The sequence below is a fragment of the Sphingomonas ginkgonis genome (genome assembly GCF_003970925.1).
Taxonomy (GTDB): Bacteria; Pseudomonadota; Alphaproteobacteria; order Sphingomonadales; family Sphingomonadaceae; genus Sphingomicrobium; species Sphingomicrobium ginkgonis.
On the sequence record NZ_RWJF01000001.1, the window covers coordinates 1,304,879 to 1,413,495 of the forward strand.

General features: G+C 68.5%; 118 protein-coding genes, 1 tRNA gene and 2 riboswitches (2 of these 121 running past the window's edge). Of the genes, 75 read left to right on the top strand and 44 right to left on the bottom strand.

Annotation, left to right across the window (positions count from 1 at the left end):
* The 4 genes from HMF7854_RS06305 to HMF7854_RS06320 all read left to right on the top strand — a co-directional run.
* On the top strand, positions 1 to 1,304 hold the 3' portion of the coding sequence (locus tag HMF7854_RS06305) for a cytochrome b (protein ID WP_126718320.1). It extends 1 nt beyond the left edge of the window; only the last 1,304 of its 1,305 coding nucleotides appear in the window; the start codon is cut by the window's left edge — 2 of its three bases fall inside, at positions 1 to 2; the stop codon is at positions 1,302 to 1,304.
* Positions 1,305 to 1,314: 10 nt separating this feature from the next.
* Positions 1,315 to 2,238, top strand: a complete 924-nt coding sequence (locus tag HMF7854_RS06310) for a cytochrome c1 (RefSeq protein ID WP_126718321.1) — start codon at positions 1,315 to 1,317, stop codon at positions 2,236 to 2,238.
* Between the two features lie 71 nt (positions 2,239 to 2,309).
* Positions 2,310 to 2,840, top strand: a complete 531-nt coding sequence (locus tag HMF7854_RS06315) for an adenine phosphoribosyltransferase (protein WP_126718322.1) — start codon at positions 2,310 to 2,312, stop codon at positions 2,838 to 2,840.
* A gap of 70 nt (positions 2,841 to 2,910) precedes the next feature.
* On the top strand, positions 2,911 to 3,258 hold the full coding sequence (locus HMF7854_RS06320; protein ID WP_185829184.1) for a hypothetical protein: 348 nt from the start codon (positions 2,911 to 2,913) through the stop codon (positions 3,256 to 3,258).
* Between the two features lie 6 nt (positions 3,259 to 3,264).
* On the opposite strand, the gene HMF7854_RS06325 is transcribed toward HMF7854_RS06320, so the two are convergent.
* Complete coding sequence (locus HMF7854_RS06325) at positions 3,265 to 3,717, bottom strand: MaoC family dehydratase (protein WP_126718323.1); 453 nt, start codon at positions 3,715 to 3,717, stop codon at positions 3,265 to 3,267.
* A gap of 85 nt (positions 3,718 to 3,802) precedes the next feature.
* Here HMF7854_RS06325 and HMF7854_RS06330 point away from each other — a divergent pair, with 85 nt between their 5' ends.
* A complete protein-coding gene (locus HMF7854_RS06330) occupies positions 3,803 to 5,416 on the top strand; it encodes a M20/M25/M40 family metallo-hydrolase (RefSeq protein WP_185829185.1) in 1,614 nt (537 codons plus the stop codon).
* On the opposite strand, the gene ychF is transcribed toward HMF7854_RS06330, so the two are convergent.
* Positions 5,417 to 6,517, bottom strand: coding sequence for a redox-regulated ATPase YchF (gene ychF / locus HMF7854_RS06335; protein ID WP_126718324.1), 1,101 nt, complete (start codon positions 6,515 to 6,517; stop codon positions 5,417 to 5,419).
* Positions 6,518 to 6,669: 152 nt separating this feature from the next.
* Here ychF and HMF7854_RS06340 point away from each other — a divergent pair, with 152 nt between their 5' ends.
* Positions 6,670 to 8,418, top strand: coding sequence for a sensor domain-containing diguanylate cyclase (locus HMF7854_RS06340; RefSeq protein ID WP_126718325.1), 1,749 nt, complete (start codon positions 6,670 to 6,672; stop codon positions 8,416 to 8,418).
* A 7-nt stretch (positions 8,419 to 8,425) separates the two neighbouring features.
* On the opposite strand, the gene HMF7854_RS06345 is transcribed toward HMF7854_RS06340, so the two are convergent.
* The 5 genes from HMF7854_RS06345 to HMF7854_RS06365 form a co-directional block, all read right to left on the bottom strand.
* On the bottom strand, positions 8,426 to 9,013 hold the full coding sequence (locus HMF7854_RS06345) for a TIGR02466 family protein (RefSeq protein WP_126718326.1): 588 nt from the start codon (positions 9,011 to 9,013) through the stop codon (positions 8,426 to 8,428).
* On the bottom strand, positions 9,013 to 9,591 hold the full coding sequence (gene pth / locus HMF7854_RS06350) for an aminoacyl-tRNA hydrolase (protein WP_126718327.1): 579 nt from the start codon (positions 9,589 to 9,591) through the stop codon (positions 9,013 to 9,015). Before pth ends, HMF7854_RS06345 begins: the two co-directional genes overlap by 1 nt.
* A gap of 123 nt (positions 9,592 to 9,714) precedes the next feature.
* Complete coding sequence (locus HMF7854_RS06355; RefSeq protein ID WP_126718328.1) at positions 9,715 to 10,359, bottom strand: 50S ribosomal protein L25/general stress protein Ctc; 645 nt, start codon at positions 10,357 to 10,359, stop codon at positions 9,715 to 9,717.
* Between the two features lie 114 nt (positions 10,360 to 10,473).
* The gene (locus tag HMF7854_RS06360; RefSeq protein ID WP_126718329.1) at positions 10,474 to 11,361 is read right to left on the bottom strand and encodes a TraB/GumN family protein; all 888 of its coding nucleotides are present in this window, start codon (positions 11,359 to 11,361) and stop codon (positions 10,474 to 10,476) included.
* A 119-nt stretch (positions 11,362 to 11,480) separates the two neighbouring features.
* Entirely contained in the window at positions 11,481 to 12,380 is a 900-nt protein-coding gene (locus tag HMF7854_RS06365; RefSeq protein WP_185829186.1) for a TraB/GumN family protein, read from the bottom strand.
* 131 nt (positions 12,381 to 12,511) lie between these two features.
* Here HMF7854_RS06365 and HMF7854_RS06370 point away from each other — a divergent pair, with 131 nt between their 5' ends.
* Positions 12,512 to 13,384, top strand: coding sequence for a glycine--tRNA ligase subunit alpha (locus HMF7854_RS06370; protein ID WP_185829187.1), 873 nt, complete (start codon positions 12,512 to 12,514; stop codon positions 13,382 to 13,384).
* Positions 13,381 to 15,636 carry a glycine--tRNA ligase subunit beta gene (gene glyS, locus HMF7854_RS06375; RefSeq protein WP_126718331.1) on the top strand — a complete coding sequence of 752 codons (2,256 nt, stop codon included), beginning with the start codon at positions 13,381 to 13,383 and terminating at the stop codon, positions 15,634 to 15,636. The genes HMF7854_RS06370 and glyS overlap by 4 nt, the downstream gene beginning before the upstream one ends.
* 42 nt (positions 15,637 to 15,678) lie before the next feature.
* Here the strand turns inward: glyS and HMF7854_RS06380 are convergent, their stop codons facing one another.
* From HMF7854_RS06380 to HMF7854_RS06410, 8 genes are all read right to left on the bottom strand, one after another.
* Positions 15,679 to 16,050, bottom strand: coding sequence for a hypothetical protein (locus tag HMF7854_RS06380; protein ID WP_126718332.1), 372 nt, complete (start codon positions 16,048 to 16,050; stop codon positions 15,679 to 15,681).
* A 121-nt stretch (positions 16,051 to 16,171) separates the two neighbouring features.
* Positions 16,172 to 17,161: a type II secretion system F family protein gene (locus HMF7854_RS06385; protein WP_126718333.1), complete on the bottom strand. Its 990-nt coding sequence runs from the start codon at positions 17,159 to 17,161 to the stop codon at positions 16,172 to 16,174.
* Between the two features lie 13 nt (positions 17,162 to 17,174).
* Complete coding sequence (locus tag HMF7854_RS06390) at positions 17,175 to 18,149, bottom strand: type II secretion system F family protein (protein WP_126718334.1); 975 nt, start codon at positions 18,147 to 18,149, stop codon at positions 17,175 to 17,177.
* Between the two features lie 46 nt (positions 18,150 to 18,195).
* Complete coding sequence (locus HMF7854_RS06395; RefSeq protein ID WP_126718335.1) at positions 18,196 to 19,470, bottom strand: pilus assembly protein CpaE; 1,275 nt, start codon at positions 19,468 to 19,470, stop codon at positions 18,196 to 18,198.
* Position 19,471: 1 nt separating this feature from the next.
* On the bottom strand, positions 19,472 to 20,104 hold the full coding sequence (locus HMF7854_RS15720) for a CpaD family pilus assembly protein (protein WP_185829189.1): 633 nt from the start codon (positions 20,102 to 20,104) through the stop codon (positions 19,472 to 19,474).
* A 29-nt stretch (positions 20,105 to 20,133) separates the two neighbouring features.
* Positions 20,134 to 21,621 (bottom strand): type II and III secretion system protein family protein, encoded by a 1,488-nt coding sequence (locus tag HMF7854_RS06400; RefSeq protein WP_239016864.1) that lies wholly within the window; start codon positions 21,619 to 21,621, stop codon positions 20,134 to 20,136.
* Position 21,622: 1 nt separating this feature from the next.
* Positions 21,623 to 22,681, bottom strand: coding sequence for a Flp pilus assembly protein CpaB (gene cpaB, locus HMF7854_RS06405; RefSeq protein WP_126718336.1), 1,059 nt, complete (start codon positions 22,679 to 22,681; stop codon positions 21,623 to 21,625).
* 45 nt (positions 22,682 to 22,726) lie between these two features.
* The gene (locus HMF7854_RS06410) at positions 22,727 to 23,197 is read right to left on the bottom strand and encodes an A24 family peptidase (protein WP_126718337.1); all 471 of its coding nucleotides are present in this window, start codon (positions 23,195 to 23,197) and stop codon (positions 22,727 to 22,729) included.
* 47 nt (positions 23,198 to 23,244) lie between these two features.
* On the opposite strand from HMF7854_RS06410, the gene HMF7854_RS06415 reads away from it, so the two are divergent.
* Complete coding sequence (locus HMF7854_RS06415) at positions 23,245 to 24,363, top strand: NAD(P)/FAD-dependent oxidoreductase (RefSeq protein ID WP_126718338.1); 1,119 nt, start codon at positions 23,245 to 23,247, stop codon at positions 24,361 to 24,363.
* On the opposite strand, the gene rnhA is transcribed toward HMF7854_RS06415, so the two are convergent.
* A complete protein-coding gene (gene rnhA, locus HMF7854_RS06420; RefSeq protein WP_126718339.1) occupies positions 24,360 to 24,803 on the bottom strand; it encodes a ribonuclease HI in 444 nt (147 codons plus the stop codon). The genes HMF7854_RS06415 and rnhA overlap by 4 nt on opposite strands.
* A gap of 1 nt (position 24,804) precedes the next feature.
* A complete protein-coding gene (gene ispH / locus HMF7854_RS06425) occupies positions 24,805 to 25,761 on the bottom strand; it encodes a 4-hydroxy-3-methylbut-2-enyl diphosphate reductase (protein ID WP_126718340.1) in 957 nt (318 codons plus the stop codon).
* Positions 25,762 to 25,797: 36 nt separating this feature from the next.
* Between ispH and HMF7854_RS06430 the strand changes: the two genes are divergently transcribed.
* The 8 genes from HMF7854_RS06430 to HMF7854_RS06465 all read left to right on the top strand — a co-directional run bounded on the left by HMF7854_RS06430 (position 25,798) and on the right by HMF7854_RS06465 (position 33,118).
* On the top strand, positions 25,798 to 26,472 hold the full coding sequence (locus HMF7854_RS06430) for a hypothetical protein (RefSeq protein WP_239016865.1): 675 nt from the start codon (positions 25,798 to 25,800) through the stop codon (positions 26,470 to 26,472).
* Between the two features lie 71 nt (positions 26,473 to 26,543).
* Positions 26,544 to 26,629: riboswitch (glycine riboswitch) on the top strand.
* Positions 26,630 to 26,638: 9 nt separating this feature from the next.
* Positions 26,639 to 26,746: riboswitch (glycine riboswitch) on the top strand.
* 65 nt (positions 26,747 to 26,811) lie between these two features.
* Entirely contained in the window at positions 26,812 to 27,921 is a 1,110-nt protein-coding gene (gene gcvT, locus HMF7854_RS06435) for a glycine cleavage system aminomethyltransferase GcvT (protein WP_126718341.1), read from the top strand.
* 1 nt (position 27,922) lies between these two features.
* Positions 27,923 to 28,294 carry a glycine cleavage system protein GcvH gene (gcvH, locus tag HMF7854_RS06440; RefSeq protein ID WP_126718342.1) on the top strand — a complete coding sequence of 124 codons (372 nt, stop codon included), beginning with the start codon at positions 27,923 to 27,925 and terminating at the stop codon, positions 28,292 to 28,294.
* A complete protein-coding gene (locus HMF7854_RS06445; RefSeq protein ID WP_126718343.1) occupies positions 28,291 to 29,040 on the top strand; it encodes a class I SAM-dependent methyltransferase in 750 nt (249 codons plus the stop codon). Before gcvH ends, HMF7854_RS06445 begins: the two co-directional genes overlap by 4 nt.
* A complete protein-coding gene (gcvPA, locus tag HMF7854_RS06450) occupies positions 29,040 to 30,398 on the top strand; it encodes an aminomethyl-transferring glycine dehydrogenase subunit GcvPA (protein WP_126718344.1) in 1,359 nt (452 codons plus the stop codon). Before HMF7854_RS06445 ends, gcvPA begins: the two co-directional genes overlap by 1 nt.
* A 44-nt stretch (positions 30,399 to 30,442) precedes the next feature.
* Positions 30,443 to 32,011, top strand: coding sequence for an aminomethyl-transferring glycine dehydrogenase subunit GcvPB (gene gcvPB, locus HMF7854_RS06455; protein ID WP_126720099.1), 1,569 nt, complete (start codon positions 30,443 to 30,445; stop codon positions 32,009 to 32,011).
* A 1-nt stretch (position 32,012) separates the two neighbouring features.
* Positions 32,013 to 32,525, top strand: a complete 513-nt coding sequence (locus HMF7854_RS06460) for a CcdC protein domain-containing protein (protein ID WP_126718345.1) — start codon at positions 32,013 to 32,015, stop codon at positions 32,523 to 32,525.
* A complete protein-coding gene (locus HMF7854_RS06465) occupies positions 32,522 to 33,118 on the top strand; it encodes a DUF938 domain-containing protein (protein ID WP_126718346.1) in 597 nt (198 codons plus the stop codon). Before HMF7854_RS06460 ends, HMF7854_RS06465 begins: the two co-directional genes overlap by 4 nt.
* Here HMF7854_RS06465 and HMF7854_RS06470 read toward each other — a convergent pair.
* A complete protein-coding gene (locus tag HMF7854_RS06470) occupies positions 33,115 to 33,726 on the bottom strand; it encodes a phosphatase PAP2 family protein (RefSeq protein ID WP_126718347.1) in 612 nt (203 codons plus the stop codon). The two genes, HMF7854_RS06465 and HMF7854_RS06470, sit on opposite strands and share 4 nt — an antisense overlap.
* A 48-nt stretch (positions 33,727 to 33,774) precedes the next feature.
* On the opposite strand from HMF7854_RS06470, the gene HMF7854_RS06475 reads away from it, so the two are divergent.
* Positions 33,775 to 34,188: a PilZ domain-containing protein gene (locus HMF7854_RS06475; RefSeq protein ID WP_126718348.1), complete on the top strand. Its 414-nt coding sequence runs from the start codon at positions 33,775 to 33,777 to the stop codon at positions 34,186 to 34,188.
* Positions 34,189 to 34,335: 147 nt separating this feature from the next.
* On the opposite strand, the gene HMF7854_RS06480 is transcribed toward HMF7854_RS06475, so the two are convergent.
* A complete protein-coding gene (locus HMF7854_RS06480) occupies positions 34,336 to 34,965 on the bottom strand; it encodes a PilZ domain-containing protein (RefSeq protein ID WP_239017026.1) in 630 nt (209 codons plus the stop codon).
* 199 nt (positions 34,966 to 35,164) lie between these two features.
* Here HMF7854_RS06480 and HMF7854_RS06485 point away from each other — a divergent pair, with 199 nt between their 5' ends.
* Positions 35,165 to 36,157, top strand: a complete 993-nt coding sequence (locus HMF7854_RS06485; protein WP_126718350.1) for a retropepsin-like aspartic protease — start codon at positions 35,165 to 35,167, stop codon at positions 36,155 to 36,157.
* Here the strand turns inward: HMF7854_RS06485 and HMF7854_RS06490 are convergent.
* The 3 genes from HMF7854_RS06490 to folK all read right to left on the bottom strand — a co-directional run bounded on the left by HMF7854_RS06490 (position 36,154) and on the right by folK (position 38,128).
* Entirely contained in the window at positions 36,154 to 37,191 is a 1,038-nt protein-coding gene (locus HMF7854_RS06490; protein ID WP_185829193.1) for an acyltransferase family protein, read from the bottom strand. The two genes, HMF7854_RS06485 and HMF7854_RS06490, sit on opposite strands and share 4 nt — an antisense overlap.
* A gap of 362 nt (positions 37,192 to 37,553) precedes the next feature.
* Positions 37,554 to 37,629: transfer RNA gene (locus HMF7854_RS06495), tRNA-Lys, on the bottom strand.
* A 16-nt stretch (positions 37,630 to 37,645) separates the two neighbouring features.
* Positions 37,646 to 38,128: a 2-amino-4-hydroxy-6-hydroxymethyldihydropteridine diphosphokinase gene (gene folK / locus HMF7854_RS06500; protein ID WP_126718352.1), complete on the bottom strand. Its 483-nt coding sequence runs from the start codon at positions 38,126 to 38,128 to the stop codon at positions 37,646 to 37,648.
* Between the two features lie 110 nt (positions 38,129 to 38,238).
* Here folK and HMF7854_RS06505 point away from each other — a divergent pair, with 110 nt between their 5' ends.
* Positions 38,239 to 38,901, top strand: a complete 663-nt coding sequence (locus HMF7854_RS06505; RefSeq protein ID WP_126718353.1) for a uracil-DNA glycosylase — start codon at positions 38,239 to 38,241, stop codon at positions 38,899 to 38,901.
* The gene (locus tag HMF7854_RS06510; RefSeq protein WP_239016867.1) at positions 38,894 to 39,391 is read left to right on the top strand and encodes a GNAT family N-acetyltransferase; all 498 of its coding nucleotides are present in this window, start codon (positions 38,894 to 38,896) and stop codon (positions 39,389 to 39,391) included. Before HMF7854_RS06505 ends, HMF7854_RS06510 begins: the two co-directional genes overlap by 8 nt.
* Here the strand turns inward: HMF7854_RS06510 and aguB are convergent.
* Positions 39,388 to 40,239 carry an N-carbamoylputrescine amidase gene (gene aguB / locus HMF7854_RS06515; protein ID WP_126718354.1) on the bottom strand — a complete coding sequence of 284 codons (852 nt, stop codon included), beginning with the start codon at positions 40,237 to 40,239 and terminating at the stop codon, positions 39,388 to 39,390. The genes HMF7854_RS06510 and aguB overlap by 4 nt on opposite strands.
* Positions 40,240 to 40,275: 36 nt before the next feature.
* Positions 40,276 to 41,250, bottom strand: a complete 975-nt coding sequence (locus HMF7854_RS06520; RefSeq protein ID WP_126718355.1) for an agmatine deiminase family protein — start codon at positions 41,248 to 41,250, stop codon at positions 40,276 to 40,278.
* Between the two features lie 124 nt (positions 41,251 to 41,374).
* On the opposite strand from HMF7854_RS06520, the gene HMF7854_RS06525 reads away from it, so the two are divergent.
* The gene (locus tag HMF7854_RS06525) at positions 41,375 to 43,351 is read left to right on the top strand and encodes a S9 family peptidase (protein ID WP_126718356.1); all 1,977 of its coding nucleotides are present in this window, start codon (positions 41,375 to 41,377) and stop codon (positions 43,349 to 43,351) included.
* Between the two features lie 62 nt (positions 43,352 to 43,413).
* Here the strand turns inward: HMF7854_RS06525 and rpsD are convergent, their stop codons facing one another.
* Complete coding sequence (rpsD, locus tag HMF7854_RS06530; protein ID WP_126718357.1) at positions 43,414 to 44,028, bottom strand: 30S ribosomal protein S4; 615 nt, start codon at positions 44,026 to 44,028, stop codon at positions 43,414 to 43,416.
* 165 nt (positions 44,029 to 44,193) lie between these two features.
* Between rpsD and HMF7854_RS06535 the strand changes: the two genes are divergently transcribed.
* Positions 44,194 to 44,505 carry a chorismate mutase gene (locus HMF7854_RS06535; protein ID WP_126718358.1) on the top strand — a complete coding sequence of 104 codons (312 nt, stop codon included), beginning with the start codon at positions 44,194 to 44,196 and terminating at the stop codon, positions 44,503 to 44,505.
* Here the strand turns inward: HMF7854_RS06535 and HMF7854_RS06540 are convergent.
* The 7 genes from HMF7854_RS06540 to murI all read right to left on the bottom strand — a co-directional run bounded on the left by HMF7854_RS06540 (position 44,502) and on the right by murI (position 51,406).
* Positions 44,502 to 45,221 (bottom strand): RNA methyltransferase, encoded by a 720-nt coding sequence (locus tag HMF7854_RS06540; RefSeq protein WP_126718359.1) that lies wholly within the window; start codon positions 45,219 to 45,221, stop codon positions 44,502 to 44,504. The genes HMF7854_RS06535 and HMF7854_RS06540 overlap by 4 nt on opposite strands.
* A complete protein-coding gene (gene nrdR / locus HMF7854_RS06545) occupies positions 45,218 to 45,697 on the bottom strand; it encodes a transcriptional regulator NrdR (RefSeq protein WP_126718360.1) in 480 nt (159 codons plus the stop codon). Before nrdR ends, HMF7854_RS06540 begins: the two co-directional genes overlap by 4 nt.
* The gene (locus HMF7854_RS06550; RefSeq protein WP_126718361.1) at positions 45,697 to 47,001 is read right to left on the bottom strand and encodes a serine hydroxymethyltransferase; all 1,305 of its coding nucleotides are present in this window, start codon (positions 46,999 to 47,001) and stop codon (positions 45,697 to 45,699) included. Before HMF7854_RS06550 ends, nrdR begins: the two co-directional genes overlap by 1 nt.
* Complete coding sequence (gene rpiB, locus HMF7854_RS06555; RefSeq protein ID WP_126718362.1) at positions 47,001 to 47,447, bottom strand: ribose 5-phosphate isomerase B; 447 nt, start codon at positions 47,445 to 47,447, stop codon at positions 47,001 to 47,003. The genes HMF7854_RS06550 and rpiB overlap by 1 nt, the downstream gene beginning before the upstream one ends.
* A 62-nt stretch (positions 47,448 to 47,509) precedes the next feature.
* Positions 47,510 to 49,204, bottom strand: a complete 1,695-nt coding sequence (locus tag HMF7854_RS06560) for a hypothetical protein (RefSeq protein WP_126718363.1) — start codon at positions 49,202 to 49,204, stop codon at positions 47,510 to 47,512.
* A 137-nt stretch (positions 49,205 to 49,341) separates the two neighbouring features.
* Positions 49,342 to 50,559 carry a 5-aminolevulinate synthase gene (gene hemA, locus HMF7854_RS06565; protein WP_126718364.1) on the bottom strand — a complete coding sequence of 406 codons (1,218 nt, stop codon included), beginning with the start codon at positions 50,557 to 50,559 and terminating at the stop codon, positions 49,342 to 49,344.
* 55 nt (positions 50,560 to 50,614) lie between these two features.
* Positions 50,615 to 51,406, bottom strand: a complete 792-nt coding sequence (murI, locus tag HMF7854_RS06570) for a glutamate racemase (RefSeq protein WP_126718365.1) — start codon at positions 51,404 to 51,406, stop codon at positions 50,615 to 50,617.
* Positions 51,407 to 51,545: 139 nt separating this feature from the next.
* Between murI and plsY the strand changes: the two genes are divergently transcribed.
* Genes plsY through topA form a run of 4 tightly spaced genes read left to right on the top strand, consistent with a single transcriptional unit; the run spans position 51,546 to position 56,096 of the window.
* The gene (plsY, locus tag HMF7854_RS06575) at positions 51,546 to 52,136 is read left to right on the top strand and encodes a glycerol-3-phosphate 1-O-acyltransferase PlsY (RefSeq protein ID WP_126718366.1); all 591 of its coding nucleotides are present in this window, start codon (positions 51,546 to 51,548) and stop codon (positions 52,134 to 52,136) included.
* Positions 52,133 to 53,218: a DNA-processing protein DprA gene (gene dprA / locus HMF7854_RS06580; protein WP_126718367.1), complete on the top strand. Its 1,086-nt coding sequence runs from the start codon at positions 52,133 to 52,135 to the stop codon at positions 53,216 to 53,218. The genes plsY and dprA overlap by 4 nt, the downstream gene beginning before the upstream one ends.
* Positions 53,219 to 53,237: 19 nt before the next feature.
* Positions 53,238 to 53,555 (top strand): hypothetical protein, encoded by a 318-nt coding sequence (locus HMF7854_RS06585; protein WP_126718368.1) that lies wholly within the window; start codon positions 53,238 to 53,240, stop codon positions 53,553 to 53,555.
* Positions 53,556 to 53,612: 57 nt separating this feature from the next.
* Positions 53,613 to 56,096, top strand: a complete 2,484-nt coding sequence (gene topA / locus HMF7854_RS06590; protein ID WP_126718369.1) for a type I DNA topoisomerase — start codon at positions 53,613 to 53,615, stop codon at positions 56,094 to 56,096.
* Positions 56,097 to 56,108: 12 nt separating this feature from the next.
* Here the strand turns inward: topA and HMF7854_RS06595 are convergent, their stop codons facing one another.
* Both HMF7854_RS06595 and dut read right to left on the bottom strand, forming a co-directional pair.
* Positions 56,109 to 56,870 carry a HesA/MoeB/ThiF family protein gene (locus tag HMF7854_RS06595; protein ID WP_126718370.1) on the bottom strand — a complete coding sequence of 254 codons (762 nt, stop codon included), beginning with the start codon at positions 56,868 to 56,870 and terminating at the stop codon, positions 56,109 to 56,111.
* Positions 56,867 to 57,304, bottom strand: a complete 438-nt coding sequence (gene dut / locus HMF7854_RS06600) for a dUTP diphosphatase (RefSeq protein ID WP_126718371.1) — start codon at positions 57,302 to 57,304, stop codon at positions 56,867 to 56,869. The genes HMF7854_RS06595 and dut overlap by 4 nt, the downstream gene beginning before the upstream one ends.
* 90 nt (positions 57,305 to 57,394) lie before the next feature.
* On the opposite strand from dut, the gene mce reads away from it, so the two are divergent.
* Genes mce through HMF7854_RS06620 form a run of 4 tightly spaced genes read left to right on the top strand, consistent with a single transcriptional unit; the run spans position 57,395 to position 62,279 of the window.
* Complete coding sequence (mce, locus tag HMF7854_RS06605) at positions 57,395 to 57,814, top strand: methylmalonyl-CoA epimerase (RefSeq protein ID WP_126718372.1); 420 nt, start codon at positions 57,395 to 57,397, stop codon at positions 57,812 to 57,814.
* Between the two features lie 15 nt (positions 57,815 to 57,829).
* Positions 57,830 to 60,037: a methylmalonyl-CoA mutase gene (scpA, locus tag HMF7854_RS06610; protein WP_126718373.1), complete on the top strand. Its 2,208-nt coding sequence runs from the start codon at positions 57,830 to 57,832 to the stop codon at positions 60,035 to 60,037.
* Positions 60,034 to 60,252: a hypothetical protein gene (locus tag HMF7854_RS06615; protein ID WP_126718374.1), complete on the top strand. Its 219-nt coding sequence runs from the start codon at positions 60,034 to 60,036 to the stop codon at positions 60,250 to 60,252. The genes scpA and HMF7854_RS06615 overlap by 4 nt, the downstream gene beginning before the upstream one ends.
* Complete coding sequence (locus HMF7854_RS06620) at positions 60,252 to 62,279, top strand: acetyl-CoA carboxylase biotin carboxylase subunit (protein WP_126718375.1); 2,028 nt, start codon at positions 60,252 to 60,254, stop codon at positions 62,277 to 62,279. Before HMF7854_RS06615 ends, HMF7854_RS06620 begins: the two co-directional genes overlap by 1 nt.
* Position 62,280: 1 nt before the next feature.
* Here the strand turns inward: HMF7854_RS06620 and HMF7854_RS06625 are convergent, their stop codons facing one another.
* Positions 62,281 to 63,519 carry a bifunctional phosphopantothenoylcysteine decarboxylase/phosphopantothenate synthase gene (locus tag HMF7854_RS06625; RefSeq protein ID WP_126718376.1) on the bottom strand — a complete coding sequence of 413 codons (1,239 nt, stop codon included), beginning with the start codon at positions 63,517 to 63,519 and terminating at the stop codon, positions 62,281 to 62,283.
* An 88-nt stretch (positions 63,520 to 63,607) separates the two neighbouring features.
* Between HMF7854_RS06625 and yghU the strand changes: the two genes are divergently transcribed.
* Both yghU and HMF7854_RS06635 read left to right on the top strand, forming a co-directional pair.
* Entirely contained in the window at positions 63,608 to 64,477 is an 870-nt protein-coding gene (gene yghU / locus HMF7854_RS06630) for a glutathione-dependent disulfide-bond oxidoreductase (protein WP_126718377.1), read from the top strand.
* Positions 64,478 to 64,572: 95 nt separating this feature from the next.
* Positions 64,573 to 64,848, top strand: coding sequence for a PilZ domain-containing protein (locus HMF7854_RS06635; RefSeq protein ID WP_126718378.1), 276 nt, complete (start codon positions 64,573 to 64,575; stop codon positions 64,846 to 64,848).
* Here the strand turns inward: HMF7854_RS06635 and ubiB are convergent.
* Together ubiB and HMF7854_RS06645 are read right to left on the bottom strand one after the other, a co-directional pair.
* Positions 64,845 to 66,380: a 2-polyprenylphenol 6-hydroxylase gene (gene ubiB, locus HMF7854_RS06640; protein WP_126718379.1), complete on the bottom strand. Its 1,536-nt coding sequence runs from the start codon at positions 66,378 to 66,380 to the stop codon at positions 64,845 to 64,847. The genes HMF7854_RS06635 and ubiB overlap by 4 nt on opposite strands.
* On the bottom strand, positions 66,377 to 67,111 hold the full coding sequence (locus tag HMF7854_RS06645) for a class I SAM-dependent methyltransferase (RefSeq protein WP_126718380.1): 735 nt from the start codon (positions 67,109 to 67,111) through the stop codon (positions 66,377 to 66,379). The genes ubiB and HMF7854_RS06645 overlap by 4 nt, the downstream gene beginning before the upstream one ends.
* Before the next feature lie 47 nt (positions 67,112 to 67,158).
* On the opposite strand from HMF7854_RS06645, the gene mutM reads away from it, so the two are divergent.
* The 3 genes from mutM (at position 67,159) to dnaA (ending at position 70,145) form a co-directional block, all read left to right on the top strand.
* Positions 67,159 to 67,965, top strand: a complete 807-nt coding sequence (mutM, locus tag HMF7854_RS06650; protein ID WP_126718381.1) for a bifunctional DNA-formamidopyrimidine glycosylase/DNA-(apurinic or apyrimidinic site) lyase — start codon at positions 67,159 to 67,161, stop codon at positions 67,963 to 67,965.
* Between the two features lie 105 nt (positions 67,966 to 68,070).
* Complete coding sequence (gene rpsT, locus HMF7854_RS06655) at positions 68,071 to 68,334, top strand: 30S ribosomal protein S20 (RefSeq protein ID WP_126718382.1); 264 nt, start codon at positions 68,071 to 68,073, stop codon at positions 68,332 to 68,334.
* Between the two features lie 380 nt (positions 68,335 to 68,714).
* Positions 68,715 to 70,145, top strand: a complete 1,431-nt coding sequence (gene dnaA / locus HMF7854_RS06660; RefSeq protein ID WP_126720101.1) for a chromosomal replication initiator protein DnaA — start codon at positions 68,715 to 68,717, stop codon at positions 70,143 to 70,145.
* A gap of 82 nt (positions 70,146 to 70,227) precedes the next feature.
* Here dnaA and HMF7854_RS06665 read toward each other — a convergent pair whose 3' ends face one another.
* From HMF7854_RS06665 to secB, 5 genes are all read right to left on the bottom strand, one after another.
* Complete coding sequence (locus HMF7854_RS06665; RefSeq protein WP_126718383.1) at positions 70,228 to 70,902, bottom strand: DUF4136 domain-containing protein; 675 nt, start codon at positions 70,900 to 70,902, stop codon at positions 70,228 to 70,230.
* Between the two features lie 99 nt (positions 70,903 to 71,001).
* Positions 71,002 to 71,637 (bottom strand): exopolysaccharide biosynthesis protein, encoded by a 636-nt coding sequence (locus HMF7854_RS06670; protein WP_126718384.1) that lies wholly within the window; start codon positions 71,635 to 71,637, stop codon positions 71,002 to 71,004.
* An 11-nt stretch (positions 71,638 to 71,648) separates the two neighbouring features.
* On the bottom strand, positions 71,649 to 72,656 hold the full coding sequence (trpS, locus tag HMF7854_RS06675) for a tryptophan--tRNA ligase (protein WP_126718385.1): 1,008 nt from the start codon (positions 72,654 to 72,656) through the stop codon (positions 71,649 to 71,651).
* Positions 72,657 to 72,658: 2 nt separating this feature from the next.
* The gene (murJ, locus tag HMF7854_RS06680) at positions 72,659 to 74,242 is read right to left on the bottom strand and encodes a murein biosynthesis integral membrane protein MurJ (RefSeq protein ID WP_126718386.1); all 1,584 of its coding nucleotides are present in this window, start codon (positions 74,240 to 74,242) and stop codon (positions 72,659 to 72,661) included.
* A gap of 29 nt (positions 74,243 to 74,271) precedes the next feature.
* A complete protein-coding gene (secB, locus tag HMF7854_RS06685) occupies positions 74,272 to 74,781 on the bottom strand; it encodes a protein-export chaperone SecB (protein ID WP_126718387.1) in 510 nt (169 codons plus the stop codon).
* A 184-nt stretch (positions 74,782 to 74,965) separates the two neighbouring features.
* On the opposite strand from secB, the gene HMF7854_RS06690 reads away from it, so the two are divergent.
* From HMF7854_RS06690 to HMF7854_RS06705, 4 genes are all read left to right on the top strand, one after another.
* Positions 74,966 to 75,619: a Tim44/TimA family putative adaptor protein gene (locus tag HMF7854_RS06690; protein ID WP_126718388.1), complete on the top strand. Its 654-nt coding sequence runs from the start codon at positions 74,966 to 74,968 to the stop codon at positions 75,617 to 75,619.
* Between the two features lie 176 nt (positions 75,620 to 75,795).
* Positions 75,796 to 76,839 carry a murein transglycosylase A gene (gene mltA, locus HMF7854_RS06695; RefSeq protein ID WP_239016868.1) on the top strand — a complete coding sequence of 348 codons (1,044 nt, stop codon included), beginning with the start codon at positions 75,796 to 75,798 and terminating at the stop codon, positions 76,837 to 76,839.
* A 178-nt stretch (positions 76,840 to 77,017) separates the two neighbouring features.
* Positions 77,018 to 77,371, top strand: coding sequence for a Smr/MutS family protein (locus HMF7854_RS16220; RefSeq protein WP_185829342.1), 354 nt, complete (start codon positions 77,018 to 77,020; stop codon positions 77,369 to 77,371).
* A gap of 81 nt (positions 77,372 to 77,452) precedes the next feature.
* Entirely contained in the window at positions 77,453 to 79,132 is a 1,680-nt protein-coding gene (locus tag HMF7854_RS06705) for a putative bifunctional diguanylate cyclase/phosphodiesterase (RefSeq protein WP_126718391.1), read from the top strand.
* A 36-nt stretch (positions 79,133 to 79,168) separates the two neighbouring features.
* On the opposite strand, the gene HMF7854_RS06710 is transcribed toward HMF7854_RS06705, so the two are convergent.
* A complete protein-coding gene (locus HMF7854_RS06710; RefSeq protein ID WP_126718392.1) occupies positions 79,169 to 81,250 on the bottom strand; it encodes a M13 family metallopeptidase in 2,082 nt (693 codons plus the stop codon).
* 92 nt (positions 81,251 to 81,342) lie between these two features.
* Here HMF7854_RS06710 and HMF7854_RS06715 point away from each other — a divergent pair, with 92 nt between their 5' ends.
* From HMF7854_RS06715 to tuf, 12 genes are all read left to right on the top strand, one after another.
* Positions 81,343 to 82,941 (top strand): carboxyl transferase domain-containing protein, encoded by a 1,599-nt coding sequence (locus HMF7854_RS06715; RefSeq protein ID WP_126718393.1) that lies wholly within the window; start codon positions 81,343 to 81,345, stop codon positions 82,939 to 82,941.
* A 4-nt stretch (positions 82,942 to 82,945) separates the two neighbouring features.
* Positions 82,946 to 84,820 carry an acetyl/propionyl/methylcrotonyl-CoA carboxylase subunit alpha gene (locus HMF7854_RS06720; protein ID WP_126718394.1) on the top strand — a complete coding sequence of 625 codons (1,875 nt, stop codon included), beginning with the start codon at positions 82,946 to 82,948 and terminating at the stop codon, positions 84,818 to 84,820.
* A 56-nt stretch (positions 84,821 to 84,876) separates the two neighbouring features.
* A complete protein-coding gene (lpdA, locus tag HMF7854_RS06725; RefSeq protein ID WP_126718395.1) occupies positions 84,877 to 86,295 on the top strand; it encodes a dihydrolipoyl dehydrogenase in 1,419 nt (472 codons plus the stop codon).
* A gap of 58 nt (positions 86,296 to 86,353) precedes the next feature.
* Positions 86,354 to 87,712 (top strand): hypothetical protein, encoded by a 1,359-nt coding sequence (locus HMF7854_RS06730; protein ID WP_239016870.1) that lies wholly within the window; start codon positions 86,354 to 86,356, stop codon positions 87,710 to 87,712.
* A 40-nt stretch (positions 87,713 to 87,752) separates the two neighbouring features.
* Complete coding sequence (locus HMF7854_RS06735; RefSeq protein WP_126718397.1) at positions 87,753 to 89,036, top strand: Xaa-Pro dipeptidase; 1,284 nt, start codon at positions 87,753 to 87,755, stop codon at positions 89,034 to 89,036.
* The gene (locus HMF7854_RS06740; protein WP_239016871.1) at positions 89,033 to 89,998 is read left to right on the top strand and encodes a cation diffusion facilitator family transporter; all 966 of its coding nucleotides are present in this window, start codon (positions 89,033 to 89,035) and stop codon (positions 89,996 to 89,998) included. The genes HMF7854_RS06735 and HMF7854_RS06740 overlap by 4 nt, the downstream gene beginning before the upstream one ends.
* A gap of 45 nt (positions 89,999 to 90,043) precedes the next feature.
* The gene (locus HMF7854_RS06745; RefSeq protein ID WP_126718398.1) at positions 90,044 to 90,394 is read left to right on the top strand and encodes a DUF3140 domain-containing protein; all 351 of its coding nucleotides are present in this window, start codon (positions 90,044 to 90,046) and stop codon (positions 90,392 to 90,394) included.
* Positions 90,395 to 90,400: 6 nt separating this feature from the next.
* Entirely contained in the window at positions 90,401 to 90,823 is a 423-nt protein-coding gene (locus tag HMF7854_RS06750; protein ID WP_126718399.1) for a cupin domain-containing protein, read from the top strand.
* Between the two features lie 290 nt (positions 90,824 to 91,113).
* Positions 91,114 to 91,485, top strand: coding sequence for a 30S ribosomal protein S12 (gene rpsL / locus HMF7854_RS06755; RefSeq protein ID WP_028969180.1), 372 nt, complete (start codon positions 91,114 to 91,116; stop codon positions 91,483 to 91,485).
* A 61-nt stretch (positions 91,486 to 91,546) separates the two neighbouring features.
* Complete coding sequence (gene rpsG / locus HMF7854_RS06760; RefSeq protein WP_126718400.1) at positions 91,547 to 92,017, top strand: 30S ribosomal protein S7; 471 nt, start codon at positions 91,547 to 91,549, stop codon at positions 92,015 to 92,017.
* Positions 92,018 to 92,083: 66 nt separating this feature from the next.
* Complete coding sequence (fusA, locus tag HMF7854_RS06765) at positions 92,084 to 94,177, top strand: elongation factor G (RefSeq protein WP_126718401.1); 2,094 nt, start codon at positions 92,084 to 92,086, stop codon at positions 94,175 to 94,177.
* A 71-nt stretch (positions 94,178 to 94,248) separates the two neighbouring features.
* Complete coding sequence (tuf, locus tag HMF7854_RS06770) at positions 94,249 to 95,439, top strand: elongation factor Tu (RefSeq protein ID WP_126718402.1); 1,191 nt, start codon at positions 94,249 to 94,251, stop codon at positions 95,437 to 95,439.
* Positions 95,440 to 95,691: 252 nt separating this feature from the next.
* On the opposite strand, the gene HMF7854_RS06775 is transcribed toward tuf, so the two are convergent.
* Positions 95,692 to 96,399, bottom strand: a complete 708-nt coding sequence (locus HMF7854_RS06775; RefSeq protein WP_148104694.1) for a hypothetical protein — start codon at positions 96,397 to 96,399, stop codon at positions 95,692 to 95,694.
* Positions 96,400 to 96,677: 278 nt separating this feature from the next.
* On the opposite strand from HMF7854_RS06775, the gene rpsJ reads away from it, so the two are divergent.
* The 23 genes from rpsJ to HMF7854_RS06890 all read left to right on the top strand — a co-directional run.
* Positions 96,678 to 96,989, top strand: a complete 312-nt coding sequence (gene rpsJ / locus HMF7854_RS06780) for a 30S ribosomal protein S10 (protein ID WP_126720103.1) — start codon at positions 96,678 to 96,680, stop codon at positions 96,987 to 96,989.
* A gap of 222 nt (positions 96,990 to 97,211) precedes the next feature.
* Entirely contained in the window at positions 97,212 to 98,075 is an 864-nt protein-coding gene (gene rplC, locus HMF7854_RS06785; protein ID WP_126718404.1) for a 50S ribosomal protein L3, read from the top strand.
* Positions 98,076 to 98,078: 3 nt separating this feature from the next.
* Complete coding sequence (gene rplD, locus HMF7854_RS06790; protein WP_126718405.1) at positions 98,079 to 98,705, top strand: 50S ribosomal protein L4; 627 nt, start codon at positions 98,079 to 98,081, stop codon at positions 98,703 to 98,705.
* The gene (locus tag HMF7854_RS06795; RefSeq protein WP_126718406.1) at positions 98,698 to 99,015 is read left to right on the top strand and encodes a 50S ribosomal protein L23; all 318 of its coding nucleotides are present in this window, start codon (positions 98,698 to 98,700) and stop codon (positions 99,013 to 99,015) included. Before rplD ends, HMF7854_RS06795 begins: the two co-directional genes overlap by 8 nt.
* Positions 99,016 to 99,021: 6 nt before the next feature.
* The gene (rplB, locus tag HMF7854_RS06800) at positions 99,022 to 99,858 is read left to right on the top strand and encodes a 50S ribosomal protein L2 (protein ID WP_126718407.1); all 837 of its coding nucleotides are present in this window, start codon (positions 99,022 to 99,024) and stop codon (positions 99,856 to 99,858) included.
* 6 nt (positions 99,859 to 99,864) lie between these two features.
* Positions 99,865 to 100,140 (top strand): 30S ribosomal protein S19, encoded by a 276-nt coding sequence (gene rpsS / locus HMF7854_RS06805; protein ID WP_126718408.1) that lies wholly within the window; start codon positions 99,865 to 99,867, stop codon positions 100,138 to 100,140.
* Positions 100,140 to 100,517 (top strand): 50S ribosomal protein L22, encoded by a 378-nt coding sequence (gene rplV / locus HMF7854_RS06810; protein WP_126718409.1) that lies wholly within the window; start codon positions 100,140 to 100,142, stop codon positions 100,515 to 100,517. Before rpsS ends, rplV begins: the two co-directional genes overlap by 1 nt.
* Complete coding sequence (gene rpsC / locus HMF7854_RS06815; RefSeq protein WP_126718410.1) at positions 100,517 to 101,230, top strand: 30S ribosomal protein S3; 714 nt, start codon at positions 100,517 to 100,519, stop codon at positions 101,228 to 101,230. Before rplV ends, rpsC begins: the two co-directional genes overlap by 1 nt.
* 12 nt (positions 101,231 to 101,242) lie before the next feature.
* Complete coding sequence (gene rplP, locus HMF7854_RS06820; protein WP_126718411.1) at positions 101,243 to 101,674, top strand: 50S ribosomal protein L16; 432 nt, start codon at positions 101,243 to 101,245, stop codon at positions 101,672 to 101,674.
* Between the two features lie 2 nt (positions 101,675 to 101,676).
* Entirely contained in the window at positions 101,677 to 101,889 is a 213-nt protein-coding gene (gene rpmC / locus HMF7854_RS06825) for a 50S ribosomal protein L29 (RefSeq protein ID WP_126718412.1), read from the top strand.
* 11 nt (positions 101,890 to 101,900) lie between these two features.
* The gene (gene rpsQ, locus HMF7854_RS06830; RefSeq protein WP_126718413.1) at positions 101,901 to 102,179 is read left to right on the top strand and encodes a 30S ribosomal protein S17; all 279 of its coding nucleotides are present in this window, start codon (positions 101,901 to 101,903) and stop codon (positions 102,177 to 102,179) included.
* A 29-nt stretch (positions 102,180 to 102,208) separates the two neighbouring features.
* The gene (gene rplN / locus HMF7854_RS06835) at positions 102,209 to 102,577 is read left to right on the top strand and encodes a 50S ribosomal protein L14 (RefSeq protein WP_126718414.1); all 369 of its coding nucleotides are present in this window, start codon (positions 102,209 to 102,211) and stop codon (positions 102,575 to 102,577) included.
* Entirely contained in the window at positions 102,577 to 102,897 is a 321-nt protein-coding gene (gene rplX / locus HMF7854_RS06840) for a 50S ribosomal protein L24 (protein ID WP_126718415.1), read from the top strand. Before rplN ends, rplX begins: the two co-directional genes overlap by 1 nt.
* The gene (gene rplE, locus HMF7854_RS06845) at positions 102,890 to 103,471 is read left to right on the top strand and encodes a 50S ribosomal protein L5 (RefSeq protein ID WP_126718416.1); all 582 of its coding nucleotides are present in this window, start codon (positions 102,890 to 102,892) and stop codon (positions 103,469 to 103,471) included. The genes rplX and rplE overlap by 8 nt, the downstream gene beginning before the upstream one ends.
* Positions 103,472 to 103,497: 26 nt before the next feature.
* Entirely contained in the window at positions 103,498 to 103,803 is a 306-nt protein-coding gene (rpsN, locus tag HMF7854_RS06850) for a 30S ribosomal protein S14 (RefSeq protein ID WP_126718417.1), read from the top strand.
* 12 nt (positions 103,804 to 103,815) lie between these two features.
* Positions 103,816 to 104,211, top strand: coding sequence for a 30S ribosomal protein S8 (rpsH, locus tag HMF7854_RS06855; RefSeq protein ID WP_126718418.1), 396 nt, complete (start codon positions 103,816 to 103,818; stop codon positions 104,209 to 104,211).
* A gap of 1 nt (position 104,212) precedes the next feature.
* Positions 104,213 to 104,749: a 50S ribosomal protein L6 gene (rplF, locus tag HMF7854_RS06860; RefSeq protein ID WP_126718419.1), complete on the top strand. Its 537-nt coding sequence runs from the start codon at positions 104,213 to 104,215 to the stop codon at positions 104,747 to 104,749.
* Between the two features lie 3 nt (positions 104,750 to 104,752).
* A complete protein-coding gene (rplR, locus tag HMF7854_RS06865) occupies positions 104,753 to 105,106 on the top strand; it encodes a 50S ribosomal protein L18 (protein WP_126718420.1) in 354 nt (117 codons plus the stop codon).
* 3 nt (positions 105,107 to 105,109) lie between these two features.
* The gene (gene rpsE, locus HMF7854_RS06870; RefSeq protein WP_126718421.1) at positions 105,110 to 105,838 is read left to right on the top strand and encodes a 30S ribosomal protein S5; all 729 of its coding nucleotides are present in this window, start codon (positions 105,110 to 105,112) and stop codon (positions 105,836 to 105,838) included.
* A 5-nt stretch (positions 105,839 to 105,843) separates the two neighbouring features.
* Entirely contained in the window at positions 105,844 to 106,026 is a 183-nt protein-coding gene (gene rpmD / locus HMF7854_RS06875) for a 50S ribosomal protein L30 (RefSeq protein ID WP_126718422.1), read from the top strand.
* Positions 106,027 to 106,177: 151 nt separating this feature from the next.
* A complete protein-coding gene (gene rplO / locus HMF7854_RS06880) occupies positions 106,178 to 106,702 on the top strand; it encodes a 50S ribosomal protein L15 (protein WP_126718423.1) in 525 nt (174 codons plus the stop codon).
* Between the two features lie 127 nt (positions 106,703 to 106,829).
* Positions 106,830 to 108,200 (top strand): preprotein translocase subunit SecY, encoded by a 1,371-nt coding sequence (secY, locus tag HMF7854_RS06885; protein WP_126718424.1) that lies wholly within the window; start codon positions 106,830 to 106,832, stop codon positions 108,198 to 108,200.
* A 25-nt stretch (positions 108,201 to 108,225) separates the two neighbouring features.
* Positions 108,226 to 108,617 carry the 5' portion of an adenylate kinase gene (locus HMF7854_RS06890; RefSeq protein ID WP_126718425.1) on the top strand. Its footprint extends 262 nt past the window's final position, so 392 of the gene's 654 nt are visible here — the first part of the coding sequence; it begins with the start codon at positions 108,226 to 108,228; its stop codon lies off the right edge, out of view.

Sequence of the window (108,617 nt, forward strand, 5' to 3'; positions counted from 1 at the left end):
TGAGCTTCGCCTGGGCCAAGCCCTACGAACCCAAGACCGAGATCGGCCGCTGGTTCGATGACCGCCTCCCGCTCCCGCGCCTCGTCTACGGCGCGATCGGCGGCGGCTATCCGGTGCCGCGCAACCTCAACTATTTCTGGAACTTCGGCGTGCTCGCCGGGATGGCGCTGGCGATCCAGATCGTCACCGGCATCGTGCTGGCGATGCACTATTACAGCTATGCCGGCGGCGCGTTCGAGAGCGTCGAGCGGATCATGCGCGACGTCAATGGCGGCTGGTTCATCCGCTACGCGCACGCCAACGGCGCCAGCTTCTTCTTCGCGGTCATCTACATCCACATCTTCCGCGGGCTCTACTACGGCTCGTACAAGGCCCCGCGCGAGCTGGTGTGGATGCTCGGCGTGGTCATCTACCTGCTGATGATGGCCACCGGCTTCATGGGCTACGTCCTCCCCTGGGGGCAGATGAGCTACTGGGGCGCGCAGGTCATCACCGGCTTCTTCTCCGCCATTCCGGTGGTCGGCGAGTCGATCCGCGTCTGGCTGCTCGGCGGCTATGCGCCGGACCAGGCCGCGCTCTCGCGCTTCTTCTCGCTTCACTACCTTCTGCCGTTCGTGATCGCCGGCGTGGTCGTGCTGCACATCTGGGCGCTGCACATCCCGGGGTCGGGCAACCCGACCGGTGTCGATGTCAAGGACGAGAAGGACACGCTGCCCTTCCACCCCTTCTACACGGCCAAGGACGGCTTCGGGGTCGGGGTCGCGCTGCTCGTCTTCGCGACCGTGCTCTTCTACTTGCCCAATTATTTCGGCCACTCGGACAATTATATCGAGGCGAACCCGCTGGCGACCCCGGCGCATATCGTTCCCGAATGGTATTTCTGGCCCTTCTACGCGATCCTGAAGAGCTTCACCTTCGACTTCATCCTGCCGGCCAAGCTGTGGGGCGTGCTGGCGATGTTCAGCTCGATCCTGTTGCTCTTCTTCCTGACCTGGATCGACCGCTCGCCGGTCCGCTCGACCAGCTACCGTCCGGTCTACAAGCGCTTCTTCTGGCTGCTGGTGGTCGACGTGCTGGTGCTCGGCTGGATCGGCGGCTCGGCCCCGACCACCGCGCGGATCATCATCGGCCAGATCGCCGCCGCTTACTATTTTGCGCACTTCCTCATCATCCTGCCGCTCGTCTCCAAGTTCGAGAAGCCGCTGCCGCTGCCGACCTCGATCACGGCGTCGGTGCTGCACGGCGAGGAAGAAGAGAGCGCTCCGTACGGGCTCGCCAAGAGCGCGCCCGCGGCTGCCGAATAAGGGGGGACCGATGGTCCGCAAGATTGGATATCTCGTCGGCTTCGGCTTCGTCCTGGCCCTGCTCCTGTCGCTCTGGTCGAACGTCAAGGACGCCATCGCGAACCCGACCCCGGAGTCGGCGACCGAGCAGCTGCACAAGGAGCCGCGCCCGCTCAGCCTCGCTTCGGACGGTCCGTTCGGGCGGTTCGACCGGGCCCAGCTGCAGCGCGGCTTCCAGGTCTATTCGGAGGTCTGCTCGGCCTGCCACAGCCTGAAGTACGTCGCCTTCTACGATCTCGCGCAGCTCGGCTACACCCCGGCCGAGATCAAGAAGATCGCGTCCGACTGGAAGACCGAGGTCCCGACCGTCAATCCGGACACCGGCGAGGCCTCGACCCGCAAGGCGCTTGCGTCCGACCATTTCCCGTCGCCCTTCGCGAACGAGACGGCGGCGCGCGCGGCGAACAACAATGCACTTCCGCCTGACCTGTCGCTGATCACCAAGGCCCGCGAGGGCGGAGCGCCCTACGTCCACTCGCTGATCACCGGCTATGCGGCGCAGACCCCGGACCTGGTCCGCAAGTATCCGGAAGTGAAGACCCCAACCGGGCTCCACTACAATCCCTACTTCGCCAACCTCAACATCGCCATGCCGCCGCCGCTGACCAGCGACGGGCAGGTCGAGTATAAGGATGGCACCAAGCCGACCGTCGACCAAATGGCGAAGGACGTCTCGGCGTTCCTGGTGTGGACCGCGGAGCCCAAGCTCGAGAACCGTCACCGCGCCGGTCTCGCCGCGATCGTCTTCCTGCTGTTCGGCACCGTCTTCGCCTATTTCGCCTACCGGACCATCTGGGCCGAGGCGAAGCGCAAGGTGCAGGCCAAGGGTCCGCTGGACCCCGAGCATCGCGCGACGATGGACAAGCAGAAGGCCGAGCACGGCATCGCCGGCTGACCGGCGGCCCGTGACGGCTTGAAGGGGAGGGGCTCGCGGCGACGCGGGCCCCTTCTTCGTTGGAGAAGCGGATGAACGACGACCTGAAGGCGCTGGTGCGGACCATCCCGGATCACCCCCGCCCCGGCATCCTGTTCCGCGACGTCACCACCCTGCTGCTCGACCCGTGGGGGCTCAGGCAGAGCGTCGAGCGGATGGCGGCCTCGGTCCCCACGCGGCCCGACCTTGTCGCCGGGATCGAGGCGCGCGGCTTTACCCTCGGGGCGGCGCTCGCTGTGGCGCTCGGCTGCGGGCTGCTGCTCATCCGCAAGGACGGCAAGCTGCCGGGCGAGACGATCGCCGAAGACTATGCGCTCGAATATGGGACGGACCGGCTGGCGATGCACGTCGACGCCTGCGCGCCCGGCGCCCGGGTGCTGGTCGTCGACGACTTGCTGGCGACGGGCGGGACCGCGCTGGCGGCGGCCCGGCTGGTACGGCGGGCAGGCGCGGCAGTGGGCGGCGCCCGCTTCCTCATCGACCTGCCGGATCTCGGCGGCGGCGACCGGCTGCGCGCCGAGGGGATCGCCGTCGAGGCGCTGATGACCTTTCCCGGCCACTGACCAAGGGAGCCGTCGGAACGGCGCACTCCTCCCCTTCGTTCATACCGGGCAGGGGAGTGGGAGATTGTTCATGCGTAACCCGATCCTCGCCACGGGCGCCCTCGCCCTCGCCGCCGCCACGCTCGGTGGCTGTGCCTACGACAGCTATGGCTATGGCGGAGGCTTCGGCCTCGGCATCGGCGGTGGCGACTATTACGGCGCCGGCTACGACTATGCCCCGTACGGCTGGTACGGCGACTATTATTACCCCGGCGTCGGTGCCTACGTCTATGATCGCGGGCGCCACCGCCACGCCTGGAACGGCGACCAGCAGCGCTACTGGGGCGACCGTACCCAGCGCTGGCACCAGATGGGCCGTTCCCCCGTCACCGGGGAGAACTGGTCGGGCATGCGCGGCTATCACGGCCGCCGCCGCTAGCCCGGCTCACTCCGGCGCCGAGCGCCGCTTGATCAGGACGATGGAGGTGAAGCGAAGCACCTCCACCCCGTCCTGGTTGGTGACCGAGGTGGCGGTCCGGTAGCTGCCGAGGTCCGGCCGCGACCGCGACGCCGTCTTGTCGATGATCGTCCCCGCCACGGTGATCGTGTCGCCGGGATGGACCGGCTTCAGCCAGCGCAGCTCGTCGATCCCGGGCGAGCCCAGCGAGGCGACCGGATGCTCCTTCATCGCCCGCACCATGACCGCCATGGTCATCGCGCAGCTGTGCCAGCCGCTTGCCGCGAGCCGTCCGAAATGGGTCGCCGCCGCCGCCTCGTCGGACAAGTGGAAGGGCTGGGGATCATATTGGCGGGCGAACTCGAGCACCTCCTCCCGCGTCACCGCATAGGAGCCGAACACGCGGCGGGTGCCGGGCTCGAGGTCTTCGAAATAGATCATCCGCCGGTTCCTTCGTCGAACGAGCCTTGCCGTCCGTCCGCCGCCGTGCTCGCCTGCGCGCGGCATTTTCACAAGGGGGGATCCGATGGTTCGAATGTCGTTTCTGCTGGTCGCGTCGGCGGCTGGCCTTTCCTTCGCGGTGCCGGCGCTGGCGCAGAGCAGCGACGCCAGCCGGATCATCGACGAGGGGCTGAACCGCAGCCGGGTTATGCTGACCGCGAGCGAGCTGATGGATGGCATCGGCCCGCGGCTGACCGCCTCCTCCAACATCCGCAAGGCGGAGGACTGGGCGCTCGCCAAGTTCCAGGGCTACGGCCTCGCCAACGTCCATCGCGAGCCGTGGGAGTTCGGCCGCGGGTGGAGCTTCGACAATGCCAGCGCGACCATGGTCGCGCCGCGCCGGGTGCGGATGACGGTCATTCCGATCGCCTGGACTCCGGGGACCAACGGCGCGGCGCTCCGCGCGCCGATCATCGTCGCACCGATCAGCAAGGTCGAGCATTTCGCCGCCTGGCGCGGCAAGCTCGCGGGCAGGATCGTGCTGGTCAGCCTCCCCGGCAGCGCCGTGGCCGAGGACAAGAACCCCGTCTTCCAGCGCTTCTCCGACAAGGACATCGCGGAGGAGGACCGCTACGAGCTGCCGACCTACGATCCGGAGACGCTCGACCGGCGGATGAAGCGCTTCCAGTTCGCCAAGCAGCTCGACGAGTTCCTCCGCGGCGAGGGCGCGCTCGCCTGGGTCCGCAAGAGCTACCGCGACGGCGGGCTGGTGAGCGGGGAGGGCTACAGCTATCTCGCCGGCCAGTCGCCCTCGCTGCCCGGCTTCGAGTTGACCGCCGAGGATTACCGCCGGCTGGCGCGGCTGGCCAAGACGGGTCCGGCACCGACCGTCGAACTGATGAGCGACGCCCGCTTCGACGACACCAGCCGGATGGCCAACAACATCATCGCCGACCTGCCCGGAAGCGATCCGAAGGCCGGCTACGTCATGGCCGGCGCGCACTTCGATAGCTGGGTCGCTGGCGACGGCGCGGCCGACAACGGCGCTGGCAGCGCGGTCGTGCTGGAAGCGGCGCGGATCCTTCGCCAGCTCGGCGTCCGCCCGAAACGCACGATCCGTTTCGCGCTATGGGAAGGCGAGGAGCAGGGGCTCCTCGGCAGCCGCGCCTATATCGAGCAGCACCTCGCCTCGCGGCCGATCCCGGCGGGAATGGACGGGCTCACCGCCTACTTCACCTGGGGCACGCGCTTTCCCATCCAGAAGAAGCCCGGCTACGACCAGCTCAAGGCCTATTTCAACATGGACAATGGCTCGGGCAAGTTCCGCGGCATCTATGCCGAGAACAACTCGGCCGCGGCGCCGCTGCTGCGCGAGTGGATGGCGCCCTACAACGCGCTCGGCGCCGACCGCATCGTCGCCGGCAAGACCGGCGGGACCGACCATGTCTTCCTCCAGGCAATCGGCCTGCAGGGCTTCCAGTTCATCCAGGACCCGCTCGACTATGAAAGCCGGGTCCACCACTCCAACGTCGACACGCTCGACCATGTCCGCGGCGACGACATGCGGCAGGCGGCGGTGGTGATGGCGGGCATGCTGCTGGCCGCGGCGAACAACGACAAGGAACTCCCCCGCCCACCGCTTCCCACCCAGCCAACCGCCACCGACCCGTTCGCCTACGCGGACCCGGACAAGCTCTGATCAGACGTTGAACTTGAAGTGGAGGACGTCGCCGTCCTTCACTTCATACTCCTTGCCTTCCTGGCGGAGCTTGCCCGCGTCGCGCGCGCCGGCTTCGCCGCCGAGCGCGACATAGTCGTCGTAGGCGATCGTCTCGGCCCGGATGAAGCCGCGCTCGAAGTCGGAGTGGATGGCGCCGGCCGCCTGCGGCGCCTTCGAACCCTTCTCGACCGTCCAGGCCCGCGCTTCTTTGGGGCCGACGGTGAAGAAGGTGAGGAGATGGAGGAGGTCGTAGCCGGCGCGGATCACCCGGGCGAGGCCGGTTTCCTGCAGCCCCATTTCGGACAGGAACATCAGCCGCTCGTCCATGTCCATCGCGACGAGCTCGCTCTCGATCGCGGCGGACACCACGACCGCGTTGGCGTTCTCGGCCTTGGCCTTGTCGAACACGCGCTGCGACTGCTCGTTGCCGTTCGCCGCGTCCTCCTCGTTGACGTTGCAGACGTAGAGGACCGGCTTGGCGGTGATCAGCTGCGCCTGCGCGAACAGCCGCGCCTCTTCCTCGTCCTTGGGCTGGGTGAGGCGCGCGGGCTTGCCGTCGCGCAGCAGCTCGAGCGCCTGGCCGAGCACCGCGGCGGCGATCTTCGATTCCTTGTCGCCCTGCTGCCCGCGCTTGACGAGGTTGGGCACGCGGCGCTCGAGGCTCTCGAGGTCCGACAGCAGCAGCTCGGTCTCGACCACCTCGGCGTCGGCGATCGGGTCGATCCGGTTCTCGACATGCTGGATGTCGTCGTTCTCGAAGCAGCGCAGGACATGGACGATCGCGTCCACCTCGCGGATGTTGCCGAGGAACTGGTTGCCCAGGCCCTCGCCCTTGGACGCGCCACGGACCAAGCCGGCGATGTCGACGAAGGCGAGCTGGGTGGGGATGATCTTGGCCGACTTGGCGATCCCGGCAAGCTTGTCGAGCCGCGGGTCCGGCACCGCGACCTGCCCGACATTGGGCTCGATGGTGCAGAAGGGATAGTTGGCGGCCTGCGCCGCCTGCGTCTCGGTGAGCGCGTTGAAGAGCGTCGATTTGCCGACGTTCGGCAGGCCGACGATGCCGCAGCGGAAACCCATGTCTGGTCCTATGTTTTCGGGAGTTGCGGCGCCTTAGCGGCAGCGTGGCGCGATTGCCAGCGCGGGACGCCAGCGCCACAGCGGTGGAGGATGCCACCGTATCGGCGGCGCTTCCTAACTTGGCGGTGACGACTGTCGGTTAGGGCGGGGGCATGTCCAGCGTGCGTCCGCTTACCCTTGCCCGCCTCGGCATCGTCTATTTCCTGCTCGCCGCGCTGGCGGTCCGGCTGACCCGCTACGACGGGGGCGTCGCCTTCCTCTGGCTCGCCACCTCCTACCTCATCGCCGAGATGAGCGTCGTCAGCCGCCGCGCCTGGAGCCGCCAGCTGGCGGTGGCCGGGTTCGCCAGCCTGGCCGCGACCTCGCTGTGGGGGTTCGGCTGGAAGGCGGCACCGGTGATGGCCGCGGCTAACATGCTGGAGGCCTATGCCGCCGCCCATTGGCTCCGGCAACAGGTGCGCCAGTCGCCGCTCCACTCCCTCGCCTGGTTCGGCCGCTTCGCCTCTACCGTCGCGATCACCGCCCCGCTGGTCAGCGCGCCGATCGCGATGACGGTCGGTCTCGCGCTCGGCAACCCGCCGGTCGCGACCTTCGTCCACTGGTTCACCGGCCACGCGCTCGGCAACCTCACCTTCGCTCCCATCTTCATCCTCCTGCTGCAGGGCAAGTTCGCGCGGCTGCGGACGCACCGGAAGGGAAGGTCCGCGCGCGAGACCCTGCTGCTCCTCGGCCTGTCGCTGGCGACCACCACCGGCTGCTTCCTCCAGACCCGCTTTCCCCTGCTGTTCCTGCCGGTGCTGCCCTTGATCCTCATCACCTTCCGGCTCGGCCGCAGCGGCGCGGTGACCGCGACCATGATGCTCGCGCTGGTCGGCGGCGGGCTGACGCTGGCGGGCTATGGTCCGGTCCAGCTGATGACGAGCGGCACCGGGATGCGGCTGCAGTTCTTCCAATTTTATCTCGCCGCGACGGTGCTCACCATCTGGCCGGTCGCGGCCGACCTCCAGAACCGCTCGCGCCTCCACCGCGAGCTGAGGGTCAGCGAGGAACGCTACCGGCTGCTCGCCGATCATTCGACCGACATCCTGATGCACATCGATGCGGACGGCATCGTCCATTACGTCAGCCCGAGCATCTGGCAGCTCGGCGGCTACGCCCCGGAGGAGCTGGTCGGCTGCAACGCGCTTGCGGTGATCGCGCCCGAGTATCACGCGATGGCGATGGAGGAGCATCGGCTGACGCTGGCCCAGCCCAGCCTCACCCGCAGCTTCGAATATGAAGCGTTGACCCGCGCCGGGGAGCGGCGCTGGTTCGAGACCCGCAGCCGCGCCATCGTCGACGAGGACGGCCGCTCCGACGGCACGATGAACATCGTCCGCGATATCAGCAGCCGCAAGGAGACCGAGCGCTTCCTCGCCCGTGCCGCCAGCACCGATGCGCTGACCGGCCTGCCCAACCGCCGCGCCTTCCGCCTCGCGGTCGAGCGGCGGGCGATGATCGAGGAAAGCCAGGACTGCGTCGCGCTGCTCGACATCGACCATTTCAAGCGGGTCAACGATCGCTTCGGCCACGACGGCGGCGACGAGGTGCTCCGCCACTTCGCCGCGGTCGCCCGGCGGATGGTCCGCCAGCACGACTTCGTCGCACGGATGGGCGGGGAGGAGTTCGCGATCCTGTTTGCCGACACTTCGCTCGAACAGGCCATGCTGGTGTGCGAGCGGCTGCGTCAGGAGATCGCCGCGGCGACGATCGAGCTGGCCGGGGTGCCGCTGGCCATCACCGTCAGCGGGGGCGTCGCCGCGGTCGGCAGCGACGGGGTCGACGAAGCGCTGAAGATCGCCGACCTCGCGCTTTACGAAGCCAAGGAGTCCGGCCGCGACCGCATGTCGTTGGCGGCCTAGCCGGGGTTCAGGCGAAGTTGAAGCTGATGCTCAGCCGGTCCGCCTTGGCGCGTCCCGGCAGCACCTCGTGTCGGAGCCAGCTTTCCCACAGCAGGATCTGCCCGGCCACGGGGGCCAGCGTGACGAACGGCTGAAGCGGCTCGGGCGCGTCGGGCGAGCGCAGCGGCGCGGCCATCATCAGCGGCAGGCGCGGGTCCTCGAAGCGGATCGCGCCGCCGTCCGCCGGCACCTCGACGTAGAGCGTCCCCGACAGGATCGAGTGGGGGTGGATGTGGCCGCCATGGTGGCCGCCGCCCTTGAGCAGGTTGACCCATAGGCTGTCGAGGCGCGGCCTGACCGTCCAGCCGAGATCCTTGGCGAACCCCGCGGCATGGCGTTGCAGCTTGCGGGCGAGCTCGCCGATCACGGGATCGCGGCGCGGCAGGTCGTCGAGCGAGGCATAGCTCGTATAGCCCCGGTAATGATGCTCCCTGGCCCAGCGCTGGCCGGCGCGATCGTCCGCCGCGAGGCTGCGGATGCTGTGCGCCAGCTCGGCCAGCAGCGCGTCGTCGCCGAGCGCGCCCTCGTACAGCGGCGTCGCGAACAGCTGACGCATCAGGCGTCGGCGTCGTGCAGGCGGCGCGCGACCTCGCTCATGAAGCGGGCCTCGTCGCCATGGGCGAGCCACTCCGCCTCCGCCGCCATCGCGCCGAGCATGTCGGCCAGCGGGTCCATCTCGCGCTTGGCATAGTTGCCGAGCACGTGCGGGGTGACCTTGTCCTTGTGCCCGGGATGGCCGATGCCGACGCGGACCCGGCGGAAGTCGGGGCCGAGGTGCGCGTCGATCGACCGCAGCCCGTTGTGCCCGGCGAGCCCGCCGCCGATTCGGACCTTGACCTTGAATGGCGCGAGGTCGAGCTCGTCGTGGAACACGGTGAGGCTGTCGACCGGCAGCTTGTAGAAGCGCAGCGCCGCCTGAACGCTGTCGCCACTGTCGTTCATGAATGTCTGGGGCTTGAGCGCCAGCACCTTTTCGCGCCCGACCCGCCCCTCGGCGATCAGCCCGCGGAACTTCTTGGTCCAGGGGGAGAAGCGGTGCACCTCGGCGATCGCGTCGAGCGCCATGAAGCCGACGTTGTGGCGGTGCAGCGCATATTGGGTACCGGGATTCCCGAGGCCGACCCAGATCTGCATCAGTTCCCCTCCCGTCCGGAAGAGGGGCGGGGGGTGGGGGCGTCAGGAATTTCGCTCATGACTCCCCACCCCTCGCTCAGCATCGCCGAGGGACTCCCTCCCCGCGCGGGGGAGGGAACCGGCTTACTCGCCCTTCTCGTCGCCGGCGGTCGGGACGGCGCCGGCGGACGGCGTCTCGTTGTCGCCTTCCTCGCTCTTGAGGCCCGACGGGGCGACGAGCGTGGCGATGGTGAAGTCGCGGTCGGTGATCGCGCTCTCCGCACCGCGCGGCAGCTTGACCGCCGAGATGTGGATGCTGTCGCCGATCTCGAGGCCCGAGACGTCGATATGGATCTCGTCCGGGATCTCGGCCGCGTCGCAGTTGAGCTCCAGCTCGTGGCGAACGATGTTGAGCACGCCGCCGCGCTTCAGGCCCGGCGAGGCTTCCTCATTGTCGAACCGCACGGGGACCGCGACGGTCACCTTGCTGTGTTCGCCAATGCGCAGGAAGTCGACGTGGATCGGGCGGCTCGACACCGGGTGGAAGGTGACGTCCTTGGGGAGGGTGCGCGTGGCGCTCCCGCCGACATCGACCATCACGACCGAGTTCATGAAGTGGCCGGTCGAGAGCATCTTCGAGAGAAGCTTCTCCTCGACATGGACCGACACCGGCTCCTTCTTGTCGCCGTAGATCACGCAGGGCACCCGGCCGTCCCGACGCAGGGCCCGGGAGGCTCCCTTGCCAGCCCGGTCGCGCGTCTCAGCGGGCAGCGTCAGCTGTTCGCTCATCGCTCATGTTCCTTGATAAAGTTGGTTCAGCACCCGCCCACGCCTCCAGGGATGACCATGGGAAGGAGGCGCGCGCATAGCGAAGCACGCGCCAAATCGCAACCGGCACCCGGTTCAGCGGATCCGGGCGGCGCCGATCCCGCGCTGGGCGAGCTGGGCCTGGACGCTGTCCTTCCCCGCGAGATGGCCGCTGCCCACCGCGACGAACACCACGCCCGGCTGCTTCAGCCGCTCGGCGATCCACCCGGCCCAGCGCGCGTTGCGATCCGCGAACAGCGCCTTGTAGGTCTGCGGCGACTGCGCATCGATCGCCTGGAGCATCTGCGCGAAGCCCGCCGTGTCGCCCTCGTTCCAGCTGATCAGCAGGTGCGAGAGCAGCGCCGCGGCCTGCTGCTGCGGCGGTCCGGCGGCGATCCGCAGCGTTCCCGCGGGAGCCGCGCGAGCGGCGGCGACCGCGCCTACCGCCGGCGCCGCGGCCGGCTGCGAGAGGCGTAGGAAGAGGTTCGCCTGCCAGTGGAAGTCCTCGAGCCCGACCACCGGCTTGCGGTTCGCCTCGGCGATCCGGCGTAGCACCGCGTCGGCGCCGTCGCGGGTCGACAGGCCCATCTGCCGTCCCGCGCTCATCGTCTGGCGGGCGCCGGAGAGCAGGGCCTCCCGCCCGCCGGTCGCCGGCCGCACAAGGGTCGGCCCCTCGGTCGGCGTCATCAGCGCAGGCGGGACGATCGTTTCCAGCACCAGCTGGTCCGACCGGTCGAACGCGGCGCGGATCCGGCCGTCGAGCCAGCGGCTGCTCGGGTCGAGCGCGTGAAAGGTACCGAACAGGTAGATGGTAGTGTCGCGGTCGCCGACCACCCACAGCGCGGGATGAGGTGCCCGCGGCACCGCCGGCTCGGCCAGCGCCCGCCCGCCGTGAACCAGCGCGAGCAGCACCGCCGCGAGGCCTAGCAGGCCCTGGATCGCCCGGGCGCGAGACGCCCCGGGAAGAAGGTTGACCAACAGCATCGTGCACCCCCCGGCGCCTTCGCCTCGAACCGCCCGGACTGTCGGGTCCGGGCGACTCGCTGTCAAGCTGACAGAAGGGGTAAATAACTCACGTCGCCAATGATTTGGCGATGGTAGTACTACTGGAGACGGCGGACCTTGTAGCCGTCCTTCGCCAGCAGCGCGAGGACGCTGCTGCTGCCCGCCAGGTGGCCTGCGCCGACCGCGATCATGATCGTTCCCGGCTGCTGCATCCGGTTCTCGATCCACCGCGCCCAGTTGGCGTTGCGGCGCTTCAGCAGCACGTCCATCAGCGCCGGTGACGACTGCATGTCGGCGTTGAAGGCGCGGGCGATCGAGGCCGGGTCGCCCGAGGTCCAGGCGCCGAGCATCTTGTCGAACTCGCCCTTGACCGCGGCGGGCTGCTCGGTCGCGCTCTCGAGCAGGCTCCGCTGCGCCGCCTCGGGCAGCTGGTCGAAGAAGCCGAGCTGCTGCTCGTTGGTCTCCAGCTCGCCGATCGGCTTGCCGGCCGTGGTGAAGCTCGAGCGGAGCACCTGCTCGACGCCCTGCTCGCTCTTCAGGTCCATCGAGCGGAACTGGAGGCCGAGGAGGGTGAAGGCGGCGGCCCAAGTCTCCAGCCGGTTGTAGGCGGCGAGCGGAACACCCGACGACTGGACCGCGGCCTGCAGCCTGGTGCGCCGCGCCGGCGGAACCCGGTCGAGCAGCGGCGGCAGCCCGGCGCGAAGCCCGAGCTTGGCCATGATCGCCCCCATCTTCTGCGGGTTCTTCTCGTCGATGACCGTCTCGACCACCAGCTCCTGGCTGTCGGCGACCGCCTTGTCGAAGGTCGGGGTGCGCCAGTTCAGCCCCTCGGGCAGGAGGTGGATGGTGCCGAACAGGTAGATCTTGGTGTCGGCGTCGCTGACCTGCCACAGCGCCGGACGCGCGTCGCGGGCGGCGGCCGGCGCGGCGAGGCCGCCCAGCGTGGACGTCGCGATCCCCAGCGCGGCGAGCCCGCGTTTCCACCAGTTCAAAGCCACTGACCGATACTCCTTCGCAACGCTGGCCCGCTGTGCCGGCCGGCTCGGGATGAGCGGCTCGGTTGCGCCTTGCCCGCCCATCTAGGGCGGCAACCCTTGATGTCCAATGAAGGCGGTGCCAGACGCCGCGCGTGACAGAGCCACTTTCCTTCCAGGACCTGATCCTCACGCTCCACCGCTACTGGTCGGAGCGCGGCTGCCTCATCCTCCAGCCCTACGACATGGAAATGGGCGCCGGCACCTTCCATCCCGCGACCGTGCTGCGCGCGCTCGGGCCCGAGCCGTGGCAGGCCGCCTATGTCCAGCCGAGCCGCCGACCGACCGACGGCCGCTACGGGGAGAACCCCAACCGGCTCGGCCACTACTATCAGTACCAAGTCATCCTGAAGCCAAGCCCGCTCGACCTGCAGGAGCTCTACCTCGGCTCGCTCCGGGAGATCGGGATCGACCTCAGGGCGCACGACATCCGCTTCGTCGAGGACGACTGGGAAAGCCCGACGCTCGGTGCCTGGGGGCTCGGCTGGGAAGTCTGGTGCGACGGGATGGAAGTGACCCAGTTCACCTATTTCCAGCAGGTCGGCGGCTTCGACTGCAAGCCGGTGGCGGGCGAGATCACCTACGGGCTCGAGCGGCTGGCGATGTATATTCAGGGCGTCGACAACGTGTACGACCTCCGGTTTAACCGCGCGGGCGTGACCTACGGCGACGTCTTCCTCGACAATGAGCGGCAGATGTCGACCTGGAACTTCGAGGTGGCCAACACCGACGCGCTGTTCGACCTGTTCCGCAAGGCCGTGGCGGAGGCGGAGAATTGCCTCGGCCGCAGCGAGAAGCTGCCGATCCCGGCCTATGAGCAGGCGATCAAGGCGAGCCACATCTTCAACACGCTCCAGGCCCGCGGCGTGATCAGCGTCGCCGAGCGCCAGGCCTATATCGGCCGCGTCCGCGACCTCGCCAAGGGCGCCTGCGCCGCCTGGATGGAAACCAAGGGATATGCGGCATGAGCAGCGCCGACTTCCTGCTCGAGCTGCGCTCCGAGGAAATCCCGGCGCGGATGCAGGCGCGGGCACGCAACGATCTGGCGCGGCTGTTCGCGGAGGAACTGGCCAAGGGTGGCCTTGAAGCCGAGGCGATCGAGACCTTCGCGACGCCGCGGCGGCTGGCGCTGATCGCCCGCGCGCTGCCGCTCGCGACCGCCAGCGTGTCGGAAGAGATCAAGGGTCCGCGGACCGCCGCGCCCCCGCAGGCGCTCGAGGGCTTCCTGCGCAAGACGGGGCTCGGCCAGTCCGACCTCGAGGACCGCGGCGGCGTCTGGTTCGCCCGGATCGACAAGGCCGGGCGGCCGACCGCCGAGCTGCTCGCCGAGGCGGTCGCGCGGATCGTCCGGGACTTCCCCTGGCCCAAGTCGATGCGCTGGGGCGCGGCCTCGCAGAGCAGCGCTTCGCTGCGCTGGGTGCGGCCGCTGCAGGGGATCGTCGCCCTGCTCGGCGAGGCAATCGTGCCGGTCGCGATCGACGGGATCGAGGCGGGGGCCGCGACCGTCGGGCACCGCTTCCACCACCCGGGCGTCATCACCATCGGCTCGGCCGCCGACTATGCCGAGAAGCTCCGCGCCTGCCACGTCATTGTCGACCAGGACGAGCGCGCGCAGATCGTCCGCGACGGGGCCGCCGAGGCCGCGCGCGCCGCCGGGCTCGCGCTGGTCGAGGACGAGGGGCTGGTTGCCGAGAACGCCGGGCTGACCGAGTGGCCGGTGCCGCTGCTCGGCCGGTTCGACCCCGACTATCTCGACGTCCCGCGCGAGGTGATCGTCCTCACCATGCGGACCAACCAGAAGTATTTCGCCTGCACCGACGAGACGGGCGCGCTGGCGCCGGCCTTCGTCTGCACCGCCAACATCGCCGCGGCGGACGGCGGCGCGAAGATCGTCGAGGGCAACCGCCGCGTGCTCGCCTCGCGGCTGGCCGACGCCCGCTTCTTTTGGGAGCAGGACCTCAAGGTGCCGCTCGAGGAGCAGGCGGCGAAACTGTCGGGCATCGTCTTCCACGAGAAGCTCGGCACCGTCGCCGACAAGGTCGAGCGGGTCGCCAGGCTCGCCCGCTGGCTGGTGGAGGAGGGGATTGTAACCCTCTCCCCGGCGGGGAGAGGGCAGGGTGAGGGGGTTCCCTTTTCTTCGTCGAGTGCCTTACGCCCTCACCCCAACCCTCTCCCCGCCGGGGAGAGGGAGCAGCTTGCGGACCAAGCCGAGCGCGCCGCCCGCCTCGCCAAGGCCGACCTCGTCACCGGCATGGTCGGCGAGTTCCCCGAACTCCAGGGCGTGATCGGCGGCTATATCGCCGAGCTTCAGGGTGAGCCCCGCGCGGTATGGGAAGCCGTCCGCGACCACTACAAGCCGGTCGGCCAGGGCGACGAAGTCCCGACCGCCCCGGTGACGGTCGCGGTGAGCCTGGCGGACAAGCTGGACAGCCTCGTCGGCTTCTTCCAGTTCGACGAGAAGCCGACCGGCTCGAAGGACCCCTTTGCGCTTCGCCGCGCCGCGCTCGGGATCCTCAGCCTCATCATCAACAACGAGCTGCGCGTCTCGATGCGCGACCTGATCACGGCGGCCGCGCATTCCGGGGGCGCTAATGCAGGGCGCGAGCTGGCGACCTTCCTGATCGAGCGGCTGAAGGTTCAGCAGCGAGAGTCCGGCGTGCGGCACGACATGGTCGACGCGGTGGCGGCGGTGGAGACGGGCGGCGACAATGTCCGGATGGTGCGCCGCATCGCCGCGCTCCAGTCGTTCATCGACACGGGAGAAGGCACAAACCTCCTCGCCGGCTACAAGCGCGCGGCGAACATCCTCCGCAAGGAGAACTGGGACCTGCCGCGGGTGATGGCGACGCCGGGCGATCAGGCGATGCCGCAGACCGGCGAGGAGGACCCGCTGGTGCTGGTCGAGGAGCCGGCGATCGCCGAGGCGGTGCGCGAGATGGCGACCGGCTCGACCGCCCCGGCCAACGCTCCGGCCGAGGAACAGGCGCTGGTCGCCGCACTCGACGAGGCGGAACCGCGGGCCAAGGCGGCGGTGCAGGCGGAGGACTTCGGCGGCGCCATGGCCGCGCTCGCCTCGCTCCGCGCGCCGATCGACGCCTTCTTCGACAAGGTGACGGTCAACGATCCCGACGGCACGGTCCGCGCCCGTCGCCTCAATCTCCTCGCCCGCTTCCGCGACGCGGTCCAAGAGGTCGCCGACTTTTCCCGCATCGAGGGCTGAAGGCCTCCCCGCAGGTCGCTGTCCGCGGGGAGGAACAGGTGATCAGCGGCGCTCGTCGCGGTCCGGAACGCCATCATGGTCGTAGTCGCCGCGGGCGCGGTCGTCGGCACGGACGTCGCGATCGCGGGCGCGGAGGTCGGAGTCACGGGCGCGCAGGTCGGCGTCGGTCACCCCGCGGTCGCGCATCGCCGCGCCGCGCAAGCTGTCCTGCTCGCGCCACTCCTTCTCGCGCGCGTCGAACTCGGCGACCCGCTTCTGGTGGTCGGTCTCGAGCGCCTCGCGCCGCTCGACCTCGGTGCGGTAGCGGTGCTTCCACTTGCGGCCGCCGCCGGCGAACAGGAAGCCGCCGACCACCAGGCCGAGCAGGAAGACCAGGGCGATGATCACCCATTGGTCGGAGGTGAAGCTGGTCATGGTGGTCAAACCCCGGATTGTTTCGATCAGGGTCTAAGCGCAAATTGTCGCGGTTGAGTTCCTTGGACGCGGATCCGGGGCAGCCGCTGAAGGGCTGCCCCGTCCCCCGCCAACGGCCTCGTCAGCCGTTGATGAAGCTGTCCTTGATCGCGCAGGCCGCGGGCCCGAGGATCACCACGAACAGGGTCGGAAGGATGAACAGGATCAGCGGCACGGTCATGATCGCCGGCAGCCGCGCCGCCTTCTCCTCGGCGCGCATCATCCGCTCGTTGCGGAACTCGGCCGACAGCACGCGCAGCGCCGAGGCGAGCGGGGTGCCGTATTTCTCGGTCTGGATCATGGTCGTGACGACGCCGCGGACGGCCTCGAGATCGACGCGGGTCGCGAGATTCTCGAAGGCGAGGCGGCGCTCGGCGAGAAAGCCCAGCTCGATCGCGGTCAGGCCGAACTCGTCGCCCAGCTCCGGATAGGCCTTGCCGAGCTCGCGGCTGACCCGGCCGAAGGCGGCGTCGACGGTGAGGCCGGCCTCGGCGCAGATGACCAGCAGGTCGAGCGCGTCCGGCAGGCCCTTGCGGATCTTGTCGCTGCGCTTGGAAACCTTGTTCTTGAGCCAGATGTCGGGCGACTTGTAGCTGAGCACCAGCGTTCCGGCGACCAGCGCGTAGCGCTTGAACCAGCCCCAGGTCGGAAAGCTGTCGAAGACATAGACCGCCAGCACCACCGCGATGCCGAGCACCACCGGCAGGATGAAGCGGGCGAAGATGATGAAGAAGGCGAGGTCCTTGGTGCGGATGCCGGCCTGCATCAGGCGCACCTGAGTCTTCTTGATCTGGTCGTCCTGGAGCATCTTGAAGCTCGACAGGATCCCGCGGACCGTGTCGGCCGCCTGGTTCTTGTTGGTGAGCTTCTTGCGCTTGTTGGTCGAGGCGACGATGCCCGCCTTGAGCTGCTCGCGCCGCTCGTTGAGCGCTTTCACCCGGCGCGCCATCGGGTCCTTGACCGTGGTCGCGGCGTAGATGGCGGTGAGCACCGCGAAGGTGGCGACCGCCGACAGCAGGGTCGCGACCCAGATGACGTCGACGCCGAGGATGGTGGGATGCACAGGGTTCATGGTTCGCCGCCCGTCAGATCTCGAAGTTGACCATCTTGGCCATGATGAAGGCGCCGATGCTCATCCAGCACAGGCCGCCCAGACCGGCGACCATCAGCCGCTGATCGACGAAGAACTTGCCGATGTACCCCGGGTTGATCATCCACACGAGGGTGAAGACCACGAAGGGCAGCGCGCCGACGATGTAGGCCGAGGCCTTGGATTCCGAGCTCATCGCGCGGATCTTGAGGCGCATCTGGGCCCGCTTGCGGAGCACGTCGGCGAGGTTGGACAGGGTCTCGGCAAGGTTGCCGCCGGTCTCGCGCTGGATTGCCAGGGTGATGACGAAGAACTGGAACTCGGGGGTCGCCAGCCGGTCCGCGGTCTCCTGCAGCGCCGATTCCATCGTCCGGCCGATCTTCATCTTGTCGGCCACCGCGCGGAACTCGATCCCGACCGGTCCGCCGATCTCGGACGCGACGATCCCGAGCGTCTCGGTGATCGGCAGGCCCGAGCGGAGGCCGCGCACCATCAGCTCGATGGCGTCGGGGAAGTTGACGGTGAACTTGGCGATGCGCCGCTTGATCATCTTGCCGATGACGAGGTGGGGCAGGCCGAGCGCGACGAACAGGCCGAACATCACCGCCAGGATCAGCGGCGCGCCCTTGAACATCATCAGCACGATGACCGCGACGAGCAGCCCGATCGAGACCAGCGCGTAGCGGCCGAGGCTGATCTCGCGGCCGGTCATCTCCAGCCGCTTGCGGAGCAGGGCAGGCTTGGGGATGAGCGTCGAGGCATAGCCCTCGATCTTGCTCTGCCGCTTCTCCAGCAGCTTGCGGATCTGCGCTTGGGCGGCCCCGGCGATGACGTCGCCGTGACGCTCCTTGATGACGTCCATGCGCCGCTTGACGGCCTTGCCCGCCGACGGGCCCTTCAGGCCCATGAAGAGCATGGCGAGGGTGCCGAGAAGGCCCACCGCCAGGATGATCATCATCATCGCACTCAGTCTCCGTCAGCGTTCGGCCGGGCGGCGGTGCCGCCGGCCACTCGGGTCAGGCGGCCTTCGCCTCGATCGGCTTCTTGGCCAGCATGGTCTTCAGGCTGTCGACGAGGCTCTTGGCCCCCACTGCATTCTTGGGGTCGCCCGCCGCGCCGTCCTCGCTGGCATGGCTCAGCACCATGTTGAACAGGGTGAGGAAGGGCTGGGCGCCCTTGCCGCCGGCGATCTCCGCCATCGGCTTGCCGAGCTTGGCGGCCTGCGCCGCGACCTTGCCGTCGTCGGTGAAGACGATGTCCACCGGCCGCTCGATCGATTGTTCGAAGTCCTTGCGGCTGATCTCCAGCGCGCCGCCCGAGGGAACCCGGTTGGCGACCACGATCACCTTGGTCTGCGGGGCGTTGGACTTGAGCCAGGCGAGGATCCGGATCGTGTCGCGGGTCGCCGCCAGCGTCAGCTCCGACACCACCACCGCGACATGGGCGTCGTGGACGAGGTGGGGGAACTGGATCAGCATGTGGCGCGGCAGGTCGAGCACGGTCGACTCGAAGGCGTTGCGCATCTCTTCCTGCAGCTGGAAGAAGGCGGTGCCGTCGGTCATCAGCGGCTGGTTGATCGGCGCTTCCGCCGACAGCACGCTCAGCCGCTCGTTTGCGCGGACCATCGCCCGCTCGATGAACAGCCCATCGATGCGGCTCGGGTTCTCGATCGCGTCGGTCAGGCCGCGGCCCGGCTCGAGGTCGAGCGCCAGCGCGCCGGTCCCGAAGTGGACGTCGAGATCGAGCAGCGCGGTCGAGCGATGCGCCTTCTCGCCGAGCAGCCAGGCGAGGCTGGTTGCGACGGTCGAGGCACCGACTCCGCCGCGGACGCCGACCACCGTCGCCATGACGTGCGGCTTGTCGGCCTGGGATTCGCCACGCGGCCCGGACAGGATCGCCTGGGCATGGGCGAAGGTGTCGCGCAGATGGTCGACCGTGAACGGCTTGAGCAGATAGTCGTGGATGCCGCTCGCGATCAGGTCGCGGTAGAGGCGGACATCGTTGACCTGCCCGGCCGCGATCACGATCGTGCCCGGCTCGCACACCTCGGCGAGCGCGTTGATGTCGTTCAGCGGGTCGGCCGATTCCGACATGTCCACGAACAGGATGTTCGGCGACGCCGAGACCGACAGCGACTGGACCGCGTTGCGCAGCCCGCCCTTGTGAACCTTCTCCGGCGACCAGCCATGCTCGACCGCCACGGGGCGGAGCATGTCCGCGGTCGCGTCGTCGCAGACAAAGGCGGTGAACGGATCGCGCAGACCAGCGCGTGCATGGAACGGAGCGTTCATCTTAGTTGCCCTTGCTGTTGGTTTCTTTGAGATCGCCCGTCCCGGTCGGCTGCTTGCCGCGGTACATCTGGATCGCCTTGCTGGACGAGCGCGGGTCACTGACCGGGCCGCCCGAGCGGCCGTAGACCAGGTCGTTCGGGTCGGCGACCATCATCGCCAGCGCGCTGTTCACCCCGCAACCGAGCCCGGGCAGGCTGTGGTTGTTGGAATTGGCGTAGGTCGGGCCTTCCCACTTGGGGCAGCCCGGCACCGCGGCGGTGATCCGGCTGACGACCACGCGGGTCGCGCCCGGGGCGAGCGGTCCGCCGGCGGCGGGCAGGCCGCTGGCGAGCAGCAGGCCGTAGCGGCCGGCAACCTGCGCCACCTGGCCGCGGACCGTCTCCGCATTGGGTCCGCCGAGGTAGACGGTGTCGCCATAGCCGAGCCCCATCGACTGGAACCAGCCGTCGAGGCGGGCCGCCTCGGCGGGCGAGAGGAAGCCGTCGCCGGTAGCGAGGTCGAGCGCATAGTCCTGGCGGCTGACAACCGGCTGGTTGGCCGTCTCGACTCCGCGCTGCGGCTCGTCGTGCGGGACGTAGGTGCTGCACCCGGCGAGCGCCGAGGCGAGGACCAGGAGGGAGAGCTTGGACTGCATGGTGCTTTCCTTTCCGAGACGCCGGCGCATCAGAGCTTGAAACCGGGGGCAGCGGTGGCGCCGGTGACGGCGCTGCCGGTGGTCAGCGCCGGGCCGGGCAGGGTGCCGACCGGCGCCGGGCCCGAACGGCCGGTGTAGGTCTTGCCCTCGAACACGGTCTGAGCGTCGCTCGGGGCGCGGTAACCGTCGGTCGGCAGCGGCAGGCGGCCGGACACCGGCTTGACCAGGTAGGGGGTGATGACGATCACCAGCTCGGTCTCGTTGCGCTGGAAGTTGCTCGAGCGGAACAGCGTCCCGAGGATCGGCAGGTCACCGAGCAGCGGGGCCTTCTTGATCGAGTTGCCCGCGGTGTTCTGCAGCAGGCCGGCAATCATGAAGCTCTGGCCAGAGCCGAGCTCGACGGTAGTTTCCGCCCGGCGGGTGGTCAGCGCGGGAACGCTGAACCCGTTGAGCGTCAGCGCGCCGGCGCTCGACAGCTGCGAGACCTCGGGGCGGACCCGCATCGAGATCCGGCCGTCGTTGAGTACGACCGGGGTAAAGGCGAGGCCGACGCCATACTGCTTGTACTCGATCGAGATGGCGCCCTGGGCCTGGCTGACCGGGATCGGGAACTCGCCGCCGGCGAGGAAGCTCGCCGTCTCGCCCGACAGGGCGGTGAGGTTCGGCTCGGCGAGCGTCGTCGCCAGGCCGTCGTTCTGCGCGAGGTCGAGCGCGGCGGTCAGGTTGAGCCCGAACAGCTTGCCGGCGATCCCCAGCGTCGTTCCGCCCGGGATCGGGGTCACCTTGAACGGGCTGCCGCCCGGCGCGGTGGCCGCCCCGGTGGAACCCTGGCCAACGCCGAACAGGAAGCCGCCGGTCGAGTCGCTGCTCAGCAGGTTGATGCCGATCGACTTCAGCACCGAGCGGTTGACCTCGGCGAAGCGGACCTTGAGGTTGACCTGCAGCGGCGTCGCGGTGCGCAGCCGATTGACGGTCATGACCTTGAGGTTGGCGGTCGGGCTCGACACGTCCACGCCCGGGTTGAGCATGGCGCGGACCAGCTGGTCGGCCTGCGCGCTGTCTTCCGGCGAGGCGACCGTCCCCGACAGCACGGCCAGTTGGCCGACCGGGGTGACGGTAATGTTGCTGTCCGGCATGGCGGTGCGCAGCATGTCGTTGACCGACGAGATGTTCTGGCTGACCCGGACTCGGCTGGCGTAGACCACCGAGCCGTTGAGCGCGGTGGCGATCACCGTCGCCTCGCCGTCGCCCTTGCCGTAGAGGTTCAGCGACCGCGGCGAGTTGACGTAGACGTCGGCCACCGCCGGGTTCGAGGTCCACACGCTGCTGACCGAGGCCGGCAGGTTGATCATCTGCCCTTCGCCGATCGACAGGAAGACCTGGCTGGTCGGCTTGTAGGTGCCGACCGGCTGGGCGGCGCGGGCGGGAGCGGCGGCGGTGACGGCACCGGCGCCGAGGGCCAGGGCGACGAGCGCGGAGCTCAGGCGCGACCGGCGGTTGAACTTGTTACTGGTCATCTTAGCGACCCCCCACAGGAACCAGAGTGACGTCATTGCCGCGGGCGACGCGGACCACCGGGCCGGCGGAGACCGCCGGAGCGGAGCCGCCACCGTGTGCCCCGACCAGTGCCTGGCCGAGGCCCTTGCCGAAGCCGGCCATGGCATTGCTGATCTGAGCGACCTTGTCGGCCGGGCGGGCGGGCACGCTGCGGCGCTGGAAGCGCGAGACGTCGCCGCCCGTGGTGTAGGTGGTGCTGCCGTCGATCGGCTGGCTGGCGAGCGAGAGCAGCATCTGCTTCTCCTGCGCCGGGCTGGCCCCGGCCGGGACCTTGACCTGGCCGTCGGCGACGGCGCGCTCGAGGTCGGCACCATTGTCGGCGAGGCTGCGCAGCGCGAGGCTGAGCTGGCCCATCGACTGCGAGACCATGATCTTCTCGGCGATCCGCGGCGTCGCCTCAAGGGTGACGGTGGCGGACACGCGGACCTGGACCTTGCCCTCGGGATCCTTGCTGTCGATCCGCTGGTCGGTGGCGAGGACGCGCAGGTTGCGCAGGATCGTCTCGGACACCTTGAGCGAGGGACCGTCGCCACCCCCGGCGACGTCCTGGGTCAGCACCATGTCGACCCGGTCGCCCGGGAAGATGAAGCCGGCGACGCCGCTGGTCTGGCTGACCGAGACGGTGACGGCGCGCATGCCCGGGCCGAGCGCCGCGGCGAGGAAGCCGCGGTCCTTCGGGCCGACGAGGCTGCCGCGGGTGATCGGCTGGCCGGCGGAGATGGGGTTGCGCACCACGGTGCCGAGCAGCTTGGACGGATCGGCGTCCGGCTCGCCCTCGGTGTAGTAGGCGCCCTGCATCAGCTCCTTGGGCCAGGCCTGCCAGCTGAAGGCCTCCTGGTCGATGATGGTGCCGACGGGCAGGCCCTTCTTGGCCACGAGCACCTTGGGGCCGATCGGCACCGCCGGCGCGGCCACGGCCTGCTGGGCCCCGGCTCCGGTGAACATGTTCTTCGCCATCACGGCGGTGACCACCGCGACCAGCAGCGCTCCGACCAGCAGCGCGATCTTCTTAACGTCCATGGCGCAAACGCCTCCCCACGAGGTATCCCTCAGCTTCCGCAAACATCAGGCAAATTGGTTAAAAATGCGTTGGGCGAGAATCAGGAGGCCGCCGACCGCGATCGCCACCCCGTACGGGATCTCCGGCTTGCCCTCCTTGCCGCGGGCGCGATGCACCAGCAGCACGAGCAGGGTCAGCACCCCGCCCGCGATCGACATCAGGACAAGAAAGCGGATTGTTGCCGGAGGTGAAAACCACAGCGCGAGCGCGGCCGCGAGCTTAACGTCGCCGCCCCCCATCATCCCCGCGTAGAAGGCGAGCGCGAGCAGCACGAACACCCCGGCGGCGAAGGCGACCTGCCAGGCGATCTCGTGGAGCGGCAGTCCCGCCGCCCACCAGAACACCGGCGCTCCGAGTGCGACTCCGAGGTTCAGCCAGTTGGAGATGGTGAAGGTCCGGCAGTCGACCACCGCCGCGAACAGCAGGGTCGCGGCCAGCGCGAGGATCAGCAAATCGGTGAAGCCGATGTTCATCATGCCGCCAGGCCTAGACGGCCGGCCTTTAAGAACCGTAACCGGCGCGGATGGACCGGTTCGACGTCGTCATCGTGGGCGCGGGGATCGCCGGGGCGAGCCTCGCCGCGCGGCTCGCCGGGCGCTGCTCGGTGCTGCTGCTCGAGACCGAGGACCAGCCCGGCTACCACACCAGCGGTCGCTCGGCCGCCTTCTGGCAGGCGAGCTACGGCGGCGCCGCGATCCTCCCGCTGACGCTCGCCTCGCGCGCCCCGCTAGCTGCGGGCTGGCCGCTGGCGGAGGAGGAAACCGGCTGGCTGCGCCGGCGCGGCGCGCTCCACTTGGTCGGGGCCGGGGACGAGACCGCCGAGCTGGTCGCCGTCCTGCGCCTGGCTGATCCCGACTGGCACGAGGTCGATCGCGCACGCCTGGAAGCGGTGGCGCCCGGAATCGCGCCCCGCTTCGAGCGGGCCCTGGCGGAGCCCAGCACCACCGACATCGACACCGGCGGCCTGCTCGCCGCCTGCCTGGCGACGGTCCGCCGTCGCGCCGGCCGGATCGAGACCCGCGCCCAGCTCCGCTCGGCCCGCCGCGACGGCGAGGGGTGGCGAGTCGAAACGGCGTCGGGCAGCCTCGCCGCGGGCACCATCGTCAACGCCGCGGGGGCATGGGGCGACGCGGTGGCGCGCTGCTGCGGCGTGGCCCCGGTCGGACTCAGCCCGCGCCGGCGGACCGTGGTCCAGCTGCGGCTCGCCCGCACCGCGCTGCGCGACCTGCCGCTCCTCATCCACGAGGGGGCCGAGGGCTTCTACGTCAAGGGCGAGGCGGACAACCGGGTCTGGGTCAGCCCGCTCGACGAGACCGCGGACGAACCCTGCGACGCCGCTGCGCACGAGGAGGATGTGGCCATCGCCATCGACCGGTTCGAGCGCGCGCTCGGCTGGCCGATCGAGGCGGTGGAGCGCAAGTGGGCCGGGCTGCGGACCTTCTCCGGCCCCGGCTGGCCGGCGCCGATGGTCGGGCCGGATCCGGCCCACCCCGGCTTCGCTTGGGCGGTGGGGCTGGGCGGCTGGGGGTTCCAGACCGCGCCCGCGCTCTCGGCGATCGCCGCCGCCGCGCTGCTCCGAGAGCCGCTCCCGCCCTTGCCCGCGAACGGCCGGCCGGCCGACTACCTCTTCCGCCGCTCCTAGCGGAAGCTGTCGGCGGCGGCGCAGGCGAGCGCGTCGGCGCGCTCGTTCTCGGGGTGACCGCTGTGCCCCTTCACCCAGTGCCACTCGACCCGGTGCGGCGCGGCGGCGTCGCACAGCAGCTGCCACAGCTCGGCATTCTTCACCGGCTTCTTGTCGGCGGTCCGCCAGCCGTTCTTGCGCCAGCCGTGGATCCACTTGGTGATCCCGTCGCGCACATAGTTGCTGTCGGTATAGAGCGCGACGCGGCACGGCCGCTTGAGCGCGTTGAGACCGCTGATCGCCGCGAGCAGCTCCATCCGGTTGTTGGTGGTCAGCGGCTCGCCCCCCGACAGCTCCTTCTCGCGCTCGCCCATGCGGATGATCGCGCCCCACCCGCCGCGCCCGGGATTCCCCTTGCACGCCCCGTCGGTGTAGATTTCGACGCTCGGCAGGTCGGTCACGTCAGGCGACGAGCTCGCGCGGGAGCTTGAAGGTCATTCCCTCGGGCTCATGGTCCTGCTCAAGCGCGGTGACCTCGAACCGCTCCGACAGCATGTCCACCACTTCCCGCACCAGCACCTCGGGGGCGCTGGCGCCGGCGGTGAGGCCGACGGTGGAGGGGTTGCCGAGCCAGTCCCAGTCGATCTCGGTTGCGCGCTGGATGAGCCGGGCGGGGGCGCCCTCGCGCTCGGCGACCTCGACCAGCCGCAGCGAGTTGCTGCTGTTGGGCGCGCCGATCACCAGCACCCGCTCGCACCGCGCGGCGATCTGCTTGACCGCGGCCTGGCGATTGGTGGTCGCGTAGCAGATGTCCTCGCGCTTGGGCCCCTTGATCGACGGGAAGCGCCGCTCCAGCGCGGCGACGATCGCCGCCGTGTCGTCGACCGACAGGGTGGTCTGGGTGAGATAGGCGAGCCGCTCCGGGTCGGCCGGCACCAGCGCGGCCACGTCGTCGAGCGTCTCGACCAGCGTCATCGAGCCGGGCGGGACCTGGCCGAAGGTGCCGATCACCTCGGGATGGCCGCGGTGGCCGATGAACAGGATGTGCCGGTCGTCCTCGATCAGCCGCTCGGCCTGGCGGTGGACCTTGCTGACCAGCGGGCAGGTCGCGTCGAAATAGTCGAGCCCGCGGTCCTGCGCCTCGACCGGCACCACCTTTGGCACGCCGTGGGCGGAGAAGACCACCGGCACCCCGTCGGGCACCTCGTCCAGCTCCTCGACGAACACCGCGCCGAGGTCGCGCAAACGATCGACCACGAACTTGTTATGGACGATCTCGTGGCGGACGTAGACCGGCGCGCCGTAGCGCTCGAGCGCCAGCTCGACGATGCGGATCGCGCGGTCGACGCCGGCGCAGAAACCGCGCGGCGCGGCGATGAGGAGGGTCAGCGGGGGCTTGGGGGACATGGTCACGGCCATGTAAGCGATTGCTTGCAGGCTGGGTAGGCCCTTCCTATGGAGTGGGCCCTCATTGCCACCGCCAAGGAACCGGCGCCCGTGAAGATCCGCATTGCTGCCCTGATGACCCTCGCCCTGCTCGGCGCCTGCTCGCGTCGCGGCCAGATCGAGGACGGCGGCGTCTACGTGACCCGGTCGGCCTGCCCGCAGGTGGCGATTCCCGGCGCGACCGGCGACATCACGCTGTTCAACCCGGCTGGCACCACGGTCGCCTCGGCGATCGACGTCAGCGCCGCGATCACCAACCTGCGCGCCAACTGCACCCAGGACGCCAGCTTCGTGAACTCGACCGTCAGCTTCGACGTCGTCGCCACCCGCCGCGACCGCGCCGCCGCGCGCCAGGTCGTCCTGCCCTTCTACGACGTGGCGGTGCAGGGCGGGACCAACGTGGTCGCCAAGAAAGTCGGCGCGGTCGCGGTCGACTTTCCGGCCGGCTCGGCGCGCGGGCAGGGCCGCGGCCAGGCCAGCGTGCGCATCTCGCGCGCCGCCGCGACGCTTCCCGCCGACGTGGTTCGCCGCCTCACCGCCGAGCGCAAGCCGGGCCAGGAGTCGGCCGCGGTCGACCCGCTGACCAACCCGCAGACCCGCGCCGCGGTCGCCCGCGCGACCTTCGAGCATCTGATCGGCTTCGCGCTGACCCAGGACCAGCTGCGCTACAACGCGACCCGCTGATCGTCGTTGACTCGATGGGGCGGCCCGGCCAAGGCTCGCCTCGTCCTCCGGTCCTCGGGCCGGGGCGCGCAGCGGGAGAGTGCATGACGGTTCGCGAGGGCCGCCACGCCGCCGAAGGAGCAACCGCCCCCGGAATCTCTCAGGCACCAGGGACCGCGCGTCGCCGCAGGGACAGTCTGGAAAGTGTCCGCGCCGCCAGGCGGGGGCCGCCGAAGGGGTAAGCTCCGGTCCGCCGGAGTCAAAGCTCTCAGGTCGAAGCGACAGACGGGGGTCCGATCGGGGCGAAGCGCCTGCCCGGCGCCTTGCTTCGGGACTCGACGCTCTGGAGCTTTCGCGCGCATGGACCCCGATACCATCTCCACCCTCCCGCTCGACGACTGGCATCGCCGCCAGGGCGCCCGAATGGTCCCGTTCGCGGGCTATTCGATGCCGGTGCAATATGAAGGCATCATCGCCGAGCATCTCTGGACCCGCTCCTCGGCGGGGCTGTTCGACGTCAGCCACATGGGCCAGCTCGCGGTGCACGGCAGCGGCGTCGACCGCGCGCTCGAGGCCCTGCTGCCGGGCGACCTCCTCGGCCTCAAGGACGGGCGGCTGCGCTACTCGCTGCTGCTCGACGACAGCGGCGGGATCGTCGACGACCTGATGGCGACGCGCCGCGGCGACCATTTCTACGTCGTCGTCAACGGCGCCACCAAGGCGGCCGACATCGACTATCTGCGGCAGCGGCTCCCGGCCGGCATCGTCGTCGACCACATGAAGGAGCAGGCGCTGCTCGCGCTGCAGGGGCCGCGCGCCGCCGAGATGCTCGAGCCGCTCGCGCCCGGCGTCTCCGAGCTCGTCTTCATGCAGGGCGGCGCCTTCACCCTCGCCGGGCAGCGGGCGTGGATCAGCCGCTCGGGCTACACCGGCGAGGACGGGTTCGAGATCAGCGTCGCCGCCAGCGCCGCCGAGGCGGTCGCCGACACGCTGCTCGCCGGCGAGCTGGTCAAGCCGATCGGGCTCGGCGCGCGCGATTCGCTCCGGCTCGAGGCCGGGCTGCCGCTCTACGGCCACGACCTCGACCGCCAGACCACCCCGATCATGGCCGACCTTGGCTTCGCCGTCTCCAAGCGCCGCCGGGTCGACGGCGGGTTCGCCGGGGCGGCCCGGATCCTCGGCGAGATCGACCAGGGTCCGCTGCTCCGCCGGATCGGCTTCACGCTCGACGGGCGCCAGCCGGTGCGCGAGGGCGCGCGGGTGCTCGACGGCGAGGGCAGCGAAATCGGCAGGGTCACCAGCGGCGGCTTCTCGCCCTCGCTCGGGCAGCCGATCGGCATGGCCTATGTCGCGACCGCCGCGGCCGTGGCCGGCGGCCCGCTCACCCTCGAGCAGCGCGGCAAGCTGTTCACCGCGACGGCGGTCCCGATGCCGTTCGTCCCCCACCGCTATCACCGCAAGGGAAACTGAGATGAGCCTCTACTTCACCAAGGATCATGAGTGGATCGACGTGCAGGGCGACCTCGCCACCGTCGGCATCTCCGACCATGCCCAGCACGCGCTCGGCGACATCGTGTTCGCCGAGGCGCCGACCCCCGGCCGCCAGCTGAAAAAGGGCGAGGAGGCCGCGGTCGTCGAGTCGGTCAAGGCCGCGAGCGACGTCTACGCCCCGGTCAGCGGCGAGGTGATCGAGGCCAATGCGGCGCTCGGCGACGACCCCTCGATCGTCAACCAGCACCCGCAGAGCGAGGGCTGGTTCTTCAAGCTCCGCCTGTCCGACCCGTCCGAGCTCGACGGGCTGATGGACGAGGCCGCCTACACCGACTGGATCAAGACGCTTTGAGCGAGGCGCCCGCCTCGACCAGCCGCTGGGACGCGGCGGCCTATGCGGCGGCGGGCAGCTTCGTTCCGGCGCTCGGCGCCGCCGCGCTCGACCTCCTCGCGCCGCAGCCCGGCGAGCGGATCCTCGACGTCGGCTGCGGCGACGGGGTGCTGACCGAGCAGATCGCCTTCCGCGGCGCCGACGTGGTCGGGATCGACGCCGATCCTTCGATGGTCGCCGCGGCCAAGGAACGCGGCCTCGACGTCCGGCTCGGCAGCGCGGAGACGATGGCCTTCGCGCCCAACTTCGACGCCGCCTTCTCCAACGCCGCGCTGCACTGGATGCTGGCGCGCGAGCGGGTCGCCGCCAACATTCTCGCCGCGCTGAAGGGAGGCGGGCGGTTCGCCGGCGAGATGGGCGGGGAGGGCAATATCGCCCGGCTCCAGGCCGCGCTCGACGAGGAGATGATCGTCCGCGGCTATGCCCCGCCCATAGAGGCGCACAACTGGTACCCGAGCGTCGAGGAGTTCGCCGCCGTCTACGAGGCGGCCGGGTTCGCCGAGATCGACGCCCGGCTGATCGAGCGGCCGACCCCGGTCCCGGGCGGGATTGCAGCCTGGGTCCCGACCTTCCGCAAGGGCTGGCTCGACCGCGCCGGGGTCCCCGAGGACGAGCGCGCCGCGCTCGCCGAGGGGACGGCCGAGCGGTTCGGCAGCCATCCCGCCGACTATGTCCGACTTCGCTTCATCATGAGGAAGCCCCACTGATGCGTTACCTTCCGCTGCGCGACGAGGATCGCGCCGCCATGCTCGAGACGATCGGCGCGCCCGACGTCGAGGCGCTGTTCAGCGACGTGCCCGAGGAAGCCCGGCTGTCCGGCCCGATTGAGGGGCTGCCGCTGCACGCCTCGGAGATGGCCGTCGAACGGCACCTCGGCGCGCTCGCGCGGATGAACGTGCCGGCGGGCGAGGTGCCCTTCTTCCTCGGCTGCGGGGCGTACAAGCATCACGTCCCCGCCAGCGTCGACCACATCATCCAGCGCGGCGAGTTCCTGACCGCCTACACGCCTTACCAGCCGGAGATTGCTCAAGGGACCCTGCAGGTCCTGTTCGAGTTCCAGAGCCAGGTCGCCCGGCTGCTCGGCTGCGAGGTGGCGAACGCCTCGATGTACGACGGCTCGACCGCCTGCTGGGAAGCGATCGGCATGGCGCGGCGGATCACCCGCAAGACGCGGGCGCTGGTCTCGGCCGGGCTCCACCCGCACTATGTCTCGGTCTGCAAGACGATGGCGAAGTTCACCGGCGACACGCTGGAGACGGCGGTGCCGGCGCTCGCCGCCGACAGCGACCTCGCCGACCTCGCGAGCCGGATCGACGACCGGACCAGCTGCGTCGTCGTTCAATATCCCGACATCCTCGGCCGCATCGAGGATCTCCAGCCGCTCGCCGACGCGGCGCACGCCAAGGGGGCGCTGCTGGTGGCGGTGGTGACCGAGCCGGTGGCGCTCGGCGCCTGCCGCGCGCCGGGCGAGATGGGCGCGGACATCGTGGTCGGTGAGGGCCAGTCGATCGGCGTCGGGCTGCAGTTCGGCGGTCCCTATGTGGGGCTGTTCGCCACCCGCGAGAAATATGTCCGGCAGATGCCCGGGCGGCTCGCCGGCGAGACGGTCGACGCCGAGGGCAAGCGCGGCTTCGTGCTGACGCTCTCGACCCGCGAGCAGCATATCCGCCGCGAGAAGGCGACCAGCAACATCTGCACCAACTCGGGCCTCTGCGCGCTGGCGTTCAGCGTCCACATGACCTTGCTCGGCGAGAAGGGGCTGAAGCAGCTCGCGGCGATCAACCACGCCAGGGCGGTGGCGACGGCCGAGCGGCTGGCGGCGATCCCGGGGGTGGAGCTGGTCACCCCCGCCTTCTTCAACGAGTTCACGCTGAAGCTGCCGGTCGAGGCCCGCCCGGCGGTCCACGCGATGGTCGAGCGGCAGGTGCTCGGCGGCGTGTCGCTCGGGCGGCTCTACCCGGGCGAGGCGGCGCTCGCCAACGGGCTGGTGGTGGCGGTGACCGAGGTGGTGACCGACGCGGACATCGACGCGCTGGAAGCGGCGCTGAAGGAGGCAGTAGCGTGACGATCAATCCCTCCGGCTGGCGCCCCGCCGCCCCGAGCGACGCGATGGGCGACGCGCCCGTCACCACCACCGGCAACCGCGCGCTGATGCTCGAGGAGCCTTTGCTGTTCGAGATCGGCTCGACCGACCGGACCGGGGTCGACTTCGAGACCACCGCTCCGGCCGCCGCCGGCCTCGGCGCGCTCGCCCGCGGCGACATCGGCCTGCCGGGCCTCACCGAGCCCGAGGCGGTCCGCCACTACACCCGCCTGTCGCGGCAGAACTACGCGATCGACCTCGGTCTCTTCCCGCTCGGCTCGTGCACGATGAAGCACAACCCGCGCCTCAACGAGAAATTGGCGCGGCTGCCCGGCTTCGCCGACATCCACCCGCTCGCCCCGCGCGAGACGGTGCAGGGCGCGCTCCAGCTCATCAACGAGCTCGCCGTCTGGCTGATCAGGCTGACCGGCATGCACGGCGTGGCGATGACCCCCAAGGCCGGTGCCCATGGCGAGCTGTGCGGCCTCCTCTGCATCCGCGCCGCGCTCGAGGCGCGGGGCGATGCGCGGCAGGTCGTGCTGGTGCCCGAGAGCGCGCACGGGACCAATCCGGCGACCGCCGCCTTCTGCGGCTACCGGGTCGAGAACATCCCGGCGACCGAGGCCGGCCGGGTCGATCTCGAGGCACTCAAGGCCCGGCTCGGCCCCGACGTCGCCGCGGTGATGATCACCAACCCCAACACCTGCGGCCTGTTCGAACCGCAGATGCGCGAGATCAGCGATGCGGTCCACGCCGCCGGCGCCTTCGTCTATTGCGACGGGGCAAACTTCAACGCGATCGTCGGCAAGGTCCGCCCGGGCGACCTCGGCGTCGACGCGATGCACATCAACCTCCATAAGACCTTCTCCACCCCGCACGGCGGCGGCGGCCCGGGCTCCGGCCCGGTGGTCCTGTCGGAAGCGCTGAGCGCGTTCGCCCCGCTGCCCTACACGGCGCGCACCGCCGACGGCGTCGTTCACCTCGTCGAGGAGGAGGATGCCGAGCGTTTCTCGCAGGAGCATTTCGGCGGCCAGCTGCAGAGCTTCGGCCGGATGGTCGCCTTCCACGGCCAGATGGGCATGTTCACCCGCGCGCTGAGCTACATCCTCAGCCACGGCGCCGACGGCCTCCGCCAGGTCGCCGAGGACGCGGTGCTCAACGCCAACTACATCCTCCGCAGCCTCGAGGACGTGCTCGACGCGCCCTTCGCGAAGAGCGGCCCGTGCATGCACGAGGCGATCTTCTCCGACCGCGGCTTTGCCGGCGGCCTCAGCACGATCGATGTTGCCAAGGCGCTGATCGACGAAGGCTTCCACCCGATGACCATGTATTTCCCACTGGTCGTCCACGGCGCGATGCTGATCGAGCCGACCGAGACCGAGTCCAGGGCCAACCTCGACCAGTTCATCACCGCGCTCCGCTCGATCGCCGAGCGGGCTCGCGCCGGCGACGAGAGCCTCAAGGCCGCCCCGCGCTTCGCCCCGCGGCGCCGGCTTGACGAGACGCTCGCCGCGCGCAAGCCTGTGCTGGCGTGGGACGAGCCGGCGCCGGACGGGGCCGGTCTGCCGACGCCGTCGGAAGTGGGGGACCGGTAGGATGCACGGCAGCAGCGGAAGTTGGCTCCAGACGCTTCTGCCGCTGCTGATCATCGGCGTGGTCATGGCGCTCCGGCTCCGCTCTGCCGGGCGCGAGCGGCCGCTCAAGCTCGCCATGCTGTGGGTCGTCCCGCTGCTCTACGTCCTGCTGTGCGGGGTGGTGCTCGCCACCGCGCCGCCGGGCGGGATCGGCTGGCTGCTGTTCGCGGTCGCCCTGCTGATGGGCGGGCTGCTCGGCTGGCAGCGCGGCCGGATGATGGGGATCCGGGTCGACGAGGCGACCGGCACCGTGTGGCAGAAGAGCTCGCCCGCGGCCGTGTTCATGCTGATCGCGATCGTGGTCCTGCGCCGGGTCGCGATGCAGGCCTTCCCGGCCGATCCGCACGCCGGCGGCGCCGCGCTGATGGTGACCGACGCGCTGCTCGGCTTCGCGCTTGGGCTGCTCAGCCTGACCCGGCTCGAGATGGGGCTGCGCGCCCGCCGCCTTCTCGCCGAGCACGCGCGCCCCGCTTGAGCGGCGCCCAGTCGTCCCCTGCCGCCGCCCGCAACCGCGCGCCGATCGCCGCGGTGCTCGAGGGCTGGCTGCCCGAGCGCGGAACGGTGCTCGAGATCGCCAGCGGCACCGGCGAGCATGCGCTCTTCCTCGCCCGCCGCTTTTCCGCCATCGAGTGGCAGCCGAGCGACGCCAGCGATGCCGCGCTCGCCTCCATCGCCGCCTGGCGCACCGAGGAAGGGCTGCCCAACCTCCGGCCGCCGCTCCGCCTCGACGTACGCGACGACTGGCCGGTGCTCGACGCGGCGGCGGTGCTGTGCATCAACATGGTCCACATCAGCCCGTGGGCGGCGTCGTTGGCGCTGCTGGACGGGTCGGCGCGACTGCTGGCGAGCGGCGCGCCGCTGATCCTCTACGGTCCGTGGATCGTCGACGGGGAGGAGACGGCACCGGGCAACCTCGCGTTCGACGCCGACCTCAGGCGCCGCGACCCGGCCTGGGGGCTGCGGCGGACCGGGACCTTCCGCGAGGCGGCCGAGGAACGAGGCTTCGCCTTCGCGCAGATGCGCGACATGCCCGCGAACAACCGGATGCTGCTGTTCCGGAAGGTCTAGCGGGGCAGGTTCTGGCGGCGGAGGATGGCGACCCCGCCGAGCGCCCAGGCCGCGCCCAGCGACCAGCCGGCGATCACGTCCGACGGCCAGTGGACGCCGAGCAGCGGCCGGCTCATGCCCACCAGCACCGAGCCCAGCACCGCGAGCAGGACCGCCGGGCGCCGATGCCGCTCGGGAACGAGGATCATCGCCGCCATCAGCAGCGCCAGCATCGAGTTGCCCGAATGGCCGCTCGGGAAGCTGGTGCTGTGGACGATGACGGGGTGCGGATCGAGCGCGGGGCGGGCGCGGCCGACCAGCGCCTTGATCAGCTCGATCATCCCGCGCCCGCTGAGGATCACCGCGGCGAACACCAGCCCGCGGTGGTGACGGTCCTTCCACAGCAGCCAGGCGCCGCCGAGCAGCGCGATCCCGACCGTGGTCGGGCTGCTCCCGGCCATGGTCAGGCCGATGCCGACGTCCTCCAGCCACTCGTGCGCGAGCCGCTGCTTCATCAGCCAGCGCACCACCGCGACGTCGACCGGGTTGGACGGGCCGCCGACCAGCCAGGCGACGAGGATCAGGAGGAGCAGAAAGGCGGTGAGGAGAAGGGCGCTGCGCTTGGTCACGGTTTCTCGTTAAACGATGTTTTACGAAGGGGATGGCAGAAGTAGCGGATGGACCAGATCGGAAGCGTACAGAATCGACGATCGCGTCGGTCGAACGTGTTCATGACGGCGACGCTGGAATTCTCCGGCGCGTCGCTCGACGTCAAGCTGCGCAACCTCTCCGCGGAAGGCGCGCTGGTCGAGTCCGAGCATCTTCCCGTCGACGGCGCCGCGGTGGTGTTCCGGCGGCAGGAGCTGAGCGTGGCCGGGCGCGTCGCCTGGACCCGCGGCAAGCAGGCCGGCATCGCCTTCGATTCGAATCTCGCGCCGGAAGCGGTGCTGCGCCACATTCCCAGCCCCAAGCCGCGAGTGACGCCGGAGTTCCGGCGCCCGGGGCTCTCCTCGCGCCAGTTGACGAGCGAGGAGCGCAAGCTCGGCAGCGACTGGATGTGGCGGCCGGGGTTCGACCTTCCGGGGGAGTGAGCCGGGGACGGGCGCGCGCGCTCGTCATGGGTGCGCCGACGATCGTACCGCTGGGTGGAGACACGCCTCGGCTTTTCGCGCGCGGCGGCGACGCGGCCGCTCGCGACGTTCAAGACTGACGGGTAGTCGAGCGGACCGGCGCCGCGCTCAGGCGGCGCGGCTGCGGTTCTGCTGTTCCTGGAGCCAGCTGACCAGCACCGGCAGCGGCAGCAGCCGGTTGAAGGTGATCCCGGTGAAGCGTCCGTCGCGCCAGCGCACCGTCCCGGGCTGCGGCGGCAGGGTGCCCAGCGTCACCACCACCTCGGCATCGCGGCCGAGCGTGTCGGTCCCCTCGACCTTGACCCCGCCCTGCGAGATGTCGTGGACCCGCATCCGGTAGGTGGAGGCGCCCTCGCGGACCATCGCATAGGCGGTGATCTCGACCCGCGGCATGCGCGGGCGCGGCCCCTCGCTGCTGTTGGACAGCATCTCGATGACGTCGATCGGGCGGTCGAACTTCAGCCCCATCTGGGACTCGCGGACCCAGCCCACCTCGCCGACGATCGGCTGGCCGCTCTTCAGCTCGATGGTCAGGCGGGTTCCGACCGGCAGGTCGCAATAGGCGCGCACCATCATCCCGCCCGCGCTGATGTTCTTGATCAGGCACAGCTCGCGGCGGCCCTCGACGAGCATCGACCCGACGCGGAACAGCGTCATGTGGCGCTCGCCATCGCGCCGGTCCCGCGGCACCGGCGGCGCCGACTCGGACAGCGAATAGAGTGTCGTCTCCACCTGCATTTCGTCCACGCTTGCGCTCCACCAAGGGGCAGTCCGGCCCCAAGCTCCCTCCGACACGTGAATCCTGGCTAACATTCGAGGCTTACCAAGAAATTAGAGTCTGAGCCGGATCGGCGGCAATCCGCTCGGCGGCTGTTCGTCGAAAGCTCGTTCCGCCGCCGCCACCATCGGCGTAGCCTCGTGGTTCAGGAGGTGTTCGATGCGTCTCTTGCCCGCGCTTGCCCTGCTGCTCTCCGCCGCCGCTCCGGCCGAGCCGCCCGGGGTCACCCATTTCGACAGCGTCGCCGGGCCGCAGCCGGTCGACCCGGCGGCGGCGCCGGTGGACGTCAAGGGCCGCAGTGACCTGTTCGACCGGATGACGGTGCCAGTCCGAATCGACGGGCGCGGGCCCTATCGCTTCGCGATAGACACCGGGGCCGACCGGACCGCCATCTCGCGCGAGCTGGCGGGCGCGCTCCGGCTCCCGGCGGGCAGCGCGGCGCAGCTCCACAGCGTGACCGGCCAGAGCCTCGTCGAGACGGTGACGATCGGCCAGCTCAGCCTCGCCGAGCGGCCGGTCCGGATCGTCGACGCGCCGCTATTGTCCGGGGTCGACATGGGGGCGGACGGGCTGCTCGGGGTCGACAGCCTGCGCGCGCGCTCGGTGCTGTTCGACTTCCGCGCCAACCGGCTGACGATCACCCCGGCGCGGCAGCGGATCGAGGTCGGCGACGACGAGCATGTGGTGACGGTCACCGCGCGCGAGCGCCGCGGGCGGCTGATCCTGACCCAGGCGGTGGCGGACGGGGTGCCGGTGGCGGTGGTGATCGACACCGGGAGCCAGGTGACGATCGCCAACCCCGCGCTGCGCGACCGGCTGTTGCGGCGGCGGCGCCTGCTCGACCTCGGCCCGGTCGAGCTGGTCTCGGTCACCGGCGGGGTGCTGCAGGGCAGCTATTCCATGCTCGATATGCTCGATCTGGGCGATTTTACGCTCCAGAACATCCAAATAGCCATCACCAACGCCCACACGTTCAAGGCGCTGGGGCTGGAGCAGCGGCCGGCGCTGCTGCTGGGGATGAACGCCATGCGGGCGTTCGACCGGATGGCGATCGACTTCGCGGCGCGCAAGCTGCGGATCGTCCTGCCGCGGAGCGCCGAGACGCCCGGGCCGATGCTGGCGATGCGGGGCACACCGCCGATCCGGCCCTAGATCGACTCCGCCGCTCGGCTCGGTGGCCGCAAGGTGAAGCGGAGACCCTGCCGCGCGGATGGTAGCGGCCGGTGGGCGCGGCCGCCGAGCAGCGGCAGCACGACGGGAAGCCAGCGCTCCGCCGCCATTTCGACCATGATCGGCAGGAGGACGGCGAGGACCATTACCTGCGCGAGCACTGCCGCCGGCGGCCCGGGGAGCACTCGCGTGAATGCCGCAAGGACGAGCGCGTGATACAGATAGATGACCATCGATCGCCGGCCGATCCACGTGAGCCATGAGGATACCGGGGCCATGATGAGCAGCGACAGCAGCGCGCCGATCGAAGTGGCGGCACTGTCGATCTCGAGGCCCCGCAGCTGCGCCGAGCGGAGCAGACCAATCAGCAACAGGGCCGCGCCGGCGAGCAGCCTGGTCCTGGGCGGCGTCCCGTTGGCATCGATGAGTCCGAAGGCGAGGACGCCGGTCACGAAGTAGGGCAGGAAGTGGATGGCCTGACCGACCGAGAACAGCCGGATTGTGGACGTCCCGAATACCTCGCCGACCGCAACGGCGGCGATCAGCAGCAGGCATCCGGCGACCGAGTGCAGCAGGCGCTGCATTCCGCAGGCGAGCGCGAGGAAGATGAGGAACAGGGCCTCGACGAACCAGAGCTGGTAGCTGGGTTGCGCGATCGCCGCGACGAAATCGGGCGCCAGGTTCCCGAACGACCCATGGCCGAAGGTGGCGCGCAGCCCGAGCGTGAGCAACGTCACGAAGGCGAGCGGAACCAGCAGTCGTCTCGCCTTGCGCTGGAGGAAGCGCAGAGCCTGCCGTCCTTCAACGGGCCGGGCGGCATAGACATAGCCGGACAGGAAAATGAACAACGGCATGCGGAGGAAGATGGCGAACTCGTTCGCACGGGCAAGGCCGTCGAGCGCCATCGGTTTGGCCAGCCGGACCTCGGCCACCGCATGGAAGAGGATGAGCAGGACGCACGCGATCCCCCGCAGCGTGTCGACCCGCAGCGACGCGCGCGCGTCTGCATGGAGCACGTTGCTCCTGTTCTCGGCTGCTCCCGCAAAGGCTTCCGACGCCGAGAAGATATAAGGGTAAGTCACGCTTTATGCCAGCTACGGATACAGTCCGTGAAGGCCGTATCGAGTATTAGATGGTTACTCTCACCAGCACCGGACTACTTGTCCAGCTGCAGCAAAGAAAAACATCATCTGAAACCATAATGGATGCGACGAAATTAAGAATGTAGTAATGTCGTGAAGTGGACAGTTCGTCCGAGGATTTAGCCGTGATCGTCTTCGAAGCTTGCATAAACTGATAGCCAGCAAGCGCGGCGCGCATGGGGGCCTATATCTGGCCGTCCGGCAGCACGCGCTGCTGATCGACGATGTCCGGAGCGTGGTGAGCCGTGCTGGATTCGAACCAGCGACCTACTGATTAAAAGTCAGTTGCTCTACCGACTGAGCTAACGGCCCACACACCGGGAGTGCCCTAGCGGCGAGGGCGACGGCGGGCAAGGCGGTGCGCGAGGTGACGCGCGGTCAGGCCGCCGCGCAGCCGCCAGCCGGGCGCGATCGCCGCGAGTGGATCGAGCATGAAGGGTCGGGTCTCGAGCGCCTGGTGAGGAATGACGAGACGGCGGCTGGCGTGCCGTCCGCCGTCCCAGGCGAGCAGGTCGAGGTCGAGCACACGCGGGCCCCAGCGCCTGCCCGGCCGGCGCCCGAAGTCGCGCTCGATCGCCTTCAGCGCCGCCAGCATCGGCTCGGGCGCGAGCGCGCTCTCGACCAGGGCCACGGCGTTGGCGAAGTCACGGCCCGCGCCGCCGGCGGCCGGGTTGAGGATGATCGGGGAGGCATCGAACAGCGTGAACAGCCGGTCGAGTTCGGCAACCGCGGCGGCGACCACGCCGGGGGGGCGGCCATGCCGGCCGTGCGGACGATTCGAGCCGATTGCGACCGCGTAGAAGTGCTGCACCGACAAGCCGACCCATCAACCCCGTGCTGAACGAGGGGCTGCCTTTCCTGCGGCGCTGCTAGGCAAAGGACAGGGCTTCGACAAGCTTGGCTCGGCCGGTAAGAAAGGGCGTGGACAAGAGCTTCTCCTCCCCCGTTCCGCAGGCCGAGGCGCCGCGCGACTGCCCTTTGTGCCCGCGGCTGGTCCAGTTTCGTCACGAATGCCGGGCCGAGCATCCCGCCTGGTGGAACGCGCCGGTGCCCGCCTTTGGCGATTCCGCGGCCTGGCTGGCGGTGGTCGGGCTGGCGCCGGGCAAGCATGGCGCGAACCGGACCGGGCGACCGTTCACCGGCGACTTCGCGGGCGAGCTGCTATACGCGACGCTGTTGAAGTTCGGGCTCGCGGAGGGAGATTACGGCGCCGATCCCACCGACGATCTGCGGCTCACGGGCGCGGTGATCCTGAACGCGGTGAAATGCCTGCCGCCGCAGAACAAGACGCTTCCGGCGGAGGAGGCGAATTGCCGGCCCTTCCTGATGGAGGCGATCGCGGGATTGCCGAAGTTGAGCAGCTTCGTCGCGCTCGGCAAGGTGGCGCATGACACGCTGTGCCGGAGTTTTGGCGTGCCCCTCGCCAAGGCCAAGTTCGCGCATGGGGCGGAGCACGCGCTGCCGGGTGGCCTGACCCTCTTCGACAGCTATCATTGCAGCCGCTATAACCAGAACACCGGGCGGCTGAACGCGCCGATGTTCGAGGCGGTGTTCGCGAAGGCGCTGAGCCGATCGCGTGGCTGAGGAAATCCGCACCGCGCGGCTGCGGCTTCGTCGCGCCGTCCCCGAGGACGCCGAGCCGATGCACCGCATCATGCGGGACCCGGCCACGATGCGCTACTGGTCTAGCCTGCCGCACGAAAGCCTTCCCGTCACCCGCGAGTGGGTGGCCTCGATGATGGGCTCAGTCGGCGATCCGGCCAGCGACGACTTCATCGTCGAGCGGAATGGCGAGGTGATCGGCAAGCTTGGATGCCACCGCCTACCGGAAGTCGGGTTTCTTCTCGCTGCGGATTGCTGCGGTCAGGGCCTCGCGAGCGAGGGGTTGGCGGCCTTCATCGCGCACCGTCGGGCAAGCGATGGAACCGAGCTCACCGCCGACACCGATCCGCGCAACGGGCCATCGATGCGGCTGCTGCAGCGCCATGGCTTTGTCGAAACCGGCCGTGCGAGCCGGACCTGGCTGATCGGCACCGAGTGGTGCGACAGCATCTATTGGCGGTTGATGCTCTAGATGTCCTGCGTGAGCCGACCGTAGAGTTCCGGGCGGCGGTCGCGGAAGAAGCCGAAGGCGGCGCGGTGGCGCTTGGCCTGATCAAGGTCGAGGGTAGCGACGAGAACCCCGGTCTCGTTCGCGCTGAACTCTGCCTGGATGTCGCCGCGCTCGTCGCAGATGAAGCTGTGGCCATAGAAGCGCTGGCCATGCTCGGTGCCGATGCGGTTGGCGGCGACGACGGGCACGACGTTGCTGACTGCATGTCCGATCATCGCTCGCCGCCAGAGGCGCGAGGTGTCGAGGTCGGGGTCGTGCGGCTCGGTGCCGATCGCGGTCGGGTAGAAGAGGATGTCGGCGCCCATCAGCATCATCGTGCGGGCGACCTCCGGGTACCACTGGTCCCAGCAGACGCCGACACCGAGCGTCGTACGGTCCGGACCGTCCCACACCTTGAAGCCGGTATTGCCGGGTCGGAAGTAGAACTTCTCCTCGTAGCCCGGGCCGTCGGGGATGTGGCTCTTGCGGTAGTTGCCGACGATCGCCCCGTCCGGGCCGATCATGGCAAGGCTGTTGTAGTGGTGCGGCCCGTCCAGCTCGAAATAGCTGGTCGGAATCCAGATCTTCAGCTCCGCGGCGAGCGCCTGCATCGCGAGGACGCTGGGATGCTCGTGCGTCCGGCGCGCGGTCGCGAACAGGCCCTCGTCCTCGACCCGGCAGAAATAGGGTCCCTCGAACAGCTCGGGCGGAAGAACGACCTCCGCGCCCTTGCGCGCCGCCTCGCGGACAAGGTCGGACACGTTGCGGATGTTCTCGGACGTGTCCTCGCCGAAGGCGAGCTGGATGGCGGCGACGGTGATGCTGGTCATGAGCGCGATCTAGTGGCTGCCGGGGACGATTGCGAGCTAGGCGGGGATCTGCTGGCTGATGCAGTGGAAGCTGCCGCCACCGGTGAGGATATGGTCGGCGCGGAGGCCAACGGCCTCGCGGCCCGGGAACAGCGCTCCAATGGCGCGAACGGCCGCCTCGTCCTGTTCGCTCCCGTAGAGCGGAACAACCACCGCCGCGTTGCCGATGTAGAAGTTCATGTAGCTCGCCGGGACGGCCTCGCCGTCGACTTCGATCCGGCCGGGCGAGGGCAGGGCGACAAGCTGCACGCCGGCCGCGCGCAGCCTCGCCGCGGCGTCGGCATAGACAGCGGCGTTGGGGTCGTCGGCGGCGGAATCCGGAAGCGCCACCGTGCCGGGCGCCACGAAGCGGGCGAGGTTGTCGACATGGCCGTCGGTATGGTCGTTGGCGAGGCCCTCGCCGAGCCAGACCACGCGATCGAAGCCGAGGTCCTCGGCCAGCTTGCGCTCGACGTCGCGCCGGGACAGGCCCGGATTGCGGTTCTCGTTGAGCAGGCACTGCTCGGTGGTGACGGCCAGCCCGGTCCCGTCTCCGTCCACCGCGCCGCCCTCGAGGATCCAGCCTGCCTTGCTGTAGGGCAGCGCCGCGGAACGGGCGAGACGCTCGCCAATGCTGTCGTCGCCGGGGAGGTCGTACTTGCCGCCCCAGCCGTTGAAGCCGAAGCCGCGCGCCCGTCGCTTTCCGCCGCTGCCGAGCAGGATCGGCCCCGTGTCGCGCAGCCAGATGTCGCCGAACGGCTCGACGATGACCGTGGCGAAGGGCGCCAGGCGCCGCGCCGCGGCGGCGGCAGCCTCATCGGCCGCGACCAGCCTGACGTCTTCCCCCTGGCCGCCGGCATGGACGGCGGCGGCGAAGGCGGCGACCTCCGCCTGCGCCGGCGCGAGATCGTCAAGCCAGAGGTCGGCGGCGCTTGGAAAACCGATCCACACGGCTTCGTGCGGCGCCCATTCGGGCAGGGGAGCTTGGGTCATGGCGGAGGCGCCTAACAGCCGCGCCGGGGCGCGCCAAGCGGGTGACTTGCCAAGTCGTTCCACAAGCGCAAACATGGGCTTGCCGATTGGCAAAAGGGGGATCCTTGTTATGCGTTGCTTACACTTGTCGGCTGCTGCACTCGCACTGGTCAGCAGCTCTTCATTACTTGCGCAGGTCGCCGCGTCGGGTATTCGGCCACTCGCGGAAGATGCCCGTGCCTTCGGCAGCCGCGAAGAGGTCAAGGGCCTCGACATCTCGCCGGACGGGACAAAGGCGGTTTATGTCGCCCCGGCCAAGGACCGCTGGTCCGCCGTGATGGTGGTCGATCTCGCCAAGGCGGACAGCCACCCGATCGCCGTCAGCAACGCCAATCCGGAAACGCTGCGCTGGTGCCGGTTTGCCTCCGACACGCGGCTGGTCTGCCGGTTCACGGCGAACGTCAGCGTCAACGGCGTATTGGCGGGCTTCTCGCGACTGGTCGCGATGGATCTCGATGGCAAGAACGCGAAGGAGCTGGGCCAGCAGAACTCCTTCTACGATGCGGGGCTGCGTCAGGACGACGGGTCGATCCTCGACTGGCGGTCGGGCAGCGACGGCCAGGTCCTGATGCAGCGTTCCTACGTTCCGGAGGAGGGCAAGATCGGCACGCGCATGGTCCGGTCGCAGCAAGGCCTCGGCGTCGACCTGTTGGACACTCGGACCCTCAAGGTCACGACGATCGAGCAGCCCGCGACCGGCGTGGACGGCTACATGACCGATGGTGTGGGGCATGTCCGCCTCAAGTCGATGGTGGAGACGCGCGGCGACTCCGGCATGCTGACCGGTCGCTACAAATATTATTATCGCGCCGATGGCAGCCGCGACTGGAAGGTGCTGGCCGACTATGTCAGCGGCGACGATTACCAGCCGCTGGCGATCGATGCGGGCCTGAACACGATCTACGTGCTCAAGAAGCTCGACGGGCGGATGGCGCTGTACCGCACCAAGCTGGACGGCAGCCTCGCCACGGAGCTGGTGGCGTCCAATCCCAAGGTCGACATCGACAATGTCATCCGGGCGGGCCGCGGGCAGAAGGTCATCGGCTACACCTACGCCGAGTCCGAGCGTTCGGCGGTCTACTTCGACCCCGAGTTCAAGGCTCTGTCGGAAGCGCTCGGCAAGACCCTGCCGAACCTGCCGATGGTCGATTTCGCGGGCTCCAGCAGCGACGGCTCGCAGCTGCTCCTGTCGGCCGGCAGCGACAATGATCCGGGCCGCTTCTATGTCTTCAAGAAGAAGAGCCGAGAGCTCAACGAGCTGTTCGCCAGCCGCAGCGTGCTGGACGGCCGGCCACTTGCGCGGGTCAAGAGCGTGTCCTTTCCGGCGGCCGACGGGACGATGGTGCCGGCCTATCTCACCCTGCCGGTCGGCAAGCAGGCAGCCGACCTGCCCGCGGTCGTTCTGCCGCACGGTGGCCCGAGTGCTCGTGACGAGTGGGGCTTCGACTGGCTGCCGCAGTTCCTCGCCGCGCGCGGTTACGCCGTGATCCAGCCGAATTATCGCGGCTCGGCCGGTTTCGGCGATGCCTGGCTGATGAAGAACGGCTTCCAGAGCTGGCGGACCTCGATCGGCGACATCGATGCCGCGGCCCGCTACCTGGTCACGGCCAAGATCGCCGATCCCAAGCGGCTGGCGGTCGTCGGCTGGTCCTACGGGGGCTATGCCGCGCTCCAGTCGGCGGCGACCGAGCCGACGCTCTATCGCGCGGTGGCGGCGATTGCGCCGGTCACCGACCTTGCCGAGCTCAAGACCGACGCGGCGCAATATACCAACGCCAAGCTGGTGGAGCAGTTTGTCGGGACGGGTCCGCACATCGTCGACGGATCGCCGCTGCGCCACGCAGCCGCCATCAGCGTCCCGGTGCTGCTGGTCCATGGCGACCAGGACATCAATGTCGCGATCACGCAGAGCGACCGGATGAACGCCGCGCTGTCCGGCGCCGGCAAGAAGGTCCAGTATCTCCGCTACAAGGGGCTCGATCACCAGCTCGACGACAGCGTCGTGCGGATCGAGATGCTGACCAAGCTCGGCGAGCTGCTCGACAGCACCATCGGGCACTGACACGAAAAAGGGGGCGGCTCCCGCGAGCCGCCCCCTTCTTTGGCTTCAGCCTCTCAGCTTGATCAGCGCGAGTAGAACTCGACGACCAGGTTCGGCTCCATGCGGACGGGGTAGGGCACCTCGTCGAGCGTCGGAACGCGGTTGAAGCTGACCTTGGCGGCGCCGTCCGCGACGACATAATCGGGAACGTCGCGCTCGGCCAGGCTCTGCGCCTCGAGCACCAGCGCCATTTCCTGCGCCTTAGAGCCGAGCTCGATCAGGTCCCCGACGTTCACCCGGCGCGAGGCGATGTTGCACTTCACCCCGTTGACGCGGATGTGACCGTGGCTGACCAGCTGGCGCGCGGCCCAGATCGTCGGCGCGAACTTGGCGCGGTAGACGACCATGTCGAGCCGGCGCTCGAGCAGCCCGATGAGGTTCTGCGACGCGTCGCCCTTCATCTTGCTCGCCTCGAAGAAGGTCCGCTTGAACTGCTTCTCGGTGATGTCGCCGTAATAGCCCTTGAGCTTCTGCTTGGCCCGCAGCTGCAGGCCGAAGTCGCTCATCTTGCCCTTGCGGCGCTGGCCGTGCTGGCCGGGGCCGTACTCGCGGCGGTTGACCGGGCTCTTCGGACGACCGAAGACGTTCTCGCCCATCCGCCGATCAAGCTTGTACTTGGCGCTGCTGCGCTTAGACATGAATGCACTCCAATTGCGTTGTCAAACTGCCCGGAACCGCGCTGCTCCGACCACCAGGGATCAGACAGGGCCACCGCTTCACCGGACGTGCGGGGCCAATTGCGAAGGCGCGCCACTAGCCGCAGGGCTTGCTCAGGTCAAGGTTGCGCGGGCATGGGGCGCGCCATGACCGATGTGCTTTCCCCCGAAATCTGCCGAACCATGACCGAGGTCCGCGCCGGCGTCGACGACGTCGACCGGCAGATCGTCGCCCTGATCGCCCGCCGCTTCGGCTACATGGACGCGGCGGCGCGGATCAAGCTGGACCGCGGCGCCGTCCGCGACGAGGGCCGGAAGGCGGAGGTCAAGCACAGGGTGGACGCGGCGGCCGAGGCGGCTGGCATCGATCGGGCGCTGATGTCGCGCATCTACGAGGACCTGATCGAGACCAGCATCGCGTACGAACTGGCGGAGTACGACCGAACCCGCGCGGCCTAGCGCCGCCGCGGCTCGGCGATCGCGCGCAGCATCCCGCGAACGGCGTTGATCTCGCGACTCGACCAGCGCGCCTTGGTCAGGATCGTGCGGATCGTCTGCCTGGTCGCGACCGTCCGCTCGGGCGGGAAGAAATAATGGGCCGCCTCGAGATGATCTTCGAGCTGGCCGACCAGGCCGTCGAGGTCCTTCTGCGGGGCCGGCGCCTCCAGCTCCTTGGCGGGGGGCTGGGCCAGGTCGCTGCCGCGCGACCATTCGTAGGCGAGCAGGATCACCGCCTGCGCAAGGTTCAAGCTGCCGAACTCGGGGTTGATCGGCACCGTCACGATCGCGGTGGCGAGCGCGACGTCTTCGGTCGCCAGCCCCGAGCGCTCGGGCCCGAACAGGATGGCGGCGCGGCCGCGCAGGGAGCGGATAGCGGCGGCCATCTGCTCGGGGCCGACCACCGGCATCATCAGATCGCGGCGGCGGACCGTCGACGCATAAACGGCCGAGCAGTCGGCGACCGCGTCGGCGACGCTGTCGAAGACCTCCGCCCGCCCGAGCACCACGTCGGCGCCGCTCGCCGCCGGGCCGGCCTCCGGGTTGGGCCAGCCGTCGCGCGGGGCGACCAGCCGAAGCTCCGTCAGCCCGAAGTTGAGCATCGCTCGCGCGGCCTTGCCGATGTTCTGGCCAAGCTGCGGACGGACGAGGACGATGACGGGCTTCTCGCCCGTCACAGCAGCTTGTCCTGGTTCGGCGGAACGGTCTCCTTCTCGACCCGCTCGGCGATCTCGGCGAAGTCGCCCGGGTCGCTGAAGTCCTTGTAGATGCTCGCGAAGCGGATGTAGGCGACATGGTCGAGGCTCTTCAGCCCGGCCATGACCGCCTCGCCGATCTCCGCCGTCCGGACCTCGTCGCCGCGGGTCTCAAGCTGGCGCTGGACGCCCGAAACCAGCCGGTCGATCTTGTCGGCGCCGATGTCGCGCTTGCGGCAGGCATGGCCGATCGCCCGCTCCAGCTTGGCGCGATCGAACGGCTCGCGCTTGCCGTCCTTCTTGATGACGGTCAGTTCGCGCAGCTGGACCCGCTCGAAGGTGGTGAAGCGCGCGCCGCAACCCTCGCACTGACGGCGACGGCGGATCGCCGCCGCGTCTTCCGACGGGCGGCTGTCCTTCACCTGGCTATTCTCGTGGGCGCAGAAGGGGCAGCGCATCAGCTATAGATAGGGAAGCGCGCGCACAGGTCACGGACGCGGGCGTTCACGGCCTGCTCCACCGCGGCATTGCCCTCGAGGCCGCTGGCCTTGAGGCCGTCGAGCACGTCGGCGACCATGTCCGCGATCTGCGAGAATTCCTGTTCGCCGAAGCCGCGAGTGGTGCCGGCCGGCGAGCCGACGCGGATGCCGCTGGTCTGCACCGGCGGCAGCGGATCGAACGGAACGCCGTTCTTGTTGCAGGTGATGCCGGCACGCTCGAGGCTCTCGTCGGCGTCCTTGCCGGTGATCCCGAGCGGGCGAAGGTCGACCAGCGCGAGATGGGTGTCGGTCCCGCCCGCGACGAGATCGGCACCGCGCTCCTTCAGCCGGTTGGCAAGCGTGCGGGCGTTGCGGACCACCGCCTGCGCATAGGTCTTGAACTCGGGCTGCAGTGCCTCGCCGAAGGACACCGCCTTGGCCGCGATGACGTGCATCAGCGGACCGCCCTGAAGGCCGGGGAAGACGGCCGAGTTGATCTTCTTGGCGATGCCCTCGTCGTCGGTCAGCACCATGCCGCCGCGCGGGCCGCGGAGTGTCTTGTGGGTGGTGGTGGTGACGACGTGGGCGTGGCCGAACGGCGTTGGGTGCTCGCCCGCGGCGACGAGCCCGGCGAAGTGCGCCATGTCGACCATCAGCACGGCCCCGACGCTGTCCGCGATGGCGCGGAAGCGGGCGAAGTCGAGGTGACGCGGATAGGCCGAGCCACCGGCGATGATCAGCTTGGGCTGATGCTCGGCGGCGAGGCGCTCGACCTCGTCGAAATCGACGAGGTGATCGTCGTGGCGGACGCCGTACTGGACTGCGTTGAACCACTTGCCGGACTGGGCAGGCGGGGCGCCGTGGGTGAGGTGGCCGCCGGCGGCGAGGCTCATTCCGAGGATGGTGTCGCCGGGCTTGAGCAGCGCCATCATCACCGCGCCGTTGGCCTGCGCGCCCGAGTGCGGCTGGACGTTGGCGAAGCCGCAGCCGAACAGCTGCTTGGCGCGGTCGATCGCGAGCTGCTCCACCGCGTCGGAGGGCGCGCAGCCCTGATAGTAGCGGCGGCCCGGATAGCCTTCCGCATATTTGTTGGTGAGCACCGAGCCCTGCGCCTCCAGCACGGCCCTGGAGACGATGTTCTCCGACGCGATCAGCTCGATCTGGGTCTGCTCGCGGGTGAGTTCGCTGAGGACCGCCTCGGCGACCGCCCGGTCGGCGTCGGCGAGACTGCGGGTGAAGAAGCCGTCGGGCTGGACGTCGTTCAAGTTCGCGGCGGTGGCCATCAGTCGCTGTCCTGAAGCTGGTGGGAAAGGAGGTCGACGCGGCGCCGGTGGCGGCCGCCTTCGAAGCCGGTGTCGAGAAAGGCAAGCACGATCGCCTTCGCCATGTCGGACCCGATCAGCCGTGCGCCGAGGGCGATCGCATTGGCGTCGTTGTGCTGGCGGGCGAGGGTGGCGGAGAGGGGGTCGTCGACGCGGGCGCAGCGGCACGCGGGATGGCGGTTGGCGGCGATCGAGATCCCGATGCCCGACCCGCAGACCGCGATCCCGCGCTCGGCACGACCGGCGGCGAGCGCCTCGGCCAGCGCGAGCCCAAACCGCGGATAGTCGACGCTGTCGCCGCTGTGGGTGCCGAGGTCGATGGTCTCGTGGCCCGATTCGGCCAGCCAGCGCGCAAGCTCGTCCTTGAGCGGGTAGCCGGCATGGTCGGCAGAAAGGGCGATGCGCATGGGTGAGCCTCTAGCGCTGTCCGCGCCCGGACGCCACCGGGCGAGGGGGTGAATGTCTGTCCTCAGCCGGCCGCCGGACCGGGGCGGCGCTCCAGCTCGGCGATGCGGGTCTGCATCTCCTCGATCAGCCGCTGCATCCCGGTCTCGCGCTTGAAGCGGGCATGGCTGGTGCGCAGCGCGTCGGCGAGCGCCGGGAGAATGGCGCGGAGGCCTTCGAGCTGGGCCTTGTTGTAGCGGTTGCCGTCGGACCGCTTGCCGAGCAGCAGCCGGCCAACCTGGCCCACCGAGTCCTTCAGCGGCAGCGCCTGGCTCGTCTCCGCCGCCTCGTGGATCGCGGCGACCGGCTCCGCACCCTGGTCGGTGAGCAGCTCGAGCCGGGCGGCGCTGGGATGGACCGCCGCGTCGATCCGTTCGAGTACGCGGGCGCCGAGGACTTCGGGCGGTTCGACCAGCTTCCACTTGTCGAGATCGGCGGGGAGGTCGCGAAGCCGCTCCACCGCATCGCGGAAATGCTTCTGAGACCAGCGCAGCACCGCCGACTGGGTCGGCGAGAAGACCCCCGCCGCGACGATCGCGCCGAGTGTCGTCGCTCCGGTCTCGTGATGCTCGCCCATGATCGAGAAGATGATCAGCTTGGCGAGGTCGGCGCTGGCCGCCCAGACAACCCCGACGATCAGGGTCACCGCGGCATAGGCGGCGGAGCGGCCGATGACTTGGTCGGCCTCCCACAGGCGGAACTTGAGGAGGGCGACCAGCAGCCCGAGCGGCAGGAGCGCCATGCCGAGGCTGAACAGCGACACGACCACCATGGCCAGGAGCGGACTGTCGGCGGCGCCGCCGGCGGGGACGAAGGGGAGCAGCGAAAAGGCCGCTGCGAGCAGGACGAAGCCGGCCGCGAAGCCGAAGCAGGCCCATTTGATCTGCTGTCGCTCGATCCCCGGCGAGAGCCGGCGATAACGGCGGACCTGTCCCAGCAGCGCTCCGAGCAACGCGGCGATCCCGACCAGCGCCTGAAGGTTGCCGTCGACCTGCGGCAGGCTGAGGAAGATGCCGAGCGGCAGGCTGGTGACCAGGACGAAGCGGAAGAAGCGCGGGAAGAAGACGCCATCGGGGAAGCTGGTGAGCGCAATCAGCAGGAGGGTGAACCAGATCGCTCCCACCACGTCGTAGGCGAGCCAGTGGCCGAGCCCCATCCACATCAGGAGCGGCGGATCGATGCTCGCGGCGATCAGCGCGAACGAGAAGGCAAACAGCATCGCGACCGGGTCGCTTGGCCGCCGGAAGCCCAGCAGCAGCGAGCAGACGAGGAGCACGGTGCAGGCGGTGAGGCCGAGCAGGAGGCGAAGGGCGAACCGCTGTTCAGCGTCCGGCGAGCGAACGACGGGCTTGAACGGCACCACCAACGAGCGGACCTGCCCGTCCTCACCGCGAAAGCTGAGCTCGACCGGGCGCTGGGGAAGCGCTTGGACCAGCGGGGTAAGATCGTCGAGCAGGCGTGGCGAACGGACCGGGCGACCATCGACCCCGACCAGCTCGCCGGTCAGCTTCTGGTCTTGGCCATGGCGCTGCATCAGGAGGATGCGGCCGTCGGCGCTGTAATCATAGTCGATGCCGCGGGCGGCAAAGACCGGCGCGATCTGGCGGTGCTCGCGAAGAACGAACATGGTTCCGCTGATCACCGCGCCGACCGCGAAGAGCAGGGTGGCGAACCAGACGATCCGAAGCCCGAGCGTGGCTCCCCGCCCCAGGGGGCGCAATCGGATCGGAAGGCCGAGCGACGGACCTCCGGCTTGGTTCGCTGCCAACACGCCAACCCCCTCGACGCGACTCGGGGTTTCCCGAGCTTCCTAGCTACGAAAGAGAAAAGCGCGAAATTCAGCCTTAATCAAGCGGCTCAGGCGGCCTGCCGAAGCTCCAGCTCGAGCCGACCCCAGATCTCGGTCAGCGCGTCGGTCAGCTCGTCGAGCATCGCCTCGCTATGGGTCGGGCCGGGGGTAAAGCGCAGCCGCTCGGTCCCGCGCGGGACGGTGGGGTAGTTGATCGGCTGAACGTAGAAGCCATACTCGGCGAGCAGGATGTCGCTGATCCGCTTGGCCTTGACCGGGCAGCCGACCAGCAGCGGCACGATGTGGGTGACGCTCGGCATGACCGGCAGCCCCGCATCGGCAAGCTTGGCCTTGAGCGCCGCCGCCGAGGCCTGCTGACCGCGCCGCTCCTCGTCCGAAACCTTGAGGTGGCGGATCGAGGCGAGCGCGCCGGCGGCGAGCACCGGCGAAAGCGAGGTGGTGAAGATGAACCCCGGCGCATAGCTGCGGATGCAGTCGACGATGTTCTGGTCGGCGGCGATATAGCCACCCATCACGCCGAACGCCTTGCCGAGCGTACCCTCGATGATGGTCAGCCGCTGCGCGACCTCGTCCCGCTCGGAGATGCCGCCGCCGCGGGAGCCGTACATGCCGACGGCATGGACCTCGTCGAGGTAGGTCAACGCATGATAGCGGTCGGCGAGGTCGCAAATCTCCGCGATCGGCGCGATGTCGCCGTCCATCGAATAGACGCTCTCGAACGCGATCAGCTTGGGGGTCGCGGGGTCCTCGGCCGCCAGCAGCTCCTCGAGATGCTCGAGGTCGTTGTGGCGGAACACCCGCTTCTCGCAGCCGGAGTTCTTGATCCCGGCGATCATCGAGGCGTGGTTCAGTTCGTCCGAGAAGATGACGCAGCCGGGGAGGAGCTTGCCGAGCGTGGACAGCGCAGCCTCGTTCGAGACGTAGCCGCTGGTGAACAGCAGCGCGGCCTGCTTGCCATGAAGATCGGCGAGCTCGGCCTCGAGCTCGACATGATAATGGGTGTTGCCGCCGATGTTGCGGGTGCCGCCGGACCCGGCGCCGACTGTGTGCAGCGCCTCTTCCATCGCCGCGATCACGGCGGGGTGCTGGCCCATGCCGAGGTAATCGTTGGAGCACCAGACGGTGATTGGCTTGGGGCCATTGCCGCCGAAGCAGTGCGCGTTGGGGAACTGCCCGCGCGTGCGCAGGATGTCGATGAAGACGCGGTAGCGTCCCTCGTCGTGCAGCCGGTCGATCGCGGCCTTGAAGATGCGGTTGTAGTCCACCTGTGTCGCTCTCTCCGGCGCCCTTACTTCGGAGCAGGCCCTTTTGCCAATGAACTTATAGACGGAGGATCTGGGAAAGCCCGTAGTCCCTTAGTGCATTCCCAAGCGCCTGGACGGGTGAATGGCCGGTGAAGACGGCGACTCCGGGCGGCGCATCGTCGGGCCAGGGCTGCCCGCGGGTGAGATGGGCGATGCGCCGGGCGATCCCGGGGCCGCCATCGACGAAGTCAACGCCGGGCAGAGCAGCGGCGAGCTCGGCTCCCAGCAGCGGGAAGTGGGTGCAGGCGAGGACCACCGTGTCGAGGTTCGCCCCGGCGGCCGCCTGGAGCGGAGCGACCGCGGCAGCGATCTCCGCCGGGTCGACCTGCTTGCCGGCCAGCTTGGCTTCCGCCAGCCGGACCAGTTCGGGCGAGCCGTGGCGAACGATCCGGCAGTCGGTGGCGAACCGCTCGGCGAGGTCGTCGACATAGGGCTGGCGGACGGTCGCCTCGGTTCCGAGCACGGCGATGACCCGGCTCCGCGACCGCTCGGCGGCGGGCTTGATCGCGGGGACGGTGCCGACGACCGGAATGTCGAGCGCGGCGCGAACATGCTCGAGCGCGATGGTCGAAGCGGTGTTGCAGGCGATGACGGCGAGGCGCGGGTGGAAGCGTTCGACGAGGCGGCCGAGCAGGGCGGGAACACGCGCGGCGAGCTCGGCCTCCGACTTGGTGCCGTAGGGAAAGCCGGCGCTGTCTGCGGCGTAGACGATCGGCGCGGCCGGCAGCAGCGCGCGGGTGGGGGCAAGGACCGACAGGCCGCCCACGCCGGAATCGAAGAAGAGAAGCGGGGCGTTGGGGTCGGTCATGGCGGACGCGTGTAGCCGGGCCGGGGAGCGAGCAGAAGGTCCCGCTGGCATCGACGCTTCCCTCGTGAAAACACGGGGTGGGGCTTGCCGCATCCGGCGGCGATTGCACGGGAGCGGCAGTTTTCCTAACCAGCCGTCCATGACGGTGAGTGCGCTGCTTCCTTTCGCCATCGGCTATCTGCTGGGCGCGATCCCCTTCGGGCTGATCCTCACCGCGCTGGCGGGCAAGGGCGACATCCGTGCCATCGGCTCGGGCAACATCGGCGCCACCAACGTGCTTCGGACGGGATCGAAGGGGCTGGCGGCAGCGACACTGATCCTCGATGTCCTGAAGGGCGCGGCGGCGGTTCTTGTCGCACAGCGCTACTTTCCGGGGTACGAGATTGCGGCGGCGGCCGGCGCGCTGGTCGGCCATCTCTATTCGATGTGGCTCCGGTTCCAGGGCGGAAAGGGCGTTGCGACGCTGCTCGGGATCCTTATCCCGCTCCTACCGCTCGCCGCCATCGTCTACGCCGTGGTGTGGCTCGGGCTGCTGGTGACGCTCCGGATCAGCTCGGTCGCGGGCATGAGCGCCGCGGTGAGCGCCCCGATCGTCGCCTTGGTGACCGGCCGGATGGACCTTGTCCCGGCGCTCGCCGTGTTCGCCCTGCTGGTGATCTACAAGCATCGCGAGAATATCGCCCGGCTTCGCAACGGGACCGAGCCGCGCGTGGGGCGGAGCCGGGCGTGACGAGCGACCTCGTCGCCCGGCTGCGGCTGATCCGCACCCCGGGCGTCGGGCCGGTCACCGCGCGCCAGCTGCTCGCCCGCTTCGGCAGCCCCGAGCGCGCGATCGAGGCGCTGCCGGATCTTGCCAGGCGCGGCGGCGGTCGACCGGTGTTGGTGGCGAGCGCCGCACAGGCCGAACGCGAGCTAGGCGCCGTCGAGACGTTTGGTGGACGCTGGCTGGTGCTCGGGCAGGGGCTCTATCCGCGGCCGCTGGCGGAGCAGGAGGACGCGCCGCCGCTGCTCATCGCCCGCGGCAATCTCAACCTCATGGACCGGCCGCTGATCGCGATCGTCGGCGCCCGCAACGCCAGCGCGGCGGCGTGTCGCTTCGCCCGGGGGCTGGCGCACGAGCTGGGGCGCGAGGGAGCGACGGTGGTCTCGGGGCTGGCGCGCGGGATCGACACGGCGGCGCACGACGGGGCATTCGAGACCGGCACGGTCGGCGTGGTCGCGGGCGGGCTCGACGTCTTCTACCCGCCCGAGAACGAGGAACGGCAGCGCGCCATGTTCGAGAACGGTCTGGTGCTGGCCGAAATGCCGCTCGGGACCGAGCCGAGGGCGCGCCACTTTCCCTACCGCAATCGGATCATCGCCGGGATGAGTCTCGGCACCGTGGTGGTGGAGGCGGCGCCGCGCTCCGGCTCACTGATCACCGCGCGGATGGCGGCCGAGGCGGGGCGGGAGGTGATGGCGGTGCCGGGCTCGCCGCTCGATCCGCGCGCGCAGGGCTGCAACCAGCTGATCCGCGACGGCGCCACGCTGGTGCAGAATGCCCGCGACGTGCTGGAAAGCGTGCGCGGAATCGGCGGCATGGTCCGCTCGCCGGCGGACCGGTTCGACCACCGCCCCGAACCGCCGGCAGAGCCCGACGATGCCGACCGCCGCACCGTCGAGGAACTGCTCGGCCCCTCGCCGGTGCCGGTCGACGAGATCGTCCGGCAGAGCGGGCTGGCTCCGGGGGCAGTGCAGCTCGTCCTGCTCGAGCTGGATCTCGCCGGGCGCCTCGACCGGCACGCAGGCGGGAAGGTGAGTCTTGCCGGCTGACTCACCCTTCGCCCGGCGCATGTTCCGCGGCGCCGCGATCTACGGGTTGGTCGTGCTCCTGCCGATGTACGCGATGGTGCCGGCGGTCTCGCCCGAAACCTACCTGGGGTTCGTCGGCTGCGCGCTCGTGTTTCAGGCAGTCTTCTGGATCATCGGCGGCGATCCCCGGCGTTACCGGGCGCTGATGCTCCCGGCCGTCGCGGAGAAGCTGGTCTTCTCGGTTCCGGCGCTGGCGCTGGTCGCGATCGGCCGGGCCGCTCCGGTGATTGGCCTGTTCGCCGCGGTCGACCTGCTGCTTGGCGCAGGATTTCTCCTGGCACGCCAGCGAACCCCTTGACGCTGCCGAGCGGCGCTCCCGACAATCGCGCGTACGTACGTATAGGGAATGTGACGCTTGAAACTGGTTGTCGTCGAGTCGCCCGCCAAGGCGAAGACTATCGAGAAATATCTGGGACCCGGCCACCGCGTGCTGGCGAGCTACGGCCATATCCGCGACCTGCCGCCCAAGGACGGGTCGGTGAACCCCGACGAGGGCTTCGCGATGGACTGGGAGACCTACCCGGACAAGGCGAAGCAATTGAAGGCCATCGCCGACGAGGCGAAGAAGGCGGACGCGCTGATCCTCGCCACCGACCCTGACCGCGAGGGTGAGGCGATCAGCTGGCACGTCCAGGAGGTGCTGAAGAAGCGCAAGACGCTGCCCAAGCAGGTCGAGCGGGTGACCTTCAACGCGATCACCAAGTCGGCGGTGACCGAGGCGATGGGCAAGCCCAGACAGCTCGATGAGGACCTGATCGACGCCTACAAGGCGCGCCGCGCGCTCGACTATCTGGTCGGCTTCACCTTGTCGCCGATCCTCTGGCGAAAGCTCCCGGGCGCCAAGTCGGCGGGGCGGGTTCAGTCGGTCGCGCTCCGGCTGATCGTCGACCGCGAGCGCGAGATCGAGATTTTCAAGCCCCAGGAATACTGGACGGTCACGGCGCAGTTCGAGAAGGATGGCCAAGGCTTCACCGCCCGGCTGGCGCAGCTCGACGGCAGGAAGATCGACCGGCTGACGATCGGCGACCGGGGTTCTGCCGATGCCGCCAAGGCGGCGGTAGAGGCGGGGCGGTTCAGCGTCTCGAATGTCGAGACCAAGCCGATCGGCCGCAACCCGCCGCCCCCCTTCACCACCTCCACCCTGCAGCAGGAAGCGGCGCGCAAGCTCGGCTTCGCGGCGAGCCACACGATGCGGATCGCGCAGCAGCTCTACGAGGACGGGCTGATCACCTACATGCGGACCGACGGCGTGCAGATGGCCGACGAGGCGATCAGCGCGGCACGCAAGGCGGTCGCGAGCCGCTACGATGCCGGCTACCTGCCCGACAAGCCGCGCCATTATTCGACCAAGGCCAAGAATGCGCAGGAGGCCCACGAGGCGATCCGGCCGACCGACTTCTCGCGGGCCAAGGCGGGGTCAGGCGACCATGCCCGCTTGTACGAGCTGGTCTACAACCGCGCGCTGGCGAGCCAGATGGCGAGCGCCCGGCTCGAGCGGACGACGGTCGAGCTGAGCGACGGCGCTGGTCGCGCGGTGCTTCGGGCAACGGGCCAGGTGGTGCTCTTCCCCGGCTTCATGGCGCTCTATGAGGAAGGTCGCGACGAGAAGGACGACGAGGACGGCGGGCGGATGCCGCTGCTCCGCTCGGGCGACGCGCCGGCCAAGACAGGGGTCGAGGCGGTCCAGAGCTTCACCCAGCCGCTGCCGCGCTATTCCGAGGCGAGCCTGGTCAAGCGGCTGGAGGAGCTCGGCATCGGGCGCCCGTCGACCTATGCGGCGACTCTGCAGACGCTGAAGGACCGGGAATATGTCCGGCTCGAAAAGAACCGCTTCATCCCGGAGGAGAGCGGCCGGCTGGTTACCGCCTTCCTCGAACGCTTCTTCGAGCGCTACGTCAGCTACGACTACACCGCCGAGCTCGAAGAAGAGCTCGACGACGTGTCGGGCGGGCGGCTCGACTGGCAGAAGCTGCTCGAGGCCTTCTGGCGCGACTTCAAGCCCAAGGCGGGTGAGGTGATGGAGCAGAAGCCGTCGGAAGTGACGGCCGCGCTCGACGAGTTCCTCGCGCCCTGGCTGTTCCTCGACAAGGGCGACGGGTCGGACCCGCGCGCCTGCCCGATATGCGGCAACGGCCGGCTCGGCCTTCGCGGCGGCAAATTCGGCGCGTTCGTTGCCTGCTCCAACTATCCCGACTGCAAATATACGCGGAAGTTCGGGCAGGGCGGCGAGGACGCGGCTGCGGACACGGGGCCGCAGGAACTCGGCAACGGCATCTTGCTTAAGAGCGGGCGGTTCGGTCCCTATGTCGAGCAGGGCGAAAAGCGGGCGTCGATCCCCAAGGACGTGCCGCTGGCGGACCTTACGACCGAGTGGGCGGAGAAGCTGTTGTCGCTCCCGCGCGAGATCGGACCGCATCCGGAGACGGGCGAAACGATCAGCGCGTCGATTGGGCGCTACGGCCCCTATCTCGTCCATCAGGGCAAATATGCCCGGCTGGCGAGCACCGCCGAGGTATTCGAGACAGGCATGAACGCGGCGGTGGTGAAGCTCGCCGAGGCGGCGGCCGGCGGCGGCAAGGGCCGAGGCGCGAGCCGCGAGCCGCTGGCGGTGCTCGGCGCGCATCCGGAAACGGGCAAGGAGCTCAAGGTGATGGAGGGTCGGTTCGGCCCCTATGTCACCGACGGAACCACGCATGCGACCTTGCCGAAGACGGCTGATCCCAAAGCGGTGACGCTAGACGAGGCAGTGGCGCTGGTCGATGCGAAGGCGGCGAAGGGTCCGGTCAAGGGCAAGCGCAAGGCACCGGCCAAGAAGAAGGCGGCGGCGAAGAAGAAGTAACTCTTCTCGTCGTCAGCGCTGCGAGCCACACGCCCGGCAGCCCGGGTCCTTGCGCAGGGTCATCGCGCGCCAGTCACCGGTAAGTCCGTCGAACAGGTGGAGCTTGCCGGCGGGATCCTCGCCCACCCCGGCGAGCGTGCGGATCGCGAGCAGTGCGGCGAAGTTGCCCACCGTACCGGTGAGTGCGCCGAGCACGCCGAGTTCCGCGCAGCTGTCGCAATCGTCCGCATCGAACGCATCGCCGACGAAGCAGCGATAGCAGGGCTGGTCCGGCTCGTGCCCGCGCCAGAGGCCGACCTGACCCTGAAATTGGGCGGCCGCGGCGGAGAGCAGGGGGATGCCGAGCCCCACCGCGGAGTCGCTGACCGCCAGCCGGGTCATGAAATTGTCGGTACCGTCGAGGATGACGTCGTGGCCGGCCAGCAGCTCGGCGGCGTTGGCGGTGTCGATCCGCTGCTCGCAGGCTGTGATCGTGACGAACGGGTTTAGCGCTTCGACGAACGCGGCGGCGAGCGGCGCCTTGGGTTGGTCGACCTGGTCGCTGCGGTAGAGGGACTGGCGCTGGAGGTTGGACAGGCTGACCATATCGCCGTCGATGATCGTCAGCCGGCCCACGCCCGCGCCGGCCAGCGCGGGGATGACCGCCGACCCGATCCCGCCCGCGCCGACCGCGCAGACGCTCGCCGCCTTCAGCCGCGACTGACCTGCGCCGCCAAACTCGCGTAAAACGATCTGGCGCGCATAGCGGTCGAGTTCCTCGTCGGTGAAGGTCAGCGCCCGGTGCTCCCGAACCCGCCCTCGCCGCGGTGCGTGTCGTCGAGATCGGCGACCTCGGCGAAGCGCGCCTGGGTGACCGCGGCGGGAACCAGCTGGGCAATCCGCTCGCCACGGCGGACCGGGAAGGTCTCGGCGCCGTGATTGATCATGATTACCTTGAGCTCGCCCCGATAGTCGCTGTCGATCGTGCCCGGCGTGTTGGGGACGGTGACGCCATGCTTGAGCGCGAGGCCCGAGCGGGGGCGGACCTGCACCTCATAGCCTTCCGGGATGGCAAGGCGAAAGCCGGTCGCGACCGCATGACGCTGCCCGGGCGCCAGGTCGATGTCTTCCGCCGCGACCACGTCCATGCCGGCCGCGCCGGGGGTGGTGTAGGCGGGCAGGGGTAGGCCTTCGCCATGCGGCAGGCGGCAAAGCTGGATGTCGATCATGGCTGCCGTCGCTAGCCAAGCGGGAGAAGGGGGGCAACGGGGTTGCGATGCGGCGGAAGCACCCGCATGAGCGGCGCCATGGAGAATGGAATGAAACTGGGGCGCCTCAACCATGTCGGGGTCGCCACTCCGTCGATCGAGCGGAGCGTCGAGCGGTACCGCAGCCTGTTCGGCGCCGAGCCGCACGGGTCGGCGTTCGACCTGCCCGAGCAGGGCGTGAAGGTGTGCTTCGTCGACGCGCCGAACATGCAGGTGGAGCTGATCGAGCCACTCGGGCCGGAGTCGCCGATTGCGCGCTTCCTCGAGAAAAACCCCGAGGGCGGCCAGCATCATGTCTGCTTCGAGGTGGACGACATCGCGGCGGCGCGCCGCTGGTTCGAGGAGAAGGGCGCGCGCATCCTCGGCCCGACCCGCATCGGCGCGCACGGCACCCCGATCTTCTTCCTCCACCCGAAGGACATTGGCGGCGTGCTGACCGAGATCATGGAGTCGCCCAAGGCGGCGCATTGAGCTAGGCGCATAGGTATGACCATCGAGACGAACAGCGGCGAGGACAGCGGCGCTGCGCCCAAGCCGCGCGACCTGCCCGAGCCGTCCACTGCCCCGTCGCCCGAGGCCTGGCAGGCGCTGGCCGCCAGGGAGGTGAAGGGACGCGACCTCATCTGGCACACGCCGGAAGGCATCGACGTCAAGCCGCTCTACACGAGCGCGGACGTGGAAGGCTGGGACCCGGGCCTACCCGGCTTTGCACCGTTCACCCGCGGCGTGCGCGCGTCGATGTACGCCGGGCGGCCGTGGACCATCCGGCAATATGCGGGCTTCTCCACGGCGGAGGAAAGCAACGCCTTCTACCGCCGGAACCTGGCAGCGGGGCAGAAGGGGCTCTCCGTCGCCTTCGATCTCGCTACCCACCGCGGCTACGACAGCGACCATCCGCGCGTGACCGGCGACGTCGGCAAGGCGGGGGTGGCGATCGACACGATCGACGACATGAAAATCCTGTTCGACGGCATCCCGCTCGACGAGATGAGCGTCTCGATGACGATGAACGGCGCGGTGATCCCGATCCTCGCCTTCTTCATCGTCGCGGGCGAGGAGCAGGGCGTTCCTCAGGCGAAGCTCGACGGGACCATCCAGAACGACATCCTCAAGGAGTTCATGGTCCGCAACACCTACATCTATCCGCCCGACGCCTCGATGCGGATCGTCTCGGACATCATCGCCTACACGTCCGAGCACATGCCCAAGTTCAACTCGATCTCGATCTCCGGCTACCACATGCAGGAGGCGGGGGCGACGCAGGTGCAGGAGCTCGCCTTCACCATCGCGGACGGCAAGGAATATGCTAGGGCGGCGATCGCGTCGGGGCTCGACATCGACCGGTTCGCCGGTCGCCTGAGCTTCTTCTTCGCCATCGGCATGAACTTCTTCATGGAAGTGGCTAAGCTGCGCGCAGCGCGCACCCTGTGGCACCGGGTGATGAGCGAGCTCGGCGCCAAGGACGAGCGGTCGAAGATGCTTCGCACGCACTGCCAGACCAGCGGTGTTTCGCTGACCGAGCAGGACCCCTACAACAATGTCATCCGCACGACGATCGAGGCGATGGCGGCGATGCTCGGCGGGACCCAGAGCCTGCACACCAACGCGCTCGACGAGGCGATCGCGCTGCCGACGGACTTCTCCGCCCGCATCGCTCGCAACACGCAGATCGTGCTGCAGGAAGAGACCGGGATGACCAAGGTCGTCGATCCCCTGGGCGGCTCCTACTATGTCGAGGCGCTGACCAAGGATCTGGTCGATCGCGCGTGGGAGATCATCGAGCGGGTTGATGCCGAGGGCGGGATGGCGAACGCCGTCGGCGCCGGCTGGCCCAAGGCGATGATCGAGGAAGCCAGCGCGGCGCGTGCGGCGCGGGTCGACCGCGGCGAGGACGTGATCGTCGGGGTCAACAAGTACCGGCTCGCCGACTCCGACGAGATCGACATCCTCGAAGTCGACAACCACGCGGTTCGCGAGGCGCAGATCGCGCGCATCGAGCGGGTCCGTGCGGGCCGCGACGGGGCGGCGTGCCGGGCGGCGCTGGATGCGCTGCGAGAAGGCGCGGGGGGCAGCGCGAACCTGCTCGCGCTCGCCGTCGAGGCGGCGCGGCAGCGCGCCACGCTCGGCGAGATCTCGAGCGCGATGGAGGCGGCGTTCGGGCGCTACGACACGGTCCCGACACCCGTCGCCGGAGTTTATGGCAGCGCCTATGGCAACGACACGCGCTGGTCGGCGCTGACCGACGGCGTGTCGGCGATCGAGCGGCGCAAGGGCCGCAAGCCCCGCCTGTTTGTCGCCAAAATGGGTCAGGACGGCCATGATCGGGGTGCCAACCTCGTCAGCTCGGCCTTTGGCGACATGGGCTTCGAGGTGGTTGCCGGCCCCTTGTTCCAGACGCCCGCCGAAGCGGCCGAGACCGCGATCAAGGCGGACGTCGACGTGGTCGGCGCGTCGAGCCTCGCGGCCGGCCACAAAACGCTCATCCCCGAGCTGATCCAGCATTTGCGCGACGCGGGCCGGAGCGACATCAAGGTCGTCGCCGGCGGCGTCATCCCCGCGCAGGATTACCAGTTCCTCCGCGAGGCGGGTGTGCAGGGCATTTTCGGGCCCGGCACCAACCTCATCGACGCAGCGGGCGAGGTGCTCCAGCTGCTCGGCCATAACATGCCGCCGGTGGACGAGGCGGCGGAGTGAAGCGATCGTTGGCGATTTGGGCGATCGTTTACTCCCTTGGGTCAGCGGTATTGTGGTGGCTCGTCGGTCAACTGATGCCGATTGCCGTGCCAATGATGATGAATGACCATCCTGCGCTTCTCCGAGTGAGCCTGATTCTGCTTGCTCTGGTTGTTCTGTACGCGGTCGCTTCGATTGCATTTTTCCGCGCCTTGGCGCGCACTATGGAGCGTTGATGTTCTCCAAAATCCTCATCGCCAATCGCGGCGAAATCGCTTGCCGGGTGATCAAGACGGCGCGGCGCATGGGCATCAAGACGGTGGCGGTCTATTCCGACGCCGATGCGCGGGCGCCGTTCGTGAAGATGGCGGACGAGAGCGTTCGGCTCGGGCCGGCGCCGGCGTCTGAAAGCTATTTGAAGGCGGAGCTGATCATCGACGCCTGCAAGGCGACGGGCGCCGAGGCGGTGCACCCGGGCTATGGCTTCCTGTCCGAGCGGACCAGCTTTGCCGAGGCGCTCGCCGCCAACGGCATCGCCTTCATCGGCCCCCCGGCGAACGCGATCGCGGCGATGGGCGACAAGATCGAGTCCAAGAAGCTCGCCATGCAGGCGGGCGTCAACGTCGTCCCCGGGTTCGTCGGCGAGATCGAGGACACCGAGCTTGCGGTGCGGATCTCGAACGAGATCGGCTATCCGGTGATGATGAAGGCGTCGGCGGGCGGCGGCGGCAAGGGGATGCGGCTGGCCTATACCGAGAAGGACGTCCGCGAGGGGTTCGAGAGCGTCAAGCGCGAGGGGCTGAACAGCTTCGGCGACGACCGCGTCTTCATCGAGAAGTTCATCCTCGACCCGCGCCACATCGAGATCCAGATCCTCGGCGACCAGCAAGGGAATATCCTTTACCTCAACGAGCGCGAGTGCTCGATCCAGCGGCGCCACCAGAAGGTCGTCGAAGAGGCGCCGTCGCCGTTCGTCACCCCCGCCATGCGCAAGGCGATGGGCGAGCAGTGCGTCGCGCTGGCCCGAGCGGTCGCCTATTACAGCGCGGGCACGGTCGAGCTGATCGTGTCGGGCGCCGACCCGACGGGCGAGAGTTTCTACTTCTTGGAGATGAACACACGGCTCCAGGTCGAGCATCCGGTGACCGAGGCGATCACCGGGATCGACCTCGTCGAGCAGATGATCCGCGTCGCGGCGGGCGAGGCGCTGCCGTTCACGCAGGACGACATCAAGATCGACGGCTGGTCGATCGAGAACCGGGTCTATGCCGAGGACCCGTATCGCGGCTTCTTGCCCTCGACCGGGCGGCTGACCCGCTATCGCCCGCCGGTGAAGGGCTGGACCGACGACGGCGCCGAGAACGGCCGCCGCGGCGTGGCCGGGGTGCGCGTCGACGACGGCGTCTATGAGGGCGGCGAAGTCTCGATGTTCTACGATCCCATGATCGCCAAGCTGGTGACCTGGGGGAGGACCCGCGACGAGGCGGCGGACCGCCAGGTCGCGGCCTTGGACGCGTTCGAGATCGAGGGGCTCGGACACAACGTCGACTTCGTCTCGGCGATCATGCAGCACCCGCGCTTCCGCTCGGGCGAGCTGACCACCGGCTTCATCGCCGAGGAATATCCGGACGGCTTCCACGGCGCGCCGCTGGACGAGCAGCTGACGGGCGACCTGGCCGCCATCGCCGCGCTGATCGCCACCGCGCACGAGGTCCGGGCGGGGCAGGTCGACGGGCAGTTGGGCGGCCCGCTGACGCTCCGCCATGAGCATGTCGTGCGATTGGACGGTGGGGTCGAGCACCGGGTCCGCTTCAACATCGACCGGGTCAGCGTCGACGGCGGGCGCGAGGAGCAGCTCGACTGCGACTATATCCCCGGGCAGCGGCTGATCGAGGCGCGCATCGGCGACCGCACGCGGATCGTCAAGGTCGCGCGCGACAAGGCCAACTGGAAGCTCACGACCCGCGGCGCGCAGCACCGCGCGATCGTCCTTCCGCCGCACGTCGCCGAGCTGGCCCGGCACATGATCGAGAAGGTGCCGCCGGACCTGTCGAAGTTCCTGCTGGCGCCCATGCCCGGGTTGCTGACCCGGCTCGACGTGCAGGTCGGCGAGAAAGTGGAGGCCGGCCAGCCGATCGCGGTGATGGAGGCGATGAAGATGGAAAACATCCTTCGCGCCGAGAAGACGGGGACCGTCAAGGCGACCCCCGCCAGCGCCGGCGACAGCATGGCCGTCGACCAGGTGATCGTCGAGTTCGAGTAGCCTAGCGCAGCGCCTCGGCGACTCGCGCGACGAGGCGGCGCCCGACTTCTTCCTTCGGGAGGTGATCCCATTCCTCGTCGCCCCCGGCAGTGACGAGGTGGACCTGGTTGGTGCCGCCGCCCATCACGTCGCCCGACACGTCGTTGGCGACGATCCAGTCGGCGCCCTTCGCGTTTCGCTTGGCCTCGGCCTGGGCGAGCAGGTCCCCAGTCTCGGCCGCAAAGCCGACCAGCAGGCGCGGACGGAGTGGGTGGCGACCGAGCGTCGCCAGGATGTCGGGATTGGGCGCGAACTCGAGCCGTGGCGGACCGGCGCTCTTCTTCAGCTTGGTCGGTGAGGGCGCCACCTTCCAGTCGGCGACTGCGGCGACGAGGATCGCTGCGTCGGCCGGCAGGGCGGCATCGGCCGCAGCGAGCATCTGCTCGGCGGTCTCGACGTCGATGCGTGTCACCCCGCCGGGGGTCGGCAGGGACACCGGACCGGCCACCAGCGTGACCCGCGCGCCGGCCTGCGCGGCGGCGGCGGCGATCGCGAAGCCCTGCTTCCCCGAGGAGCGGTTGGCGATCACGCGCACGGGGTCGATCGGCTCGTGGGTGGGTCCCGCGGTGACGAGGATGTGCTTTCCGGCGAGCGGTCCCGCGGCTGGCTGTGGCACCAGCCCTTCGCCCGGCGCGGCTCCGGCCTGGAACTCGGGATGACCCGGCAGCGCCGGCGCTTCGAGCGGGAGCTGCGCCAGGATCGCTGCCGGCTCGGGCAAGCGCCCCGGCCCGTATTCGCCGCACGCCATCTCGCCCTCGTCCGGCTCGATCACCATGATCCCGCGCCCGCGCAGCGTGGCGACATTGGCCTGCGTCGCCGCGTGCTGCCACATGCGGACGTTCATCGCCGGGGCGGCGACCACCGGTTTGTCGGTCGCGAGGAGGAGGGTCGTGGCAAGGTCGTCGGCGATCCCCGCCGCCATCTTCGCCAGAAGGTCGGCCGTAGCCGGGCAGACGAGCACGAGATCGGCCGCCCGGCTGAGCTGGATGTGCCCCATCTCGGTCTCGTCCTTGAGGTCCCACAAGGAGGTATAGACCGGGCTCTCCGCCAGCGCGGCGAGGGTCATTGGGGTAACGAAATGGGCTCCCCCGGCGGTCAGCACCGGAGTCACGCTGTTGCCGGCCCTGCGAGCGAGCCGGATCAGCTCGCTGGCCTTGTAGGCGGCGATGCCGCCGCCGACGATGAGCAGGATGCGCGCCATGACGCGGAGGTGACTAGCGGGCGGCGCCGGTACTGGAAAGAGCGGCAGGCGCTTCCTAGGTCCGGCGGCCCTCGCAGGAGAATGACGGATGGCCGACGCCGACTACGTACCCCCGAAGGTCTGGACCTGGAATCAGCCAAGCGGTGGGCAGTTCGCCAGCATCAACCGGCCGGTCGCCGGGCAGACCCATGACAAGGACCTCTCGGTCGGCGAGCACCCGTTCCAGCTCTACTCGCTGGCGACGCCCAACGGGCAGAAGGTGACGATCCTGTTCGAGGAGTTGCTGGCAGCCGGCTTCGACCAGGCAGAGTATGACGCCTGGCTGATCAACATTCGTGATGGGGAGCAGTTCTCGAGCGGGTTCGTCGAGGCCAATCCGAACAGCAAGATACCGGTGCTGGTGGATCGATCCGGCGACGAGCCGGTGCGGGTGTTCGAGAGCGGCGCCATTCTTCTCTACCTCGCCGAGAAGTTCGCCGCCTTCCTGCCGGCAACCGGTCCCCGGCGGGCGGAGACGCTCAGCTGGCTGATGTGGCAGATGGGCTCCGCGCCCTTCCTCGGAGGCGGGTTCGGGCACTTCTTCGCCTACGCGCCGGTCAAGATCCAATACGCCATCGACCGCTACGCGATGGAGGCCAAGCGCCAGCTCGACGTCCTCGACCGGCAGCTCCGCGATCATGAGTATGTCGCGGGAGCGGAGTACAGCATCGCCGACATGGCGATCTGGCCCTGGTACGGGCAGGTCGCGCTGGGCAGGACCTACGAGGGTGCCGACACGTTCCTGTCGGTCCACGAATATGAGCATGTGCTGCGCTGGGCGAAGCAAATCGCGGATCGGCCGGCGGTGCGGCGCGGCCGGATCGTCAACCGGATCACGGGCGAGGGAGCGCAGCTGCGCGAGAGGCACAGCGCGGCGGATGTGGACAGCGCACTGCAGGAAGCTGCGGCACTCTCCTAGGATCCCTCCGTTTCGGACTCATTTACCTTTCGCGGCTAATCGGAGGTCTCCTTGTCGTCTGCGTGCCGCCAAGCCGAATCAGCCGGACACGAAAAATGACTCTGATCAGAAAGCCGCGGCCCGAGCCGCGCCTGAAGCGTGTCAGACTGGAGATGCCCGGAAACATCGTCCGCGGTGACGGGACCGCTTACATCGCGACGGTCCGCGACCTGTCCAGCAGCGGGTTCCGTATCGAGACGGATGCCCGCCTCGAACCGGGCGAATATATTGATCTGCAGGTAGGCCGGGAACGCGCATCGGCGCAGATCCGCTGGGTAATGGGCTTCGAGGCCGGCGGTCAGTTCGACAAGCCCGTCAACTTGACGGACTAGAAGAGCAGAGCCCCGGCCACGGTGCCGATCGCGCCGGCGAGAAGTGCGACCAGGAGCAGGCGCCACGCCGACTGCGGCTGCAGCACTTCCACCTCGGCCAGGGGCGGCGGCGGCGGCGCGGCCCCTGGCTTGGGGAAGTAGGCGTCGATCCGGTCGATGAGGTCGGGCAGCTTGCGCAGCGAGCGCGAGGTGGCGATGAGCCGGTCGGCGACATAGGCTTCGGGCCCCAACTCGCTGCGCATCCATTCACGCAGGAAGGGCTCGGCGGTTTCCCACATGTTGATGTCGGGATCGAGCGCGGTCGCCACGCCCTCGTTCATCACCATCGTCTTCTGCAATAGAAGCAGGTGCGGCTGGGTCTGCATGTCGAAGTCGCGGGTGATGGAGAAGAGTCCCTCGAGCATCCTTCCGACGCTGATCGACTTGACCGGAAGCCCGCGCATCGGTTCGCCAACGGCGCGGAGCGCGGTCGCAAACTCGTCGACATTGTGGTGCGAGGGGACGTACTGGGCTTCGAAGTGGATTTCGGCGACCCGGCGGTAATTGCCCGTGATCAGCCCATAGAGGATCTCGGCCAGCCACATCCGTGCCTGGCGGTTGATCCGGCCCATGATCCCGAAGTCGATCGCGGCAATCCGCCCGTCGCGCAGCGCGAAGAGATTGCCCTGGTGGAGGTCGGCATGAAAGAAGCCATCGACCACCGCCTGGCGAAGGAAGCCGCGAACGAGCGTGGCGGCGAGCTGCCTGACGTCATGTCCTTCCGCGATGAGCCGCTCGCGATTGGAGAGCTTGGTGCCGTCGAGCCACTCCAGGGTCATCACCCGGCGGGCGGTCCGCCGCCAGTCGATCTCGGGAATGTGGAAGCCGGGCTCGGCGACCATGTTCTCGGCGAGCTCCGAGGCGGAGGCCGCCTCGCGCTGGAGGTCGAGTTCGCGGTTCACCCACTGCCGGAAATAGGCGACGACCAGCCGCGGGCGGAGGCGGAGCGCCTCGTCGCCGCCATGGATTTCGACGTGCGCGGCGGCCCATTCGTAGGTTTCAAGGGCGCGGGCGAACTCCTCCTCGATCCCCGGGCGGAGCACCTTCACCGCGACGTCCTTGCCGTCGGTGGTCAGCGCGCGGTGGACCTGGGCGATCGAGGCGGCGCCGACCGGCTCCTCGTCGAACCGCGTGTAGAGGCTCTCCAGCGGCGCATCGAGCGCACTCTCGACCTGACGGCGGATCGCCGCAAACGGGGCGGGTGGGAGCGAGTCCTGCAGCTGGAGCAGGTTCTCGGCGGCCTCCGCTCCGACAAGGTCGGGGCGGGTGGCGAGCGCTTGGCCGAGCTTGATCGCCGCCGGCCCGATCGCCTTCATCGCGGCGGCGTAATCGGGACGCTCCGGCACCCGGGTGCCGATCTGCGCCACCTGGATCAGCCGGCGGACCGGAGTGGGGGTGAGCGGGTCGCGCTCGATGCCCCGCAACGCGCCGTGGCGGGCAAGAGTCCGCCCCCATTTCAGCAGCCGCCAGAGATGGGTGACCGCGGTGGTCAAATCTTCCACCCGCTCCAGATGCAGACCAGCCCGCCGAGCAACGGTTCGACGGCGGCCCGGACGAACCCCGCCTCGCCGATCATCTCGCGAAACCGCTCGGGCCGCGGGAAGCGGCGGATCGACTCGACGAGATATTGGTAGCTGTCGCGGTCGCCGGCCACCGCTTCGCCGACCCGCGGGATGACCTTGCTGGCATAGAGCTCATAGGCCTCGCCGAACCCCGGCCAATCGCTGGTTGAGAATTCGAGCACGAAGATGCGGCCGCCGCGGCGAAGCACCCGATGCGCCTCGCGAAGCGCGGCCGGAATGTCGGTCACGTTCCGGATCCCGAACGCGATGGTGTAGGCGTCGAAGCTCGCGTCGGCGAAGCTCAGCGTCTCGGCATTCTCGACCTGCCAGAGAAGATTGTCGATCCCGCGCTTCTCGGCCCGCTGCTGCCCGACTCCGAGCATGTCGGGGTTGATGTCGCTGACGGTGACCAGCGCACCCTTGGCGGCCATGCGGAAGGCGATGTCGCCAGTGCCGCCGGCCATGTCGAGGATCTGCTCGCCGCTGCGGGGCTTCACCCGGCGGACGAAGCGATCCTTCCACAGCCGGTGCATGCCACCCGACATGAGATCGTTCATGAGGTCGTAGCGCCGCGCGACCGAGGTGAACACCGCGCCGACCTTGCGGGTCTTTTCCTCGGGCGTGACCAGCTGGTCGCCGAAATTGACTTGGGGCTGCTCCATGGCTGGCGGCTCTAGCGGCGTCCGCCGCGGCTTGCCATAGCAAGGCCATGCCGGAGCTGCCCGAAGTCGAGACCACCGTGCGAGGACTGTCCCGCGTGCTGCAGGGGCGCCGGCTGACCCGGGTCGAGGCGCGGCGCGAGGACTTGCGACGTGCGTTCCCGCCCGACCTCCGGCAGCGTCTCACCGGAGCGCGGGTAACGGGGCTGCGGCGGCGGGCAAAGTACGGCCTGATCGACACCGACCGCGGCGACACGATGATCTTTCATCTCGGCATGTCGGGGCGATGGCGGATCGCCCCGAGAGAGCTCGAGACGCACGACCATCTGCTGCTGGCAACGGACGAGGGGCTGGACCTGGCGCTCAACGATCCGCGACGGTTCGGCTCCGTCGACCTGATGGCGACCGAGGAGGTGCCCGCCTGGCCGCCCTTCGTGGCGCTCGGCCCGGAACCCTTCGATCTCACCCCCGGGGAGTTGAAGCGCCGGCTTGACGGCCGAATTGCCTCGATCAAGCTGATGCTGCTCGACCAGGGGATCGTCGCGGGGCTCGGCAACATCTATGTTTGCGAGGCGCTGTTCCGCGCAGGGATCAGCCCGCTGCGCAAGGCCGGCAGCGTGTCGCTGGAGCGACTCCGCAGGCTGGTGCCCGCGATCAAGGCGGTGCTGGAGGAAGCGATCGCAGCTGGAGGATCGACCCTCCGCGACTATGCCCAGCCGGACGGCGAACTCGGCTATTTTTCCAAGCGGTTCGACGTGTACGATCGGGAGGGGCAGCCTTGTCCATGCGGGGGTACGGTCAAGCGGATCGTTCAGGGCGGGCGCTCGACCTGGTACTGCCCGCGCTGCCAGCGCTGAGGCTTGACCTTCGCCGCGCCCGTGCGTAGGGGAGCGCCGGACCGGTGCGAGCCCTGAGCCCGCGCCGCTTTTTCATTGCACCGCAGAACATTCGGGGATTTTTCGATGGCGAACACGCCGCAAGCCAAGAAGCGCATCCGTCGCAACGCCCGGCGCGCCGAGATCAACCACAGCCGCATTGGTCGGATCCGGACCTTCATCAAGGCCGTCGAGTCGGCGCTCGCTTCTGGCGACAAGGGTGCTGCCACCGACGCGCTGAAGAAGGCGCAGCCGGAACTGGCGCGCGGCGTGGCGCGCGGCGTGCTGCACAAGAACACGGCTTCGCGAAAGTTCTCGCGCCTGACCAAGCGCTTGTCGCAGATGGCCTGACGGTTCACCGTCCCGAGCTGAAACATAGGGCCGCCGGAGCAATCCGGCGGCCCTTTTGTTTCGGCGCCGTAAAAAGTCCAATCTTTCCCGCGATTCGCGGCCGATCCTCGCTCTACAAAGCGATAAAAACGTGAGAAAACATGGGGTTCGACGGCTTTCTCTGACAGTTGAGGTGTCAAGCCGGATTATTTCAGTCCGGTGAAAAAGATGGCTTGATGCAGCCCGGCCGACCTCGCACAAATGGCGGCTCCGGCAGTGATTCCACTGGGGGGACACAGTCCAGGAACGGCTTCTGACGGGCGACTCGCGGTCGCCCGTGTGCGTTGCCGCGTGCCGGAAGCAGTTGTTGTACGAGAGAGTTCGGGAGGCGATTTGCAGTGATGGGGGAGTGCGGATCGACGGCACCGGCCACCGACCAGGGGAGCATTGCCGCCCCGCTGGTCGCCGCGTGGGAGAATATCCGCGGGGGCCTGCGCCGTGACCTCGGCGTACGGACCTTCGACGGTTGGTTGAAGCCGGCCGAGCTCGGTGGCTTCGATCCGGAGTCCGGCTGCCTCGAGATCAGCATGCCCAGCCAGTTCATGGCCGATTGGGTCCGCTCCCACTTCGGCGACCGGCTCGAGCTGGCGTGGAAGACGACTCTGCCGATCGTCCGCGAGATCCGGGTGGTCACCTGCGACGGCGGGCCGCGCCCCGCGCCGCTGCTCATCCTCGAGGAAGAGCCGGAGCCGGTGGCCGTCAGCCCCGCCGCGGTCGCGGGCGCCAAGGCGAGTGCCGACGGCTATCCGCCGCCCAATTTTGATCCACGCTACAGCTTTCCCAACTTCGTCGTCGGCAAGGCGAACGAGGTCGCCTTCACCGCTGCGCGCACCTTGGCCGAGAGCGACAAGGTGGGGTTCAATCCGCTGTTCATCCATGGCGGCACCGGGCGCGGCAAGACGCACCTGCTGCACGCGATCGGCCAGACCTTCCTCGCCCGCAATCCGGGAGCGCGGGTGGTCTCGATGTCGGCCGAGAAGTTCATGGTCGAGTTCGTCCGCGCCATCCGCGAGAACGACACGATCGGCTTCAAGCATCGGCTGCGCTCGGCCGACCTGCTGCTGATCGACGACGTCCAGTTCATCGCCGGCAAGGAGTCGACGCAGGAAGAATTCTTCCACACGATGAACGAGATCATCACCGCCGGTCGGCGGCTGGCGATCACCTCGGACCGGGCGCCGCAGGACCTCGACGGTATCGCCCCGCGAATCCTGTCGCGCCTGAGCTGGGGGCTGGTCGCCGACGTCAACGCGGCCGATTACGAGCTGCGCTTCAACATCCTGCTGGCGAAGCTCGGCCAGCTGCCGGGCGTCACCATGCCGCAGCCGGTCATCGAGTTCCTGGCGCGGCGCCTGACCGGCTCGATCCGTGAGCTGGAGGGCGCGCTCAACCGCATCGCCGCCTATGCGATGATGACCGGGCGTGCGGTCGACATGGCGTTCGTCGAGGAGGTGCTGGCCAACGTGCTGCGCGCCAACCAGCGGCGGATCACGATCGAGGAGATCCAGACCAAGGTCGCCGAGCACTACAACATTCGCAAGGCGGAGATGACCTCGGCGCGCCGCGCGCGCGAGGTCGCCCGCCCGCGTCAGGTCGCGATGTACCTGTCCAAGCAGCTGACCCCCAAGTCGCTGCCGGACATCGGCCGCCGCTTCGGGGGGCGAGACCATACCACGGTGATCCACGCCGTTCGCCAGATCGAGAAGCTGCGCGCGAGCGATCCGGACATCGACGCCGCGGTGCGGATGCTGACCCGCCAACTCGAGGGTTGAGGGCGCCGGTCACGTCAGGCGAGACCACGAAAAAGCCCGCCGGATCGCTCCGGCGGGCTTTTTCATGTCAGGGCCGCTCGGTTCAGCGCGGACGGCGGCCGGGCGGTGGAACGGTGATGCGGACGGTTTCGCCGCTGCGGCCCGGGAAGCCGGTGAACATGGCCTGGACCAGGTTCGGGACGAGCACGGCGAGCTCGTCCGTGGTGGAGCGGGCCACCGCACGACCGTCGAACAGCGGCTGATTGGTCGTCCGGCTGCGGATCGCCATGTCGAGCTCCGAACGATATTCGATATAGCTCGTCACCCCGCGCCCGTACCAGAAGGGGTCGTTCCAGCCGTAGTAGAAGGGCGAGCGGAAGCCGCCATAGTAGCCGCCGAAGCGGCTGTAGAAGGGACGCCCGTAGAAGCCGCGGTAGAAGGGATCGTAGAAGGGATCCGGGAACGGATCGCTCTCGAGCCGCTGCGTGCCGCGGTCGACATGGTAGCCGACCTGGACGATCAGCTGCGCGGACTGCGGGTTGGCGGCCGGGGCGAACCCCTGGGCCGACAGGTTCTGGGCGACGAGCCCGGCATAGCGCTGGAACTCGAGCCCGTCGCGCGTGCCGCGGTCGGGCACCACGAAGAAGCTCTGACCGGCCGGGATCGGCAGGGCGTTGTAGCGGGTGACCTTGGCCGGGAGACCTTCGACACACCCGGAGAGACCGACGCCGGCGACCGATATCGCCAACGCGGCCGCGACTTTCTTGAAGCTAATCATGACGGAGCCTCGATGCGGAAAACGCTTGAACTTTCCGCATCATAGCACAGTTCCTTGTGAACCGTCGATGAAGCGAGCCGGCGCTGCGTCAGCCCGTCGTCAGAAATGCAGCCAAGACAAGGCGTAGGACAGCGCCACGAAGCCGGATTCGGCGATTACCGCGTCGACTACGATGCTGAGGACGGCCGCGACTCCGGCTGCAATGATCAGCATGCCGTCGCGATAGATGAGCGCGAGCCCGAACAGCGCGATCGCGGCGGCCGGGGCGATATGGAACAGGGGCACGGGGATCGCGGCGACCAGCGCCAGGAGGAAGCAGACGAGCCCCACGAGCCGAGTCGCCGAATGGCCCGAGAGACGCAGCAGGCGCGGGCGGAACAGCCGTTCGACCTTGCGTTCGAGCCAGCCCATCTTCTCGACCAGCCGGCCGATCTCATGCTTGGAGACCCCGCGACGGTTGAGCCAGCCGGGAAACCAGGGGGCGGCTCGCCCGACCACCATCTGGGCGGAGACGATCATCAGCGGGAGCGCGAAGAAGGCGCTGGTGCCCGGCGGCAGCGGCAGCATGTTGATTGCCGCAAACACCAGCAGGAGGCCGCCCCAGGCCCGCGCGTCGAGGCGGCGGGCCAGATCGGTGAAGGTCAGCCGGTCAGGCCCTTCGCTCGCGACGATTGCGGCCAGCTGCTCCGACAGGGCGAGCTCGGCGGTTTCGCCGGTGAGGTCTTCGTTGCTCATGCGTACGGGACTCAGAGGGTCAGCCCGACCGCGGCCTTGGCCCGGTCGAGGACGGGCGTTCCGATCGCGGCGGCGCGGGTCGCGCCGTCGGCGAGGATGCGGTCGAGTTCGGCGGGATCGCGGCGAAGCTCGCACAGCCGCTGCCTAAGCGGGGCGATCAATGCGATCAGCGCGTCGGCGAGCGCCGGCTTGAACGTGCCGAAGCCCTGACCGGCGAAGCGGGCGAGCACGGCCTCGCTGCTCTCGCCGGTAATCGCGGCGTAGATGCCGACGAGGTTTCGCGCCTCCGGCCGATCCGCGAGCAGCGCCGGGTCGTCGGGCAACGGCGCGGGATCGGTGCGGGCTTTACGGACTTTTTGGACGATGATCTCGTTTTCGTCGGTAAGATTGATCCGGCTCATGTCGGACGGATCGGACTTGGACATCTTGGCGGTGCCGTCGCGCAGGCTCATCACCCGCGCCGCGGTACCGCCGCCGATGAACGGCTCGGGCGCGATAAATAAGTCGGTCTGATAGTCGGTGTTGAACTTGATTGCGATGTCGCGGGTGAGCTCGATGTGCTGTTTCTGATCCTCGCCCACCGGCACATGAGTGGCGCGGTAGAGGAGGATGTCGGCGGCCTGAAGCACCGGATAGTCGAACAGCGCAACCGAGGCGGTCTCGCGGTTCTTGCCCGCCTTATCCTTCCACTGGGTCATGCGGTTGAGCCAGCCCATCCGTGCGGTCCCGTTGAGGATCCAGCAGAGTTCGGAATGCGCCGGCACTGCCGACTGGGCGAACAGGGTCGACTTCGCCGGGTCGATCCCGCTGGCGATCAGCGCCGCCGCCATCTCGCGAATGTTCGCGAGCCGGGTGGCCGGGTCCACGAAGTCGGACAGTGAATGAAGGTCGGCGAGGAAGAAGAGGCACTCGGCCTCGTCTTGCATCCGTACCCAGCGCAGGATGGCGCCGAGCAGATTGCCGAGGTGCAGCCCGCCCGTCGGCTGGATGCCGGAAAGGACGCGTCGTTCAGGGTTCATCGTCATGCCTCGCGAGCCCGGCGGCGGAGGAGAAGCTTGAGGTCGTTCGCCACAAAGGCGCCCGTTGCGAAGCAGGCGATCGCGTAGACCGCGGCGCCGCCCCCGACCAGCACCGCGAGCCCCAGGCCGCGGCGGAGGGTAGAGCCGGTCAGGTAAGGATCAACAGCCGGTGCCAGCCAGAACAGCGCCGCTCCCATCACCAGCGCCGCGACGGCAAGACGCGGCACGCGGCGACGGAGCTGGGCATCGCTGTGAAAGTGTCCGCGAGCGCGCAGGGTGCGGTAGAGCATCCAGACGTTGACGGTGGAGGAAAGAGCGGTCGCCAGCGGCGGCCCCACATGGCCGTAGCCAAAGCGGCCCAGAGTCGGGATCAGGACAAGATTGCCGACCAGATTGAGGCCGACGGACTGGATCGCGTAGCGCACCGGCGTCCGGGTATCGTGGCGGGCGTAGTAGCCGGGGGTCAGTACCTTCACCAGCACGTAGGATGGCAACCCCAGCGAGAAGGCCGACAGCGCCCAGCTGCACCGGCTGCTGTCGAGTGCGGTGAAGTGGCCATGCTGGAACAGGCCGCGGATGATCGGCTCGGACGCGAAGACGAAGGCGATCGTCGCGGGAAGGGTCAGAAATAACGCCAGTTCGATGCCGCGGTTCTGGGTGTCCATTGCCTCGGCTTCGCGCTGCTGGCTGAGCTGGCGCGAGACCGTCGGCAGGAGGATGGTGCCGAGCCCGATACCGATCAGGCCGAGCGGAAGCTGGTTCAATCGGTCGGCGTAATAGATGTAGGAGATCGACCCCGCGCCCAGCAGGCCGCCCGCCAGCGCGGTCGAGATGGCGAGATTGACCTGCACCGCGCCGGCGCCGATGGCAGCAGGGAGGATCAGCTTGAGCAGCTGGCGGAGGTCGTCGTCGATGCGCGGCCGGCGGATCGCCAGGCTGACCTTCGCCTGGCGGCAGGCGAGCATCAGCCAGCCGAGCTGGAGCACCCCGCCGACGGTGACCGATACCGCCTGCGCGCGGGCGGTCTGGTAGGCATCGTGGCCGTGAAAGAACCAGAGTGCGACGATCATCGCGATGTTGAGGAGGATCGGCGCTGCGGCGTTGACCCAGAAGCGGCTGAGCGAGTTGAGAATGCCGCCGAGCAGCGAGGCCAGGCTGATCAGCATCAGATAGGGGATGGTGATCCGCGACAGGGTCACGGCGAAGGCGAACTGTTGCGGGGTGGGATCCTTGAACCCGCCCGACAGGCCCCACGTGATCGGCCACGCCGCCACCATCATCACGACCGTGAAGAGGAGCAGCACCGGCAGCAGAACCGCGAGGGTCTGCTCCGCGAAGCGCAGGCCCGCCTGGAGATCGTCCGCCTCGCCGACCTTGCGGTTGAACATGGGAATGAACGCCGCGGAGAAGGCGCCCTCCGCGAACAGCGCGCGGAACATGTTCGGCAAGCGAAAGGCCACGAAGAAGGCGTCCGACGCGAAGCTCGCCCCGACATAGCTGGCCTGCAGCGTGTCGCGGACCAGCGCGAGCACCCGGCTGACCAGCGTCAGGCCGCCGATCGTGCCCGTCGCCTTGAGGAGGTTCATGGCGCCGAGCGCTTCCTGCTAGCCAGCGCTTACTGGACAGTGGGCGTGCCGTCGCCCTCGGTGCCGCCCGGCTGCTGCTGCGCAGCCTCGAGCTGCTGCATGTAGAGCGCGCCGAAGTCGATCGGGTCGAGCATCAGCGGCGGGAAGCCGCAGTCCTGGACCGCGGCGGCGACCACTTGACGGGCGAACGGGAAAAGCAGCCGCGGCGCCTCGGCGAGCAGGAATGGGGCGAGCGCCTCCTCCGGAACGTTGCGGAGCCCGAACAGCCCGGCATAGCTGAGGTCGACCATGAAGTGGACGCCGCTGGTGGAGCGCGCCGAGGCCTCGATCTTCAGCACGACCTCATGGACCTCGTCGGAGACGCGGTTGACCGACAGGTTGAACTGGACGTCGATCTGCGCCTGCTCGTTCCACTGGAAAACGGCCGGCGAGCTGGGGTTCTCGACCGAGAGATCCTTGATGTACTGCGCCAGCGTCGCCGCCTGCGGCGTTTCGCCTTCGGCACCGCCGTTGCTGGGAATCGAGTCCTGTTCGGCCATCGTCGTTCGTCGCCTTGGTCTGGAGTTTCAGTGCCTTGCCCACGCGATCTGAGCGCGTCGTGCAACTGGTCGGCGCGACTAGCAGCCGCTCCGGTGCGGCGCAATGGCGCGGAAAATGGACCCGGGGCTTTGAACGCACGTTGTGATTGCCTATGTTGAGCCAAGCTCGTGATCGGAACGGACATTGACTGCCATCGTCATTCTTGCCCTCGTTGCCATCTTCATCGGCCTGCGCCTTTATAGTGTGCTGGGCGAACGGACCGGCCATGAGCAGCAGCCGATCCTCAAGCCGGCCGAATCCGATGCCCGCATCGATGCTCGGGCTCCGAGTGCGGCGCCGGCTGCGCAGAGCAGCATCGATCCCGCCGACCTCGCGTATCTCCCGACGGCCGGGCCCGGTGTCCGCGCCATGCTGTCGGCCGACCCGAGCTTCGACGTTGCCCGCTTCCTTGAAGGAGCGCAGGCTGCCTACCGGATGATCCTCGAGGGGTTCTGGAAGGGCGATCTGTCAAGCGTCCGCGACCATGTCGACCCGCACGTTCTCGACACGTTCGAGCAGGCGATCGCCGATCGCCACGCCGCCGGTCATGTGATCGACAATCGCCTGGTAGCGATTGAGCAGGCGGTCATTGCCTCGGCGGAGCTGGCGAAGAGCGTCGCCACCGTCGCGGTGCGCTTCGAAGCTGACATCGCCGCTGTGACCCGTGACGCCGAGGGGCAGGTTATCGCCGGCAGCCTCAGCGACGCGGTCCAGACCCGCGACCTGTGGACCTTCCGCCGCGACACCGCTAGCCGCGACCCCAACTGGGTGCTGATCGAGACCGACGAAGACCAGTGAGGCTATCGTCCAGGGCGCTCGCCGCCGCGACCGCGTTGCTTCTCTCGGCCTGCGCCACGCGCCAGCCGCCTATCGTTGCTGTTCCCGTACCAACGCCTTCGCCAGCGCCCGCCCCGGCTCCACCGCCGCCTCCGCCACCAACTGCCCTGCAGCTCGGACTGACGGCTGCTGCGCCGATGACGGTCGACGAGGGGGTCGCCCAGCGCGCGCTCGTCGCCTTCCGGATCAGCTGTCCTTCGCTGATGCGGCGCAAGGACGGCAGCCTGCTCACTGCGACAATCGACTGGCAGCCTGTCTGCACGGCAGCCTCTACCGTTGTTCCCGGTGGGGCAGCGGCCTTCTTCCGCGACAATTTCGAATGGGACCGGCTCGGCGAGGGCAAACTGTTTGCGACCGGTTATTACGAGCCGGAGATAGCCGGCACTCGCGTCGCCCAAACCGGCTATGCCGTTCCGGTCTATCGCACACCGCCGGATCTGGTCCGCTGCACGCGTGCCGACGGGACGAGCGGGCGAGGGCGGCTTGATCCGGTGACCAGCCAGTGCCTGCCTTATTATACCCGCGCGGAAATCGAGGACGGAGTGCTCGCCAACAAGGGGCTGGAGCTCGGCTGGGCCGCGGACCCGGTCGACCTCTTCTTCGTCGAGATTCAGGGCTCCGGGCGGCTGGTCGACCCGGCCGGCAACGTTGTCCGGATCGGCTACGACAACCAGAACGGCCAGACTTACGTCGCGATCGGCAAGCTGCTCCGCGACCGCGGGATCCTGCCGCCGGGCGGCGCCAACATGGAGGCGATCAAGGCCTGGCTCCGCGCCAATCCGGACCAGGGTCGAGCCCTGATGCGCGAGAACCTCAGCTACATCTTCTTCAAGGAACTGACCGGCACCGGTCCGCTCGGGGCGCTCGGCGTTCCCGTGACCGCGCAGGCGACAGTTGCTGCCGACCCGCTCTACACGCCGCTCGGAGCACCCGTGTTCGTGCAGGCCGATCGTCCGGAAATCAACGGCCTGTGGGTGGCGCAGGACGTGGGCGGCGCAATCAAGGGTGCCAATCGCTTCGACACCTTCTGGGGCGCGGGTGCGGATGCGACCAGGATCGCTGGTGGCATGGCCGCCAAGGGGCAAGCGCTTCTCCTTCTTCCCAAAGGGTCGGCCGCAAAGGCGCTCGCCGCCCGTGCCGCGACCCCGCCGGCCGCGGCCAGTGCGCAAGCTCAACCCTGAGGAAGCCGAGCTGTGGGGGCGGGTGACAGCCAGCATCCGGCCGCTGCACCGCGATCGACCCGCGCCTTTACTCGAGCGGAATGCTGCGCCTGATACGCAGCCGAGGCCGCCCAAGCCGCTCATCCCCGACAAGGTCCGCAGCCCGCCGCCGCGTCCGACGACGCCTCCGCTTTCGCGAGTGCAACCGATCCAGGCGCAAACCCTCGACGGTCACTGGGATCGCCGACTGCGTTCCGGTACGGTGGTCCCGGACCAGGTTCTGGACCTCCACGGCCATAATCTCGACGGCGCATGGAGCGCGATCGACCGTACGCTCGAACATGCCATCGCGCGCGGCGACCGGGTGGTGCTGCTGGTGACTGGCCATGCCCGCAAGGGCGAGCCGCCGATCGCCCGCGGACGCATCCGCGCGGCGGTGCACGACTGGCTGGCAGCGTCCCGCCATGCTCCGAGCATCGCCGCGGTCCGCGACGCGCATCGCCGGCACGGCGGTGGGGGAAGCCTCTACCTCATCTTGCGGCGGGGCAGCTGAGTACGCATGCTTTGTTAACCCTTCCCATTTAGGGCTGCGCACCGGGCGCGGATCAGACCGCGGCAGGGAACCACGGCGGCGATGAAGGAAGGGTCAGCGCAGAAACTCTCCAACGCGCTGCTGTCGACAGCAGCGGGCGTGGCGAGCTTCGTCTTCTCGCTGAGCGTCTTCCTCTACATCACCGAATTCGACGAGAAGGTCGCGGCTTCGGTGGTCGCGGGCGTGTTCTGCCTGATGGTCAGCTATGTCGCGTCGGAGCGGCCCAACAGCGAGTCGGCACGCGCTCTGGCCGCGCTGGGCGACCGACTGATGGCGATCGAGGACGGCGACCTCGTCTCTCCCGCGCCGGCAATTGTCCAGCGCACCATGCCCCAGCTTGCCGGGGCGGTCGACACCCTCTTTGCCGAGGTCCGTTCGTCGATCGAGAACGCGCACGCGCTCGGCATGTATGACCCGGTGACCTCGCTGCCCAACCGCCTACACTTCCGGGCCGAGGCCGACCGGCTTCTGGCGGAAGCGCCGGCCGGGATGGCGTCGGCAATGCTGTTCGTCGACCTTGACCGCTTCAAGGCCGTCAACGACAGCCTGGGCCACGCTCGCGGCGACCAGCTGCTGGTGATGGTCGCCAATCGACTTCGGGTCGTGGTGACCGGCGAGAGCGACACCAACGGCCCACGTCCCTTGCTCGCGCGGCTGGCCGGGGACGAGTTTACCCTTTTCTTCCCGCAGCTCAGCGCCATCTCGGAAGTCGAGCGGCTGGCGAGACGCGCGGTGCTGGCGGTCGGCGAGCCGTTCGAGCTCAGCGGCCACAGCATTGACATCGGCGCCTCGATCGGAGTCGCCGTCGCGCCCGCGCATGGGAACAGCATCGAAGCGCTCATGCGCGCGGCGGACATCGCCATGTACCGCGCCAAGTCGCGCGGCGGCGGGCAGCACTGCCTGTTCAGCGAGGAACTGGCGGCCGAGCATCACCAGAAGGTCGAAACCGAGAAGGCTCTGACCGAGGCGGTTCAGCGCGGCGAGTTCCTGCTCGCGCTGCAGCCGCAGCTCAGCCTTGCGACGGGCGAGATCACGGGCGCTGAGGCACTTCTGCGCTGGAACCACCCGCGCGACGGAATGCGGCTGCCCTCCAGCTTCATCCCCGTCGCCGAGCAAACCGGGATCATCGCCGAGATCGGCGACTGGGTCATCGCCGAGTGCGCGTCGATGCTGTCGGCCTGGCGGGCGGAAGGTCAGGCGCGCCGGTTGGCGTTCAATATCAGCCCTCGCCAGCTCGACCGACAGGACTTCTTCCCGCGGCTGCGTGCCAGCTTCACCGAGAACGGCGTGCCGCTATCGATGGTCGAACTGGAGTTCACCGAGAGCGCCGCGATGGAGGTCCGGGAGGACGTTCTCGACGAGATCGCCGGGCTGCGCGCCGAGGGCGCGACCATCGCCATCGACGATTTCGGCACCGGCTACTCCAACATCGCCCGGCTGCGCTCGATGCCGCTCGACCGGGTCAAGCTCGACCCGTCATTGATCGCCGATATCGAGAGCAGCGAGCAGGCGCGGGTAGTGGTCCAAGCAGTCGTCGAACTGATCAAGGGCGTCGGGTGCGAGATTGTTGCGGAGGCCGTTGAGACGGTCGCCCAGGCGGACCTCCTGCGCGCGATGGGCGTGCACACGGTCCAGGGCTTCGTCTTCGCCCAGCCGATGTTCGAGGAGGAATTCCTCGCCTGGACCAGCAACAGCGAGCGCGGTGCCCGCTCCGTCGGCTGAGCGGCGGAGGCGGGCACCGGCGGTCGAAAGCGCCCGCTACCAGACCTTCACGCGCTTGTCGAGCGCGAGATAGAGCTTCTGCCCCGGCTGGACGTTGAAAGCGGCGTACCAGGGATCGAGGTTGCGGACCGTCTGGACCCGCCACGGGCCCGGCGCATGGACATCGGTGGCGACCCGCGCGCGCAGCGCCGCGTCGCGCAGCTTGCCGCTGTGCGATTGCCCATAGGCGAGGAAGAAGCGCTGGTCGCCGGTCATGCCGTCGATCACCGGCGAGGGCTTGCCGTTGAGCGACGCCTTCCAGGCGTCGTAGGCGGCGGCGAGCCCGGCGACGTCGGCGATGTTCTCGCCCAGCTCCTGCTCCCCGTTGAGCTTCAGCCCGGGAAGCGCCTGATAGGCGCTGTACTGCGCCGCCAGCGCAGCGCCGGCCTGCTTGAAGTGGGCGAGGTCGGCCGGGGTCCACCAGTTGCGCAGCCGCCCGGTGCTGTCGAAGGTCGCGCCGAGATTGTCGAAGCTGTGACTGATCTCGTGGCCGATCACCGAGCCGATCGCGCCATAGTTGGCGGCGCTGTCGGCCCTGGGATCGTAAAAGCCCTGGTCGAGGATCGCGGCCGGGAAGTTCAGCGCGTTCTGCAGCGGCAGGTTCACCGCGTTGACCGTCTGCGGCGTCATCCACCACTCGTTCTTGTCGACCGGACGGCCGATCTTGGCGAGCTGGGTCTGGTAGTTGGCCAGCCGGGCGCGATCGAGATTGCCGTAGGCGTCGCCGGTCTGGACGGTGAGGTTGCCGTAGTCGCGCCACTTGTCCGGATAGCCGATGCCGACCGCCATGGTGGCGACCTTCTTCTTCGCCTCGTCCTTTGTCGCGGGCGCCATCCAGCTCAGCGCGTCGATCCGCTTCACCAGCGCCGCCTTGATGTTCCGGACCATGCTGTCGATGTCCGCCTTCGACGAGGCGGGGAAGAACTTGTCGGCATAAAGCTTGCCGACCGCGTCCCCGAGCGCGGCGTTGGTCATCGCGAGCGCCCGCTTGTCGCGGCTGCGCTGCTGCGGCTGGCCGTTCACCGTGGTGCCGTAGAAGGCGAAGTGCGCGTCGTCGAACGCCTTGGGCAGCACGTCGGTCATCTGGTTGGCGCGGTGGAACGCCAGCCAGTCTTTCCAGACCTCGAGCGGCTGCGAGTTCACCAGCGCAGCCAGCTTGGTCACGGAGCCCGGTTGCCAGACGATGAAGTCCTGCTGGCTGCCAAGCCCGGCGGCGCCGAACAGCCGGCCCCAGTCGAGGCCCGGCGCCTTACGGTCGAAGTCGGCGCGCTTCCACGGGTTGTTGGCCTTGAAGCTGTCCTGGCTGTCCTGCAGCGATTCATGCGCCTGCGCGATCATGTTCTCGAGCGCGACCACCTTCTGCGCGCGCGCCTCCGCGTTGGGCAGGCCGGAGAGCGTCATGATCTTCGCGACATAGGGTGCGTAGGCGGAACGGATTTTGGCCATGTTGCCGTCGGACGAGAGGTAATAGTCGCGGTCGGGCAGCCCGATCCCGCCCTGCATGACGTAGGGGACCGACTTCGAGGGGTCCTCGAACGCCTGGGTGACGAAGATCCCGAACAGGTTCTCGGTATGGAAGTTGGTGTTGTTGATGGGGTCGGCGTCGGCACGCAGCGTTCCGCCGATCGCCTGCGCCAGCGCGCCCTTGTCGGCGATCGCCTCGATCCGGTCGATGTCCGTCTTGAGCGGCGCGACGCCCTTCTGCTCGATCGCATTGGTATCGAGATAGGCGTTGTAGAAGTTGGCGATCCGCGCCTCGTTGCTGCCCGCGGCGGGGTTGGCCTTGGCGAGCCCCTGGATAAGCTCGGCGCCGCGCTTCTCGGCGGTGTCGTTGACGACCGAGAAGCTGGAGATGTTCGACTTGTCCTGCGGGATCTCGGTGTTCTTCTGCCAGGTCCCGTTGGCATATTCGTTGAAGTCGTCGCCGGGCCTGGTGCCCTTGTCCAACCATGCCGTATTGACGCCGGACTGGCTGCCCGCCTGCTTCTGCTCGGCGGCGGACTGGTTGTTGGTCTGGCTGTAGCTGCAGGCGCCCAGCGCGAGGGCGGATGCGGCGAGCAGAAGGACGGTACGGTTCATCGGCAACTCTTCCCAGAAGTTCAGGCCTGCTTTGCAAGCGGGGCCGCAGCGGCTACGCGACCTTTTTTCGACGAACGGACAAGCAAGCAGGCATGAGCGCGCCGCGACTGGACAGTAAAATTCCGCCCGACAGCGAACAGTTCCGAGCCCGCTCGGTGCACAATCGGGAACTGGTCGACAAGCTCCGCGCCGATGTTGCCGAGGCCGCGCTGGGCGGGACCGCGAAGAGCCGGGAGCGGCATGTCGCGCGCGGCAAGCTGCTGCCGCGCGACCGGGTCGAACGGCTGCTCGACCCGGGTTCGCCCTTTCTCGAGATTGGCCAGCTCGCGGCGTGCGACCTGTACGACGGCGAGGTGCCCGGAGCGGGGCTGATCGCGGGCATCGGCCGGGTTACGGGACGGCAGGCGATGATCGTCTGCAACGACGCCACTGTGAAGGGCGGGACCTACTACCCGCTGACGGTCAAGAAGCACCTCCGGGCGCAGGAGATCGCGCAGGAGAACCGGCTCCCCTGCATCTACCTCGTCGACAGCGGGGGTGCTAACCTGCCGCACCAGGCCGAGGTATTTCCCGACCGCGACCATTTCGGCCGGATCTTCTTCAACCAGGCCAACATGAGCGCGCTCGGCATTCCGCAGATCGCCTGCGTGATGGGCAGCTGCACCGCCGGCGGCGCCTATGTCCCGGCGATGAGCGACGAGACGGTGATCGTCCGCAACCAGGGCACGATCTTTCTCGCCGGGCCGCCGCTGGTGAAGGCGGCGACCGGCGAGGTGATCAGCGCCGAGGACCTGGGCGGGGGCGATCTCCATGCGCGCAAGTCGGGCGTCGCGGACCATCTCGCCGAGCATGACGAGCATGCGCTGACGATCGTCCGCGACATCATGTCGACGCTGCCCGAGCAGCAGCCGGCGCTGCCGTCGCGCGAGCCGCGGCCGCCGGCGTTCGACCCGGAGGAACTCTACGGCATCATCCCCGAGGACGTGCGCGCGCCCTACGACGTTCACGAGGTGATCGCGCGGATCGTCGACGGTTCCGAGTTCCACGAGTTCAAGCCGCTCTACGGCACCACCCTGGTGTGCGGCTTCGCGCATATCTGGGGCATGCCGGTGGCGATCCTCGCCAACAACGGCGTCCTGTTCAGCGAGAGCGCGGTCAAGGGCGCGCACTTCATCGAGCTCGCCTGCCAGCGCCGCGTGCCGCTGCTGTTCCTGCAGAACATCAGCGGCTTCATGGTCGGCGGCAAGTTCGAGTCCGAGGGCATCGCCAAACATGGCGCCAAGCTGGTCACCGCGGTGGCGACCGCGCAGGTGCCGAAGGTCACGGTGCTGATCGGCGGCAGCTTCGGGGCGGGTAACTACGGGATGGCCGGGCGCGCCTACAGCCCGCGCTTTCTGTTCAGCTGGCCCAATTCGCGCATCAGCGTGATGGGCGGCGAGCAGGCCGCAAGCGTGCTGGCGACGGTCCACCGTGATGCCGAGAGCTGGACGGCGGAACAGGCCGAGGCGTTCAAGCAGCCGATCCGCGAAGACTACGAGGCGCAGGGCAATCCCTGGCACGCCACCGCGCGGCTGTGGGACGACGGGATCATCGACCCGGCGCAGACCCGTGACGTGCTGGGCCTCGCCTTCGCCGCCTGCCTCAACGCCCCGATCGCCGAACGCGCCCAGTTCGGCCTGTTCAGGATGTAAGCCGATGATCAAGTCGCTCCTCATCGCCAATCGCGGCGAGATCGCCTGCCGGGTCATTCGCACCGCGCGCGAACTCGGGATCCGGACGGTCGCGGTCTATTCCGACGCGGACGCGGGCGCGCTGCACGTCCGGCAGGCCGACGAGGCGGTGCACATCGGTGCCTCGCCGGCGCGCGAGTCCTATCTCGTCGGCGAGAAGATCATCGCGGCGGCCAAGGCGACCCGCGCGCAGGCGATCCATCCCGGCTACGGCTTCCTGTCGGAGAACGCCGACTTCGCGCAGGCGGTGCTCGACGCCGGGCTGGTGTGGGTCGGGCCGAAGCCGGACTCGATCCGCGCGATGGGCTTGAAGGACGCCGCCAAGAAGCTGATGCAGCAGGCCGGAGTGCCGACCACGCCCGGCTATCTCGGCGAGGACCAGTCGCCGGCGCGGTTGCAGCAGGAAGCGGATGCGATCGGCTATCCCGTGCTGATCAAGGCGGTCGCCGGCGGCGGCGGCAAGGGGATGCGCAAGGTCGACCGGCCGGAGGACTTCGCGGACGCGCTGGAGAGTTGCCGGCGCGAGGCCGCCTCGTCGTTCGGCAACGACCAGGTGCTGCTCGAGAAATACATCCTCTCGCCGCGGCACATCGAGGTGCAGGTGTTCGGCGATGCGCACGGCCATGTCGTCCACCTGTTCGAGCGGGACTGCTCGCTGCAGCGGCGGCACCAGAAGGTGATCGAGGAGGCGCCCGCGCCGGGCATGGACGAGGAGACCCGGGCGGCGGTGTGCGGCGCGGCGGTGCGGGCGGCGCAGGCGGTGAACTACGAGGGCGCGGGGACGATCGAGTTCATCGCCGATGCGTCCGAGGGGCTGCGCGCCGACCGCATCTGGTTCATGGAGATGAACACCCGGCTGCAGGTCGAGCATCCGGTTACGGAGGAGATCACCGGGCAGGACCTGGTCGAGTGGCAGCTGCGGGTCGCGAGCGGCGAGCCGCTGCCGCTCGCGCAGGACGAGCTGGCGATCGACGGCCACGCGATCGAGGCGCGGCTCTATGCCGAGGATCCGGCGCGCGGTTTTCTTCCGAGCGTGGGCCGGCTCGAGCATTTCGACCTGGGCGAGGCGGAGCGGATCGAGACCGGGGTGGAGGAGGGCGACACCATCTCGCCTTTCTACGACCCGATGATCGCCAAGCTGATCGCCTGGGGCGAGGACCGCGACGAGGCGATCGACCGGCTGGCTGAAGTGCTCGACGGGGTCGAGGTCTGGCCGGTCCGGACCAACGCCGGCTTCCTCAGCCATGCGCTGCTCGACGAGGACTTCATCGACGGCATCCTCGATACGGGGTTCATCGAGAGGAAGCTGGCGCGGCTGGTGCCGGAGGTCGAGCCGGGTCCCGAGGTGCTGAGCGGGGCGGCGATGGTCGCGCTAGCGCAGGACGAGGGCGACGAGCGCGCGGTCGGGTTGGCCGGGTTCCGGCTCAACGCCGAGCCGCGCCTGTCGGTGGCGCTCGGGCGCGAGGGCCACTTCGTCGAGGCGCGCCCGGCGGGCGGGCCGACCGACGTGTCGGGCTTCCGCGACGGCGAGCGGGTAGTGGTGTTCCGCGAGGGGCAGGCGTTCGAGTTCATGCTGGCCGACCGCGGCTCGGTCGAGGGCGGGACGGCGTCGGGAACGGTGGTCGCGCCGATGCCGGGCAAGGTCACCAGCGTCGAGGTGACGGCCGGAACGCGGGTCGCCAAGGGACAGCGGCTGCTCACGCTCGAGGCGATGAAGATGGAGCATGGGCTGGTGGCGCCGGTCGACGGAACGGTGACGGAGCTGAATGCCGAGGCGGGTCAGCAGGTTGCGGTCGATGCCGTGCTGGCGCGGGTTGAGCCGGACGCGGCAAGCGCATAGGGCGGCTCGCGAACTCCCGCTCTCCCTGGGGCGCGGCAAGCTAGGCGGAGCGCTTGATGGCTGACCAGTATGACGTGATCGTTCTCGGCTCCGGGCCGGGGGGCTATGTGGCGGCGATCCGCTGCGCCCAGCTCGGTCTCAAGACCGCGATCGTCGAGCGCGAGAACCTCGGCGGAATCTGCCTCAACTGGGGCTGCATTCCGACCAAGGCGCTGCTCCGCTCGGCCGAGGTGCTCCACTACATGGAGCACGCCGACGCCTATGGGCTGGTCGCCGCCGGGGAAGCGAAGGCGGACCTTGGGAAGGTCGTGGCGCGCAGCCGGGCGGTCGCCAAGCAGCTCAACCAGGGCGTCACGCACCTGATGAAGAAGAACAAGATCGCGGTGCACATGGGGACGGGGGCCCTGACCGCGAAGGACCGGATCAAGGTGACCGGCGCTGACGGCAAGGCGACCGAGCTCGCCGCCAAGCACATCATCGTCGCCACCGGGGCCCGGGCACGCGACCTGCCGTTCGCCAAGGCCGATGGCGAGCGGATCTGGACCTACCGTCACGCGATGACCCCCAAGGCCATGCCGACCGAGCTGCTGGTGATCGGCTCGGGCGCGATCGGGATCGAGTTCGCCAGCTTCTACAACGACATGGGCGCCAAGGTGACGGTCGTCGAGATGGTCGACCGGATCGTCCCCGTCGAGGATGCCGAGATCAGCGACGCGCTTGCCAAGTCGCTGACCAAGCAGGGCATCACCATCCACGCCGGCGCCGGGGTCGAGAGCCTCAAGAGCGACGGGCAGGGGATCGCGGCGACGATCAAGATGAAGGACGGCAAGTCGGCCGAGCACCGCTTCAGCCATTGCATCGTCGCGGTCGGGATCGTTCCCAACACCGAGAACATCGGGCTCGACACGCTCGGCGTCGCGATGGACCGCGGGTTCGTCAAGATCGATGCCATGTGCCGCACCAACGTTCCGGGCATCTGGGCGATCGGCGACATCGGTCCGCCGCCCTGGCTGGCGCACAAGGCGAGCCACGAGGGGATCATCGCCGCGGAGGCGATCGCCCAGGCGCTCGGCAACAAGGACGTCCATCCGCATGCGATGGACGTGACCAACATCCCGGGTTGCACCTACTGCCACCCGCAGGTCGCCAGCGTCGGCCTGACCGAGGCCAAGGCGAAGGAAGCCGGGCACGAGGTGAGGGTCGGCAAGTTCCCCTTCATCGGCAACGGCAAGGCCATCGCGCTGGGCGAGGTCGAGGGCTTCGTGAAGACGGTGTTCGACGCCAAGACGGGCGAGCTGCTGGGCGCGCACATGATCGGCGCCGAGGTCACCGAGCTGATCCAGGGCTACACGGTCGGCAAGACCGCCGAGCTGGTCGAGCAGGACTTCCAGGAAACGATCTTCCCGCACCCGACCCTGTCCGAGGCGATGCACGAGAGCGTGCTCGCGGCTTATGGCAAGGTGATCCATATCTGAGCCGCGGTGGCGGCGCTGGCCCTGGCCGGCGCTGCTCGCGCTGCTGCTCGGAGCGCAGGTGCTGGCGCTCGCCGCGCCGGGCTTTGCGCAGTACGACACGGTCGCCCAGTACCAGCAGGTCCTGAGCGGGGAGTGGGACGACTGGCATCCGCCGGCGATGGTCGCGCTGTGGAGCCTCGTCCGGCACTGGGGCCCCGGGGCGGCGCCGCTCTTCTTCGTCCAATTCGGGCTCTATGCCGTCGGCGTGGCGCTGTGGTGCGCGGCACTGTGGGCGGGCGAGCGGCGCGCCGCGGCGTGGCTGATGCTGCTGCTCGGCTTCTCCCCGCTGCTGCTCGGGTGGCAGCTGGTGGTGCTCAAGGACGCGCAGATGCTCGGCGCGCTGGTGGCCGCATCGGGGCTGGTCGGCTGGCACCGCCTGCGGAGCAGGCGCCTGCCGTTCTGGGCCGTGCTGATCGCCATGCTCCTGGTGGGCTATGCGACGCTGGTCCGGAGCAACGCCGTGTTCGCCGCCGTGCCGCTCGCCGTCCTGCTGCTGCCGCTCGAGCGCTGGTGGGTGCGGCTGGCGCTGATCGCTGGCGGCTCGCTGCTGGTGATCGGGATCACCCCGACGATCAACGGGCGGATCTTCCATGCCGAACCGACCGGGGTGGCGAACAGCCTTCCCGTCTACTCGCTCGCGGCGATCGCCGATCGAACGCCGGCGAGCGCGGTCAGCCTGTTCAGCCCCGAGGAGCGGCAGGTCATCGCGGCGAAGCATTGCGTGAAGAGCTTCTTCTGGGATTCGCTGGGCGAGCCGGAGATGTGCGGCGGCGTGGTCGAGCGAGTACAGGACCTGCCGACCGCCACACTTTACGCAGCCTTGGCGGCGGCGATCGTGCGCCATCCGCTCGCCTACGCGGAGCACCGGCTGTCGCACTGGAACATGAGCGAGCGCTGGCTCGTGCCGCCCGGACTGATCCTCGCCACCCCGCCGGACACCAGCGAGCCGAACGAGGTCGGCCTCGCGACGCCGGGCGCCGCGGCGCAATGGTTCCAGCTCGGCCCCGCTCGGGTCGAGGCGGGAACCCCGCTCGGCTGGCCGATCGTCTGGACGCTGGTCGCGCTGCTCCTGCTGCCGGTCGTCTGGCGGGGGCGGACCGCCGCGGAGCGGCTCGCCCTGGCGCTGGCCGGGTCGGCGCTGGGCCTGGAGGCGAGCTTCCTGCTGGTCAGCATCTCGTCGGACCTCCGTTACCATCTCTGGCCGATGTTCGCGGCGGCGCTGGCGCTGCTGCTCGCCGCGCCGGGCATTCGGCGCGGGCAGTGGCTCGGCGGCGCGGCGGCGGTGCTGCTGCTGGTCGGGGCCGGGCTTGCGAGCCGGTGGAGCCTGCCGCGGGCGCCCGACAGCTATCATTCGGAACTGACGTCGCCACGCGCCTAAGCGGCTTCCGTGGTGGCCGGGGGGTCGCTATCGAGCGGCGATGATCAACGCCCTTACCGGCGCCGCCCTGGCGCTGCTTGCCGCCGCGCCGGCCACCGCCGCCACCATCGTCACCGCCGATCGCTACCTCGACGTGGCGAGCGGCCGCTACGTCGAGCATCCCGCGATCACGATCGGCGACGACGGACGAATCAGCGCGATCGGGGATGCCCGTTCGCTGACGCCGACGCCCGGCGTGCGGCGCCTCGACCTGCCCGGGCGGACGCTGCTGCCCGGTCTCATCGACATGCATGTCCATCTCGACGCCGATGCGCGGATCAGCGGCTACAAGGGCCTCGATTACACCGACAGCTTCTGGCAGGCGGTCGGCGTCGCCAACGCCCGCAAGATGCTGCAGGCCGGCTTCACCACCGTGCGCAACGTCGGCTCGCAGAACTATGACGACGTCGGGCTGAAGCAGGCGGTCGAGGGCGGCTATATCGAGGGGCCGCGGATCGTGCCCGCGACCTACGCGCTGGGGTCCACCGGCGGCCATTGCGACGGCAGCGAGGGCCTTCCGCCGAGCTTTTCGGCGGTGCCGACGCCGTCCGTGGCCGACAGTCCGGAGGGCTACCGCAAGCTGGTCCGCACGGTGCATAAATATGGCGCCGAGGTGATCAAGATCTGCGCGACCGGCGGGGTCCTCTCGCGCACCGACGCGCCCGGTGCCCAGCAGATGAGCTACGAGGAGATGAAGGCGGTCACCGACGAGGCGCACATGCTGGGCCTCAGGGTCGCCGCCCATGCGCACGGGACGGCGGGCATCAACGATGCGCTGCGCGCCGGTGTTGACACGATCGAGCATGCCAGCCTCGCCGACGAGGAGAGCTTCCGCCTCGCCAAGCAGAAGGGCAGCTGGTTCTCGATGGACATCTACGACGACGACTACATCCTTGCGGAGGGCGCCAAGAACGGCGTGCACGAGGAGTCGCTGGGGAAGGAGCGGGCGATCGGCCGCCGCCAGCGCGAGACCTTCCGGGCGGCGGTCCGGGCCGGGGTCAAGCAGATCTTCGGCACCGACAATGGCGCCGTGTTCCCCGCGGGGCAGAACGGGCTCCAGTTCGCGAAGATGGTGGAGTGGGGAATGACCCCGCTGCAGGCGATCCAGGCGGCGACGCTGAATGCCGGCGAGGCGCTGAACCGGCCGGGCGACGTCGGGTCGATCGCGGTTGGGCGCTATGGCGATCTCGTCGCGGTCGCCGGCGACCCGCTGCGCGACATCCGGCTGCTCGAGCACCCGGCGGTGGTGATCAAGGGCGGCCGTCCGGTCGGGGCCGGCCAGTGAGCGGCGGTGGGGGCGGACACCAGAGCAACCGGACGCTGTGGATCGCGCTCGCCGCGAACATGGGGATCGCGGTCAGCAAGTTCGGGGCGGCCGCCTTCACCGGCTCCTCGGCGATGCTGACCGAGGGCGTCCATTCGGTGGTGGACAGTTCGAACCAGCTGCTGCTGCTGTGGGGCCGCAAGGCGGCGCGGCGGCCAGCCGACCAGTTCCACCCCTTCGGCTACGGCCGCGAGCTCTATTTCTGGAGCTTCGTGGTGGCGGTGCTGGTGTTCGCGCTCGGCGCGGGCGTGTCGGTCTACGAGGGCATTATCCACATCCTCGAGCCCGAGGAGGCGGTCTCGCCCTACGTGGCGTACGCGGTGCTGGGGATTGCCTTCCTGCTCGAGGGCGGCTCGACCCTCGAGGCGTTCAAGGAGTTCCGCACTTCGAAGGGCAAGCTGAGCTGGGTCCAGGCAATCCGCCGCTCCAAGGACCCGCCGACCTTCATCGTCCTGCTCGAGAATGGCGCGGCGATGGCCGGCATCCTCGTCGCGGCCGTGGGACTGGCGCTCAGCCAGGTGACCGACAACCCCTTCTTCGACGGCGCGGCCTCGGTCGTGATCGGCGGCATCCTGGGGTTCACCGCCTTCGTTCTCGCCTATGAATCGAAGGCGCTGCTGATCGGCGAGGCGGCCGATCCCGACATCATCGCCGGTCTTCGCACGCTGGTCGGCGGCAAGTCCGGCGTGACCGCGGTCGGCGAGGTGCTGACGGTGCACAGCTCGCCCGACCAGATCACCGCGATGATCTCGGTCGACTTCGACGACGAGCAGAGCGCGCGGGACGTCGAGCGGCTGGTGTGGACGATCGAGCGCGAGGCTGCCGAGCGCTTTCCGCTGGTCCGCCGCCTGTTCATCCGCCCGCGCGGCAGCCCGCCGGGGCTGGAGGTCGAGCCGAACGGATCGGTAGCCGAACCGAACTGAACCAAGCGGCGCTTTCCGGGTTGTCGGGGCATACAGGAGGACTTCATGCCCGACACGCTCGACCGCGATCAGATCCACGCCGACTTCAAGCAGGCGGTCAACATGACCGCCGGCGAGCTCGACAAGTGGCTGGCGACACCCGAGAGCAAGGAGGTCGGCTGGAAGGGCGAGGATGGCCAGGGCGCGGGCGAGAGCATCGGCCACAAGAGCGGCAAGCACATCGTCGACATCCTCCACAAGAAGAAGGCCGACCTCGACGAGGCGGACTACGAACATATGCGCAAGGTGGTCGGCTATGTGCATCGGCACATGGCGCAGAAGCCTGCGCATCCCGAGGATTCGCGCTGGGCCTATAGCCTCAAGAACTGGGGCCATGATCCGGCGAAGAAAGGCTGAGCGGCGATGAAGGGCTATCACGACAACATCGAGACGCTGACCACCGGCAACGACGATTTCCGTCGCGTGCTCTACACCGGCGAGCATCTCCAGCTGGTGCTGATGACGCTCCAGCCGGGCGAGGAGATCGGCGCCGAGGTGCACGACGACCGCGACCAGTTCTTCCGCTTCGAGCAAGGCGCGGGGACGGTCGACATCGACGACAACAGCTACGCGGTCGAGGACGGGAGCGGCGTGATCGTGCCGGCGGGCGCGCGGCACAATGTGCGCAACACCGGCTCCGAGCCGCTCCGGCTCTACACGCTTTACGGTCCGCCCGAGCACAAGGACCAGGTCGTGCAATCGACCAAGGCAGAGGCCGACCGCCGCCACCACGACGAGGAATGGGACGGCGGGACGACCGAGCGGCGAGTCTCGGAACAGGTCTGAGCCTCGCCATCCGAGATCGCTTCCGGCCCTTCGATGCCTCCTGGATCCGAATTTGGCTGAGTGCTGGTACGGCCTGTCGGCCGGCGTTGACCTTCGGCGGCGAGGCCTGTAAGGCGCCGCTCGTCTCGCGAGGACCTGGACGACTCCGTGCGTCCCGGAGCCGCGGACAAGAGCTGAACATTGCTCCCATCGGCACGACGGAAGGGCAGCCGCCAGGCTGACCCCTTTTTCGCGCATTTGGGAGCAAAGTAACCGCCGGGCTTGCCGGCAACGAAAAGGTGAAGGGCTTCATGCCGACGATCAACCAGCTGATCCGCAAGGGTCGCGAACCGCAGAAGGCCAAGTCGAAGGTCCCTGCGATGGAGCAGAACCCGCAGAAGCGCGGCGTCTGCACCCGCGTCTACACGACGACTCCGAAGAAGCCGAACTCGGCGCTGCGCAAGGTGGCCAAGGTGCGCCTGACCAACCAGCGCGAGGTCATCAGCTACATCCCGGGCGAGGGGCACAACCTCCAGGAGCACTCGGTGGTGCTGATCCGTGGCGGCCGTGTGCGCGACCTTCCGGGCGTCCGCTACCACGTGCTTCGCGGAGTGCTCGACACCCAGGGTGTCAAGGACCGCCGCCAGAGCCGTTCGAAGTACGGCGCCAAGCGTCCCAAATAAGCTGATCGTCGGCCGCACCGCGATCAGACGCCGGTGCGCCGCTCATTGAAGGAACACGCCCATGTCCCGTCGTCGTCGCCCAGAGAAGCGCGAGATCCTGCCCGATCCGAAGTTCGGGGATATCGTCCTGTCGAAGTTCATGAATTCGGTTATGCTCGACGGCAAGAAGTCGGTCGCCGAGAGCATCGTCTACGGCGCCCTCGAGAATGTCGAGACCCGCCTCAAGAAGGATCCGCTGGCGGTCTTCCACGATGCGCTCAACAATGTGAAGCCGGGCATTGAGGTCCGCAGCCGCCGCGTCGGCGGTGCGACCTACCAGGTCCCCGTCGAGGTCCGGATCGAGCGGGCGCAGGCGCTCGCCATCCGCTGGCTGATCGGCGCCGCCCGCGCCCGCAGCGAGAAGACCATGGCCGGCCGCCTTTCGGGCGAGCTGATGGACGCCTCGCAGAACCGCGGCAACGCGGTGAAGAAGCGCGAGGACACCCATCGCATGGCCGAGGCGAACCGCGCCTTCAGCCACTACCGCTGGTAAAATTTCGACCTATATCGTGGGGGTTGCGGCCCGGCCGCTCCCCACATTGCTAAGGAACTGACGATCATGGCCCGCAGCCATCCGCTCGAGCGCTATCGCAACATCGGCATCATGGCGCACATCGACGCCGGGAAGACGACGACGACCGAGCGCATCCTCTACTACACCGGCAAGTCCTACAAGATCGGCGAGGTCCACGAGGGCACCGCGACCATGGACTGGATGGAGCAGGAGCAGGAGCGCGGGATCACGATCACCTCGGCGGCGACCACCTGCGTGTGGCGGGCCAACGAGGGCAAGGGCGAAGAGCACCGGATCAACATCATCGACACGCCGGGCCACGTCGACTTCACCATCGAGGTCGAGCGCAGCCTTCGCGTGCTCGACGGCGCGGTCGCCTGCTTCGACGGCGTTGCCGGCGTCGAGCCGCAGTCGGAGACCGTGTGGCGGCAGGCCGACAAGTACGGCGTTCCGCGGATGTGCTTCGTCAACAAGCTGGACCGCACCGGCGCCAACTTCGAGTTCTGCGTCCAGTCGATCATCGATCGTCTCGGCGCCCGTCCGGCCGTCCTGTATCTCCCGATCGGCATCGAGGGCGGCTTCAAGGGCCTCGTCGACCTGGTCGAGAACCGCGCCATCATCTGGCTCGAGGAGAGCCTGGGCGCGAAGTTCGAATATCAGGAGATCCCCGAGGACCTGGCCGACAAGGCCGCCGAGGCGCGCATGAACCTCATCGAGCTTGCCGTCGAGCAGGACGATGCGGCCATGGAAGCCTATCTCGACGGGACCGAGCCCGACACCGCGACGCTCAAGCAGCTGATCCGCAAGGGCACGCTGAACATGGCGTTCGTGCCGGTGGTCTGCGGCTCGGCGTTCAAGAACAAGGGCGTCCAGCCGCTGCTCGACGCGGTGGTCGACTATCTGCCGAGCCCGCTCGACGTTCCGGCCATCAAGGGCATCCTGCCCAACGGCGACGAGGACACCCGCGCCTCGGACGACAATGCGCCCTTCTCGGCGCTGGCGTTCAAGATCATGAACGATCCCTTCGTCGGGACGCTGACCTTCGCGCGCATCTACTCGGGCAAGCTCGAGACCGCGTCGCAGGTCACCAACAGCGTCAAGGACAAGAAGGAGAAGGTCGGCCGCATGCTGCTGATGCATGCGAACGAGCGCGAGGACATCCAGATCGCCTATGCTGGCGATATCGTCGCTCTGGCGGGCCTGAAGGACACCACCACCGGCGACACGCTGTGCGCGATCAACGCTCCGATCATCCTCGAGCGGATGGAGTTCCCGGAGCCGGTGATCGAGCTGAGCGTCGAGCCCAAGACCAAGGCCGACCAGGAGAAGATGGGCGTCGCGCTCAACCGCCTGGCGCGCGAGGACCCGTCGTTCCGCGTCTCGTCGGACCATGAGTCGGGCCAGACCATCATCAAGGGGATGGGCGAGCTCCACCTCGAGATCCTGGTCGATCGCATGAAGCGCGAGTTCAAGGTCGAGGCCAACGTCGGCGCCCCGCAGGTCGCCTACCGTGAGTATCTCGGCAAGCCGGTCGAGCTGACCTACACCCACAAGAAGCAGTCGGGCGGCTCGGGCCAGTTCGGCGAGGTGAAGGTCAAGGTCGTCCCCGGCGAGCGCGGCTCGGGCTTCCAGTTCTTCGACGAGATCAAGGGCGGCAATATTCCCAAGGAATATATTCCCTCGGTCGAGAAGGGCATGCGCGAGACGGCGGAGACCGGATCGCTGATCGGCTTCCCGATCATCGACTTCGAGGTCCACCTGATCGACGGCAAGTACCACGACGTCGACTCCTCGGCGCTGGCGTTCGAGATCTGCGCGCGTGGCGCGATGCGCGAAGCGGCCCAGAAGGCCGGCATCAAGCTGCTTGAGCCGATCATGAAGGTCGAGGTGGTCACCCCCGAGGATTATCTCGGCGACGTGATCGGCGACTTGAACTCGCGGCGTGGCCAGATCCAGGGCACCGACACAAGGGGCAATGCCCAGGCGGTCGAGGCCCAGGTCCCGCTGGCGAACATGTTCGGCTATGTGAACCAGCTCCGCTCGTTCACCCAGGGCCGGGCGCAGTACACGATGCAGTTCTCGCACTATGACGAAGTTCCGCAGAACGTCGCGGACGAGGTAAAGGCGAAGCTGGCGTAACCTGATTTTTGACGCTAAGGGCGCGCTCGCATTGGGCGGGGCGCCCCCAATAGAACACCCAGGAGCGTATAATGGCGAAGGCGAAATTCGAGCGGAACAAGCCGCACTGCAACATCGGCACCATCGGTCACGTCGATCACGGCAAGACCTCGCTGACGGCTGCGATCACCAAGGTTCTTTCGAAGCACGGCGGCGGTGTCGCGGTCGACTTCGCGAACATCGACAAGGCGCCGGAAGAGCGCGAGCGCGGCATCACCATCTCGACCGCGCACGTCGAGTATGAGACCCAGAAGCGCCACTATGCGCACGTCGACTGCCCGGGCCACGCCGACTATGTGAAGAACATGATCACCGGCGCGGCGCAGATGGACGGCGCGATCCTGGTGGTCTCGGCCGCCGACGGCCCGATGCCGCAGACCAAGGAGCACATCCTGCTCGCGGCTCAGGTCGGCGTCCCGACCATGGTGGTCTTCCTCAACAAGGTCGACCAGGTCGATGATCCCGAGCTGCTCGAGCTGGTCGAGCTGGAAATCCGCGAGGAGCTTTCCAAGCGCGGGTTCGACGGCGACAACATTCCGATCGTCGCCGGTTCGGCGCTGGCCGTCCTCGAGGACCGCGACGCCAACATCGGCGAGGAAGCGATCCTCAAGCTGATGGATGCGGTCGACGAGTGGATCCCGCAGCCGGAGCGTCCGCTGGACAAGCCGTTCCTGATGCCGATCGAGGACGTGTTCTCGATCTCGGGCCGCGGCACCGTCGTCACGGGCCGCGTCGAGACCGGCATCTGCAAGGTCGGCGACGATGTCGAGATCGTCGGCATCAAGGACACCAAGAAGACCGTCGTCACCGGCGTCGAGATGTTCCGCAAGCTCCTCGACCAGGGCCAGGCCGGCGACAACATCGGCGCGCTGATCCGCGGCGTCGGCCGTGAAGAGGTCGAGCGTGGCCAGGTGCTCTGCAAGCCGGGCTCGATCACCCCGCACACCGACTTTCAGGCGGAAGTCTATGTCCTTTCGAAGGACGAGGGTGGCCGTCACACGCCGTTCTTCGCCAACTATCGTCCGCAGTTCTACTTCCGGACCACGGACGTCACCGGCGAAGTCCAGCTCCCCGAGGGCACCGAGATGGTCATGCCGGGCGACAATGTGTCGCTGGGCGTGAAGCTGATCGCCCCGATCGCGATGGACCAGGGCCTGCGCTTCGCGATCCGCGAAGGCGGCCGGACCGTCGGCGCGGGCGTCGTCGGCACCATCACCAAGTAAGCTCCGGCGCCTTCGGCGCTGGACAAGAAAAGGGCCCGGTACTCGCAAGAGTGCCGGGCCTTTTTGTTGGCCGTGATTAGGCTGTTGAGGGCGAGCGCCGCCCTTTGCTGCCGCTGCAAGGGATCACGCACGGGAGATCGGACGTTCGTTCAGGCGGGCTGCACAAACCGCGCACGATCCGCTCCGCACGTTTCCCCGAGCTTGTGCCCGCGGTCGCACCGCTCTTGTCAGCTAAATCTGAAGCAAGCCTGGTCAGTTGCGCGGCAGTCGGCTGAGATCGAAGCCCTGGCCGAAATCGTAGACCTGCACTGGCCCGAGATCGACGACCTGCTTGGCACCGGCGAGGTGAACGGTGGCCTGGACGCCATTCGCCGCGAAAGCTTGCGGCGCCTTGCCGCTGGCAAAGAAGACCTTCCATTGATTGGTTAGCATGGCTTTCTCGCCTGCGATGGCAGGGTAGGGGGCTGTTGCGCCCGTCGCGCCCACCAGCGAAATCTCGAGGGTCTCGCCATCCTTGAGCTCGGGCGCGCGCAAGTAGACCGCAACCAGAATAGCGTCACCCGCTGCCACGGGTTTGGGCACGAGCGACGTGGCACCCGAATCCCAGGCGTTGGTACCGCGGCGCGCGATGGTTGCGCGAATGGCCGGGTAGCCCTTCGGCCCGTCCGTCTCGAGCCTCTTGGTGCTCTGATTTGGGCCATAAACGTTCCAGCTTGTTCCTGGAACGTTGATCAGCTTCTGGTTGAGGCCACTCGGCGCTGGAGAAGAGGGTGCGGTGTTTTGCGCCAGCGTTGGAGCGGAGAAGGTGACCGCCATAGCCGCCAGTATGTGCCTGAACATGCATCCTCCTTCGCTCGCTTCCAGCACCGGCAAGCTGTCACAGACCACAAGTTCGTTCCACAACTTCTTGGCAGCTCGCGAAAATCCCTCTTTCGCGTGCTCCACGGCCAACCTTCTCATCTGCCCTCCGCTTGACTCCTTGGAGCGAACCGCAAGAGCCAAGGGAGCGCCTTCTTTCCGGCCGTCGCCGACCTTGTCACCGTCTCTCCGTCACCCGAGGGGTTGATCCCATGGCTCGTCCTCTGTAGAGGCGCCTCCACCGGCGGGGATTCGTCACCGCCACCAAGTTTCAGCTTTGGGGTCGTCCGCCGTCGGGAAACCGGGTCAAGCGGGTGCGGCCTCATGTTTTCTTGGGCGGGTGACCGCCCAGCGGCTCTTTGCAATCGGTAGTGGAACTCATGGAAACGCAGAATATCCGGATTCGCCTGAAAGCCTTCGATCACCGCGTGCTCGATCAGGCCACCGGGGACATCGCCGACACCGCTCGGCGCACCGGAGCGATGATCCGTGGGCCCATCCCGCTCCCGACCCGCATCGAGAAGTTCACCGTCAACCGCTCGCCCCACGTCGACAAGAAGTCGCGCGAGCAGTTCGAGGTGCGCACCTACAAGCGGCTGCTCGATATCGTGCAGCCGACCCCGCAGACGGTCGATGCGCTGATGAAGCTCGATCTCGCCGCGGGTGTAGACGTGGAGATCAAACTGGCCTAAGGGCCAGCGCGCGGCGGTTGACTCGCTCCTCGAGCGATCCTGCCAGCGCAATAACATTGGGATACCGCGGCAGCTCTCCGGAGCCGCCGGCCTGCGTCCCCCGCATCCTCTTCCCACTGACGGGAAGGGGAACTGGCCCAGGCGGGGCGACGCATCGACTTTGTGGGCTGCACGCCCGGGGAAGGGAAACCGACCTCGGGCCTCTGGTAGGAGCAATTGGTCATGCGCACTGGCGTGATCGCGAAGAAGATGGGGATGACCCGCCTGTTCCAGGCGGACGGCCGGCACGTGCCGGTGACGGTTCTCCAGCTCGATGAAGTTCAGGTGGTCGGCAAGCGCGAAGCCGCCAACGACGGCTACAACGCCGTCATCCTCGGCGCCGGTTCGGCCAAGGCGAAGAACGTCGCCAAGCCGCAGCGCGAGGCGTTCGGCAAGGCGTCGGTGGAGCCCAAGGCCCGCGTCGCCGAGTTCCGCGTCGCCGACGACGCGCTGCTCGACGTGGGCGGCTACATCTCGGCCGACCATTTCGTCGCCGGCCAGTATGTCGACATTTCGGGCGTGACCCAGGGCAAGGGCTTTGCCGGCGCGATGAAGCGCTGGGGCTTCGGTGGTCTGCGCGCCACCCACGGCGTCTCGGTGTCGCACCGCTCGCACGGCTCGACCGGCAACCGCCAGGATCCGGGCCGCGTGTTCAAGAACAAGAAGATGGCCGGCCACATGGGCGCCCGCGAACGCACCCAGCAGAACCTGCTGATCGTGCGCACCGACGCGGCCCGCGGCCTGCTGTTCGTCAAGGGCTCGGTCCCGGGCTCGAAGGGCGCCTGGCTGGCGGTCGCCGACGCGGTCAAGCTGCCGCGCCACGAGGAGGCGCCGTACCCGGCGTCGCTGGTCGCCAACATCGAGGCGATCCCGGTCGAGGAGACCCCGGCGTTCGTCGAGGAAGCCGCGGTGGAGGCGATCCCGGCGCTCCCGAGCGACGAGGAAGTGGCGCAGATCGCCGCCGAGCAGGATGCTGGCGCGGCTGCTGCCGAGAACAATGATGCCGGTTCGGACGCCGCTGGCGCCGACGAGAGCAAGGAAGGCTAAGCGATGAAGGTCCAGGTACAGACCCTCGACGCGCAGGCTGGCGGCGATGTCGAGCTCAACGATGCCGTGTTCGGCGTCGAGCCGCGCGCCGACATCCTTCACCGCGTCGTCACGTGGCAGCTCGTCAACCGCCGCGCCCCGGCCCGTGCGGCCCGCGAGCGGTCCGACGTCGCCCGCACCGGCAAGAAGTTCGGTCGCCAGAAGGGCGGTGGCACGGCTCGTCACGGCGACCGTCGCGCCCCGATCTTCATCGGCGGCGGCAAGGCCCATGGTCCCCGCGCCCGGGTGTTCGAGGCGAGCCTCAACAAGAAGGTCCGCGCGCTTGGCCTCAAGATGGCGCTGTCGTCGAAGGCCAAGGACGGGACGCTGATCGTCCTCGACAACCTCGACGTCGCCGAGGGCAAGACCAAGACGCTGCGCGAGCAGCTCGGCAAGCTCGGGCTCGGCAAGACCGCGCTGGTGATTGACGGTGACGCGCTCAACGTCAGCTTCGCCCGCGCCTCGTCGAACCTCGGCCATGTCAACCTGCTGCCCGCGGTCGGCGCCAATGTGTACGACATCATGCGCCACGAGACGCTGGTCCTGACCCGCGCCGCGATCGAGAAGCTGGAGGCCCGCTTCAATGGCTAAGAACCCCACCCAGGCGGCGGTCGACAACCGCCACTACGACGTCATCCTGGCGCCGCACATCACCGAGAAGTCGACGATGCTGTCGGAGCATAATGCGGTGGTGTTCAAGGTCGCCGGCAAGGCTTCCAAGCCGGAGATCAAGGCCGCGGTCGAGGCGCTGTTCGGCGTGACCGTGACCGGCGTCAACACCATCGTCCAGAAGGGCAAGACCAAGCGCTGGAAGGGCACGCCCTACAGCCGCTCGGACGCCAAGAAGGCGATCGTCACGCTGGCCGAAGGCCAGACGATCGACATCACGAGCGGGATCTAACCAGCCATGGCACTCAAAGCATATAAGCCGACGAGCCCGGCCCGGCGTGGCCTGATCCTCGTCGACAAGTCGGCGCTCTGGAAGGGCAAGCCGGTCAAGGCGCTGACCGAAGGCAAGCGCAAGACGGGCGGCCGCAACAACAAGGGGCATGTGACCAGCCGCGGCATCGCGGGCGGTCACAAGCAGAAGTACCGGATCATCGACTTCAAGCGTCGGACCTGGGACGTGACCGCGACGGTCGAGCGGATCGAGTATGACCCGAACCGTTCGGCGTTCATCGCGCTGGTGACCTACGAGGGCGGCGAGCAGGCCTACATCCTCGCTCCGCAGCGCCTCGCGCCGGGCGACAAGGTCGTCGCCGGCAAGAAGGTCGACGTGAAGCCGGGCAACGCGATGGAGATCGGGCAGATGCCGGTCGGCACCATCGTCCACAACGTCGAAATGAAGCCGGGCAAGGGCGGCCAGATCGCCCGCGCCGCCGGGACCTACGTCCAGGTCGTCGGCCGCGACAAGGGGATGGTCATCGTCCGCCTGAACTCGGGCGAGCAGCGTTACGTCCGTTCCGACTGCATGGCGACCGTGGGTGCGGTGTCGAACCCCGACAACGGCAACCAGACGCTGGCCAAGGCCGGACGCAGCCGCTGGCTCGGCCGTCGCCCGCTGACCCGCGGCGTCGCCAAGAACCCGGTCGACCACCCGCACGGCGGTGGTGAGGGCCGGACCTCGGGCGGCCGTCACCCGGTCACCCCGTGGGGCAAGCCGACCAAGGGTGCCCGCACCCGTCACAACAAGGCGACCGACAAGTTCATCATCCGGTCGCGCCACGCGAAGAAGAAGGGCTAATCGACCATGGCTCGTTCCATCTGGAAAGGTCCGTTCGTCGAGCTGTCGCTCCTGAAGAAGGCGGAAGCCGCTCAGGACAAGGGTGGCCGCGCGCCGATCAAGACCTGGTCGCGTCGCTCGACGATCCTTCCGCAGTTCGTCGGTCTGACGTTCAACGTCTACAACGGCCGCAAGTTCGTGCCGGTCTCGGTCAACGAGGACATGGTCGGCATGAAGCTCGGCGAGTTCGCGCCCACGCGCTACTTCCCGGGTCACGCCGCCGACAAGAAGGGCAAGCGCTGATGAGCAAGCCAGCATCCCCCCGCAAGGTCGGCGACAAGGAAGCGCTCGCCGTCGGCACCACGATCCGTGGTTCGGCCCGCAAGCTGAACCTGGTCGCCGGGCTGATCCGCGGCCGTCGTGTCGAGGAAGCGCTCAACATCCTGAAGTTCAGCCCCAAGGGGATGAGCGAGGATGTCTACAAGGTGCTCGCGTCGGCCGTCGCCAATGCCGAGAACAACCACAACCTCGACGTCGACGCCCTCGTCGTCTCGGAAGCCAGCGTCGGCAAGTCGATCAGCATGAAGCGGTTCGCCACCCGCGCGCGTGGCCGTTCGAGCCGGATCGTCAAGCCGTTCAGCCGAATCCGCGTCGTCGTGCGCGAGCAGGAAGAAGCCTAATGGGTCAGAAGTCGTCCCCCGTCGGCCTCCGGCTGCAGATCAACCGCACCTGGGACAGCCGCTGGTTCGCGGAAGGCCAGGATTACGGCCGTCTGCTGCTCGAGGATCTCAAGATCCGCAACTTCATCATCAAGACGCTGCCCCAGGCGGCGATCTCCAAGGTGGTGATCGAGCGCCCGGCCAAGCTGTGCCGCGTGTCAATCTATGCCGCGCGCCCCGGCGTGATCATCGGCAAGAAGGGCTCGGACATCGAGAAGCTGAAGAAGCAGCTGTCGAAGATGACCGGTTCGGAAGTCAGCCTCAACATCGTCGAGATCCGCAAGCCGGAAGTCGACGCGCGCCTCGTCGCGCAGGGTGTCGCCGACCAGCTCGAGCGCCGTGTCGCGTTCCGCCGCGCCATGAAGCGGGCGGTCCAGTCGGCCCTGCGCCTCGGCGCGGAAGGCATCCGGATCACCTGCGCGGGCCGGCTCGGCGGGGCTGAAATCGCCCGTACCGAGTGGTACCGCGAGGGTCGCGTTCCGCTGCACACGCTGCGCGGCAACGTCGATTATGCCGAGGCGCAGGCCCACACCGCCTACGGCGTGTGCGGCGTCAAGGTCTGGGTCTTCAAGGGCGAGATCCTCGGCCATGACCCGATGAGCCAGGACCGGCTGATGATGGAAGCGCAGACTTCCGGCGTCCGCCCGGCCCGCGACGACGACCGGCGCCGGTAAGGAAACAGGACCATGCTGCAACCCAAGCGCACCAAATTCCGCAAGGCCTTCAAGGGCCGCATCCATGGCAACGCCAAGGGTGGCACGGAGCTCAACTTCGGCGCCTTCGGCCTCAAGGCCATGGAGCCGGAGCGGATCACCGCGCGCCAAATCGAGGCGGCCCGCCGTGCCATCACCCGGCACATCAAGCGTCAGGGCCGGCTTTGGATCCGGATCTTCCCGGACCTGCCGGTCTCGTCCAAGCCCGCCGAAGTTCGCATGGGCTCGGGCAAGGGCGCGCCCGAATATTGGGTCGCCCGGGTCAAGCCCGGCCGCATCCTGTTCGAGCTCGACGGCGTCCCGGGCCCGATCGCCAAGACGGCGTTCGAGCGCGCGGCCGAGAAGCTGCCCATCAAGGTCAAGGTGGTCGCCCGCCTTGGCGAAACCCTGATCGAGGCTGAGTGATCATGGCCAAGCGTGAAGACCTGACCGTCAAGAGCGACGACCAGCTCCAGCAGCAGCTCGGCGAGCTGAAGCGCGAGCAGTTCAACCTGCGCTTCCAGGCGGCGACCAACCAGCTCGAGAAAGCGAGCCGGGTCAAGGAAGTCCGCCGGACGATCGCCCGCATCAAGACGCTGCAGAACCAGCGCACCCGCGGCGCCGCTTCGGCGCAGGGTTGAGGAGTTAAGACATGCCCAAGCGCGTCCTGACCGGCACCGTGGTGTCCGACAAGGGTGACAAGACCGTGGTGGTCCGCGTCGAGCGGCGGGTGAAGCACCCGCTGTACGGCAAGATCATCAAGCTGTCGAAGAAGTATCATGCCCATGACGAAGGCAATGCCTATCGCCAGGGCGAGCAGGTGCGCATCGAGGAATGCGCGCCGATGTCCAAGCTCAAGACCTGGAAGGTCATCGAGCGGGTGACTGCGGCGAAGGCGGCGGATCTCGCCCCCGAAGTCGCGGACGCTTGAACCGCACAGCAAAGGGATAGGGTGAACCCATGATCCAGATGCAGTCCAACCTGGACGTCGCCGACAACAGCGGCGCCAAGCGCGTCCAGTGCATCAAGGTGCTCGGCGGCTCCAAGCGGCGCGTCGCCGGGGTTGGCGACATCATCGTCGTCAGCGTCAAGGAAGCGGCCCCGCGCGGCCGCGTGAAGAAGGGCGACGTTCACCGCGCGGTGATCGTCCGCACCGCCAAGGACATCCGCCGTCCCGACGGTTCGGTGATCCGCTTCGACTCCAACGCGGCGGTCCTGGTCAACAAGAACGAGGAGCCGATCGGCACCCGCATCTTCGGCCCGGTCGTCCGTGAGCTTCGTGCGCGCAAGCACATGAAGATCATCAGTCTTGCGCCGGAGGTGCTGTAATGGCCGCGCTCAAGATCAAGAAGGGCGACAAGGTCGTCGTCCTGTCCGGCAAGGACAAGGGCCGGACCGGCGAGGTGCTGAAGGCGATGCCGAAGGACCAGAAGGTCCTGGTGTCGGGCATCAACGTCGCGGTTCGTCACCGCAAGCCGACCCAGGCGGCCCCGCAGGGCGGCCTGGAGCGCAAGGAAGCGCCGCTTCACGTGTCGAAGGTCGCGATCGCCGACCCGTCGACCGGCAAGCCGACCCGCGTCCGCTTCGAGGTGCAGGACGGCAAGAAGGTCCGCATCGCGGCCAAGTCCGGGGAGAAGATCGATGGCTGAGGACCGGTACGTCCCGCGCCTGAAGAAGGATTATGACGAGCGCATCGCCCAGGCGATGATCGAGAAGTTCGGCTACAAGAACCGTCTTGAGGTGCCGAAGCTCGAGAAGATCGTCATCAACATGGGCGTCGGCGAGGCGACCCAGGACAAGAAGAAGGTGGAGGCCGCCGCGGCCGAGATGGAGAAGATCTCGGGCCAGAAGCCGGTCGTCACCAAGGCGAAGAAGTCGATCGCGCAGTTCAAGCTGCGCGAGGGCATGCCGATCGGCTGCAAGGTCACGCTTCGCCGCGAGCGCATGTACGAGTTCCTGGACCGGCTGGTCACGATCGCGCTCCCGCGCGTCCGCGACTTCCGCGGCCTGAACCCGAAGTCGTTCGACGGCCGTGGCAACTATGCCATGGGCCTGAAGGAACAGATCGTCTTCCCCGAGATCAATTATGATCAGATCGACAAGGTCCGGGGCATGGACATCATCGTCACCACGACGGCGAGGACGGACGAGGAAGCGCGCGAGCTGCTGCGCCTCTTCAATTTCCCGTTCCCTGCTGCCGATGAACAGAAGCAGGCCGCCTGAGCGGCCGTAGAGGAAGAACTTAAGTCATGGCGAAACTGAGTTCGATCAACAAGAACGAGCGTCGCAGGAAGCTCGTGGCGAAAACCGCCGCGAAATATGCGAAGCTGAAGGACAAGGCGAACGACGAGTCCCTCGACGAGACCGAGCGGCTGATCGCGCGTCTCAAGATGGCCGAGCTGCCGCGCAACGGCAATCCGACCCGGATCCGCAACCGTTGCGAGCTGACGGGCCGTTCGCGCGCTTATTACCGCAAGTTCCGCCTGTCGCGGATCATGCTCCGGGAGCTGGCCAACAAGGGCCTGATCCCCGGTGTCACCAAGTCGAGCTGGTAAGGGTCACGAAATATGGCGATGACCGATCCCCTGGGTGACATGCTCACCCGCATCCGCAACGGCCAGCAGGCGCGCAAGGATTCGATCCTGACGCCGGCGTCGAAGCTGCGCGTGCGCGTCCTCGACGTGCTGCAGCGCGAAGGCTATATCCGCGGCTATTCCGAGGAGCAGGTGGCTGGCCACGACGGCCTGCGCATCGAGCTCAAATATTTCGAGGGCGAGCCGGCGATCCGTCACCTGGCCCGCGTCTCGAAGCCCGGTCGGCGGGTCTATTCGGGCGCGAGCGAGCTGCCGCGCGTCCGCAACGGCCTTGGCATGACCATCGTCTCGACGCCTCGTGGCGTTCTCTCCGACGCGGAAGCGCGCGAGCAGAACGTCGGCGGCGAGGTGCTGGCGGAGGTGTTCTAAGATGTCCCGTATCGGCAAGAAGCCCGTTTCCGTTCCCAGCGGCGTGACCGCCAACCTGGAGGGCTCGACCCTCACGGTGAAGGGACCCAAGGGCACCCTCTCGATGAGCGTGATGGACGAGCTCGTCCGCACCAGCGTCGAGGACGGTCAGATCAGCGTTCAACCGCTCACCGATAGCCAGCGCGCCCGGGCGGCGTGGGGGATGCAGCGCACCAACGTGCTGAACCTCGTCACCGGCGTGACCGAGGGCTTCACCAAGGTGCTCGAGATCACCGGTGTCGGCTACCGCGCCGCGGCCCAGGGCAAGAACCTGCGCCTGCAGCTCGGCTACAGCCACGACGTCAACTACGCGATCCCCGAGGGCATCGAGGTCAAGACTCCCGACGCGAACACCGTCGAGATCAGCGGCATCGACAAGCAGAAGGTCGGTCAGGTCGCGGCCGAGATCCGCCGCTGGCGCAAGCCGGAGCCCTACAAGGGCAAGGGCATCAAGTATCGCGGCGAGTTCATCTTCCGCAAAGAAGGCAAGAAGAAGTAAGCCATGGCGAAACTCTCTCTCTTCGATCGCCGCCGGCGTCGCGTCCGCACCGCGCTTCGCGCCCGGGCCGGCAGCAAGCCGCGTCTCTCGGTTCACCGTTCGGGCCGTCACATCTACGCCCAGGTCATCGACGATGCCGCCGGGCGGACGATCGCCTCGGCCTCGTCGCTGGACAAGGACCTCAAGGCCGCGACCGGCGCGACCCGCGACGCGGCCGCCAGCGTCGGCAAGACGCTTGCCGAGCGGGCCAAGGCCGCCGGCGTCTCCTCGGTCGTGTTCGACCGCGGCGGCTTCCTTTTCCATGGCCGGGTCAAGGCCCTCGCCGACGCCGCGCGCGAAGGCGGACTGGAGTTTTAAGTAATGGCTGACGAGAACCAGACCCAGGACGTCGCCCCCGAGGCGACCGCCGGTGCCGAGGCCGCTCCCGCGCCGACCGAGGGCCGTGGCCCGCGTGGCGGTCGCGGTGGCCGCGGCGGCGGACGCGACGGCGGCCGTGGCGGTCGTGACGGTGGCCGTGGCCGCCGCGACGATCGCCGCCCGCGCGAGGACGATGGCGAGGAGCTGATCGAGAAGCTCGTGCACATCAACCGCGTCTCCAAGACCGTGAAGGGCGGCAAGCGCTTCGGCTTCGCCGCGCTGGTCGTGGTGGGCGACGGCAAGGGCCGCGCCGGCTTCGGCCACGGCAAGGCCCGCGAGGTGCCGGAGGCGATCAGCAAGGCGACCGCCGCCGCCAAGAAGGCGATGATCCGCGTTCCGCTGCGCGACGGCCGCACCCTGCACCATGACGGGCGTGGCCACTTCGGCGCCGGCCGCGTGACGGTCCGCACCGCTCCGGCGGGTACCGGCATCATCGCCGGCGGTCCGATGCGCGCCATCTTCGAGAGCCTCGGGGTGGCCGACGTGGTGACCAAGTCGGTCGGCACGTCCAACCCCTACAACATGATCCGCGCGACCTTCGAGGCGCTCAAGGACCAGACCAGCCCGCGCTCCGTGGCCCAGCGCCGCGGTAAGAAGGTCGCCGACCTGCTCGGCCGGGGTGGGATGAGCCAGGCCGAGGCGGAAGCGACCGCCGACGCGGTCACGGAGTAAATTCCATGGCGACCATCAAGATCACTCAGACCGGATCGCCGATCCGGCGCCACAAGACCCAGCGCGCGACCCTGGTCGGCCTGGGCCTGAACAAGATGCACCGCACCGTCGAGGTGGAGGAGACCCCCGAGGTCGCCGGCCAGCTTCGCAAGGTGGCGCATCTGGTGAGCGTCGAGCGGAACGCCTAACTGGTCATCCTCGCGCAAGCGAGGATCCCGCTTCCTTTCTTCCGGCGGGCCGACAAAGGGAAGAAGCTGGGTCCCCGCTTCCGCGGGGATGACGGCTGGGGCGATATTCGCTTCAGCTTCTGCGCGACAAAAGCGAAAGCGAGTGCACGACATGAAACTGACTGATCTCCGCGACAATCCTGGTGCCCGCAAGAGCCGCGTCCGCGTCGGCCGCGGCATCGGCTCGGGCCTCGGCAAGACCGCCGGGCGCGGCCAGAAGGGCCAGAAGAGCCGCTCGGGCGTCTCCGTGTGGGGCTTCGAAGGCGGCCAGATGCCGCTCCACATGCGGCTGCCGAAGCGCGGCTTCAACAACATCTTCGCCAAGGACCATGCCGAGGTGAACCTCGGTGCGATCCAGAAGGCCGTCGACGCCGGCAAGCTCGCCACCGACGGGACGATCGACCATGCCGCGCTCAAGGCGGCCGGCCTCGCCCGTGGCGGCAAGGACGGCGTCCGCCTGCTCGGCAAGGGCGAGTTCTCCGCCAAGCTGGCGTTCAAGGTCGCCGGCGCGTCGAAGGGCGCCCGCGAGGCGGTCGAGAAGGCCGGCGGCTCGGTCGAGCTGATCGAGCGCAAGGATCCGGCCGAGCTGGCCGCCGCCAAGAAGGGCAGCGCCAAGGCCGCCCGCGCGGCCAAGTAGGGACGAGCCGCCGCCCCTGGCTGCGCCAAGCAGCCGGGGCGGCGCTTCCCATCAGCCGCAGCACGACTATATGGAAGCGCGGGGGGTCTGATCGGGCCCTGCTTGCAGCTTTCCTTGGGACCATCGAATGGCATCCGCAGCCGAACAACTCGCGTCGAACATCAGCTGGGCAAGCTTCGCCAAGGCGACCGACCTCAAGAAGCGCCTGTGGTTCACGATCGGCGCGCTGATCTTGTTCCGGCTGCTTTCCTTCATTCCCATCCCGGGTATCGACCCGCGGGCGATGGCGGCGCTGTACCAGACCCAGTCGGGCGGCATTCTCGACGTCTTCAACACCTTCTCGGGCGGCGCGCTGGAGCGCATGTCGATCGTCGCGCTCGGCGTGATGCCCTACATCACCGCGTCGATCGTGGTGCAGCTCGGCGCGACCATCTACGGGCCGTGGACGGCGCTCAAGAAGGAAGGCGAGGTCGGGCGCAAGAAGCTCAACCAGTACACTCGCTACCTCACCGTCCTGCTGACGATGGTGCAGGGCTACTTCATCGCCGCGGGGCTCGAGAGCCTCGGCGCGAACCAGGGCATCGCCGCCGTCGTCGAGCCGGGCCTCCTGTTCCGCATCGCGGCTACCGTCAGCCTCGTCGGCGGCACTCTGTTCCTGATGTGGATCGGCGAACAGATTACCAGCCGCGGGATCGGCAACGGCGTCTCGCTGATCATCATGGCCGGCATCGTCGCGCGCCTGCCGCAGGCGATCGCCCAGCTGCTCGAGGGTGGCCGGTCGGGCACGATGAACCCGCTGCTGGTCATCGCGATCATCGTCCTGACCTTCGGCCTCATCTACTTCATCTGCTTCATGGAGCGGGCGCAGCGCCGGGTGCTGATCCAGTATCCCAAGCGCCAGACCGCGCGCGGGATGATGCAGCAGGACCGCAGCCACCTGCCGATCAAGCTCAACACCGCCGGCGTGATCCCGCCGATCTTCGCCTCGTCGCTGCTGCTGATGCCGCTGACCGTGCTGCAGATGGCCGGCGCGCGGACCCAGGCGAACAGTGCCGCGGGCGACTGGCTGATCACCTTCAGCACCTATCTCCAGCACGGCTCGCCGCTCTACCTGGCGCTCTATGCCTTCGGGATCGTCTTCTTCTGCTTCTTCTACACCGCGGTGCAGTTCAATTCGGAAGAAACGGCAGAGAACCTCAAGAAGCATGGCGGGTTCATTCCCGGGGTGCGCCCGGGCAAGGCCACGGAGGAATATTTCGACCGGCTGCTCAACCGGATCACGGTGATCGGCTCGGCCTATCTAGTGGTGATTTGCCTCATTCCCGAAATCCTCTCGGCGCAGGCGGGCCTCAACTTCCGGCTTGGCGGAACGAGCCTCCTCATCGTTGTCAATGTGACCATGGATACGGTGAGCCAGATCCAGAGCCACTTGATCGCGCATCAATATGGCGATTTGATCAAGAAGGCGAAGCTGAAGGGCGGACGCCGCCGCGGATAGGAACAAGGGTGAGGGGGCGTCGACGGTGAACATCATCCTCTTGGGGCCGCCGGGTGCGGGTAAGGGCACCCAGGCTCAGCGGCTGGTTTCCGAGCGCGGGATGGTCCAGCTCTCGACCGGCGACATGCTCCGCGAGGCGGTCGCCGCCGGAACCCCGGTGGGGCTCCAGGCGAAGGCAATCATGGCCGCCGGCGAGCTGGTCAGCGACGCGATCGTGTCCGCGCTGATCGGCGAACGGCTGGACAGCAGCGCGGGACGTGGCGCGATCTTCGACGGCTTTCCCCGTACCCAGCCTCAGGCCGAGGCGCTCGAGATCCTGCTCGGCGAACGTGGCCGCGCGCTCGACAGCGTGATCGAACTCGACGTCGACGAGGACGCGCTGGTCGAGCGGATCACCGGCCGCTTCAGCTGCGCGGA

Excerpts from the sequence above, each read along its gene's own strand:
- secY (WP_126718424.1), top strand. The coding sequence starts at position 106,830 with ATGGCATCCGCAGCCGAACAACTCGCGTCGAACATCAGCTGGGCAAGC.
- murJ (WP_126718386.1), bottom strand. The coding sequence starts at position 74,242 with ATGAACCTCCTCAAGGCGACGGGCACGATCGGCGGCCTGACGCTGGTC.
- HMF7854_RS06415 (WP_126718338.1), top strand. The coding sequence starts at position 23,245 with ATGGACCGGTTCGACGTCGTCATCGTGGGCGCGGGGATCGCCGGGGCG.
- HMF7854_RS06315 (WP_126718322.1), top strand. The coding sequence starts at position 2,310 with ATGAACGACGACCTGAAGGCGCTGGTGCGGACCATCCCGGATCACCCC.
- HMF7854_RS06585 (WP_126718368.1), top strand. The coding sequence starts at position 53,238 with ATGTTCCGCGGCGCCGCGATCTACGGGTTGGTCGTGCTCCTGCCGATG.
- rpsD (WP_126718357.1), bottom strand. The coding sequence starts at position 44,028 with ATGTCTAAGCGCAGCAGCGCCAAGTACAAGCTTGATCGGCGGATGGGC.
- HMF7854_RS06715 (WP_126718393.1), top strand. The coding sequence starts at position 81,343 with ATGAGCGCGCCGCGACTGGACAGTAAAATTCCGCCCGACAGCGAACAG.
- HMF7854_RS06705 (WP_126718391.1), top strand. The coding sequence starts at position 77,453 with ATGAAGGAAGGGTCAGCGCAGAAACTCTCCAACGCGCTGCTGTCGACA.
- HMF7854_RS06310 (WP_126718321.1), top strand. The coding sequence starts at position 1,315 with ATGGTCCGCAAGATTGGATATCTCGTCGGCTTCGGCTTCGTCCTGGCC.
- ychF (WP_126718324.1), bottom strand. The coding sequence starts at position 6,517 with ATGGGTTTCCGCTGCGGCATCGTCGGCCTGCCGAACGTCGGCAAATCG.
- ispH (WP_126718340.1), bottom strand. The coding sequence starts at position 25,761 with ATGGCCGTGACCATGTCCCCCAAGCCCCCGCTGACCCTCCTCATCGCC.
- nrdR (WP_126718360.1), bottom strand. The coding sequence starts at position 45,697 with ATGCGCTGCCCCTTCTGCGCCCACGAGAATAGCCAGGTGAAGGACAGC.
- gcvT (WP_126718341.1), top strand. The coding sequence starts at position 26,812 with ATGGACCCCGATACCATCTCCACCCTCCCGCTCGACGACTGGCATCGC.
- rplC (WP_126718404.1), top strand. The coding sequence starts at position 97,212 with ATGCGCACTGGCGTGATCGCGAAGAAGATGGGGATGACCCGCCTGTTC.
- rpsQ (WP_126718413.1), top strand. The coding sequence starts at position 101,901 with ATGCCCAAGCGCGTCCTGACCGGCACCGTGGTGTCCGACAAGGGTGAC.
- HMF7854_RS06625 (WP_126718376.1), bottom strand. The coding sequence starts at position 63,519 with ATGGCGCGCATCCTGCTCATCGTCGGCGGCGGCATCGCCGCCTACAAG.
- rpsE (WP_126718421.1), top strand. The coding sequence starts at position 105,110 with ATGGCTGACGAGAACCAGACCCAGGACGTCGCCCCCGAGGCGACCGCC.
- dnaA (WP_126720101.1), top strand. The coding sequence starts at position 68,715 with ATGGGGGAGTGCGGATCGACGGCACCGGCCACCGACCAGGGGAGCATT.
- HMF7854_RS06535 (WP_126718358.1), top strand. The coding sequence starts at position 44,194 with ATGACCGATGTGCTTTCCCCCGAAATCTGCCGAACCATGACCGAGGTC.
- HMF7854_RS06665 (WP_126718383.1), bottom strand. The coding sequence starts at position 70,902 with ATGATTAGCTTCAAGAAAGTCGCGGCCGCGTTGGCGATATCGGTCGCC.
- lpdA (WP_126718395.1), top strand. The coding sequence starts at position 84,877 with ATGGCTGACCAGTATGACGTGATCGTTCTCGGCTCCGGGCCGGGGGGC.
- HMF7854_RS06795 (WP_126718406.1), top strand. The coding sequence starts at position 98,698 with ATGGCTAAGAACCCCACCCAGGCGGCGGTCGACAACCGCCACTACGAC.
- HMF7854_RS06355 (WP_126718328.1), bottom strand. The coding sequence starts at position 10,359 with ATGAGCGAACAGCTGACGCTGCCCGCTGAGACGCGCGACCGGGCTGGC.
- HMF7854_RS06520 (WP_126718355.1), bottom strand. The coding sequence starts at position 41,250 with ATGACCCAAGCTCCCCTGCCCGAATGGGCGCCGCACGAAGCCGTGTGG.
- HMF7854_RS06475 (WP_126718348.1), top strand. The coding sequence starts at position 33,775 with ATGGACCAGATCGGAAGCGTACAGAATCGACGATCGCGTCGGTCGAAC.
- mltA (WP_239016868.1), top strand. The coding sequence starts at position 75,796 with ATGACGGTCGACGAGGGGGTCGCCCAGCGCGCGCTCGTCGCCTTCCGG.
- rplF (WP_126718419.1), top strand. The coding sequence starts at position 104,213 with ATGTCCCGTATCGGCAAGAAGCCCGTTTCCGTTCCCAGCGGCGTGACC.
- mce (WP_126718372.1), top strand. The coding sequence starts at position 57,395 with ATGAAACTGGGGCGCCTCAACCATGTCGGGGTCGCCACTCCGTCGATC.
- rplO (WP_126718423.1), top strand. The coding sequence starts at position 106,178 with ATGAAACTGACTGATCTCCGCGACAATCCTGGTGCCCGCAAGAGCCGC.
- HMF7854_RS15720 (WP_185829189.1), bottom strand. The coding sequence starts at position 20,104 with ATGCAGTCCAAGCTCTCCCTCCTGGTCCTCGCCTCGGCGCTCGCCGGG.
- HMF7854_RS06430 (WP_239016865.1), top strand. The coding sequence starts at position 25,798 with ATGGAGTGGGCCCTCATTGCCACCGCCAAGGAACCGGCGCCCGTGAAG.
- HMF7854_RS06330 (WP_185829185.1), top strand. The coding sequence starts at position 3,803 with ATGGTTCGAATGTCGTTTCTGCTGGTCGCGTCGGCGGCTGGCCTTTCC.
- secB (WP_126718387.1), bottom strand. The coding sequence starts at position 74,781 with ATGGCCGAACAGGACTCGATTCCCAGCAACGGCGGTGCCGAAGGCGAA.
- HMF7854_RS06635 (WP_126718378.1), top strand. The coding sequence starts at position 64,573 with ATGACTCTGATCAGAAAGCCGCGGCCCGAGCCGCGCCTGAAGCGTGTC.
- rplP (WP_126718411.1), top strand. The coding sequence starts at position 101,243 with ATGCTGCAACCCAAGCGCACCAAATTCCGCAAGGCCTTCAAGGGCCGC.
- rpsT (WP_126718382.1), top strand. The coding sequence starts at position 68,071 with ATGGCGAACACGCCGCAAGCCAAGAAGCGCATCCGTCGCAACGCCCGG.
- fusA (WP_126718401.1), top strand. The coding sequence starts at position 92,084 with ATGGCCCGCAGCCATCCGCTCGAGCGCTATCGCAACATCGGCATCATG.
- rpsC (WP_126718410.1), top strand. The coding sequence starts at position 100,517 with ATGGGTCAGAAGTCGTCCCCCGTCGGCCTCCGGCTGCAGATCAACCGC.
- tuf (WP_126718402.1), top strand. The coding sequence starts at position 94,249 with ATGGCGAAGGCGAAATTCGAGCGGAACAAGCCGCACTGCAACATCGGC.
- aguB (WP_126718354.1), bottom strand. The coding sequence starts at position 40,239 with ATGACCAGCATCACCGTCGCCGCCATCCAGCTCGCCTTCGGCGAGGAC.
- HMF7854_RS06620 (WP_126718375.1), top strand. The coding sequence starts at position 60,252 with ATGTTCTCCAAAATCCTCATCGCCAATCGCGGCGAAATCGCTTGCCGG.
- HMF7854_RS06745 (WP_126718398.1), top strand. The coding sequence starts at position 90,044 with ATGCCCGACACGCTCGACCGCGATCAGATCCACGCCGACTTCAAGCAG.
- gcvPA (WP_126718344.1), top strand. The coding sequence starts at position 29,040 with ATGCGTTACCTTCCGCTGCGCGACGAGGATCGCGCCGCCATGCTCGAG.
- pth (WP_126718327.1), bottom strand. The coding sequence starts at position 9,591 with ATGCAGATCTGGGTCGGCCTCGGGAATCCCGGTACCCAATATGCGCTG.
- rplN (WP_126718414.1), top strand. The coding sequence starts at position 102,209 with ATGATCCAGATGCAGTCCAACCTGGACGTCGCCGACAACAGCGGCGCC.
- HMF7854_RS06460 (WP_126718345.1), top strand. The coding sequence starts at position 32,013 with ATGCACGGCAGCAGCGGAAGTTGGCTCCAGACGCTTCTGCCGCTGCTG.
- rpsJ (WP_126720103.1), top strand. The coding sequence starts at position 96,678 with ATGGAAACGCAGAATATCCGGATTCGCCTGAAAGCCTTCGATCACCGC.
- rplX (WP_126718415.1), top strand. The coding sequence starts at position 102,577 with ATGGCCGCGCTCAAGATCAAGAAGGGCGACAAGGTCGTCGTCCTGTCC.
- rpiB (WP_126718362.1), bottom strand. The coding sequence starts at position 47,447 with ATGCGCATCGCCCTTTCTGCCGACCATGCCGGCTACCCGCTCAAGGAC.
- trpS (WP_126718385.1), bottom strand. The coding sequence starts at position 72,656 with ATGAACCCTGAACGACGCGTCCTTTCCGGCATCCAGCCGACGGGCGGG.
- HMF7854_RS06550 (WP_126718361.1), bottom strand. The coding sequence starts at position 47,001 with ATGGCCACCGCCGCGAACTTGAACGACGTCCAGCCCGACGGCTTCTTC.
- HMF7854_RS06345 (WP_126718326.1), bottom strand. The coding sequence starts at position 9,013 with ATGCGTCAGCTGTTCGCGACGCCGCTGTACGAGGGCGCGCTCGGCGAC.
- gcvH (WP_126718342.1), top strand. The coding sequence starts at position 27,923 with ATGAGCCTCTACTTCACCAAGGATCATGAGTGGATCGACGTGCAGGGC.
- rplE (WP_126718416.1), top strand. The coding sequence starts at position 102,890 with ATGGCTGAGGACCGGTACGTCCCGCGCCTGAAGAAGGATTATGACGAG.
- HMF7854_RS06380 (WP_126718332.1), bottom strand. The coding sequence starts at position 16,050 with ATGACCAGCTTCACCTCCGACCAATGGGTGATCATCGCCCTGGTCTTC.
- HMF7854_RS06720 (WP_126718394.1), top strand. The coding sequence starts at position 82,946 with ATGATCAAGTCGCTCCTCATCGCCAATCGCGGCGAGATCGCCTGCCGG.
- HMF7854_RS06775 (WP_148104694.1), bottom strand. The coding sequence starts at position 96,399 with ATGAGAAGGTTGGCCGTGGAGCACGCGAAAGAGGGATTTTCGCGAGCT.
- glyS (WP_126718331.1), top strand. The coding sequence starts at position 13,381 with ATGAGCAGCGCCGACTTCCTGCTCGAGCTGCGCTCCGAGGAAATCCCG.
- HMF7854_RS06485 (WP_126718350.1), top strand. The coding sequence starts at position 35,165 with ATGCGTCTCTTGCCCGCGCTTGCCCTGCTGCTCTCCGCCGCCGCTCCG.
- HMF7854_RS06395 (WP_126718335.1), bottom strand. The coding sequence starts at position 19,470 with ATGAACGCTCCGTTCCATGCACGCGCTGGTCTGCGCGATCCGTTCACC.
- cpaB (WP_126718336.1), bottom strand. The coding sequence starts at position 22,681 with ATGGACGTTAAGAAGATCGCGCTGCTGGTCGGAGCGCTGCTGGTCGCG.
- HMF7854_RS06325 (WP_126718323.1), bottom strand. The coding sequence starts at position 3,717 with ATGATCTATTTCGAAGACCTCGAGCCCGGCACCCGCCGCGTGTTCGGC.
- HMF7854_RS06645 (WP_126718380.1), bottom strand. The coding sequence starts at position 67,111 with ATGGAGCAGCCCCAAGTCAATTTCGGCGACCAGCTGGTCACGCCCGAG.
- rpmD (WP_126718422.1), top strand. The coding sequence starts at position 105,844 with ATGGCGACCATCAAGATCACTCAGACCGGATCGCCGATCCGGCGCCAC.
- rpsL (WP_028969180.1), top strand. The coding sequence starts at position 91,114 with ATGCCGACGATCAACCAGCTGATCCGCAAGGGTCGCGAACCGCAGAAG.
- HMF7854_RS06670 (WP_126718384.1), bottom strand. The coding sequence starts at position 71,637 with ATGAGCAACGAAGACCTCACCGGCGAAACCGCCGAGCTCGCCCTGTCG.
- rplD (WP_126718405.1), top strand. The coding sequence starts at position 98,079 with ATGAAGGTCCAGGTACAGACCCTCGACGCGCAGGCTGGCGGCGATGTC.
- rpmC (WP_126718412.1), top strand. The coding sequence starts at position 101,677 with ATGGCCAAGCGTGAAGACCTGACCGTCAAGAGCGACGACCAGCTCCAG.
- yghU (WP_126718377.1), top strand. The coding sequence starts at position 63,608 with ATGGCCGACGCCGACTACGTACCCCCGAAGGTCTGGACCTGGAATCAG.
- HMF7854_RS06385 (WP_126718333.1), bottom strand. The coding sequence starts at position 17,161 with ATGAACCCTGTGCATCCCACCATCCTCGGCGTCGACGTCATCTGGGTC.
- gcvPB (WP_126720099.1), top strand. The coding sequence starts at position 30,443 with ATGGGCGACGCGCCCGTCACCACCACCGGCAACCGCGCGCTGATGCTC.
- HMF7854_RS06410 (WP_126718337.1), bottom strand. The coding sequence starts at position 23,197 with ATGATGAACATCGGCTTCACCGATTTGCTGATCCTCGCGCTGGCCGCG.
- HMF7854_RS06710 (WP_126718392.1), bottom strand. The coding sequence starts at position 81,250 with ATGAACCGTACCGTCCTTCTGCTCGCCGCATCCGCCCTCGCGCTGGGC.
- plsY (WP_126718366.1), top strand. The coding sequence starts at position 51,546 with ATGACGGTGAGTGCGCTGCTTCCTTTCGCCATCGGCTATCTGCTGGGC.
- HMF7854_RS06735 (WP_126718397.1), top strand. The coding sequence starts at position 87,753 with ATGATCAACGCCCTTACCGGCGCCGCCCTGGCGCTGCTTGCCGCCGCG.
- rplV (WP_126718409.1), top strand. The coding sequence starts at position 100,140 with ATGAGCAAGCCAGCATCCCCCCGCAAGGTCGGCGACAAGGAAGCGCTC.
- HMF7854_RS06360 (WP_126718329.1), bottom strand. The coding sequence starts at position 11,361 with ATGCTGTTGGTCAACCTTCTTCCCGGGGCGTCTCGCGCCCGGGCGATC.
- rpsG (WP_126718400.1), top strand. The coding sequence starts at position 91,547 with ATGTCCCGTCGTCGTCGCCCAGAGAAGCGCGAGATCCTGCCCGATCCG.
- dut (WP_126718371.1), bottom strand. The coding sequence starts at position 57,304 with ATGATCGACATCCAGCTTTGCCGCCTGCCGCATGGCGAAGGCCTACCC.
- HMF7854_RS06340 (WP_126718325.1), top strand. The coding sequence starts at position 6,670 with ATGTCCAGCGTGCGTCCGCTTACCCTTGCCCGCCTCGGCATCGTCTAT.
- HMF7854_RS06480 (WP_239017026.1), bottom strand. The coding sequence starts at position 34,965 with ATGCAGGTGGAGACGACACTCTATTCGCTGTCCGAGTCGGCGCCGCCG.
- rplR (WP_126718420.1), top strand. The coding sequence starts at position 104,753 with ATGGCGAAACTCTCTCTCTTCGATCGCCGCCGGCGTCGCGTCCGCACC.
- rplB (WP_126718407.1), top strand. The coding sequence starts at position 99,022 with ATGGCACTCAAAGCATATAAGCCGACGAGCCCGGCCCGGCGTGGCCTG.
- HMF7854_RS06400 (WP_239016864.1), bottom strand. The coding sequence starts at position 21,621 with ATGACCAGTAACAAGTTCAACCGCCGGTCGCGCCTGAGCTCCGCGCTC.
- HMF7854_RS06320 (WP_185829184.1), top strand. The coding sequence starts at position 2,911 with ATGCGTAACCCGATCCTCGCCACGGGCGCCCTCGCCCTCGCCGCCGCC.
- HMF7854_RS06750 (WP_126718399.1), top strand. The coding sequence starts at position 90,401 with ATGAAGGGCTATCACGACAACATCGAGACGCTGACCACCGGCAACGAC.
- mutM (WP_126718381.1), top strand. The coding sequence starts at position 67,159 with ATGCCGGAGCTGCCCGAAGTCGAGACCACCGTGCGAGGACTGTCCCGC.
- rpsH (WP_126718418.1), top strand. The coding sequence starts at position 103,816 with ATGGCGATGACCGATCCCCTGGGTGACATGCTCACCCGCATCCGCAAC.
- scpA (WP_126718373.1), top strand. The coding sequence starts at position 57,830 with ATGACCATCGAGACGAACAGCGGCGAGGACAGCGGCGCTGCGCCCAAG.
- murI (WP_126718365.1), bottom strand. The coding sequence starts at position 51,406 with ATGACCGACCCCAACGCCCCGCTTCTCTTCTTCGATTCCGGCGTGGGC.
- rpsS (WP_126718408.1), top strand. The coding sequence starts at position 99,865 with ATGGCTCGTTCCATCTGGAAAGGTCCGTTCGTCGAGCTGTCGCTCCTG.
- rpsN (WP_126718417.1), top strand. The coding sequence starts at position 103,498 with ATGGCGAAACTGAGTTCGATCAACAAGAACGAGCGTCGCAGGAAGCTC.